We start from the raw sequence: 115,343 nt of genomic DNA on the forward strand, positions 1-115,343 counted from the left end.
GGTGGTCGCCCGCCATGACTTCTTGCCGTTTGGAGAGGAATGGAATCCGCCGGCGAACGCGAAAGAGAAGAAGCTCTTCACCGGTCATGAGCGCGACGCGGAGACTGGACTCGACTACTTCGGCGCGCGCTACTACCGGCCCCAGGTCGGGCGATTCACCACGATCGACCCGGTCTACACCTGGTCGGAGAACCTCACCGATCCTCAGCGGTGGAACCGGTATGCGTACGCGAAAGACAATCCACTGAGGTTCATTGATACTGACGGCCGGTCCAGCATCGTATTCAACGGCAAGGACAATAGGCTGTACTTCTTCGACAAGGACGGCAACCTCATCGGCTCGTGGGACGCGACCAACAGGCCGTCCCCGGAACTTACAATCGGAAGACTTGCCGACGGTGTGTACGACTTCCTAGACACTACGACAACCAGGGGATTCGGAGATGAGTCCCCAAACAGCAGACTTGGCACTTATGGGATCTTCGCCGTTGAGCCATTCATGGGGGAGGACGGAGGGATGCACACAGGTGTGGGAATCCACTCTGGCCGACTGAACAGGGGAGGGTACCTCTGGTGGACCAATGGCTGTATCCGAACGACGGACGAGGCCATGATGACGATCGCCTACACGGCGCCAAGTGACCCGTTGACGAGTTTGGCTGTTATCGATAACAGGCCTGCGAACATGGACTCGTTCGTACTTACTCAATTGGCCAAGATGAAGATAGCGTTCTAGCGAAGAGCACGACTGGCAGGTAAGACGTATCCAGTGTTACGCTCTACCGTGTTGTGACCGTGCGGCCATTTCGTGTTCGTCCCGAATCGCGCGGTCATCGGTCGCGGACAGCGTGCTAGTCAGAGCACGATACTCTACCTCAGGTCCCCGAACAGTTTGGGCCAGTCCTGCGGGAGATCTAGCATGGAGGTCACGGAAATGGCGTCACGGTTCACTGCAGCGGCGGCTGTTTCTGTGTGTCTCATGGCGCCACTGCCAGCGCAACACCTCTCGAAGGAGCAGGTGTCACAGTCTCCTCCTGAACATGTGCTCTCCGAGATCGATATCGCCAGGACACGACCAGTGGATGTCGCGGCCAAGATAGGCGAACCGAGCCGCGCGGAAGTCTTCGCGGACGAGAAGTTCCCGGGATTGGACGCCAAGGACTACTGGTGGGAGACAGGGGAGGTCCGACTCCGAGCCGGAACACAGTTCGAGAAGCGGAATGGCAAGTTCGTTGAAACCGAGATTCGATTTGTGGATGTGTGGGGTAGCCGCCCGTCGAAGAACGGTCTTGGGATAACGGGAGCAGGGCTGGCCCTTGGGGATTCCGCTGACAAGGTCCGTCGATGCTACGGTTCGCGGCTTTCGATTGAGCCTTCACGTTTGATCGTACAGTGGAAAGACGGTACGACGCTGACAATCGACACGGATCACAAAGGGCGCATCGTCCACATGCAGTTGGTGTCAGGTGAAGCATGGTAACATTGTCACTTCAGGAGTACGCGTCCCGCCCTGCCAATAACTGCCCTACGAGAACCGTCGACCTTTGTCGCAGACGAGCTCGGCCCCGGCGCCCAACAGACCCAATACCCGAATGGCAAGCCGGACGGCGGCTTCACGCTCCCCTAATGGCTGAGACCTTGACGCTGGCGGACAACGGGTACGTCCGGAGCGTGCTCGCCAGAACGGGGCAGCTCCTACCGATGCTGACTTGAAAGCTCTTGGCCGAGTCGAACCCGCTAAACCGGCGCAGATAGGGGACGTGTACCTGTACAGACCGAAACCTCAGGATCCCCCGACACCGGCCAAGAAGAGACGGGAGGAGGAGTCATGATACCGACCCGCACGCGACCGCTCACGTGGATGGCCGGTCTTGTTCTCGTCGCGGGGCTACCGATAGGGGGTGATGCCGTCGGCTCGGCTGGGCAACTGTCGAAGGGCATGCCAAGACCGACATTCTGGGTGGCCACGGGCCAGGACGGGGCGCCCACGTATGTGCTGTTCGCTCGCGGTTCAGAGCTTGTTCGGCTGGACGCCTCAACAGGGCGAGTCGCATGGCGAATAGAGTTGCCTTCGCCTGCGGACTTTGGCCCAGTAGTCGCCGCTGAAACCGCGTTGATCTTGGGCTGTGGAGGGGGATTCTGTCTCTACGGCGTCGACTCTCGAGATGGGAGTGTCCGTTGGACGAAGCATCTGTTGGACGTGACTAATCGGTCCCGGCGGATGATAACAGATGGGGAGCGTATCTTCTTGGATGCGAGGCAGGACGAAGGCGTTGCTGCACTGAATCCTCAGAAAGGCTCAGTCGATTGGGAGCACACAGGCCTGAGAACAGGGTTTGTGAAGCCTCTCACCGTCGCCGACCACCGCCTGTTCACTGATGTGGGACTCCTCGACACGGCTACAGGGGGAGAAGTTCACTACTTTGGCCGGGACCCGGAGCCGCTGACGGGTAACCTGATCGCGTGGCACGTGGGAGGTGACCGATGAGCCGCGGACTGTTCGCCACGATCAGTCGCGTTCTCGCGGACGCAGGGGTCACCCGCGCTGTTCGCGCCACCTCGCCGGCCCCGCGGCGGCGGCAAGCGGCTCACGATCTCGTGACAGCCGGTTTCCTCATCGTGGCGGCGCTGCTGCTGCCAGCACCGGCGTTCGCGCAGTCGGGGCAGATCGTCGAGTACTACCACCTCGACGCGCTGGGGTCCGTGCGTGTCGTGACCGATCAGACGGGGCAGGTCGTGAGCCGCCACGACTTCCTGCCGTTTGGGGAGGAGTGGCCCGCGCCCCAACCCACGACGAAGGAGAAGAAGCTCTTCACGGGCCACGAGCGCGACGCGGAGACTGGACTCGACTACTTCGGCGCGCGATACTACCGGGCCAGCGTCGGGCGATTTAGCACGGTCGACCCCGAACTGAGCGTCAAAGAAGCAGTGGTCGATCCGCAGCGCTGGAACCGATATGCCTACGTCACGAACAATCCCCTGAAGTACACGGATCCCGACGGCAAGAACCCGCTCTTGATCACCGGAAGCATTGGGGCGGCCGTCTACGGCGGGTGGGCGATCTACGAGAACGTCTCGCACGGGAGAGCGCCGCTAAGTGGCAACGTCGGATTCGAGGCGGCCAAGGGCTTCGTGGTCGGGGCCACGCTGGGCATAGCGGGGCCAGCATTTGCGGGAATGGGGGGCGCGGAGACTGCTCTGGCGGGATCGGCGACCGCGACCGGTACCGTCGTGATTGGCAGCTACCCTCGATACCTGGAGCTTGCACGGGAGTTGGGAGCCAAGTCGTTCAATATCCCTAGGAGTATCTGGGAGAAGATGTCTGAGGCCCAGCAATTGGCGGCGAATGACAAGTTTCTGGACCGTGCGATCTCTCGGGGGCAGACCTTCATTGTGACAATGAACGTGGCTGACGCTCTTAAGAAGGGTGGAGTGTGGCTGCGACACGAAATCGACTACCTCATGGCTCGTGGGTATACCATCGGGTCGGATGGGCGAAGCCTAATACCGCCGGCGAAGTGATCGCCCTCAGAATGGAAACAACCTTGCCCAGTGATGCAGAAATCAGTACGGCGTATTTTGAACAGCTCGCTCGACTGTCCAAGAAGCTGAGCGACGACGGCATCGCGCTGTACAGTCATCGCTACGACGCCCTCTCTTTTGGATCGTGGGTGGTTGACGCTGGAACTCGGCACAGGCGTGTCCGAGTGACGTACGACGGTCGGGAAGGCCTGCTGCTGTTCGAAGACGCCGTCGTGAATTCGAATTCGTCAGCGACTGAGTGGCGGGAGCGGGAGAGCCAGGTCCTTAAGCCTACGGCTGCGTGGGAGCGGGCGAGGGAGGTAATTGTCAGGTCCTGCCGGTCTTGACGGACAAAGACCGTGGCACAGGTACGGGCGCTGCAAGCCTCCGGTTTCACCGAGCGGCAGGCGCACTTTCTCGTGCTCGTCCTTGAGCACTCGGGAGTGTGTCTGCCGCGCCAGTACCGCACGTTTGCCGGGATTGCCCACGGTCGGCAAAGACACGACCTCTTCGAGTAACTCATGCGAGGCGGGCCTACGACGACGGACGAGTCGGCGCCTGCCCACGCGGGGCGCATCTTCCACGTCCATCACAAGCTCTACTGGGCGGTCGGCGAGTCGGACCACCGCTACCGGAAGGCGTTGAGTGTGGGTGATTGACCCGAAGCAGGTATGGCGCTTCGGGCCCCCTTGCCTTGCCGCCGGAATACATCATCCTCGCCGCGCGGTAGATCCCTCTGGCGGAGACTCACCGCGTCGCCTGTGGTTTGCCCCTCACATGCGGTGCTTCCGGGACCCAACCAAGAGCTAGGTCAAGAAGAGCCCCTGCGCTACCTCCACTGCCTGCAGACCTGTGTGAACCCGCTGAGCGGCGACAATTAGATCTGCCGGCCGGCAATAGTAATTGACGCCGCGCACCCGCCGAGCAGAAGCTGGCTGGAGGCCCCTTTGTCCAGGCATCCCCTAAGCCGAAAGAAGAGATCGCCACCGTCAAGAACCCGAAGGAAGCGCAGCACGTACGGGCGCACTTCGCGAACGTGATCACCACGGCGAACGCATAGAAGCAGGCGGCGGTTCGCCGCTCCGGACTTCGACACTGGCACGGTCTGCGTGCGTCAGTCGGCACTTGCGCCGCTCGTTCCGCTGTGTCTGGCGTCCTACCACCATCAGATTGGAAACCCATGATGAAACGACAACGAGCCTTCAAGCCGCTGACCCTGAAGTTGTCCTCGATTGCGGATGCGGCGGCCCGTCAGGCGATCGAAACCCTGTTCGACCGGTTCAACGTGGAACGGGCTCGTTCCAACGAGGCGGCCCGCAACGCCGCCATCGCCGATGCCGAATCGAGCATCGCCATGCAGCAGGCCCGCATGGCCTTCGTCCAGTTGTTACTGGAAGCGGGTGCACACCTGGACCCCATCCGGGGCGAGCAGACGTGGACGGCCTACCGCCGGGACGGAGAGGTGATCTTCGAATGTCCCTTCACCGAAGTGGACATGCGCAATGCCATGCGCGTTCAGCGTGCGAATGTGGACCAGGCGGCTCGACAGACAGGTGGCGCAGAAAGTCTCTACGAGGGCGATGACGACGAGGACCAGAGCCCGACGATTGGGTTCTCGGGCTCGCCCACCCGGCAGGGACACTCAGGCGCGAAGATGGCTGACCTCGTTCCGCGTGTTGGGAGTGACCTCGGATGAGACACCCTCGCGTGGCCGAGGGGCAGGGCACGTTCTGCTTCGACTTCCCGGTGATTCGGGATGTCTCGAAACCCAGCGTGACCCTCCACAAGAACGGCCGGTATCTGCTATTCAAACCCAACGACCTCGTCGCGGCCGACGTGCTCCGTGAACTCGATCTGCGGACGCAGACCACCCTGATGCGTGACGGCACGTACTTCGGCGTCACCGGTGTCCGCGTGGCGGACTGGCGCAAGGTCGAGTTGTGGAAGCACCTCGCTGGCGACATCGCCACGCACCCCTACTGCCAGCTCCTCACGAGCTATGGGATCGAGATCGGCACGTCTCCGACCCTCCAGCACTACATCCGCCACGAGTATCCACGTCGCGTCCTGGAGGCGACGCCGTACACGGCGACGGCCGTGCAGAATGACGACGTATCGTTGTTCGAGCGGTGTTCGGTCGGGGCGAATCTGTTGTGTGTCCAGAACTTCGTGAAGCGGGGCGACGAGACACCCACCTTCGAAAAGAACAAGCGGTACATGGTGGTGCGCACCAGCGGTGAGGGTGTCGACAAGGTGGGGATCTGTACGGAGCCCATCAAACCCAAGGCAGACATCACGGTGGCTGGCGAGAATCTGATCTACGAATGGTCGGCCCTCGATCTGCCGATGGAGTCGTATTTCGACGACTCGGAGAACGTCGACTTCGGACTCGATATCCGGCAACGGTACCCGCAGCGGGTGCAACAGATGGAAGACCGGATTGCGCGGTTGCCGTTTGTGCGCCAAGCCATCGAGTCGGGCCAGACCCACCCGTTGTACGAGCATGTCCGGTTGGACGCGGCCGAGGAGGCCCTAAAGCGCGGCGTGGTGAACGGCAAACTGATGCGGCTCGGCAAGTCGTCCGAAGCCATCACCATCTGCGAGTTGTGGGGGTGACACGGCACCCGCCGAAAGAAACTTTCCGTTGGGGCTGCGCCAGAACGCAAAGAATCTCGATTTCCCGCGGCGGTAAACGCTTGCGTCGGTTAGCTCCGGACCGTTGGCCAACTCATACTTCGGCCGTGAATTGTTCGGGCTTCACGGTGCTTGGGCGTGCCAAACCGGCGCCGACAGGCGTACCTGTCACGGTTCTTGCCTGATGTTCCGGGCAGGAGCCGACACCCGATGAGACCTCGCAGGCACGTTACTGACCACCTTCCGCAGACCTCGCGAGCTGGTTGTATGTGCGGCGGCCCGCACGCCCTCAAGTGGTTCGACGCGGAGCTGGAGATAGACATCCGCCTAGACAGCGTGCCCGGATCCACCCTTCTACCTGGATGTCTATCCATCCGGCCTGGTCGGCAGATCGCCCCGTCGTCGCAAGTCTCATTCCGCTGCGTGTTTCCGTGGAGGCGGCGTTCGTTTGCCGCCGTGGCTCTGACCGACGCCAGGATGGGGGCGAGGGAGGGAGCGACCCCCCTGTTGGGCGGCCTGGTCCGCCCGAGCCGGGCCAAGGGCCGGCTCTCTTTCGGGGGTCGCTCCCTCCCTCGCCCCACCCGTCAGGCGTCAGATTCTGCTTGCCCAATCCACGAGCTGATCCGCCGCGGCGTCCAGGATTCTTGCTAGCAAGAGAAGCCGCATGACCACAAGAATCAACGGCCTGTGGAAGCTGCCAGAACTGTGGAAGCCGACAGGAGCACCCCCGCGTTACGCTCAGAGTAATCGCTGCATTCCCTTGTTGCTGCGGGTTCGAGATGCTGCGGCAATGCTTGCCATTTCCGAGCGCGCCGTGTGGCAGTTGATTCGGAGCGACCAATTGCGCGCGATCCATCCGGCAGGAATGAGAGCCACACGCATCCCCCGAGCGGAGGTTGAGGCTCTGGCCCTGCGGTGGCGGACTGCTTCAGAACGTGGACTACGAGGTTGACCAAGCAAGAACGTCGGCACGATGGTGGCGAGATGGAGTCGATGTGAGTCTCTACAAACGCTGTAGACCAAGAGTGGTCTCGACCAACGAGGACGGGAATCCCAACCCGTTCCACTGTCCGACTTCTCCTCGATGTGAACACTACTGGTGGGCCACCTTCACGGTGAATCGTCACCGGTATCGCGTTACCACCGAAACGTCGGACAAACGGGTGGCAACGAACATCGAAGCCTCCGAGCGAAGAAGAATTCTTGAAGGACGGCACGGCATTCGTCGCCTCCCGGATCTGACGTTTCGAGAATTCGCCTCTGTGTATCTTCGCGATCACGCCCAGGTCAACAACCGTCGCCCGCGAAGCGCGTCAAGCGACTGGAAGTCGAGAACAGGCGGACACGCATCCTCTCGACCGTCGAACAGGAGGCACTTCTGGCTGCGGCCTCTGGGAAGGCGCGGGCGTTTATCGCGTTGGCGTTGATCACTGGGGCGCGGGCTGGTGAATTGCTCAATCTACCGTGGGTGCAGGTCACCGCTGACGAGATGACCTTTTTGCAGACCAAGAACGGCCGCAAGCGCACGATTCCGCTGACGAGCCAGATGAAGGTCGTCCTTGATACGCTCCCTCGGGTTTCGGGCTGGGTCTTCTTCAACCCGCGCAGCCAGCGGCCTTACACGGTAAACGGAATGCGCCACGTGGTGCGGCGAGCGTACGTGAGGGCTGGTATCACCTCCGGAGACGTAACCGTTCATACCCTGCGCCATACCGCGCTGAGCCGCATGATTGCCACCGGTTCCGATGTCGTCACCGTGATGGAGATCGCTGGTCACTCGACCATCCGCATGTTGGAACGCTATGCGCATTCGGCCGCTCCCCAGAAGACAGCCGCGCTGGAGTCGGCTCGGTTGGGCACAATCTGGGCACAACTGCCCAGCCGCCGGCCCGTACAGCGCAGCGGCCCGGTGCGAACCGGGCCGTATTCCGCGGGTTTTCTTGGTGGACGGCGCGAGGCTCGAACTCGCGGCCTCCGCATTGCGAACGCGGCGCTCTCCCAGCTGAGCTAGCCGCCCACTATCTAATTATTCTACCACGCGGCAACGGGCTGCCACAACGCGCCCGAAGGTGTGATCGGTTCGCGTGTTCTATGGCCGTTCAGGCAACAGAAAAAGCGACCCGATCACATTTCGATGGGCTGGACCCCGGCTTTCGCCGGGGTGACGAGAACGTGTTCCAACTATGCGAGCACGTCCAAGTACTTCAACGCCCCGCCGGTGTTGAAGAGCACGACGGTGTCGTTCGGCTTGACCAGCCCTTGCGCCTGCAGCTTGCGCAGCGCCCCAAGTGTTGCGCCGCCCTCTGGCGCGGCGCTCACGCCTTCAAGCGCGCCGATGGCCTTCATGTCGCGCACCATGTCGGTATCGCTCACGGTCAACGCGGTGCCGCCGCTCTCGCGCACGGCTCGCAGAATCAGGAAGTCGCCAATCGCCTTTGGCACACGCAGGCCGTCGGCAATGGTCGTCGCGTTCTGCCACATCTCGGCCTTTTCCAGACCCTGCTGATAGGCGCGGACGATCGGTGCGCAGGTCTCCGCCTGGACGCTCACCATGCGCGGCCGCTTGCAGTTGCGCACCCAGCCGATCCGCTCGATCTCTTCAAACGCCTTCCACATGCCGACGATGCCCGTGCCGCCGCCGGTCGGGTAGATGATCCAGTCGGGCCACCGCCAGTCCATCTGTTCGGCCAGCTCGTACGCCATCGTCTTCTTGCCCTCGATGCGGTACGGCTCCTTGAGTGTGGAGACGTCGTACCATCCGAGCGGACCTCCCCGCTCGGCGGCCACGCGTCCGGCGTCCGTGATGAGCCCTTCGACCAGCGTCACGTCCGCGCCGTAGAGCTGGCACTCGCGAATAAACGGCACCTTCACGTCGCGCGGCATGAAGACCTTGGCTTCGAGGCCAGCGCACGCGGCGTAGGCCGCCATCGCGTTGGCCGCGTTGCCCGCCGACGGCACCGAGAGCGTTTTCGCGCCGACCGTGCGCGCCTTGGTGACGGCGGCGGAGAGGCCGCGGGCCTTGAACGAGTTGGTCGGATTCAGCGACTCGTCCTTGATGTAGACCGACGTCAGGCCCAGGTCCCGGCCCAGCCGTTCGGCATGAAACAACGGCGTGAAGCCCTCACCGAGCGTCACAGGCTGTTCGCCATCGACCAGCGGCATCAGCTCGCGATACCTCCACATGTTGGGCTCGCGCCCTCGCAAACTCTCCTTCGACCACGTCGCGGCGGCCGCCGCGAGATCATAGCGGGCCACCAGCGGCATGCCGCACGAGCACAGGTGGTTCCACTGGCGCGGGTCGCGCGGCGGCGCCCCGCAGGGAACAGAACACTCGAGATGGGTCAGCAGCGACACAACGACGTCCTTAGTGCTTCGACTCGCGTTGACAGTTGCGTATTCCTGCGAAGCGATCCGGGAAAACGCTCACTCAACATCAGGTCCTCAGTGAATCGATTCGTTGCCGAACCGCTGTACCGAAGGACCTGAGGGGCAGGCGATTCGGAAGGCGCAGGGCAGGGGAGCGCCGCCTCACTTTCCGAGCAGTTCGGTGTCCTTCTTCTTCTGCAGATCGTCAACGACGTGGATATGGTGGTCGGTGACCTTCTGGACCTCGTCGAGGCCCTTACGCTCATCGTCTTCCGAGACCAGCTTGTCCTTGAGCAGCTTCTTGAGCTTCTCGTTGGCGTCGCGCCTGGCTTGCCGCACGTTGTTGCGCGCCTCCTCGGAAAGCTTGTGCACGTGCCGCGACATCTCCCTGCGCCGCTCCTCGGTCAGCGGGGGGATCGGGATGCGCACGAGCTTGCCGTCGTTGTTGGGATTCAATCCGAGATCCGATGCGCGGATCGCCTTCTCGATCGCCGCGAGCAGCGAGGGATCGAACGGTTGCGCGACGATGGTCATCGGATCGGGCACCGACAGCGACGCCACCTGATTGAGTGGCATCCGCGAACCGTAGGCGTCGACATGCACCGGATCGAGAATGTTGATGGTGGCGCGCCCCGTGCGCACGCCGGCTAGTTCGTGACCCAAATGGTCGATCACCGCGTCCATGCGCTTCTTGAGATCGGCGTACAGGCTCTTGAGATCGATGACATCCATGTTTGTCTACTCCGGCAGGCCGCCACGTCAAGCCGGCGGTAACCGGCCCTGCGACCCGGATGGCTTAGTGACTATGTCTTGACGGTGGTGCCGATGGATTCGCCCATGATGGCACGCTTCATGTTCCCCGGGGTGCGAAGGTTGAACACGATGATGGGAAGGTGATTGTCCATACAGAGCGAGATCGCCGTCGCGTCCATCACCTTGAGCTGCTTCTCCAGCACCTCCAGATACGTGATCTGCTCGAACCTCGTCGCGTTCGGGTTCGTGACCGGATCAGCCGAGTAGATGCCGTCGACCTTGGTCGCCTTGAGGATGACCTCGGCCTTCATCTCCATCGCGCGCAGCGCCGCCGCCGTATCGGTCGTGAAGTACGGATTGCCCGTGCCGGCGGCGAAGATCACCACGCGGCCCTTCTCGATGTGCCGGACCGCCCGGCGCCGGATGAACGGCTCCGCCACCGACCGCATCTCGATCGCCGTCAGCACGCGCGTGACGACGCCAATCTGCTCGAGCGCATCCTGCAGCGCCAGCGCGTTGATAACCGTGCCCAGCATGCCCATGTAGTCGGCCTGGGCGCGATCCATGCCCTTCGTGCTCGCGGCGATCCCGCGGAAGATGTTGCCGCCGCCGATGACGATGGCCACCTGCACGCCGAGTTGCTGGATCTCGCCCACCTCGCGGGCAATCTGCGAGGCCACGTGGGGATCGATGCCGAACTGCTGCTCACCCATCAGGGCTTCCCCTGACAGCTTGAGCAGCACACGGCGAAAGGCGGGAGCGGAAGGCGCGGTGTCGGTCATAGGCGGACCGATTATATCAGTCCCTCGAGAAGCGACAATCGCGGGCACTGTGAGTTCGTCATTCCGGCCTTCGCCGGAATGACGAGTCGGAAGAGGCGTTTCGGACGGCTACTCGCCGCTCTCGCCCAGCCTGAACCGGCTGAACCGTGACACGACAATGTTCTCGCCGGTCTTGGCGATCGCCTGCGACACCATCTGACCGACCGTGATGGTCTGGTCACGCACCGACGGCTGATCGAGCAGCGCGATCTGGCTGTACAAACTGCCGAGCTTGCCCTCGACGATCTTCTCGATCACCTGTGCGGGTTTGCCCGAACCCTCGAACTGGCTCCGGTAGATTGCCTTCTCCTTCTCGACGAGTTCGGCCGGCACGTCTTCCCGGCGCACGTACTTCGGATCGGCCGCCGCGATGTGCATCGCCAGTTCCTTGACGAGGTGTTGGAAATCCTCGGTGCGCGCGACGAAATCGGATTCGCAGTTGACTTCCAGCAGGACGCCGATCTTGCCGCCCATGTGGATGTAGCTGCCGACGAGTCCTTGCGACGTGTTCCGGCCGGCCCGCTTGGCGGCCTGGGCCAGACCCCGCTTGCGGAGGACGGTGACGGCCTCCTCGATGTTTCCGTTGGTTTCGGTCAGGGCGGCCTTGCATTCCATCATGCCCGCGCCCGTCTTTTCCCGAAGGGTCTTCACCTGATCTGCTGTGATGCTCATCGCGCTACCTTCTCCGCTGTACGAGAAAAACGCCGGCCAGGGAACGTCTCCGGCCGGCGCGGGTATCCAGTCTCATCATCCTCGGGACGCCGCAGCGTCCGCCACGTCAGGCTCTCAGGCCGATGCCGGTGCTGCCGCCGGTGCTGGCGGGGCCGGTGGAGCCGGTGGGGCAGGTGTGGCATCCGGCTTGGGCCGGCGTGCCGCGGTCCTCGCCGCCCGGTCGGTCGCCGCCGCCGCGTCGGCTTCTGCCTGCGCTTCGGCGTGGGCCGATTCCCTCATGCCGCGACCCGCCAGGATCGCATCGGCGATGTGCGAGGTGAACAGCCGGATCGACCGCAGCGCATCGTCGTTGCCCGGAATCACGAAATCGACGTCTTCCGGGTCGCAGTTGGTGTCGACGACGCCAATCACCGGGATTTTCAGCTTGCGGGCCTCGTCGACCGCGATCTTCTCTTTGCGCGTGTCCACGACGAAAATCGCGTCGGGCAGCTTCGTCATCTGCCTGATGCCATCGAGATTCTTCGAGATCTTCTTCTTCTCTTTCTCGATGCCCGCGACTTCCTTCTTCGAGAGCGACTCGTACCGGCCGTCGGTGCTCATCGCCTCGAGCTCGCGCAGGCGCGCCAAGCTGCGCTGGATCGTCGTGAAGTTGGTCAGCAGCCCGCCCAGCCAGCGCTGGTTCACGAAGTGCATGCCGCACCGCTGCGACTCGTCAGCCACCGCGTCCTGTGCCTGACGCTTCGTTCCGACGAAGAGCACCGTGCCACCGTCGGCCGCCAGGTTCGTCACGAACTCCTCCGCTTCGCGGTAGAGCTTCGACGTCTTGCCCAGGTCGATGATGTAGATGCCGTTGCGTTCTCCGAAGATGTACGATTTCATCTTCGGATTCCAGCGCTTGGTCTGGTGACCGAAGTGCACCCCGGCTTCCAGCAGTTCCTTGATGGCGATCCCGCTCAAGCGTCCTCCCTCCAACCGAAACACGTGCCTCTCGATTACCGTTTACTGAACTGGAAGCGCTTGCGCGCGCCGGCCAGCCCGTACTTCTTGCGCTCCTTGGCCCGGGCGTCACGCGTCAGCAGGCCTTCCTTCTTCAACGCGCCGCGCAGTTCCAGGTTGTAGCGGCACAAGGCGCGCGAAATGCCCAGGCGAACCGCGCCGGCCTGTCCCGCGATGCCGCCGCCGGCGACCGTCGCCAGAATGTCGAACTTGTCGGCGGTTTCGGTCAGCACCAGCGGCTCGCGAATCTCCGTCCGCAGCACGCCGGTGGGAAAGTAGTTCTCGAACTCGCGGTGATTGACCGAGATCGTGCCGGTTCCCGGCCGAAGGAAGACGCGGGCGGTGGAGGTCTTACGGCGCCCGGTGCCGTAGTACTGGATCAGAGTCAAGTTACGCTACCTCGAGCTTGTGTGGTTTCTGCGCGGTATGCGGGTGGGTGGCGCCCGCGTACACTTTCAGCTTGCGATACATCGCATCGCCCAGCTTCGTCTTCGGCAGCATGCCCCGAACCGCTTCCTCGACGAGGCGAATCGGCGTTCGCGCGCGCACGACGCTGGCGCGCTCTTCGCGCAAGCCGCCTTCATACCCGCTGTGGCGCCGGTAGATCTTGTCTTCTTCCTTGCGGCCCGTCAGCCGAACGCGGCCCGCGTTGACGACGATGACGAAGTCACCCGTGTCGAGAAAGGGCGTATAGATCGGACGGTGCTTGCCCATCAACAGCCGGGCGGCATGTGTGGCCACGCGCCCCAGCACTTTTCCGTCGGCATCGATCTCGACCCACTGCCGATCCAGTTCGGCGAGATTCGCCGTGTACGTTCGCATCTGCAAGTCCCTATGTTTCAGTCAATTTCAGCGACGGCAAACCAAAATCGTACCAGTCCTTCTGCGCCTTGTCAACCGTCCTTCGTCACGCCCGGGGGGCACGGGAAGGGGCACGCAAAAAAAACTACAAAAAATGGTGCAGGATGTCCCATCATGGGCCGATAATCAGGGACGAAGACGGGTGCGTGGGGATTCTCATGCACCGGGTCGACGTCTGGGGCTGTTACATAAATCGCATCCAGCCAGAGACTTACGGGTTGCCGTTCTCCCCACGACGGCCCCGGGGCTTCGGAAAGGGCAGGGAATACCGACGTGTTCGGCATCGGCAAGTCCAAGACGGTCGTCGGGCTCGACATCGGATCAAGCGCCGTCAAGGCGGTCGAACTCAAGGCGGTGGCCCGGGGGTACCGCGTCTCCGCAATCGCCAGTGAGGCGATCCCGCCAGACAGTATCGTCGACGGCGCCATCATCGACGGGGTCGGCGTCGCCGAGGCGATCCGTCGCGTCCTCGACCAGGCGGGCATCAAGTCCCGCGGGGTGGCGGCGTCGCTCTCGGGCAATGCCGTGATCGTCAAGAAGATCAATCTCCCGCAGATGACCGAGTCGGAATTGTCCGAGACGATTCGGTGGGAGGCCGAGCAGTACATTCCCTTCGACGTGCAGGACGTCAATCTCGACTATCAGATTCTCGACGCGGGCGGCACGGATGGAAAGGCGGCGATGGACGTGCTGCTGGTCGCGGCCAAGAAGGACAAGATCGGAGACTACACGAGCGTGATCTCACAAGCCGGTCGCGTGCCGGTGGTCATCGATGTCGATGCCTTCGCGATGCAGAACGCCTTCGAGGCCAATTACGACGCGGACCCGGCCGAGGTGAACGTGCTGATGAACGTAGGCGCGAGCGCCGTCAACATCAACATCGTTCGCGGCGGGGCCTCCGTCTTCACCCGCGATATCTCGGTCGGCGGCCATGCGTTCACCGAAGCGATCCAGCGCGAGTTCAACCTGCCATTCGCGCAGGCCGAGCAGGCCAAGCGCGGCGAGGCCGTCGCCGGCACGGCGATCGAGGAGGTCCGCGTCGTGCTGAAGGCGGTCACCGAGAACGTGCTGCTCGAGGTCCAGAAGACCTTCGACTTCTTCCGGGCGACGGCCACCTCCGAGCGCCTCGACCGCATCATGGTCTGCGGCGGCGGTTCCCGGGTGGATGGGTTCATCGGCGCGCTCGGTGAGCGATTCGGGCTGCCCGTGGAACCGCTCGATCCGTTCCGCCGCATCCTTCTGGACGCGGCGAAGTTCGGCGTCACAGCGGCCGACGCGGCCTCGACGTCAGTGGTGGCCGTGGGGTTGGCGTTGCGGCGGGAGGGCGACCGATGATCCACATCAACCTGCTGAGCCCGGATCACGAGCGGCCCAAGCGGCGCACGGCCATCTCATCGTTTGACGCGTCCGGCCAGAAGGTGACGGTCGCCTGCACGCTGATTCTCGCGCTGGCGGGTGTGGGCGTGGCGTGGTGGTACTGGTCGCTGCAGCAGGAGTCGAACCGCCTGGCGGACATGCTGGTCAGTGCGCAGCAGGAGAGCGAGCGGCTGCGAACCAACATCCTCCAGGTGCAGAAGTTCGAGGAACAGCGGGCGCAACTGCAGCAGCGGGTCACGCTGATCGAGCAATTGCGGCGCGGACAAAGCGGGCCCGTCCACATGCTGGACCAGATCAGCCGCAGTCTGCCAGAGCAGCTGTGGCTCACGCAGCTCGATCAGAAGGGCGCCGACCTGACCATCGAGGGACGGTGCGTCGCGCTGACATCACTGTCGGATTTTGTCGGCAATCTCGAGCGGAGCGGGTGGTTTACCAAGCCTGTCGAGATCATCGACAGCAAGCTGGATCAGGTGCAGGGGGCCGAGACGTCCCTGATCCGGTTTACGATCAAGGCGCGTTTCGCGCCCCCGGGCGCCTGACGTGGCACGTTTTCGGTAAAGCTGAACAGGGATGATCCCGATACCACTGAATTAGCCATGGACCTGAGCCTGAAAAAACTGCCCTGGTACGCGCAGGCTGGAGCGTTTGTCGCCGTGGCAATCCTCGGCGTGGCGGCGTTCTACCACTGGTACGCCACGCCCGTGATCGCCAAGCAGGCCGAACAGCAGGCGCGTCTGGACGTGCTTCGAGCGGACATCCGGAAGGGGATGACCATCGCCGGCCAGCTGCACCAGTTCCAGGCCCAGGTGGCGGAACTGGAGAGGCGGCTCGAAGGACTTCGGGCGGTCCTGCCCGAGGAAAAGGATTTCGGCGACCTGCTTCGCAATCTGCAGACCCTGGCGATGCAGTCGAACCTGACGATCGGGCTGTTCACCCCGGCTCCGGTGGTGACCAAGCAGATGCATGTCGAGTGGCCCATCAACGTCGAGCTCGACGGGACCTACCACAACCTCGGGATGTTCTTCGACCGCATCTCGAGGTTCTCGCGCATCATTAACATCGGTGCTGTGCGCATCCGGGCCAAGGACAAGCCCGATCCGAACAGCAGCGTCCAGGTCGCCTTCGTGGCAACCACCTTCGTGCTGATCGAGGCCGCCAAACCTGGTGCCGCCAAGCCTGTTGCGGCCAAACCTGTTGCAGGAGTCAAGTAGTGAGACCCTGGCTGCTGGCGTTCTTCCTCGTGGCCGTGTCGGCGAGCGGCCAGGAACCGGCGCGGCGGGTGGCGCCGCCCCAGGCAGGCCCGGCCGCGCGGCCGGCGTACGCCTACAACCCCGAAGGGCGTCGCGACCCGTTCGTCAGCCTGCTGCGCCGTGGCCGGGAAACCGTGCGGCGGCCGGACGGCAAGGTGCTCGACGGAGTCCGCAGCCTCCTGGTCAACGAGGTCGCACTCAAGGGCATCCTGCAGGGCCGCAGCGACAACATCGCGCTGGTCCAGGGGCCGGACAACAAGACGTATCTGGTGCGCGTCAACGATCGATTCCTTGACGGGTTCGTGCGCGCCATTACCGCGGACACGCTCGTCCTGACCCAGGACGTCAACGATCCGCTGTCGGTGACCAAACAGCGAGAGGTGCGCAAGACACTGCGCGCCGCGGTCGAGCAGAAGTAACGCCGAGAGGAAGGCTGTGATGTCGATGGGCCGCCAAGAATCGTCACGTCGCCGGATGACACAAGCAGGCCTGCTGGCCATGCTGGTGGCAGGCGCGGCGCTGCTGGTCTCACCCCTGCATGCCACCGGCGACGGCGTCGCTGGAGCACGGCTGGTCGGCGTGTCGACCCGGGTTGAGGGTCGCGCGACCGCGGTGGTGATCGAGACCAGCGCCCCGGTCGCCTACGTGGCCGCGCAGCCGGATCCCCTCACGCTGCTGGTTGATCTGCGCAATGTTACGACCGGATCATCGCCGTTCGTGGCGAAACCGACCGGAATGCTCGCTGACCTGCGCGTCCAATCCGTGCAGGCCGACGACGGCGCCCCGTTGGCCCGCATCAGGTTGACGCTCGCCAAGCCGGGCAAACCGACCGTGCGCAGCCGGTGGAACACCGTGATCGTCGAGTTCGGCACCCGGCTCGGTGATGCCGCCCTCGCGCCCGCAGTCGCGGGCCCGGATCCGGCGTCCGCCGTACCGCAGAGCGTGGGCTCCGCCCCGTCCTCCCTCGCGCGGGCCGAGACGACTCCCGCAGCGGCCGTCGTGGCGGTCCCCCCGGCCACCGCGCCGGCTCCCTCCCCGATGACACAGGCCGATCCGTCGGCTCAGGGCGCGAAAAAGTACACGGGCCACCTCATCAGCCTCGATTTCCAGCAGGCCGACCTGCGAGCGGTCCTCCGCAGCTTCACAGAAATCAGCGGCCTCAATGTCATCGTCGATCCCAGCATCAATGGGACCGTTGATGTCGTCTTGAAAGAGGTCCCGTGGGATCAGGCGCTCGAATACATCCTCAAGGCCAACAAGCTGGGTTACGCCATCGAGAACAACGTCGTCCGAATCGCGCCGCTCGCCGTGCTGGCCGAGGAGGAAACGGCACGACAGAAGCTGAAGGACGCCCAGGCCATGTCGGGCGAGCTGAAGGTGCTGACCAGGACGTTGAGTTACGCGAAGGCGGCTGATCTGCAGGCGCTGGTGAAGAAGACGCTGACCCAGCGTGGCGACGTTCAGATGGATCCGCGCACCAACACACTGATCATCAGTGACCTGCCGGCGGCGCTCGAGCAGGTGGGGCAGTTGCTCACGACACTGGATCGCCCTGAGCCACAGGTGGAAGTCGAAGCTCGCATCGTCCAGACATCTCGCGACAGCGCCCGGGCCCTCGGCGTCCAGTGGGGCTTGTCGGGCAAGGCCGTGCCGCAGCTGGGCAACACCACGCCGCTGACGTTCCCGAACCAGGTCGCGCTCGAAGGCCGGGGTGGGGATAAGTCGCAGACCGCGCAGGGCGGGACGCTCGCCAACGCCGTCAACCTGGGCGCCGCCGGCGCCACCACGACGCTCGGCTTGGCGATGGGATCGGTCACGGGCGCTTTCAACCTCGACGTGGCGCTTTCCGCGCTGGAGCGGAAGGGCAGTGCCCGCGTGCTCTCGTCACCCCGCGTCATGATGCAGAACAACTACGAAGCCGAGATGACGCAGGGCGTCCAGATCCCAATCCAGACTCAGGCGAACAACACGGTGACCGTCACGTTCAAGGACGCGGCGCTCACGCTGAAAGTCCGGCCGCAGATTACCGCGTCGAACACCGTCATCATGGACGTCAAGCTCGAAAACGCCTCGGCGGACTTCTCGAAAGCCGTCAACGGCATTCCCCCGATCAACACGCAGCGCGCCTGGACGCAGGTGCTTGTCAACGACAACGACACCATTGTCATCGGCGGCATCGTCATCAGCCAGGAGCAGACGCAGAACGACAAGGTGCCGCTCATGGCGCGCATTCCGCTTCTCGGGTGGCTGTTCAAGCGCGACACGTTTTCCGACGAGAACCGTGAGCTTCTGATTTTCATCACGCCGCGGATCCGCCGGTAGCAGGCGGACAAGAGGGCAGGAGAAGGCAATATGCAGCAGAGATGGCACTCCCGACGCGCCGCGTCGCGATGGAAAGCCGGCGGTATCGTCATCCTGACGCTGGCGGCGATCAGCGCGTGCGGGCAGGTGAATTCGACGGGACGCTCGGCGTCGTACCTCATCATGGATTCACTGCAGGGAGCGCCCGGAGGGGGGACCGGTTCCGGCACCTTCTCGAGCACTCTGCCGTCCGATGTGGTGGCGGCTAACGGTGGCATCTACTCGGATCTGGGCGAGGCGACGCTGCGCGTGGAACTGAAGGACGCGTCGTCACCGAGCGGCCCCAGCAATTCGGTGACCGTCACGCGCTACCACGTGTCGTTCCGGCGATCAGACGGCCGGAACACGCAGGGCGTCGACGTCCCCTACGCGTTCGACGGCGCGGCCACTGCGACCATCTCCGCGGGCGGCAGCACGCCGCTGGACTTCGTTCTGGTTCGGGCGCAGGCCAAGGCCGAGTCGCCGCTGATGGGACTGCGCGGTACCGGGGGTGCGATCTTCATCTCGACGCTGGCGGACGTGACCTTCTACGGCCAGGACCAGAACGGCAGACAGGTCTCCGTGACGGGCACCATTTCGGTGAACTTTGCTGATTGGGCCGGCTAGGCGCAACGAGTGGCGCGGGACAGGACAAGCATCGGCCGGAGAGTTTTTGAATTGAGCGCAGCACAGGCTGCATGGGGACGGGGCAGGACCATGACGCGTAGAATCATCGTCTTCGCAATGGGCGCGGCAGTGGCGCTGGCGGGCAGCCTCGGCTGCACAACCAAGATCGATGCACCGCCGTTGACGGGGCCCTCGGAACTTTCGACGTCGATTGCCGTCTACGCCAACCCGGACAGCCTCGCGCGGAACGGGGCCGCCCAGTCGCAGATCACGATTCAGGCCCGCAATGCCAGCAATCAACCCATCCCGAGTCTGACCCTCACCCTTGCCACCAGAGGGCTCGATGCCCTGGGTCGGACGGTCGTCGGCGACGTCGGACAGCTGTCCGCAAGCCAGATGACGACCGGCGGGGATGGGCGGGCCTCGGTGTATTACAACGCGCCCAATACGGCACTCAACACTCTGGTATCGGTGATGATCCTCGTGACACCCGTCGGCGCCGACGCCTCTGGAGCGCTTCCCCGAAGCGTCACCATTCGCCTGACCTCGGCCGCCATCGCCAATCCACCTATCGCCAGCTTCACGTTCCTGCCTGCCGCTCCGATCGGCGACCAGAGCGTGTACTTCAACGCGTCTGCCAGTTCGCCCGGTTCGAGCCCGATCTCGAGCTACTCGTGGGACTTTGGCGATGGTTCGCGAGGTTCAGGCATTGTCCAGAGTCACTCGTTCAACGGCTGTTCGGGCACCGCGTCCAACACCACCAGCGGAATCTTCGTCGTGCGGTTGACCGTGGCCGACTTGTTGGGCTCATCCACGGAATTCGCCACCGTGGTGACCGTGTTGAAGTGCAAGCCGTAGACGAATCGGGATGACCAATCAGGCTCCTATGCGCATCGACGAGCTTCGAGGCCGCCTCCAGAAGGATCCGGCCTCGATTGCTTTTGCGCAGCTCGCCGAGGAATACCGCCGCGCTGGCCGCCTCCGGGAAGCGATCGAGACGTGCCGGACCGGCCTGACCAGGCATCCCGGGTATCTATCCGCCCGCGTCACGCTTGGACGAGCCCTGCTGGACGTGGACCAACTGGATGACGCCTGCCGGGAGCTCTCCGGTGTTCTGAAACAGGCTCCGGAGAATCTCGCCGCGATTCGCGGTCTGGCCGAGGTTCACCGTCGCCGTGGTGAGCTGCCCGAAGCGCTCGAACAGTTCGAGGACGTCATCGCGCTGGGGGGCGGCGACTCGAACACGGAGCAGCTCGTGCGGGACTTGCGCCGCGAGATCGGAGGGCAGGCCACCGCCGCCACACACCACGCGGCATCACCGGATGACGCCAGCGGGCCTGCCACGACGGCAGCCGACCGTACGGATATAGGGCGTGCCCGGCGCGTGTCAGCCTATCTGCATCGCTGGCTTGAGGCAATCATGGCGGATCGGCGTCGCCGGCTCTACCCGGAACATGCCTAATCTGACCGCAGACCTGCTGCAGGACCGCCACGAACGGGTGCGCCGCAGATTTGATGCCGATCGGCTCGATGCGCTGATCGTGACGCACCTGCCCAACGTCAGGTACCTGACCGGGTTCAGCGGCAGTGCGGCAATCGTCGTACTGACGTCAGACGAGCTGATCTTCATCACCGATGGCCGCTACGTCACCGCCGTCCGGGAATCGGTGGCACCTGTCTGCCCGACCCTCCGACTCGTCCCGGTCGATCCGACCTACGACGCCACAGTGGTCAGTCAGATCGCCCACTCCCGCCTGCTCCGGGTTGGTTTTGAATCGGACTACCTGTCCTTTGGCCGGCACCAGTCGATCGTCGCAGCTCTTGACGGACAGACCGTTCGCGGGAGGGCCAGCGTCGAATTCGTGCCGATCGCCCGCCTCGTCGAGGCCGAGCGTCTCTGGAAGGATCCGGCGGAACTGGCGGCTTTCAGGGTGGCGGGCGAACTGCTGGACCGGGTGGCGACCGACGTGCTGGGGGCAATCCGGGAGGGTCAGATCGAGCGGGACATTGCCGCCGGGATTGATTTCAGCCTCAAAATGGGCGGATTTGAGGGGCCGGCCTTCGACACCATCGTGGCGTCCGGACCCAACTCCGCCCTTCCCCATGCGCGGCCTGGCATCAGGCCGCTCAAGCCAGGCGACTTGGTCGTACTGGACTTCGGGGGCGTGTACGACGGATACTGCGTCGATCTGACACGAACGGTCTGTGTGGGCCCGCCGTCGGCTGAGGCCCAGCGTCTCTACGACGCGGTCTTCGAGGCCCAGGCGGCTGCGCTGGCGATAATCCAGCCTGGCGTACGGGTCAGCGAGGTCGATCGGGCGGCCAGGGACGTTCTGGAGAGGCTCGGTCTCGGGTCGGCGTTCGGGCACGCCACCGGGCATGGCCTTGGCCTCGAAATACACGAGGAGCCCCGGGTTGGGCCCCTTCGCGCTGATGTCCCTGGCGTCGCGCCGGTGTCGCGCGACGAGATGCTGGGGCCGGGTGTGGTATTTACCGTCGAGCCGGGCGCCTACGTCGCCGGTCTCGGCGGCGTTCGAATAGAGGATGATGTGGCCGTGGTCGTGGGCGGAGTCGAACTGCTGACCCACGTGTCGCGCAAGCTTCTGGTGGTGTAGAACCATGAATGTCGACGAGATTCGTAGCATCCTCGAGCTGGTGCGTGAGCACGATCTGACCGAGTTCGAGCTCGAGGTGGATGGGACCAAGATCAAGGTCAAGAAGGCGGGCGCCCCACAGGTCGTTCACGTGCAAAGCGGGCCGTCCTACCCGGCACTGCCAGCCGTGGCGGCCGGGGTCGTTCCGCTGGCCGTCGCACGGCCTGCCGAAGCCCGCCCGGCGTCGAGCACCGAACCTGTTGGCGCGGACATGGCCATCGTCAAGTCGCCCATTGTCGGGACCTTTTACCGGGCGCCCGAACCCGGGGCGCCGCCGTTTGTCGAAACTGGCGCACACGTGAAGAAGGGCCAGGTGCTCTGCATCATCGAAGCGATGAAGCTGATGAACGAGATCGAGAGCGACTACGACGGCGAGATCGTCGCCGTGTACGTGGAGAACGCCCAGGCGGTGCAGTACGGAGAACGTCTGTTCGCTGTCAAGGTGAAGTGATGTTCAAGAAGATCCTGATCGCCAATCGTGGTGAGATCGCTCTGCGCGTCATTCTGGCGTGCCGGGAACTGGGCATCAAGACCGTCGCCGTGTATTCGGAAGCCGACGAAGAGACGCTGCATGTCCGGTTTGCCGACCAGGACGTGTGCATCGGCCCGCCCCGAGCCACCGACAGCTATCTGAACGTGCCGGCCATCATCAGCGCAGCCGAGATCACGGGCGCCGACGCGATCCACCCCGGTTACGGGTTCCTGTCCGAAAGCGCGTATCTGGCTGAGGTCTGCGAGGCCTGCCACATCAAGTTCATCGGGCCGAATCCGCAGGTGATCCGCCTGATGGGCGACAAGGCCCGCGCCCGCAGGGCGATGAAGAAGGCGGGCGTGCCCGTGCTTCCGGGGTCGGAGGGGACGCTCGACAGCGAAGATCAGGCCCTGAAGGTCGCCCAGGACATCGGGTATCCCGTCATCATCAAGGCCACCGCCGGGGGCGGCGGCCGCGGCATGCGCGTCGTCGGCACTCCCTCAGAGATGGCCCGGGCCTTCCGGACCGCTTCGCGCGAAGCCGAGGCGGCGTTCGGCGTGCCGGACGTGTACGTCGAGAAGTACCTGGAGCATCCTCGGCACGTCGAATTCCAGATCCTCGGCGATCATGCCGGCAACATCGTGCACCTGGGCGAACGCGAATGCTCCATTCAGCGCCGCCACCAGAAGCTCATCGAGGAATCGCCGTCGCCGGCTCTGACCGCCAAGATGCGCCGGAAGATGGGAGCCCTGGTCGTCGACGCGGCGCGCCGCGTGCAGTACACCAACGCGGGTACGTTCGAATTCCTGCTCGACCGGGAAGGCAAGTTCTACTTCATGGAAGTGAACACGCGGCTCCAGGTCGAACACGGCGTCACCGAACTGGTGACCAACATCGACATCGTCAAAGAGCAGATCCGCATCGCCGCCGGCGAACGGCTGTCGTTCAAGCAGTCCGACATCGTCTTTACCGGGCACGCGATCGAGTGTCGCGTTAATGCCGAATGTCCCGACACGTTCATCCCGTCGCCGGGCACGATCAGGACGTTCAGCATCCCCGGCGGACCTGGGATTCGCGTCGACACGGCCATGTACGCCGAGGCCACCGTGACCCCGTACTATGATTCGATGATTGCCAAGCTGATGGCATACGGCCGGGACCGCGAAGAGGCGATCGCGCGGATGAGGCGGGCGCTCGACATGACCATCGTCGAGGGCATCAAGACGTCCATCGGGCTTCATCGCCGGATTCTGGCGTCCCCGGACTTCGTCGCCGGCAGACTGGATACCGGCTTCATGGAACGATTCCTCGCGGTGACGCCGAAGGCGAACGGCCTGGCCGAAGCGGTGTGAGCGCCCAACCCCGAATCCCGAACCCCGAAACCCGATTCCCGGCCCTCTATGCCATCGTCGATGCCGAGGTCGCGGCGCGTTTCGGATGGACCGTGACCGATCTGGCCGGTGCCTTCATCGATGGCGGCGCTCGGTTGATTCAACTCCGAGCCAAACGCGCATCCGGACGGGACTTCCTGCGATGGGCCGGGGAGGTGGTCGGCCGCGGCCGGTCAGCCGGGGCGCGCATCATCATCAACGACCGCGTCGATGTTGCCGTGATGGCGACCGCTGATGGGGTGCACGTCGGACAAGACGACCTGCCGCCGCGACGAACGCGCGACTGGCTTGGCGCCAGCGCGCTGATCGGGCTCTCGACTTACACCGACAATCAGATCGCAGAGGGTGTGACAGAACCGATCTCGTACCTGGCGGTGGGACCGGTATTTGCCAGCGGCACGAAAGACACCGGCTATCCCGCGGGAGGATTGGATCTGGTGCGACGGGCTGCGCTGGTCCTCGCCGATTACGCCACCGAGACACACACGACCCGACTGCCGTTGGTCGCCATCGGCGGCATCACGCTTGACTCCGCTCCGGACGTAATTGGCGCGGGTGCCGATTCGGTGGCGATTGTCTCCGACCTGTTGTCGACGGGCGATCCCGCCGGCCGGGCGAGGGCCTTTCTGTCCCAGCTGGCATCTCGGTAGGGCACGGCATGCCGTGCCCCTACGATTCCCCCCTGGGATCGCCACGCTCCAGCGTGGCCGGAACCGGGGCCCGTGTGTCTCGTCTGGCGTTCACTTCAAGTCCCTGATCCAGAATCGCGCCTGTCCCGCCAGCCGGTCGCGCCGCGCGCCGGCGAAGGCGGGAATCCCGCCGCCTCTCCATGTATAATGCCCGCACCCTGTCGGTTACGGCGCCTGAGTGTGAGCTCTGGACCCCGGGCGCGTTCGTGTTGCGGAATTGGAGGACCATCTGATGTCGATGTGGTCATGCAAGTCGATGGAGCAGTTGAGGGCCGAGGCGGCCGAGACCGGTGAGCATAGCCTGAAGCGCGTGCTCGGACCCGTCAACCTCATTACCCTTGGCATTGGCGCGATTATCGGGACGGGCATCTTCGTCCTGACCGGGCAGGCGGCCGCGCAGTACGCCGGGCCGGCGATCGTGCTGTCGATGGTGCTGGCCGGAGTGGCCAGTGCGTTGGCGGGCCTGTGCTACGCGGAATTCGCGTCGAGTGTGCCGATCGCGGGCTCGGCGTACACGTACGGTTACGCGACGCTGGGCGAGTTCTTCGCCTGGATCATCGGGTGGGACCTGATCCTCGAATATGCCCTCGGCGCGGCCACGGTGGCTGTCGGCTGGTCGGGCTATGTGGTCAGCTTCCTCCACGATTTCGGCATCCAGTTTCCCGCCGCTCTGAGTGCGGCGCCCGGGACTGTCGTCACGCTCGTGGATGGCACGTCGGTGACGGCGGTCTTCAATCTGCCGGCCGTCCTCATCACGATCGCCGTGACGATGCTCCTGATTGTCGGGATCAAGGAATCCGCCGACGTCAACTCCGTCATCGTCATTATCAAGGTCGCCGTGGTGATCCTGGTCATCATTGCCGGCGCCGCGTTCGTGAACAAGGCGAACTGGACGCCGTTTATCCCGGCCAACACCGGGGAGTTCGGCTACTTCGGGTGGAGTGGCATCGCCCGGGGAGCCGGCGTGATCTTCTTCGCGTACATCGGGTTTGATGCCGTGTCGACGGCCGCGCAGGAAGCGAAGAACCCGCGGCGCGACATGCCGATCGGGATTCTGGGATCACTGGTCATCTGCACGGTGCTCTACATTGCCGTGTCGCTCGTCATGGTCGGCCTCGTGCCCTACACGCAGTTGGGCGTGCCGGCACCGATGGCGGTCGCGATCGACGCCGCGAGGGTGCAGGCGCAGGGGACGGGCTGGGCGTGGTTCATCGACATGCTGCCGTTCATGGTGAAGCTCGGCGCCATTGCCGGCTTGAGCTCGGTGATGGTGGTGATGATGCTCGGCCAGCCGCGCATCTTCTACTCAATGGCCCACGATGGGCTGCTGCCGGCCTGGGCAAAGAAGATCCACCCGCGATTCCGCACGCCGCACATCACGACCATCGTGACGGGCGTCGCCGTGGCGCTCGCCGCGGGGTTCACGAAGATCAGCATCCTGGGCGAACTGGTGAGCGTCGGGACGCTGCTGGCCTTCGTCATCGTGTCGCTCGGGATCATCTTCCTCCGGAAAAACCGGCCCGACGTCATCGCGCCGTTCCGCACGCCGTTCGTGCCGCTGGTGCCGATCCTGTCGGCGCTTGTGTCGCTGGCGCTGATGGCCAGCCTGCCGCTGCCCACCTGGGAGCGGCTGATCGTGTGGATGATCATCGGCATCGCCATCTACTTCGGGTATGGCCGCCGCCACAGCGAGCTGAGCAAGCGGCTCGCGGCCGGCGCCAAGGGCTAGACTGCGGGCGTGTGGTATGTCGAAGGGCGACTGGTTCAGCCGGGTCCGCGGGCCGTGGCTGGCCGTCGCCCTTTTGCTTGCGGTGCTGATCGGCGGGACGATAGGCTACGCGGTTCTCGAAGGCTGGTCCCTGTGGGACGGGTTCTACATGACCGCGACGACCATCACGACGGTCGGGTTCGGGGAAGTGCATCCGCTTACGCGGGCGGGCCAGGTCTTTACGGTCTGCGTGATCGTCGCTGGCGTCGGGACGGCGTTCTACGCGTTCGCGCTGCTGGCGTCACTCGTGGTCGAGGGAGGGCTGCACCAGCGCCTTGAGCGCCGGCGGCGGCAGCGTATGCTCGAACAACTGCGCGATCACTTCATTGTGTGCGGGTACGGCCGGATCGGCAGCACCATCGCCGAGGAATTCCGCCGGCAGCACGTGCCCTTCGTGGTCATCGAACGCGATCCGGAACGCGTGCACGAGGTCATCGAACAGCACGGTCTCGCGGTGCTGGCCGACGCGAGCAGCGATGACGTGCTGAGGCGCGTGGGCATCGACAGGGCACGGGGATTGATCGCCGCGGTCGGGACCGACGCCGAGAACGTGTACGCCGTGATGGCCGCCCGCGACATCCGGCCGGATCTGTACATCATCGGCCGGGCCGAGACCGAGGACGCTGAGCGTAAGCTTCTGCGCGCGGGCGCCAACCGAGTCGTGTCGCCGTACCGGATCGGCGCGCGGGAACTCGCGCAGACGGCGCTCCGCCCTGCCGTTGTCGACTTCTTCGAACTCGCGACTCGATCCGGCAACCTCGAACTCGCCATCGAACAGGTCACCATCGCCGACGACAGCGGGCTGGTCGGCAAGACGATTATGGAGGCCAATGTGCGTCAGCGGTTCGGCCTCATCGTGGTGGGGATCCAGCGCCGGGCCGGACGAATGGAGTTCAACCCTCCGGCGGACGCGGTGATGCAGGCTGGAGACCAGCTGGTCGTGCTCGGCCGCACCGACGGACTTCGCGAACTCGAAGCGGTCGCGGCGCAGGCCGCTTGATTGATCCGGGGAGGAACGTCCACGATGGCCGCGCGCATCCTCGATGGGACCTCGGTCGCTGCCTCGATTCGGGACGAGCTCAGGCCCCGGATCGCGGCCATCACGGCCGCGATGGGTCGGCCGCCAGGCTTGGGCATCGTGCTGGCTGGCCACGATCCGGCTTCCGAGATCTACGTGCGGAACAAGGTGAAAAAGGCCGAGGAGATCGGCCTTCATGCCGAACTGATCCGCGTCGAAGCCGACAGCCCGGTGCAGGACGTCCTCGATGTGGTCGTTCGTCTCAACGGCCGGAACGACATCGACGGGGTCCTGGTCCAGTCGCCGCTCCCGGAGGGCATGGGCGAGGATGCTGAGATCCGCGTCGTTGACGCGATCGATCCGGCGAAGGACGTGGACGGATTTACCACCGTCAATGTCGGGCGGCTCGTGCAGAACCGCGGCGGCCTCGCTGCCTGCACCCCCACCGGCGTCATCGAGATCCTCGAACGCTACGGCGTGCCCATCAAGGGCGCGCACGCAGTCGTCATCGGCCGCAGCGACATCGTGGGAAAGCCGATGGCCCTGATGCTGCTGCACCGCCACGCGACCGTCACGATCTGTCACTCGCGGACGCGCGACCTGCCGGGAATCGCGCGAACGGCCGACATTCTCGTCGCGGCGATTGGCAAGCCGGCGTTTGTGACGCGCGATTTCATCAAGCCTGGCGCCGTCGTCGTCGATGTCGGTACGACGCAGGTGACCGACCCCGCGCTGGTCGAGGCGCTGTTTGCGCCGGAATCGCCGAGGCGTGCGGCATTCACGAGAAACGGATCGCTTGTTGTCGGCGATGTGCATCCTGCCGTCGCTGAGGTGGCCGGCGCGTTGACACCCGTGCCGGGCGGCGTCGGGCCGCTGACGATCGCCCTGCTCCTCGCCAACACCGTGCGGGCCGCCGAGGCTCGCTCAGTCAGGTAGCGCTCGATGCTGCGCGTCGCGATGACCGGCGGAATCGGCACGGGCAAGAGCGCGGTGCTCGTCACCCTGGCCGAACTCAGAGTGCCGGTGCTCGATGCCGATCCGGTCGCACATTCGGTGATGGCCAGGGGCACGGCAGGCGCGGCCGCCGTCCGAATGCGGTTCGGCGAGCGGGTGCTGCTTCCCGACGGCAACATCGACCGCCGCGAGCTCGGTCGGATCGTGTTTGGCGACGATCAGGCGAGGCGGGATCTCGAAGCCATCATCCACCCGGACGTCTACCGGACCATTCAGGCGTGGATGGCCGCACAGGCGGGGCGAGGCAGCGTGATGGCGGTGGCGGAGATCCAGCTGTTGTTCGAGAGTGGCAAAGCCGCCGACTTCGACAGGATTCTCGTTGTGGCCTGCGCGCCGGAGGCCCAGATCCGGCGGGTGATGCGGAGGTCGAAGCTGCCCGAGTCGGAGGTGCGGCAGCGCGTGGCCGCGCAGATCCCGCTCGACGAGAAAATCCAGCGCGCCAGCTATGTCATCTGGACCGATGGCACGCTCGACGATACACGCAACCGGACCACGGAGGTCTGGCGCGCGCTCATGCGGGATGCGGGGGCTTGACTTCCTGCGCCGGTGCGATCCGATCCTCGACAAACGAATCCCACTCGTGACAATGCGGGCACTGCCAGAGCAGTTCGGTGCTCCGGTAGTGGCATCGCTGGCAGACGTGCGGATCCAGATAGAAGACGGACTGCCGCGTGAGCTCGATGTAGCGGGTGACCAGCGACGCATCGAGCCCCAGGGCGACCAGGGTGTGCCAGATGTCCTGATGGACCTTGATGGCGTGGGGGCTGTGTGACAGCGCTTCGAACAGCAGCTCCAGAGCCTCGTGGCCAGAACCGCGTCGAAGCAGGTGTCGAGCCAGCGCCGTGTGCGCACGCCAGTCCTGCGGATTGGCCGCGATCAGCCGCTGGCAGAGCGCCTGGAACCGCGGCGAGTCGGGCTGCGTCAACAGCAGCGACTCGAGACGTTCGAACGCCAGGTACGCGCGCTCCGGCGCCACTTCCGCGACCCGATCCCAGGCGGCCTCGGCAGCGGCGAAGTTCCCATCCGAGAACCGCACGTCACCCAGGCTCAGGTGAGCCGGGATCACCCGCTCATCCAGGTTGATCGCCGACAGAAAGTGCTCAGCCGCCGCGGCGTAGTCGAGCTGCTTGAGTTTGTCGCGGCCCATCTCGTTCTCGAGAAACGCCAGGATCTGCTGGTGACGCGGCTGTTCGGATTCGTCAGTCACGGCGATGAGGCGCTGGCGCACGTCGCGCGCGTCGTGCCACTGGTGCTGCTCTTCGTGCAGCTTCTCGAGGTTCACCAGCGCGTACGGATTCTGCGGATCCAGCCGAAGCACCTCGTGGAACGCCTCGAGGGCGCGATCGACGAAGCCGCCCCGTTTATAGTCCAGGCCGAGACAGAGCAGGATGTACGCGTGCTCGAGATGTGTGAGCTTGGGCCGCTGCAGCAAGGCCTGGTGGATCGTGATCGCCCTGCCCACCTGCCCTTTCTCGCGATGCAGGTTGCCCAGGATCATCTCGATCTCGAGCGCATCCGGCTGCAGGCGGGCCGCCCGGCTCAATTCGTCGATCGCGCGGTCGATCTGGTTGGCGACCAGGAAATTGAGCCCGAGAATGTAGTGGGGCGACTCGCGCGCTTTCCGCCGATCGATCCAGCGGCCCTCACGCAGCTTGTAGCGCTCCCAGGCCTTGCCGGCCGCAAGACCGATGAGCAAAGCGACGAGCGCCGCAAGGAACGTTGTGTAGGATTCCATCAGAACATCTGCGTGCGCCAGAGGTCGTGCAGGTGCAGCACGCCCTCCACTCTGCCATCCGCGTCGACGACCACGAGTGAGGTGATCTTGCTCCGTTCCATCATGGCGAGCGCCTCCACGGCCAGAAGCGACCGCTCGATGGCCACAGGCGCCGCCGTCATCACGTCCGCCGCCCGCCGCTGGAGCAGGCCGCCATCAATCAGGTGACGCCGGATGTCGCCGTCAGTGATGATGCCGGCCAGGCGTCCATCCGCGCTGGTGACGCAGGTCATGCCAAGCCGCTTGCCCGAGATTTCGGCCAGCACAACCGACATCGGCGCGTCCAGCGGCACCACCGGCGTCTGCGCCCCCGTGTGCATCAGCGCCTCGGCCCGCATCAGCCGCTTGCCAAGCCCGCCGCCCGGATGGAGGTACTGGAAATCCTCCTGCCGGAACCCTTTGGCCACCAGCAACACCATCGCGAGCGCGTCGCCCATCGCGAGCGCCGCCGTCGTGCTGGCCGTCGGCGCGAGATTGAGCGGGCAGGCCTCCCCGCTCACTCCGCAGTCGAGCACGATATCCGAGGCGCGCCCGAGCGTCGACACGGGCGACCCGGTCATCGCCACGAGTTTGGCGCCAATCCGGCGGATGGTCTCGAGCAGCCGCAGCAGCTCGGCCGTTTCTCCTGTGTGCGACAGCGCCACGATGACGTCCTGGCTCTGAACCACGCCCAGGTCGCCATGCACGGCCTCTGCCGGATGGAGAAAGAACGCTGGCGTGCCCGTGCTCGTGAAGGTGGCCGCGATCTTCCGCGCGATGATGCCCGACTTGCCCATGCCCGTGAGGATGACTCGGCCCTGGCACTGGTAAAGCAGGGACACGGCCTGCGAGAATCGGTCGTCAACCCGGTCGACCAGGCCGAGCACCGCCGAGGCTTCGATGGTGAGGACCTTGCGCGCCAGATCCAGGTCAATCGTCACGGCCGGCTCCCATCCCACCCGCGGCGCAGCGTGTCGATACCGACCAGCAGGCGGAGTAGCGGTTCCAGCGCGTCAAGCGCCAGCGCATTCTGCGCGTCGCTCTTCGCAGCGGCCGGATGCTCGTGGATCTCGAGAAATACGCCGTCGATGCCCGCGGCCACGCCGGCCGGCGCCAACGTGTCGATATATTGCGCCTGCCCGGCGGTCACGCCGTCGCCGCCGCCCGGCAGTTGCAGGCTGTGCGTGACATCGAACACGACCGGGAACCCGAAGCCCCTGAGGATCGGAAACGATCGCATGTCCACCACCAGATTGTTGTAGCCGAACGACGCGCCGCGTTCGGTCACGACGATCTGACGATTGCCCGTCGACGTAATCTTCTCGATGGCATGCCGCACGTCGTGCGGCGAGAGGAACTGGCCCTTCTTGATGTTGACCGCCTTTCCCGTGCGGGCCGCCGCCAGCAGCAGATCGGTCTGCCGGCACAGGAAGGCGGGAATCTGCAGCACGTCTGCCACCTCCGCCGCCCGCGCCGCCTGCCACGGCTCATGGATGTCGGTCAGCACGGGCACGCCGATCGCGGTCTTGACTGCGGCGAGGACGCGCAGGCCGTCGTCGAGCCCGGGGCCTCGAAACGAGCGCAGCGACGTTCGGTTGGCCTTGTCGAACGACGCCTTGAAAATGTACGGGACGCCGCAGCGGCTGGCGATCGCCGCGATGGCCGAGCCCAGACTGACGGCGTGCGCCTCGCTCTCGATCACGCACGGGCCGCCGACCAGAACCAGCGGACCCCCGCCGCCGATCGTCACGGAACCAAGGTTTACCGGTGTCACGATGGATATTATAGTGCCCTCTTCCGTCATTCCGGCGAAAGCCGGAATCCCCGACTTCGCTCGTTGGGCTTCGTCGAGGTCTCGCCATAGCGCTTCGCGCGGAGGCGGACAGCCGTGTACCTCTCTGGACCCTGGCTTGCGCCAGGGTGACGAGTCCTTCCCTCACACAACTGATTCTGCCCGGCGGGCGTTCACACGCTGCGTCTGGTGCGCGAGGCTCGCCTCAACGAAGCTGGCAAACAGCGGATGCGGGCGCAGCGGTCTCGAGAGGAACTCGGGGTGGAATTGCACCGCCACAAACCACGGGTGATCGGGAAGCTCCAGGATTTCGACAAACTTGCCGTCGGGCGATTTGCCCGAGATGCGCGCGCCGTGGTCCACGAGGATCTGTTCGTACAACCTGTTGAACTCGTAGCGATGCCGATGGCGCTCCGAGATCGTTGTGGTGCCGTAGATACGGTGGGCGAGAGAGCCCGGCACGATCTCGCAGGGGTACTGCCCGAGCCGCATCGTGCCGCCGAGCTCATCGATGCCCAGCAGGTCCCGCAGTTTGTAGATCACTTTGTGCGGGGCCTGCTCGTCGCACTCCGTTGAATCGGCGCCTTCCAGGCCGCACACGGTCCGGGCAAAATCCACAGCCGCCCACTGGAACCCGTAGCAGATCCCGAAATACGGAATGCGGCGTTCGCGACTGATGCGGGCCGCCCGCATCATGCCGCGGGTGCCACGGATGCCGAATCCCCCGGGCACGAGGATGCCATCGGCGTCATCGAGCAGATGTTCGCCGCCGTCACGTTCGAGCGCCTCGGCCTCAACCCAGTGGAACCTGACACGCGCGCGATGGGCGAACCCGCCGTGGTACAGCGCTTCATTGAGGCTCTTGTATGAATCGGTCAGCTCGACGTACTTGCCCACCACGTGGATCGCGATGTCGCGCTCGGGGTGCTTGATCCGGCCGACCAGATCCTCCCACGCGGTCATGTTCTTCTCGGTCTGCGGCAGGTGCAGATACTTCAGCACGATTCGATCGAGCCCCTCGTCGGCAAACGCCAGCGGCACCTCGTAGATGCTGTCCACGTCCCGCGCCGTGATCACGGCCTCTTCGGCGACGTCGCAGAAGAGCGCGATCTTGCGCTTGATGTCGCCCGGCAGGGCGCGGTCCGTGCGGCAGAGCAGAATGTCGGGCTGGATGCCCAGTGACCGGAGGTCGCGCACGCTGTGCTGCGTCGGCTTGGTCTTCAGTTCGCCGGCTGTCCCGATGAAGGGCACGAGCGTCAAGTGGACGTACAGCGTGTTCTCGCGGCCGACATCCTGCCGAAGCTGCCTGATGGCCTCGAGAAAGGGCTGGCTTTCGATGTCGCCGACGGTGCCGCCGATCTCGACGATGACCACGTCAACGTCCTTGGCGACGCCCTCGACGCACTGCTTGATCTCGTTGGTGATGTGCGGAATTACCTGGATCGTGCGTCCCAGATAATCGCCGCGCCGCTCCTTCTGAATCACCGACATGTAGACGCGCCCCGTGGTCCAGTTGTGGTTGCGCGTGGTTCGCGTGTTGGTGAACCGCTCGTAATGCCCCAGATCAAGATCGGCCTCGGCGCCGTCGTCGGTGACATAGACCTCGCCGTGCTGGTACGGGCTCATCGTGCCCGGATCGACGTTGATATACGGATCAAGCTTCTGGAGCGTGACCCGATAGCCATGTCCTTCGAGCAGGCAGCCGATTGAGGCCGCCGCCAGCCCTTTGCCCAGCGACGACACCACGCCGCCGGTGACGAAGATGTACTTGACTGGTGGCCGCTGATTTCGTTCCATGGCGTCTCTCACGTGAGCCGTTCGTCCGCTGCCAGCCGGCGGACGCGCTCGAGATCCTCGGGAGTGTCGACCGAGACGGATTGATAGGGGGTGTGGACAACCTTGATGCGGTAGCCGTGTTCGATCGCCCGCAGCTGCTCCAGCGATTCCGCCTGTTCCAATGGCGTGCGGGGAAGCGCGGCCAGCGCGAGCAGGAATGGGCGGCGGTAGACATACAACCCGATGTGCTTCAGGACCGACGGGCCGAGCGCCGTCTCCTGGCGGCGAAACGGCACCGCGGCTCGGGAAAAATAGATGGCGAAGCCGTGGCCGTCAACCAGCACCTTGACGACATTCGGGTTGGCGAAATCCCGTTCCTGGTCGAGGGAGGCGCCAAGCGTCGCCATCACGATCGACGCATCCGCGATCATGGGCGCGAGGGCCTGCTCGATCGCCTCGGGCGCGAGCAGAGGCTCGTCGCCCTGCGCGTTGACGATGAGGTCGGACTCCAGCTGGCGGGCGACTTCCGCAATCCGGTCCGTGCCGCTCTGGTGGGCTGGACTGGTCATCACCGCCTCGCCGCCGAACGCCCGGACCTCGCCGACGATCCGGTCGTCGTCGGTGGCCACCACGACCCGCGAGACACCATGGGCCGCCGCCGCCCTCCGGTACACGCGTTCGATCATCGTCTGACCGCCGATGTCGGCCAGCGGCTTGCCGGGAAGCCGGGTGGAAGCGTAGCGGGCCGGGATGATGACCGAAACCTGCGGATTGGCGTGGGGCGGGGCAGCGTCGCGGGGCGCCGAAGGGTGCACGGCGAATCATAGCATGAGGAGCGCGCACGGTCGGCGGTTCGCCGCCCTGCCTGGCGCCGATTGACGTCGTGGATGCCGTGGGGCTTGCGATATAATCACTCGCTGTCGAGTTGTGTGGACATACACAGGCTTTGGCCCGCCCCCCGGGAAGGACTCGTACGATGCTCAAGAAGATCGGACTCATCGGCGGCGGAAATATCGGCGGCGTGCTGGCTCAGGAACTGTTCCAGCGCAGGTTGGCGGCGACGGTGGCGCTCGTGGACGTCAAAGGTCCCGACGTTGCCAAGGGCAAGTGTCTCGATATCGCGGAAGGCACGCCCATGATCGACAGCGACGTGAAGTTCGTCGCGGGCAAGGAATATGACGTCCTGCAGGACGCCGACCTCATCGTCAATACGGCCGGTGTGCCGCGCTCCGTCCGGCCCGATGGAACCTACCCCAGCCGGGAAGAGCTGCTCGCCGTCAACCTGCAGATTACCGATGCGGTCGCCGAGGCCGTCAGGAAGTTCTGCCCGAACGCCATCGTCATCTCGATCGCCAATCCGCTCGATGCGATCGTGTTCAGGCTGAACCAGAAGCTGAACCCTCCCAAGCACAAGCTGATGGGCATGGCCGGGGCGCTGGATTCGGCGCGCTATCGCTACTTCGTGGCGCAGGCCGCGGGCGTGTCGGTCGAGAGCGTCGAGGCGCTGGTGCTCGGCGGCCACGGCGACGACATGGTGCCCATCCGGAGTTGCTGCCGCGTGGGCGGGATGCCGGTGGAGAAGTTCGTGGACGAGAAGACCCTGAGCGCGATCGAGGCCCGCACGCGCAAGGCGGGCGGCGAAATCGTCGGACTGATTGGCGTCTCGGCGTTCTGGTCACCCGCAATCGCCGCCATGGAGATGGTGGAAGCGATTGTCTACGACAAGAAGAAAATTGTCGCCTCCTGCGTGCTGCTCGAGGGCGAGTACGGCGTCAAGGGCCTGTTTGTGGGCGTACCGGTCGTTCTGGGCAGAAACGGCGTCGAGAAGATCATCGAACTCGATTTGACCGAGGCCGAGAAAGCCGCGTTCGCGAAGTCGGTCGAGGCCGTCAAGAAGACCGCCAACGAGGTCCTGGCAGCGAAGTAGCACGGGCCTCTCGGAAACGCTCGCATATCATGACGCCCGGGCGAACCGTTCGGTTCCCCGGGCGTCGGCGTGTCGAGAATGATCACTCCCGGAGTGATTGTCTTGCCGCCGCCTGCCCGTGCTTGAGAAACGTCCCGTTCTGGTACTCCTCGAATGCCGTCCGTAACTCGTCCTGCGTGTTCATTACGATCGGGCCGCGCCATGCCACCGGTTCCTGCAGCGGCGCGCCAGACACGAGCAGAAAGCGGACTCCCTGGTCTCCTGCCCGCACAGCCACCTCATCGCCGGAATCGAACAGCACGAGCGAACGGTTGTCGGCGAACTCGATGCCGCCCGGCGCCTGCCGGCCAACTCGTTCGGTCGGAACTGGCTGCGGTTCTGACGCGTGCCCGAAGCGGCCAGATCCTTCGAAGACGTACGCGAAGGCATGGCGCGTTGTTTCGACCGCCAGCCGGCGATCCAGTCCTGGGGGCACCCACACATCGAGATACTGCGGCTCGGCCGCCACGCGATCGACGGGCCCGCTCACGCCCCGGAAGGTGCCGCACACCACTCTCACGCGCGTGCCATCGTCGTCGGTCACCTCAGGGATCTGATTCGCCCTGATGTCCTGATACCGCGGGGCGGTCATCTTCAGAGACGACGGGAGATTTGCCCAGAGCTGAAACCCGTGCATCCGGCCCTGCACGTCGCCGCGCGGCATCTCCTGATGAATGATGCCGCTGCCGGCCGTCATCCACTGGACGTCGCCGGGGCCGAGCGAACCTTTGTTGCCAAGGCTGTCGCCATGTTCAACCGCACCCGCGAGCACGTAGGTGATGGTCTCGATGCCACGGTGGGGATGCCAGGGAAACCCCGCCAGGTAGTCGTCCGGATCGTCGCCTCGAAAGTCGTCGAACAGGAGGAAAGGGTCGTACGTCTCGGTGTCGCCAAACCCGAAGCCGCGCCGCAGACGCACGCCGGCTCCTTCAATCGTCGGCCTGGACTTCATGAGCCGCTTGATTGGTCGAATTGACATGTCTGCTCCCGCAAATCCGGACCCACCCGCCCACCGCCACCCCCGCACTATTCGGACGCGATCCCCCGCCGATCGGATCCCTGGCAGAGAACAATCACTCCCGGAGTAATTAGGGACTGGGTAATCACTCCCGGAGTAATTACAAAACTGTAATCACTCCGGGAGTAATTAGCGACCGGCCAATCACTCCGGGAGTAATTACAAAACTGTAATCACTCCGGGAGTGGCCATCTCGCCGGCCCAGGGGCGGGCTCGGGCGGTCGGCTACTCGGGCGCTGCAATCGGGCCGGGCCCATGGTGGGCTGGCCGGCGCATGAGGAGAATCAGCGGGAGCAGGGCGATGAACACCAGTCCCATTATCCAGAAGATGTCGATAAACGCCATCATGGCCGCTTGCCGCTGCACCATCCCGAACGCGGCGCCGTAGCTCCGTTGGACGGCCGTCGCGGCGTCGGATCCACGCGCGACAAACGCGGATGTCAGGCCCGCGAGAAACTGCTGCGAGCCCACATCGTAGCCAGTGACGTGCGCGACCAGCACGCTGGTGTGCGTCTGGCGCTGGCGGGCCAGCAGCGTCTGCACGACGGCGATACCCACGCCCCCGCCGATGTTCCGCATCAGGTTGAACAGGCTGGTCGCGTTGCCCATGTGTTCGCGCGAGATGCGATCCATCGACACCGTCGCCAGCGGCGTGAACAGCATGCCGAGACCCACGCCCTGGAACACCTGTGGCCAGAAAATGTCCCAATAGCCGACGTCCATGTTCAACTGGCCCAGCCAGAAGAACGTGACGCCGGTCAGGATGAACCCCGCGGCCAGGATCTTCCGCGGGTCAAGACGGCCGATCAGGATGCCCACAAACGGCATCACCAGCAGCGTGCCGACACCCCGAGGAGCCATGGCGTTGCCGGCGGCCACCGCCGAATAGCCGAGCAGCGTCTGCAACATCACCGGCATGATGACCAGGCTGCCGTAGAGGACGAATCCGAGCAGCGTCATCAGCAGCACGCCGGCCGTGAATGTGCGCTCCTTGAAAATCCGGAAGTCGACGACGGGGTTGGAGACCAGCAGTTCGCGGATGATCAGGCCGATCAACCCCGCTGCTGCGACGACCAGCAGCACGACGATCCAACTCGAGGAGAGCCAATCCTCCTTCTGGCCTTGATCGAGCGCGATCTGAAGCGCCGCGATCCCGATCCCGAGCAGCGTCAGGCCCCACCAGTCCACGCGCGACGACAGCCGGCGGATGTACGGCGGGTCGAAGATAAACGCCTCGACCATGAAGAAGGCCGCAACGCCAACCGGCACGTTGATATAGAAGACCCATCGCCAGCTGAGATTCTCGGTGAGCCATCCGCCAAGCAGCGGTCCCAGAATCGGCGCGACGACGATGCCGATCCCCCAGAAGGCCATGGCTTGTCCGCGCTTCCGGGGGGGGAACGCCTCCAGCATGATGGCCTGTGACAACGGCTGCATCACGCCGCCGGTCGCTCCCTGGATGATGCGGCAGGCAATCAGGAAGCCGAGCGACTGCGCGAGCCCACAGAGCACCGACGTGACCGTGAAGCCGACCACCGACAGCAGCAGCAGCCGCTTGCGCCCGAAGAAGCTGGCCAGCCAGCCCGTGATGGGCAGGATCACGGCGTTGGCGGCCAGGTACGTCGTCAGCGCCCAGGTGGATTCCTCAATGCTGGCCGACAGACTGCCCGCGATGTGGGGCAGCGACACGTTGACGACCGTGCTGTCGAGCACGACCATGAACGTGCCGGCCATCACCGCCAATGCCTGGAGCCAGGGATGGACATCGCCGCCGTCGCCGCTGGAGCCGGCGCCACCCTGGAACGACGCAGTCGGGGAATCGACGCTCATCGGGGTCAGCGCTTCGACTCGCGGTTACGGTTGCGCATCGTGTGAGGCGATCCTGTCATAAACGCTCGCTCAGCACTGAGTCCTGAGGGAATATGTTCGACGCCCACGTCATGCATCGAACGATTCAGCGAGTCAAGATCGTTGCGGTGACCGACATGCCCGGTCGCAGCACGCGATCGGGCGTGGGGGGCTGGTCGAGCAGAATCTTTACCGGAATTCGCTGCACGACCTTGACGAAATTGCCCGTGGCATTCTCGGGAGGCAGCAGGCTGAACCTGGCGCCCGTCGCCGCCGAAAGGCTGTCCACCTTGGCGGGGAAATCCTGGCCGTACATGTCGACGTGAATGATTGCGCGCTGACCGGGCCGAACATCGTTTAGCTGCGTTTCCTTGAAGTTGGCCATGATCCAGATGTCGTCAAGCGCCACCACCGCGCACAGCGGCTGGCCGGCCTGGATCACCTGACCCGGTTCAACCGACTTCTTGCTCACGTAGCCTCGAACCGGCGCCTTCACTTGGGTGTACTGGAGGTTGAACTCGGCCTGGTGCAGCGCGGCCGTCGCCTGGGCCACGCGAGCCTCGGCCGACGCGGCGCGCGCCTTGATGACCGTGACTTGCTCCGGAGCCGTCTGGGCGGTGCGCAAGTCGGCCTGAACCTGCTGGGTCTGCTGAAGCGCCTGCGCCCGGCGCCCTTCGGCAGCCAGGACAGCCTGTTCGGCGTCGGCCAGAGCGGCCATGGCGGCCTCCGTGTTGGCCGCCGCGGCTTCGGCAGCGGTTGCGGCCAGGTCGAACTGCTGTTGCGATATCTCGTCCTTCGCGACGAGCGGCTTCATGCGCTCCAGGTCCTTGGCGGCGCGAGCCTGATTCGCTCGGGCTTCCCGCACTCTGGCCTGGGCGGACGCCCGTCGCGCCCGCGCCGACTCGATGTCCTTTCCGGCGATGTCAATGCCGGTCTGCGAGCGCTCCACGGCCGTCCGCGCCGTGGTCAACTGACTCGACGTTGTCGTCATCGTGATGGGGACACCCGATCGCGCGGCATCAAGCGCGGCCGTCGCATCCGCAAGATCCGCCTGCGCGCGCGCCAGGGCGACCTCGTAATCACGCGAGTCGATCGTGACGAGGACCGCGCCGGCTTCCACCAACTGGTTCTCGTGAATGTTGACGGCGAGCACCGTGCCGCCAACCCTCGCCGCGAGCGGCGTGATGTGTCCGTCGACCTGGGCATTGTCGGTGGATTCCCGTCCGCTGTAGTACCAGAACGCCAGGATGCCCACCAGCGCGCCGACCACGACGACCCCGATCACGGCGGCCCGCGCCCGGGGATTCTCATTCATGAACGCCATTACTGCTGTCCTCCAAGAAAGCGCTCCACCGACGCTTCCGCAATCCCAAGGGCGCGCGCGAGAGCGCCTTTGGCGAGACTGTGCGCGAACTGGCTCGAAATCAGGTTGTCGCTGGCTGTCGCGACCGCTTCCTGGGCCTGCACCACCTCGACATGACTGGCAATACCGGCCGAGAACCGATCCTGGGCTTGTGTCAGTTGCAGGGCCGCCAGTTCGGACGCCCCCTGGGCGACCTTGACGCGCTGGCCGGCGGCGTCAACGTCGAGCAGGGCAGCGCGGACCTCATACTCGATGCGCGCCGCCAGATCCGCGAGTTGCGCCCGTTCCTGCCGTAACGATGCCGTCGCCGCCAGAATGCGGCTTCGTTCTCGGCCCGCCTGGAAGATCGGGACGGAGATCGACGCGACTAGAGAATAGGTCCGCAGCGCCGACCCCCACTGCTGGCCGATATTGCCGACATCGGCGGCGAGACCCAGCGTTGGAAGCAGACTGCCATAAGCGGCCTGGCGCGAGAACTCGGCCGCCTTCAGCAGCTCCACTGCGCTCTTGTAGTCGGCACGTGCCGCCATGGCTCTCGAGATCGCCTCGGTCGGAGACAGATTGTCGAGTGCGGCGTAGGGAAATCGATCAGACAGATCGTACTCCTGCCGGAGAGGGAGCCCGATGGCGCGCGCAAGCTGCAACTTCTGTTTCGCGAACTCGTTCTCGAAATAGATCACGCGCTGACGCTGGTTCTCCACTTGCACCTGCGCCCGAATCGTCTCGACGCCGGCGGCCATGCCGGCCTGTTTCAGCGCGACGGCCCGGTCGTAGAGCGCCTGGGCGGTGCTCAACTGCGCCCGCGCGGCTTCGATTCGGCTCTGGGTCGAGACCAGTTGCAGGTACATTCCCGCGACCACGACGACGACCTGGTCGCGTACGTCCTGGTTGGCGTAGGCGGCGGCCGCCTTGATGGCGTTGCCGCTGCGGGCAGATTCGATCGCGCCGTAACTGAACAACGTCTGCGTCACTGACAGCCGGCGATCCGAAATATCGAACGGCCCGACAATCGGGGATTGACCAGGCGCGACCGGAATCCCAAACGCTTCCAGGTTGATCTGTTCGGTGGCCTGCATCAGGGAGGCCGACACCGTCGGCAGCAGTCCGCTCCAGGCCGCCCACCTGGCGGCATCTGCCGACTTGACGCGCTGCTCGCCCAGGACAGCGGCGAGATTGTGCGCGAGGCCTCGCGCGAGCGCGTCGTGCAGCGAGAGCCGCATGCGTCCGGGAGCGACCGCTCCGGTCGGGACGCCGCCGGCCAGCGGAGAAGCGCCGAGCCCGGCAGCGATGCTCGCGGGCGAGATCGCGGCCAGGCTGGCGCCGGTATCGCGCGGAGCCTCGGGCGGACCGGTCTGGGCCGCGGCCGGTGTCACCAGCGCAAACAGCGACCACGTCGCCGGAAGAATCACGCGGAACAGACGAGTCATAGGTGGGTACTCCCTCAAACAGACAATCTTCGGATCGTATCCGAGAATCGTGGAAATGTGGGGTCGGGACGAATTATCGGCAAGGTCTCGTTCGGATTACAATTCTGTCGTCTTCTAGGGAATCACTCGGGGCGACTACAATCTTGTCGCGAGAGATCCACAGCGACAATATTTCGGTCCGACCCCTTCCACTGAGGGAACCCGTGTTACTGCTCAAGAACGCCGACATCTACGCGCCTGCGCAGATCGGTCGTGGCGACATCCTCGTGGCGGGCGGACGCATCGTGCGCGTGGAGCCCGACATCCGAATCCCCGACGAGTACTGCGATGTGGTGGATGCGGGAGGATTCATCGCGGTGCCGGGCCTGATTGATGGGCACGTCCACGTGACGGGCGGCGGCGGGGAGGGCGGGTACGCGACTCGCACGCCTGAGATGCCGCTCTCCGATGCCGTGCGCGGAGGCGTGACGACGGTCGTCGGATGCCTCGGAACCGACGGCGTGACGCGCAGCCTCGCCGGGTTGCTCGCCAAGGCGAGGGGCCTCGAAGCGGAAGGCATCAGCACCTTCATCTACACGGGCCATTACGCCGTGCCGGTGTATACGCTGACGGGAAGTATCGAGCGCGATCTGCTGCTCGTCGACAAGATCATCGGCGTCGGCGAAGTGGCCCTGTCCGATCACCGATCCTCGCAGCCGACCTTTGATCAGTTCGCGCGCCTGGCCGCCGAGGCCCGCCGGGGCGGGATGCTCTCGGGCAAAGCGGGCATCGTCAACGTGCACATGGGGGACGGGCCGCGGGGTCTCGCGCTCATCCGGCGTGTGGTGGAGGAGACCGAGATTCCGATCAGGCAGTTTCTGCCCACCCACATCAACCGGAATCCGACCCTCTTCGAGGAGGGGATCGCGTATGCGAAGTCCGGCGGCCTGGTGGATCTGACCACGTCAACGGTTCCCGCGTTCCTTGCCGAGGGCGAGGTGAAGTGCAGCGCCGGCCTGCGCGCCATGATCGAGGCTGGCGTCGACGTCTCACATATCACGTTTACGTCGGATGGACAGGGCAGCCTGCCGGATTTCGACGCGCAGGGGCGGTTGCGGCGCCTCGAGATCGGGCGGGTGACGAGCCTGTTCGCCGAGGTTCGCGACGCCGTGCGCAGCGAGCGGGTCCCCCTCGAGATTGCGCTGCAGGTCGTGACCTCGACGCCGGCGCGCATCCTGAAACTCAGCGGGAAAGGGGCTCTGGCGGCAGGTGCTGACGCGGACATCGTCCTGCTCGATCCGGGCGATCTCGCGATCTGCGGCACGATCGCGAAGGGACGCTGGCTGATGCGGGACCGGCACGTGCTGGTGAAGGGGACGTTTGAATGGCCTGACGTATGACGACTGAGAGAACGCCGCTGTTCGCCCCCGCTGTTCGCCCGGCTGGTGATGCCTCACACGCTTGTGCTGGTGATGGTGCTGGTCATCCTGGTGGTCGCGGTCTCGTGGGTCGTCCCCTCCGGGGAGTACCAGCGCGTCAAGGTGCAGACGAGCGAGGGGACGCGAAACATCACCGTGGCGGGAACCTACCGCGAGGTGCCCAAGGTGTACCTCGGGCCGCAGATGGTGCTCGAATCGCCGATCAAGGGATTCATGGACGGCGCCCTGCTCATCTGCTTCCTGCTGGTGATTGGCGGCAGTTTCGCGATCTTCCAGGAGACGGGAGCCGTCGAATCAGGCATCCATCGGCTGACCGATGCCATCAGCGCCCGGCCGTATCTCGAGTGGATTCTGATTCCGCTGCTGATGACGATCTTCTCGCTGGGCGGCTCCGTGTTCGGCATGTCCGAAGAGGTCATTCCGTTTGTGATGATCTTCATCCCGCTGGCGCGCCGCCTCGGCTACGACTCGATCGTGGGCGTGTCGATCCCGTTCCTCGGCGCCGCTGCCGGCTTTGCGGCCGCCTTCTTCAATCCCTTCACGGTCGGCATCTCGCAGAGCATCGCGGGAATCCCGCTGTACTCCGGGCTCGGGTACCGTCTGGTGTCGTGGGTGATCGGCACCGCGGTGACGATTGCGTACGTCGTGTGGTACGCGCGGCGGGTCAAGCGGAATCCCGAACTGAGCCCGGTGCGTGATCTCGATCTCCAGCGCGAGGCTGTCGCTTCACACGGTGTGGCCGATGCCGGGTGGGATGCCAGGCATGTCGCCGCGCTGTCCCTCTTCGTCGCCTCGATGGTGCTGCTCGTCGTGGGCGTGCTCAAGTGGCAGTGGTACATCGACCAGATTGCCGTGCTGTTTCTCGGGATGGGGATCGTGATCGGACTGGTTGGCGGCCTCGGGCCAAGCCGGATTGCCCGCACCTTCGTCGCGGGCGCCAGGGACATGGTCGGCGTGGTCTTTATCGTCGCGTGCGCCCGTGCATTACTCGTCATCGCGCAGGAAGCGAAGATTCTCGACACGATGCTCTACGCGGCGTCCGGCACACTGTCGCTCCTGCCGGTCGGCGTGATCGCGCAGGTGATGTTCCTCATCCAGTGCGTGATCAATTTCTTCATCCACTCCGGCACGGCGCAGGCCGCCCTGACCATGCCCATCATGGCGCCGCTGGCGGATCTGGTTGGGATTACACGGCAGACGGCGGTCTATGCCTACCAGTTGTGCGAATTCATCAATCCGATCCTGCCGACCAGCGCTGTCACCATGGGCGTGCTCGGAGCGGGGAAGATTCCGTGGGAACGGTGGGCGAGATGGTTCTTCCCGCTGATGCTGATTCTGACCGTGCTGAGTTTTCTGCTGCTCATCCCCCCTGTGCTCCTGTTCCGCTGGGAGTAGAGGTCGTGACGATTCATCGACAAGGTCTCGTTCAGATTACAATTCTATGGTTCTGTCTGTTGGCGTGAGCGCCCGTTGCGATTCTGTAACGAGAAAAGCATGCCGACACTGATTCGTCCCGACCCCCTATCCGGAGGACGTATGGTACGGCTGGCTAGCGACCTCGACAGGCGTGATTTCATCCGCGTCGTGACATCAGGCATGGCGCTCCTGCCGGCCCTTGGCACCTCGGGGTTGGCGCAGGTGCTGGGACCTCGTCGCAGCCGGGTGGCGATCGTCAGGACCACCGATCGGAAACGGGGCGTGACCGACGTCCTCAAGTTGCTGAACCTGAAGGCCGTCAAGGGCAAGAAGGTCGTCATCAAGCCGAACTTCAATTCGGCCGATGACACGCCCGGATCGACGCACAACGACACGCTGTCCCAGCTCGTGACGGAACTGCACGCGCTGAACGCCCGCGGCGTGACGCTGGGCGAATCGAGCGGGCCTCCGCAGACCCAGGGCGTCATGGAGAAGAAGGGCACGTTCGATCTCGCCAAGCAGTTCCGCTTCGACATCGTGGACTACGAGCAGAACACCGAGAAGGACTGGGTGACGTTTCCGGCGGCCGGCTCCCACTGGTCCGAAGGGTTCACTCTGCCGCGCCTGATCGTCGATGCCGAGTACACGGTATCGACCTGCTGCCTCAAGACGCACGGGTCTGGCGGCGTGTTCAGCATGTCGCTCAAGCTCGCCGTCGGGCTGACGCCCAAGTCGATCCGGCGGGGCATGCATCGGTCGCCCGACATGCGTCGGATGATTGCCGAGCTCAACACCGGCTACAGACCGAACCTCATCGTGCTGGATGGCGTGGCCGCGTTCACCGACGGCGGACCCTCGCGAGGCGAGTTGAAGGCGGGCAACGTGATGATCGCCGGTGACGATCGCGTCGCGGTTGACGCGGTCGGCGTCGCGGTGCTCAAGTCGCTGGGGGCCAATCAGGCGATCATGGGCCGTAAGATCTTCGAGCAGGAACAGATCGCGCGTGCTGTCGACCTGAAACTCGGCGTGGCGAGTGCGGACGCGATTGACCTGGTGACGGGCGATGCCGACAGCAAGGCCATGGCCGACACCCTCAGGCCCATCCTCGCCGAGGGGTAGAGGGCGCCCGGGACGCGATGACGCCGTGTGTCGTGATCTGCAGCGTGGTGTTGACGGCCGCCTTGTGCCTCGTGCCGTCCGGCGGGCTTGTGCGCGACGGTGTCGCTCGACAGATGCAGATCACGGTGCCCTCGACCGCCGAGATCGAACGTGGACTTCTTGAGGCGCTCAATGCGGCGCGCGCCGCCAGGAATGTGCCGGCCGTTCGCGCGCTGCCGGAACTGACCGAACTGGCCCGTGCGCATAGCGCGGACATGGCCAGGCGCGATGTTCTGTCACACGAATCGGAGAGCGGGGCGTCCTTCTCTCAGCGGTTGATCAGCGCGGGGCTCACCTTCGTCATGAACGGCGAAAACGTGGGTCGAGGCAACACGTTCCTGGCCAGGCTCATTCACCAGTCCTTCATGGATAGTCCTCCCCATCGGGACAACATCCTCAATCCGGCGTTCGATGCGATCGGGATCGGCGTCGCGATCGGAAGACGTGGAATGTACTTCGTCACCGAGGATTTCATCAGGAGCCTCACGCCCGCCGCGCGTGCAGACGTCCGGGCCATGATGCTCGGTGCGCTCAACGAGGCGAGGGCCAAGGCACGCTTGGGCCCGGTCGTGCTGAGCGATGATCTCAACCGGACCGCCCGCGAACTGGTTGAAGCGAAAGCCGACGGGCGAGATGTGCCGGGGCTGCCTGCCGGCGCCACGCGCACCTCGACCCGTTTCATCACCGGCCCGGATCTCGATCAGCTGGCGGCGTCCATCCGTGAGCAGGAGGTCGCGGGCTTCGGCCAGGGCGGCATCGGCAGCGTCTTCATCCGCAGTCGCGAGTATCCCGCTGGCGCCTATATCGTCTGCATCCTCCTCATCTGGGACGGTTCGTAACGTCATGTTCTACGACTTCGCTGCATGGTTGCTTCGTCCCGTCGCGTGGTGGGGGAGACTTCGAGTCGATGGGCTCGAGTGTGTCCCGGAGGGCGGGCCCCTTCTGGTGGTGCCCAATCACGACAGCCAATGGGATCCGGTGGTGGTTGGGCTGGCGATCAAACCCAGACGCCGGCTGCGCTTCCTCGCGCGATCCAACCTCTGGCGCATCCCCGGCCTTGGATCGGCGCTGAATCTTTTGAGACAGCTTCCGGTCACCCGTGGCGCCGGAGATTCGGCTGCGCTGGATCGGGCTGTTGACGCGTTGTCGGCGGGTGAAGCGGTCGCGATTTTTCCGGAAGGCGGCCTGTCGCGGGGGGAACCGGTGCGGGCCCGCAGCGGCATCGGTGTGCTTGCGGCGAGGTGTCCTGAGGCGCAAGTCGTGTTGTGCGCGGTTGATGGCACGACCGACTACGTGCGCTGGCCCCGGCGGCCGCGCGTGAGAGTCCGATTAATGGCGCCGGCCGGGGGGCAACCGAGTCCCGGTGAGGACCCGACCGCCCTGGCTGCGCGGTTGCTCAAGCAGATACGGGATTGCGTTCCGGTTACGCCGGCTGGCCGGCGGGCGATTGTCGGCGGATCGCCGCGCACCCGGCGCGCCAGGGAGAAGGCACGGGCCGCGTCACGCAACGGTGACTAGCCGACGAGCAGCGCCCGGATGTACTCGCGGCGCATGCGCGCGATGTTCGAGATGGAGACGTCCTTCGGGCAGACGGCCTCACATTCGGCTTCGTTCGAACAGTTGCCGAACCCGATCTCGTCCATCAGCGCGACCATCGATCGCACGCGTGAGGCCCGCTCGGGATGCCCCTGCGGCAGCAGCGCCAGCTGGGAAATCTTGGCGCCGACAAACAGCGCCGCCGACGCGTTCTTGCAGGCCGCCACGCACGCCCCGCAGCCAATACAGGCCGCAGCGTCCATCGCCGTCTCGGCGTGATCGCGTTGCACCGGGATCGCGCTGGCATCCGCCGCGCCGCCCGTGCTGACCGACACGTAACCGCCGGCGGCAATCAGCCGGTCGAGCGCCCCCCGGTCCACCACCAGATCCTTCTGAACGGGGAAGGGCTTCGCGCGCCACGGCTCGATGGTGATGGTGTCGCCATTCTTGAACTTGCGCATGTGGAGCTGGCATACCGTCGACCCGCGATCGGGCCCGTGCGGAACGCCGTTGATGACGAGGCTGCACATGCCGCAGATGCCCTCGCGGCAATCATTGTCGAACACGATGGGCGGTTCGCTCTTCTTGATGAGGCCCTCGTTGACCACATCCAGCATCTCGAGAAACGACATGTCGGGCGAAACGTGCTCGGCCGTGTACGGGACCATGCGGCCAGGATTTGTGGCTGTGGGCTGGCGCCACACCAGCAGATGAAGGGTCATCGTGTCCATGGTCTACTTGTAGCTCCGCTGGCTTGGCTTCACATAATCGAACGACAATGGCTCGGTGTTGCGGATGGGCACGGCGCCCTCGCCGGCAAACTCCCACGCCGCCGCGTGCGCGAAGTGCTCATCGTCTCGCTGCGCTTCATTGTCAGGTGTCTGGTATTCCTCACGGAAGTGCCCGCCGCACGATTCGCGGCGTTCGAGCGCGTCGAGCGCAATCAGCTCGCCCAGTTCGAGGTAGTCCGCCACCCGTCCCGCGTATTCCAGAACCTGGCTGAACTCCTCGCCGCTCGACGGCACCGCCACCTCGCGCCAGAACTGCTCGCGCAGTTCGGGGATGGCCGCCAGGGCCTGTTTGAGGCCCGCGTCGTTGCGGCCCATGCCGACGTGATCCCACATCACCTTGCCCAGCGCTCGATGGATTTCGTGCGGCGTCTTCTCGCCCTTGACCGAAATCAGCCGCGCGAGCTTGGCCCGCACGGAGGATTCGGCCTCGCGAAACGCTTCGTGCTCGGTCGTGATCTTCGGAAGCGATGCGGTGGCCAGATAGTGCGGCAGCGTGGACGGCGCAACGAAGTAGCCGTCGGCCAGGCCCTGCATCAGTGCGCTCGCCCCCAACCGGTTCGCGCCATGATCGGAGAAATTCGCCTCGCCGAGCACGAACAATCCGGGAATCGTCGACATCAGGTCGTAGTCCACCCAGAGTCCACCCATCGTGTAGTGGACCGCCGGGTAGATCCGCATCGGCCTCTTATACGGATTCTCATCGGTGATCTTCTCGTACATCTGGAAGAGGTTGCCGTAACGCTCCCGGATGACGTCTTCGCCCAGCCGCTTGATGGAATCTGCGAAGTCGAGATAGACGGAGAGGCCCGTCTCGCCAGCGCCGCGGCCTTCGTCGCAGACCGCCTTGGACGCGCGCGAGGCCACGTCGCGCGGAACCAGGTTGCCGAAGGTGGGATACCGCCGCTCGAGGAAGTAGTCGCGCTCCTGTTCCGGGATCTCGATGGCGGGTCGCTTGTCGCCGGCCGTCTTCGGCACCCAGATGCGGCCGTCGTTGCGGAGGCTCTCGCTCATCAGTGTCAGCTTCGACTGATGGTCGCCGGACACCGGGATGCAGGTCGGATGGATCTGGGTGAAGCACGGATTCGCGAACAGGGCTCCCCGTTTGTACGCCCGCCAGATGGCCGTCGCGTTCGAATTGACGGCGTTCGTTGAGAGGTAATACGTGTTGGCGTACCCGCCGGTCGCCAGCAGCACCGCGTGCGCGTCGAACCGCTCGACCTTCCCCGTGATCAGGTTGCGGGCGATGATGCCACGCGCCCGGCCGTCAACCACCACCAGGTCCAGCATCTCGTACCGCGGGAACATCTTGACGGTGCCGGCCCCCACCTGCCGCATCATGGCCTGATAGGCGCCGATCAGCAGTTGCTGGCCGGTCTGGCCCCGCGCATAGAACGTGCGAGACACCTGCGCGCCCCCGAACGATCGGTTGTCGAGCTGCCCGCCGTACTCGCGCGCAAACGGCACGCCCTGCGCCACGCACTGATCGATGATGTTGTTGCTGACCTGCGCGAGCCGGTGGACGTTGGCCTCACGCGCGCGATAATCGCCGCCCTTCACCGTATCGTAGAACAGCCGCGTGATGCTGTCGCCGTCGTTCCGGTAGTTCTTCGCGGCGTTGATCCCGCCCTGCGCCGCGATGCTGTGCGCGCGCCGCGGGCTGTCCTGGATGCAGAAGCTGAGCACGTTGTAGCCCGCCTCGCCCAGCGTCGCCGCCGCCGCGCCGCCGGCCAGGCCGGTGCCCACGACAATGACCGTTAACTTGCGTCGGTTGGTTGGATTCACCAGCTTCGCGTCGAAACGGTACTTGTCCCATTTTTCCGGCAGCGGGCCAGACGGCGTTCGCGAGTCGAGCGTCCGTGTGCCTGCCGGGGCAATCTGCGGTCGGCCGCTCATGACCTGCTCCCCATGAAAAACAGCGCGAGAGGAAGGGACACGAAGCCGGCGCCAATGACGATGGCGAGGACTTTACCGACCTTCAACACGCGCGGCGTGAGATGTGGATGATTGAGGCCCAGCGATTCGAAGGCGCTCGAGAACCCGTGCCACAGATGAAAGCCCGTCACGCCCACGCAGGGCACGTAGAAGGCCACCCAGAGCGGGTTGCCGAACACGTCGCGCACAAGCCGATAGAGGTCGCGGCCCTCGACACCGTGAATGCTCGTCGTGTACCACGCGCCATACTTCATCGTGGCGATGTGAATGGCCAGGAACACGAACATCACGGACCCGGTCCAGATCATCGTGGTCGAGGCCAGCGACTTGCGGCTCTTGCCCCGGGCCCAGGTCTTCGACTGGTACGGGATCGGCCGCGCATCGCGGTTGGTCCACCAGAGCGTCACCGTTTCCAGCACGTGAATCACGAAGATCAACGTGAGGCCGACTTCGGCCGGAATGACAAACGGATTCGTGATGAGCGCGTGAGAGTACGCGTTGAACTTCGCCGGCCCGATGTAGAGCAGGATGTTCCCGGCCAGGTGCACGCACAGGAACCCCACCAGACTCAGGCCGGTCAACGCGATGAGAATCTTCGTAGCGATGGTCGAGAATAACGATGACGGGCGCGATGCCATTGAGCGACTCCAGCCTGGAACCAAGGCGTCCAGGACGCGAGGACTGCGGACTCGTTAGGGGACCGAGCGTCGAGTCCGACCTGAGATTGTATGTGGACGGCTCGAATCAAGCAACCCTTCTTCCTTCTCGCGCCTCCCCGCGCGGTCCCTTGGCACGCCCGATCGGCGGCCCTGGCCCGCCACAGCTCTTCGGCAGACTCACGCCGAAGAGCGACGGCGGCTTGACCTTCTTCGCTCAGCCCGCTAGCATCCTCGGTGAGCTTGGTCCCCAAGCGTCGAAGCGAAGTGGACGACGGGCCCCTTCGCTGGTGCGGCGTCACCTTTCCCTGAGGGCCCGTCACATCCCGGGAATCCCGTGAAAATTCACGAATACCAGGCAAAGGCGGTGCTCGCCCGCTACGGCGTGCCAGTGCCGCGTGGCGAGGTCGCCTACAACGCCGACGAAGCCGTCGCCATCGCACAGCGGCTCGGGCTGCCCGTGGTCGTCAAGGCACAGATCCACGCCGGCGGCCGCGGCAAGGGCGGCGGCGTCAAGGTCGCCAGGACGATGGGTGAGGTCGAGCGGTTCGCCGCGGCGATGATCGGCATGAAGCTCGTCACGCACCAGACCGGCCCCGAGGGCAAGGTGGTGCAACGCGTGCTCATCGAACAGGGGCTGCAGATCGCGCGCGAGCTGTATCTCGGACTCGTGCTCGACCGCGCCGCCGGCCGTCCGGTGGTGATGGCCAGTTCGGCCGGCGGCATGGAGATCGAGAAAGTGGCGGCCGAGACGCCCGAACTCATCTTCAAGGAGTACATCCATCCGACGGCCGGCTTCGAGGCGTTCCAGGCCAAGAAGCTCGCCTTCGCGCTCGGTCTCGAAGGCCAGGCGGTGGCGCAGGCCGGCAAGGTGATCGCGGCGCTCTACGAAGCCTTCAAGGCGACCGACGCGTCTCTGATCGAGATCAATCCGCTGATTGTCACGGCCGAGGGCGGCCTGCTCGCGCTCGACGCCAAAATGAACTTCGACGACAACGCACTCTATCGGCATCCCGAGCTGCGCGAGCTGCGTGACCCGAGCGAGGAAGATCCGCTGGAGATCGAAGCCTCGAAGTTCTCGCTCAACTACATCCGGCTCGACGGCACGATCGGATGCATGGTCAACGGCGCCGGTCTGGCGATGGCCACGATGGACATCATCAAGCTGGCGGGCGGCGAGCCGGCCAACTTCCTCGACGTGGGCGGCGGCGCCACGGCGGAGCAGATCCGGAATGCGTTCAAGATCCTGATGTCAGACGCCAATGTAAAGGCCGTCTTCATCAACATCTTCGGTGGCATCCTGCGCTGCGATGTGCTCGCGGAGGGGGTCATTGCGGCGGTCAAGGAACTGTCGGTCAACGTGCCCATCGTCATCCGCATGGAAGGCACCAACGTCGACACCGGCAAGAAGATGCTTCGCGAGAGCGGGCTCAATTTTACGACCGCCGACGCCATGGACGAAGGCGCCAGCAAAGTCGTCGCGCTCGCGCGCGGGTGAGGGGGAACAATGGCAGTCCTGATTGATACATCGACGCGCCTGCTCGTGCAGGGCCTCACCGGACGTGAGGGGACCTTCCACGCGAAGCAGGCGGCGCAGTACGGAACCACCGTCGTCGGCGGCGTGACACCGGGCAAGGGCGGCACCACGCACGAAGGCTGGCCGATTTTCAACACCGTGGCGGAGGCCGTCGCCAAGACCGGCGCCAACGCCAGCGTGATTTTCGTGCCGCCGCCGTATTCGGCGGATGCGATTCTCGAGTGCGCCGACGCCGGCATCGCGCTGGTCGTGTGCATCACTGAAGGCATCCCGACGCTCGACATGATGCGCGTGATGGCGGTGCTCAAGGAGAAGCCCACGCGGCTCATCGGGCCGAACTGCCCTGGGCTGATTTCGCCCGGCAAGGCCAAGGCGGGGATCATTCCTGGCCAGATCTGCCAGGAGGGCCGGATTGGCATCGTCTCGCGCAGCGGGACGCTGACCTACGAGGCGATCCACCAGTTGACGCGCCTCAAGCTCGGGCAGACCACCTGCGTCGGCATCGGCGGCGATCCGTTGATCGGCACGAACTTCATCGATGCGCTGACGCTGTTCCAGGCCGACAAGGAGACCGAAGGCATCGTGATGATCGGCGAAATCGGCGGCACGGCCGAAGAGGAAGCCGCCTCATTCATCAAGAAGCACGTGACCAAGCCGGTTGTCAGTTTCATCTGTGGCCAGACCGCGCCCCCGGGACGCCGCATGGGCCACGCCGGCGCCATCATCGCGGGCGGCAAGGGCACGGCGGCGGAGAAGATGGCCGCGCTCACCGCCGCGGGCGTGCGCGTTGTGCAGAGTCCGGCCGACATCGGCCAGGCGATGGTGGCGTCGCTGAAGTAGGGGCCGACCCCCGTGTCGGCCCGTCCTGAGACACCACGGCACGGCACGCCGTGCCCTGCGGAGACATGGCGTAGGGGCGACCCCCAGTGGTCGCCCCTCGTTGTTCGGGCGAACCCCGGCGTCCGGCCGGGCCTCGAGCGAGTAATAAACATGAGGCGACTTGGCCGACTGCTGACGTGCTGCCTGTTGGTCGGGGGCGTTGTCGGAACCGCGGCGGCGCAGACAGCGTCCGACCGCGCCAGCGTCCTCGCGCCGAAGGTCGAGGTGACGCCGTATGTTGGCGGCGCGCGGCACTCGCTGGCCGGCACGTTTCTCGGCGTGACGCCCGATCGCAATCACCTGTTCCTCGGCGTCCACATCTCCGTGAACGTCGTGCGCGGGCCGCGCTGGACGTTGGGCTACGCGCCAGAGATCGTGCCGCTGCTGCTCATCTCGAACAATCCGAAATACCAGACCGTCACGTTCAGCAACGGACAGACCGCGATGATGGAGACGGGCCGCGGCCCGGTCGCCGGCGTGGGGATCTCGCCGATCGGGCTGGAATCACAACTGCGCGTCGGGTCACGCTGGCGTCTGTTTGCCGCCGGGGCCGGGGGCTGTGTGTGGTTCACACGCAACGTGCCCGTGGCCGAGTCGCGGAGGTTCAACTTCACGTTCGAGCTCGGCGGCGGCGCGATCTGGTCGTACAGTTCGCGCTGGTCACTGCGCATGGGCTGCAAGTTCCATCACCTGTCGAACGCGTATACGGCGCCCGCCAATCCGGGCATCGACGGCGTCGTGTTCTTCGCGGGGTTCTCGCGCGCGATATAATCGTCACGTGGGCAGGCGTCTTGAACAACGGCGAGCACCGAAACGGCATTCCAGTCCGGCCTCGCGCCTGGACGAGGCCGAGAGGCTGTTCGCTGATTTTCGCGCCCTGACGCCGTACCGGTTCAAGCCGTTTACGAAGTCGTTCGCCACCTTCGCTCAATACGATCGGTGGAGACGTGCGCAAACCAACCCCTGGTACCGATAACCGCGTCCTCCGTGTGTGTCGGCTCCTGAATCGCCATCGCGCCCGCTATCTACTGGTGGGTGGCGTGGCTGCCAACCTGCACGGTTCCGTGCGCGCCACCCGAGACGTCGACATCCTCGTCCCGCGGGACGAACCGAACATGTCGCGCGTGCTCGCCGCGCTTGGAGAACTGCCGTACGGGGTCGCCGGCGAACTCGAGTCGTCGGAAATGGTCCAGAAGGCTATTACCATCGTGGGCGACGACCCGCGAGTGGACGTTCTGACGATCGCGTGGTCTGTCACGTTCGAGAAGGCCTGGCCCGGGCGGGTCGTGAGGCGCATACAGGGCATACGAGTGTCCTACCTGGGGCGGCCGGACCTGATCGCATCAAAGCAGACGGGTCGGCCGAGCGATCAGGCGGACATCGAGCAGTTGGCCGCAACCAGGACGACAGCGGTTCGTCGTCGGCGCGCTTGAGCAGGAACTTATGCATGTCGCCTGAATCTGCGATCCAGGAAACACCCGCCGCGGCGGCCGCCCAGGAGATGGTGAACGACTTCAGCATCCAGGTCGCCACCGTTAACGGATCGGGCAGTCAGACGGCCAATCTGGTGCTCGTCCGGTCGCTCTTCCAGATGGGCATTCCGGTGTCGGGGAAGAACCTGTTTCCGTCGAACATCGCGGGGTTGCCGACCTGGTACACCATCCGCGCGAACCGACGCGGCTATGTCGCGCGCAAGAAGGAAATCGATCTTCTGGTTGCGATGAACCCGGAGACCGCGAAGGAGGACGTGCTGGCGTTGAGCGCAGGCGCGGTCGTGATCTACGACGAGCCGCTGAAGCTGCAGGACCTGCGCGGCGACCTGATCTTCTATCCTGTGCCGTTCGACAAACTCGTCGCTCCAGTGTGCCCGGACGCGAAGCTGCGGCGCCTGGTTCGTAACGTGATCTACGATGGCGTTCTGTCGAAGCTGCTTGGCATCGAGATGAGCGAGCTGGAAGCCGCGCTCGGGAAGCAGCTCGGCAAGAAGTCCAAGGCGGTCGCGCTCAACCAGGCGGCTCTCAAGGCGGGGTACGACTTCGCCGACACGAATCTGCCGAAGCGCGATCGATTCCGCGCCGAGCGGATGAACGCCACACAAGGGAAGATCCTTATCGAAGGCAACGCCGCGGTGGCGATTGGCGCCATGATGGCGGGCGTGACGGTGGTCACCTGGTACCCGATCACACCGTCCTCCACGGTCTGCGAGACGCTCATCGAGTACATGAAGCAGTACCGGCTGGACAAGGCCTCCGGGAAGGCGACGTTTGCCATCGTGCAGGCCGAAGACGAGCTGGCGTCCATCGGCATGGCGCTTGGTGCGGGCTGGGCAGGCGCGCGGTCGATGACGGCGACCTCCGGACCGGGCATCTCGTTGATGGCCGAACTGACCGGCCTCGGCTACTACAGCGAGGTGCCAGCGGTCATCATCGACGTTCAGCGCCTCGGTCCATCCACCGGACTGCCGACCCGCACGGCACAGGGCGACATCCTCTCGACCGCCGTGCTGTCGCACGGCGACACGCGGCACATCATGCTCATCCCGAATTCGGTCGACGAGTGCTATAAGCTGACGATGGCCGCGTTTGATCTGGCGGAACGGTTCCAGACGCCGGTCTTCGTGATGAGCGATCTCGATCTCGGGATGAACACCTGGGTGGCCGACGTACTCCAGTACCCGGACAAACCACTCAACCGCGGCAAACGCCTGGATGCCGGGACGTTGGCACGCCTGGGGGAATGGGGCCGGTACGTGGATGTGGACGGCGACGGGATTGCGTATCGCTCCGTGCCCGGCGACGGCATGCCGACCTATTTCAACCGCGGCTCGGGTCATAACAGCCGAGGGCAGTACAGCGAGCGCGCCGACGACTACACGAATACCGTGGACCGACTTGCCCGCAAGTTCGAGACTGCGCGGCAGTGGGTGCCGGCGGAGACGGTGGACGTGGAGCCAGAGGCCAGGATCGCGGTGATCGCCTATGGTTCGACCCACTGGGCGGTCGAGGAAGCGCGCGACCAACTCCGTCAGGAAGCGGGGGTGAAGACGTCGTACCTGCGCCTCCGGGCGTATCCCTTCACCGCAGAGGTCGGACGCTTCATCGATGGCCACGCGCGGGTGTACGTCGTCGAACAGAACCGCGATGCGCAGATGCTCGGCTTGTTGAAGCTCGATCTGACGGCGGAGCAGGTGGGTAGGCTGCGCAGCGTGCGCTATTACACCGGCTTGCCGATCGACGCGCGGTCCGTGTCGGATGCCGTTCTCGCGCAGGAACGGGAATAGCCAGGTACTCGATCATGGCGACAGAAACGCCGGCGGCGCAGACTCCGGGCAAGAAGGTCAACCGCATCCGTCTCGATGTTCAGGCGTATCGCGGAGGCAAGAGCACGCTCTGCGCCGGCTGCGGCCACAACGCCATCTCCGAGCGGATCGTCGAAGCCTGCTTCGAGATGGACGTCGACCCGCAACGCGTGATCAAGCTCTCCGGGATTGGCTGTTCAAGCAAGAGCCCGGCGTACTTCCTCGGCGCCGCGCACGGGTTCAACGCCGTGCACGGGCGCATGGCGGCCGTGGCGACGGGAGCCGTGCTCGCCAACCAGCACCTGGTGGCGATCGGCGTCAGCGGCGACGGCGACACCGGCGCCATCGGGGCGGGCCACTTCGTCCACCTGATGCGCCGCAATGTCCCGATGATCTACATCGTCGAGAACAACGGCTGCTACGGCTTGACGAAGGGACAGATGTCACCGACGGCCGACCTCGGATCGAAACTCAAGAACGGGGTCGTCAGCGATTTGCCGCCGATTGACTTGTGTGCGCTGGCGATTCAACTCGGGGCGAGCTTTGTGGCGCGGTCGTTTTCCGGCGACAAGAGGCAGCTCGCCTCGCTTCTGAAGGCGGCGATGGCCCACCGCGGAACCGTGTTGCTCGACGTCATCTCTCCCTGCGTGACCTTCAACGACCACGAAGGATCGACCAAGAGTTACGCGTACGTGAAGGCACACGACGATCCGCTCGGCGAGGTGCTCTTCGTGCCGTACTTCGACGATATCGTGGTGGACTACGAGCCGGGCACGACCGAGGTCGTGACGCTGCACGACGGGTCGCGCGTCTACCTGAAGAAGATCGCGGACGGCTACAACCCGAAGGACAAGCTGGCGGCGCTGGCTTTGCTCGACGAAACGGCGCGGAAGGGCGAATTCGCGACAGGCCTGCTCTATGTCGACCCCGACCGCACGAGTTTCACGGACCTGCTGAATCTGGTCGATACACCGCTCTCCTTGCTGCCAGAAGATGTGTTGCGACCGTCGAGGGAAGCTCTCGACCAGATCATGGAGCGGCTGCGGTAGTTGGTATAATCGAAGGAATATGGAACGAACATTTGCCATCATCAAACCCGATGCCGTCGAGCGGAAGCTCGCCGGTAAGATCATTCAGCGCATTGAAGAAGCGGGTTTTCGCATTCGGGGATTGCGCCAGGTCAGCCTCACCAAGCGACAGGCGGAGGGGTTCTACGCCGTCCACCGCGAGCGTCCGTTCTTCGGGAGCGTGACTGACTTCATGTCGTCAGGGCCGGTCATTGTGATGCTGTTGGAAGCCGATGGCGCCATCAGGAAATGGCGCGACCTGATGGGCGCGACCGATCCGGCCAAGGCAGCGCCCGGCACGCTGCGCGCAGAGTTCGGCAGCAGCATCCAGTGCAATGCGACCCACGGGTCTGACGCCGCTGAGACCGCCGCATTCGAGTCGGGCTATTTCTTCGCAGGCGTCGAGACGATTTGAACCCGGAGACCGATCGAGTCGGTGACCGTGCATCTTGTAGGGGCACGGCATGCCGTGCCCCCGGCGATCCCGGGTTGCTCGTCGGAGCGGGTGAATTCCGGAACAGCAGAGGGCCACGCAATGGCGGTGGGACGGCTGCTGGTGTTTTTCGGCCTGCTGGTGACGGCCGCCGGGCTGCTCGTGTGGTTCGGTGTGCCCATCGGCCGGTTGCCGGGGGACATCCTCGTGCGGCGCGGCGGCGTCTCGTTCTACGTCCCGGTCACGACGTCGATCATCGTGAGTGTCGTCCTGACGGTGGTGTGGGCGCTGTTTCGGCGGTAACCCTATGATTCCAGCCATTCGCGGAACCCACGACATTCTGCCAGGCGAGGTGGAGCGCTGGCAGCGCGTGGAGGAGACCGCCCGCCGGATCTTCGAGCGTTACGGCTACGCCGAGGTGCGCACACCCATCATCGAACGCGAGGAGCTGTTCGCGAAGGGAACGGGAGAGACGACCGACATCGTGCAGAAGGAGATGTACGCGTTTACCGACAAGGGTGGCGACCGGGTGGCGCTCAGGCCCGAAGCGACACCGAGCCTGGTTCGCGCGTTCGTCGAGCACAGCCTGGAACAGGCGATGGCGGTGCCGAAGATTTATCTGATGGGCCCGATGTTCAGGCATGAACGGCCCCAGAAGGGACGCTACCGGCAGTTTCACCAGCTCGACGTGGAAGTGTTTGGCATCAGCGACCCGGCCGTCGATGCCGAGGTGCTCGACCTGGCCTGGACGCTGGTCAGCGAGTTGGGGATTGCCAACGTCGAACTGGTGATCAATTCGGTGGGATGCGCCGCGTGCCGCCCGGCGTTCGCAACAGCGCTTCTTGGTGCGCTCGGAGACGGCGTCGCGGACTTGTGCGCCGACTGCCAGCGCCGCGCGACCACGAATCCGCTGCGCATCTTCGATTGCAAGGTGCCGCAGGATCAGGCCGCGATTGACCGCCTGCCTCACTCGACCGACTACCTGTGCGCGTCGTGCCGTCAGCATTTTGAGGCCGTGGTGCGGTATCTCGGGATCTACGGCATTCCGCACCGCATCTCGCATCGGCTCGTCAGAGGTCTCGACTACTACACCCGCACGACGTTTGAAGTGCTCGGCGGCAACATCGGTGCGCAGAATGCGATTCTGGGCGGAGGCCGCTACGACGGCCTTGTGAAGCAACTGGGCGGGCCGGAGCGCGTGGGCATAGGGTTTGCGGCCGGCATCGAGCGCCTCGTGCTCGCGATGCCCGAAGATGCGAGAGGCGCCGGCCGATCGCCCGTGTTCGTCGCCGCGATGGGCGACGCGGCGCGAGACGCCGCCATCGGACTGCTCAGGGACCTGAGACGCGTGGGCGTCGAAGCCCACATGGAATACGAAGGCCGCAGCATCAAGTCGCAGATGAAGCGGGCAGATCGGCTCAAGGCCGTTCTCACGCTGATCATCGGAGACGACGAACTCGCAGGGGGGACGGTGACGGCCAAGGATATGCGGACGAGCGAGCAGGTCCGGGTGCCCCGGGACGGCATCGTCGCGCACGTGAAGGACAGACTGGACAGGTAAGGCGGCGGCAGAAGGGACACGTGGTCGACAAACTCGGAAACTGGGTTCGGACGCACACATGCGGAGAACTGCGGCCGGCGCATCTCGATCAGGACGTGGTCCTGCTTGGATGGGTGCACCGCGCGCGCGATCTCGGGGCGCTCGCGTTTATCGACGTCAGAGATCGTTACGGTCTGACCCAGGTCGTCGTCGATTCGCCTGAGCTGCTCGAGAAGGCCAAGCATCTGCGAGCCGAGTTCGTCATCGGCGTGGCGGGCCGGGTGCGCCCGCGAGCCGCCGCCGCGCTGAACGCGAAGATGCCGACTGGCGAGGTCGAAGTGCACGCGGCCGAGATCAAAGTGCTCAGCGAGGCCGCCGTTCCGCCGTTCGTGATCGCCGACGAGATCACCGCGTCCGAGGAATTGCGGCTGCGCTACCGCTATCTCGACTTGCGGCGTCCCAGACTCCAGGCCAATCTCGGCCTGCGGCACAAGGTGACGCTTGCCGTGCGAAAGTACTTCGACAGCCAGGGATTCTGGGAAATCGAAACGCCCGTCCTGGCCAAGTCGACTCCCGAGGGGGCGCGCGACTATCTGGTGCCCAGCCGCATTCATCCCGGCGAGTTCTACGCGCTGCCGCAGTCGCCGCAGATCTTCAAACAGATCCTGATGATCGCGGGGACGGACCGGTACTTCCAGATCGTGAAGTGCTTCCGGGACGAGGACCTGCGCGCCGATCGGCAGCCGGAGTTCACGCAGATCGACGCGGAGATGTCGTTTGCGACGCGCGACATCGTATTCGGCGTCATCGAGCCGCTTATCGCCGACGTGTTCAAGATTGTCGGACGCGACATCACGACGCCGTTCCCGCGGATGGCCTACGCGGACGCCATCGCCAGATACGGATCGGACAAGCCGGACCTGCGCGTGGGGATGGCGATTGCCGATCTCTCGCCCGTGTTCGCCGATACGGGTTTCAGCGTGTTCCGCGATGCGATCGCCGCCGGAGGCGTGGTCCGGGGATTCGTGGTGCCGGGCGGCGCGACCTTCTCGCGCAAGCAACTCGACACGCTGGGCGAGCAGGCGAAGTCACTTGGGGCAGGAGGGCTGGTGTGGGCGCGGCGAAACGGCGAGGCCGTCCAGAGTTCGGCCCTCAAAGCGGCAGGCGATGCCGCCATCCGCGCGGCACTCGATCTGGCTGGTGCGGGCGCGGCTGATCTGCTGCTGATGGGATGCGGGCAGGCCGACGCCACGTCGAAGATGCTCGGGCAGCTGCGGCTGAACGTCGCCCGCGATCAGGGCTGGCTCAAGACCGACGACTTCGTGTTCACGTGGGTCGTCGATTTCCCCCTCTTCGAGTGGGACAGTGAAGAAAAGCGGTGGGCCGCCATGCACCACCCCTTTACCTCGCCCGTCGAGGCGCACATGGATCGGATGGAGCAGGATCCCGGCCACGTGCTCGCTCAGGCTTACGACCTCGTCCTGAATGGCAGCGAGATCGGCGGCGGCAGCATCCGCATCCACGACCCCGCGCTGCAGCAGAGGATGTTCAGAACACTCGGCATCAGCGACGAGGACGCGAAACTGCGGTTCGGCTTCTTCCTTGAGGCCCTCCAGTATGGCACGCCTCCCCACGGCGGCATCGCGCTGGGCGTCGATCGCCTCATCGCGATCCTCGCCGGAGAATCGTCGATTCGCGACGTGATGGCGTTCCCGAAGACCACGCAGGCCGTGGACCTGATGTCGGGCGCGCCGTCAGCGGTGGACACCCGGCAGTTGCGCGAACTGCGGCTGCGGTCGGACGCCTGATGGCAGGCGACACTCGCACCATCGCGCTGCCCGACGAGGGATTGAACGCGATCTTCGGCTCGTTCGACGAGAACCTCCGGTTTATCGAATCCGCGGCCGGTGTTCGGCTGAGCACGCAGGGGAACCAGCTGCTGGCGGAGGGAGACGCGGCCGGCGTGGCGCGCGTCGAACACCTGATCAGCCAGTTGGTGGAGCTGCAGCAGGAGGGGTACCGCGTCTCGAACGGCGACGTGAAGACCGCGTGGGAACTGCTGGCGCAGGATCCGGCGGTGAACCTGCGCGACTTCTTCCTGAAAGCGTCGATCCGGACCACCGGGCGGCGCCTGGTCGTCGCCAAGAGCATCAATCAGCGAAAGTACCTCGACGCGATCGATCGGCACGATATTGTGTTCGGTGTCGGTCCCGCCGGGACCGGCAAGACCTATCTCGCCATGGCGCAGGCGGTCTCGTTCCTGCTGGCGAAGAAGGTGAGCCGGATCATTCTCGCCCGGCCCGCCGTCGAGGCGGGTGAGCGACTGGGATTCCTGCCGGGCGACCTGCAGGAAAAGATCAATCCCTACCTCCGTCCGTTGTACGACGCGCTGTACGACATGCTCGACGGCGAGCGGGTCGCGCGGCTGATCGATCGCGGCACCATCGAGATCGCGCCGCTGGCGTTTATGCGGGGCCGCACGCTCAACGACGCGTTCGTCATCCTGGACGAGGCGCAGAACACGACGACCGAGCAGATGAAGATGTTTCTCACGCGCCTGGGATTCGGATCGAAGGCCGTCGTCACCGGAGACATCACGCAGATCGATCTGCCGGGCGGCAAGACGTCCGGTTTGATCGAGGCGATCAGGGTCGTCGGTGAGATCGAAGGCATTGCCTTCGTGCATTTCGACGAGCGCGACGTGGTGCGTCACAAGCTCGTGCAGCTGATCGTGAAGGCGTACGAGACGTACTCGGCCGCCAACGGCGGCGTCAAGCGTACGGACTGAGCGCGCATGACCGGATCACGACAGGCCCGCCGTCGCCCCCTTCTGGTCGAGGTGACGAGTCACGTCCGGCGCCCGTTCAAGGCGGTCGGTCTGGCGTCGTGGCTGTCGCGCGCCGTCCCGGCGCGCGTACAAGGTGAAGTCTCGGTGGCCCTGGTGAGCGATGCCAGGATCCGGACCCTGAACCGTACCTACCGCGGCCTTGACTACGCGACCGACGTGCTCTCGTTTCCCGTCGCGGAAACCGGTGCGGGCCGCGGCGGCAGCGCGGCCGGGCGGCGAACGGTGGCGGCGCAGGCAGCCGGGGCGCACGAGGTTGTGGCGCCACTCGATGCGCCGTTGCTCGGCGACATCGTCATCGCCATTGGCGTGGCGAAGCGGCAGGCGGCTGCCGCCGGTCACCCGCTTGGCACCGAGCTTCGAGTACTGGCGTTGCACGGGTTGCTGCATCTGATCGGCTACGACCACGAACGGGATCACGGAGAGATGGCCGCACTCGAGAGGCGGTTGCGTCTGGGGGGCGGACTGCGGACGGGGCTGATCGAACGAGCCGGGCGGAAGAGGGGCCAGGCCCCTTTGCCTGCGGCCCTCCTTGGGAAGAAGGGGCCTGGCCCCTTTTCCGCGGCCGGGCAGGCGCGAAAGGGGCGCCGCTTATGAGCAAGGCCGGAATGATCGCGCTGGTCGGCCGTCCCAACGCGGGGAAGTCCACGCTGCTCAATGCGCTGGTCGGCACCAAGATCGCGATCGTGTCGGACAAGCCCCAGACGACGCGCACCCGCATCGTTGGCGTGCGCAATCTGCCGGAAGGGCAGATGGTCTTTCTCGACACGCCCGGTATCCACCGGCCGCTCCATCGGATGAACGTCCGCATGGTCGATGTGGCCGTGCAGAGCATGAACCACGCCGATCTCGTGTGCGCGGTTGCGGACGCCGCCGAGTCGATTGGCGGCGGCGACAAGTACTTCGCAGGCCTGCTCGGCAAGGTGACCGCGCCGCTGGTGCTCGCGCTCAACAAGATGGATCTGGTGGAGAAGACTGCGCTGCTGCCCCAGATGCAGCGGTGGGGGAGACTGACGCGCTTCGCGGACATCGTGCCCGTCTCGGCCCTCACCGGCGATAACGTCGATCGGCTCGCCCAGGTCTTTCTCAAGCATCTGCCTGACGGCGAGCCCCTCTATCCCGCCGATTTCCTCACCGACCAGCCCGAGCGTGTCTACGTGGCGGAGATCATCCGGGAGAAGCTGCTGCAGCACACGCGCGACGAGTTGCCGTTTACGAGCGCCGTCCTGGTGGATCGCTTCGAAGAGGCGGACGCCCGCGGCATCATTCGCGTCTACTGTTCGATCGTCGTCGAGCGCGAGTCCCAGAAGCCGATCGTCATCGGCCGCGCGGGCAGCATGATCAAGCAAATCGGGACCGAAGCGCGGCTCGAACTCGAGTCGTTCTTCGCAACGAAGGTCTTTCTGGATCTGCGCGTGAAGACGCGGGCCGGCTGGCGGGAGGATTCCCGCGTCCTGGACCAGTTGGGCGTCATCGACGATCAGTAGGGCCTCTCCCGGCGCCGGAGCCGCTTGTCCTTCAGGCCGGCGATCAAAGCAGGATAGAATATAGGGTCTCGAGATGCCGCTCCATACGACCGAGGCGATCATTCTTCGCACCTACAAGCTCGGCGAGGTCGATCGCATCGTCGTCTTCCTGACGCGGGATCGAGGCAAGCGCAGGGGAGTGGCCCAGGGCGCCAGGCGCATGCGCTCCAGGTTTGGCGGGGCGCTCGAGCCGCTCACGCGGGTGGGCGTGACGTATTTCGAGAAGGAGAGCCGCGATCTGGTCTCGCTGAACTATGCGGATCCGATCACATCGCCGCTCATGTCGACCGGTGGCGAGGCCCTGGGGTACGCCGCGTACTTCGCCGAACTGATCGACGAGTGGGCGCCCGAGGCGGATCCGAACGAGACGCTCTATCGCCTCGGCAGCGCGATGATCGATGCGCTGGTGGCTGGCGCGTCGGTGGAACCGCTGGCGCGGTATTTCGAGTACTGGCTGCTGCGGCTGCAGGGTGTCTACCCGTCGGTGCTGGCCTGCGGGACCTGCGGCGCGGCGCTCGGACGAGACGAGGAGACGGCCGCCGTGCTGATGCCGGGCGATCACCAGTACCTGTGCGCGGGGTGCGGGCGGTCAGCGGCCGGAAACGCCGTCGCGCTGTCGGGTGAGTCGGTCGCGTTTCTCCGGGCCTCGGGCACGACGTCGCCCGGCCGGATTGGCGCGGCACGGGTGTCGGAGCGGGCGCTCCGGGAACTCGAACTGGTGCACCGGGCCCTGATTGCCACGCACCTGGAGAAGCACATCAAGTCGGTGCGCGTGCTGCGCGAGATGCGCGGGCGCCCGCAGCCGTGACATTGGCGACAACAATTCCGTGACTTTCCAAGACCTCATCTTCAAGCTCTCTCAGTTCTGGGCGTCGCAAGGCTGCTTGATCCAGCAACCGCTCGACCTCGAGGTCGGTGCGGGAACGTCGCATCCGGAAACGACGCTGCGCGTACTCGGCCCGAAGCACTGGAACGTGGCGTACGTCCAGCCGTCGCGACGGCCCGATGATGGCCGCTTCGGCGAGAATCCGAACCGGCTGTTCAAGCACCACCAGTTCCAGGTGATCATGAAGCCGGCGCCGGATGAGATTCAGCAGCTCTATCTGCGGAGCCTCGAGGCCTGCGGCGTCGTGGCCCGGCAGCACGACATCAGGTTCGAAGAGGACAACTGGGAGTCGCCGACGCTCGGCGCGTGGGGGATCGGCTGGCAGGTGATGCTCGACGGTCTCGAGATCACGCAGTTCACGTACTTCCAGCAGGTGGGCGGCATCGACCTCGCTCCCGTGTCGGTCGAGATCACCTACGGCCTTGAACGCATTGCGATGTTCCTGCAGCGGGTGGACAACGTCTACGACCTGGCGTGGGCGCCCGGCGTGAGCTATGGAGAAGTGCGGCTGCGCGACGAGATCGAACAGTCGAAGTACGCGTTCGGCCAGGTGGACATGCCGCGCGACGCGTTCGTGGCGCTGCATCGGGAGCTGTTCGACAAGTACTTCGAGTTCTCGGGCGTGCTCCTGCGATCAGGGCTCGTGCTGCCCGCGCTGGAACATTGCCTGAAGTGCTCGCACTTGTTCAATGTGCTGGACGCGAGCGGCGGCATCGGCGTCACCGAGCGGACGGCCTATATCCTTCGCGTGCGGCAACTGGCGGTCGCGATCGCCAGGGCGTACGCCGACGGGGAAAGCGGGAAGTCACTCCCGGAGTGATTGTGTTCGGGTGTGCGTGCGCGGTGGTCGCGACCAGGTGAGAGGCGTATGGATCGTGAGTTGTTGATCGAACTGGGTTGCGAGGAAATTCCAGCGAGCTGGCTGCCTCCGTTGACCGACCAATTGGGCCGATGCACGTCCGCCCGCCTGGCGGAGTTGCGGCTTATGCCCGAGGCGCCGGTCGAGATCTACAGCACCCCGCGAAGGTTGACCGTGCGCGTGGAGCGGATCGCCGAGCGGCAGACCGATCTCGAAGAAGTGCTGATGGGGCCACCGGTGGCGGCGTCGTTCGGTCAGGACGGACAGCCCACTCCGGCAGCCGCGGGATTCGCACGCAAGCACGGAGTCGACGTTACCGGCCTCGAACGGGTGGAGACTCCAAAGGGCGTGTACCTCGCATTCAGGAAGCACGTGCGCGGAAAGTCCGCGATCGACGTGCTGCCCGACGTGCTCACCGGCGTGCTGCGCGACCTCGCGTTCCCGAAGCAGATGCACTGGGACGCGAAGCTGGAAGACGGGCGCGGGGAACTGCTGTTTGGCCGGCCCATCCGCTGGATCCTGTATCTCTACGGCGGCCGGGTCGTGCCGTTCGCCATCGCGCGGATGGAGGCGGCCCGGTGCGGACTCGTGCAGGACATCGGATCTGGCGCGGTCACCTACGGCCACAGATTCCTGGCGACCAGCGGCAGGGCCGGGTGCGCCCTCAAGGTGCGATCGTTCGACGAGTACAAGAACAAGCTGGCCGAGCACTTCGTGATCCTGGAGCGCGAGCAACGGCACGCGAAGATCGCCCGCGAGCTCGACGCCCATGCCAGACGCCTCGGCGGACACGTGAGCCAGGCCGCGGCGGCCGAGTCGCGGCTGCTGGCCGAGGTGCCTGACCTGGTCGAGTACCCCGCGGTGGTGACAGGCAGCTTCGCGGCCGAATTTCTCCAGTTGCCGCAGGAGGTGCTGACGACGACGATGATCCATCATCAGCATTTCTTTCCGGTGATCGATGAGCACGGCGGCCTGATGGCGGCATTTCTCGCGGTGGTCAACACCGAGCCAGACGACGACCGGACGATCGCGAGAAATCTCGAACGCGTCCTGGTCGCGCGGCTGCGCGATGCCAGGTTCTTCTGGGATGCCGATCGACGGACCCCGCTCGAAACGCGCCTGCCCAGGCTCGACACAATCCTCTTTCACAAGCGGCTGGGCAGCTATCGCGCCAAGGCGGAGCGGCTGGAGAAACTGGCAGGATGGATCGCTGACGAGGTGTTCCTGGTGCCGTCGGCGGTCGCGTCATCGCGTCAGGCCGGCCGTCTGGCCAAAGTCGATCTCGCCACGGAGATGGTTCGCGAGTTGACGGAACTGCAGGGCACGATGGGCGGCGTCTACGCGCGGGAAGAGGGCCTCGGCGAGGACGTGTGGCGAGCCATCTACTACCACTACCTGCCGGTTGGCGTTGAGCACGACGCGCCGCCGACACGGGAGGACCTGCGCTCGGCGGCTGTCACGTGGGCGGCGGTGTCGGTGGCGGACAAGCTCGACACGGTCGTCGCGTTGATGATCGCGGGAGAGCGGCCCACCGGGACGCGGGATCCCTACGGCCTGCGCCGCCAGTCACAGGGGCTGCTTCGGACCCTCATCGACCTGCCGGAGTTGACGGGCCTCGACATCCCGATTCCCATGGATCGGCTCATCGCGGAATCGCGCGCCGGCGTAGGAGCGATGGACCAACGAGGCGACGACCCCCAGGCCTGGCAGAAGGCCGTCACGACATTCCTGCTGGACCGGCTCCGGTACATTTTCGAGCAGCGCGGTTTCGCCTACGACGAACTCAACGCGGTCCTGGCTGGCGCGACCTGCGTGCCCGATCCGCTCGACGCACGCCGGCGCCTGGAGGCGCTTCGCGCCACGCGCGATTCGGCGGATTTCGAGGCGCTCGCCGTCGCGTTCAAGCGCGTCAAGAACCTGTCGCGGGAATTGAAGCGCCCGCCGGATGATCGTCTGGATCGGCTGACGGAACCGGCGGAATCGGCGCTCGTGGCTGACTACGCGGTGCGCTCGATCCAGATCCGCGAGGCGCTCAAGGCCAGGCAGTACGGTTCGGCCTTCAGCATCGCCGCCGGGTTCAGGCCCGCCGTGGATCGGTTCTTCACTGACATCTTCGTGATGGTGGAGGACCAGCAACTGCGCGACCAGCGGTTGAGCCTGCTGCGCAACCTGCACGACCTGTTGCTCGAACTGGCTGACATTTCCGAAATCGTCCCCAAGAATGCTGCATAACCCGGATGGAGTGATAGCGACCATGGCGAAGAAGGCAACGACGAAGACCACCAAACCGACGATCACCCGGAAGCCCCCGGTCAAGACACCCGTGAAGAAGAGCCGGGCGAAGAAGGCCATGCCGAGGGCGGGCGCGGCGAAGAAGATTGCGCCGAGGACGGCCAGGTCCGCGATCAAGTTCGTGTACGCGTTTGCCGGCGGGCACGCGGATGGGGACCGCACGATGAAGGATCTTCTCGGCGGCAAGGGCGCGGGCCTCGCCGAGATGACGAATGCTGGACTGCCTGTGCCTCCCGGATTCACGATTTCCACCGCGGCGTGCAACCTGTGGTACGACGAAGGCCGACGGCTTCCGCAGGCCATCGAAGACGAGATGATGACCCACGTGCGGCGGCTCGAGCAGGTGGCGGGCTCCACCTTCGGCTCCACCAGCAATCCGCTGCTCGTCTCGGTACGATCCGGGGCGAAGTTCTCCATGCCCGGCATGATGGACACGATTCTCAATCTCGGCCTCAACGACGCCTCGGTCGAGGGCCTCAAGGCGCGCACGTCCAACGGCCGGTTCGCGTTTGACAGCTATCGCCGGTTCATTCAGATGTACGGCAACGTGGTGCTGGAGATTCCGAAGGAGAAGTTCGAGCACGAGTTCGACACGGTCAAACGCGCCAATGGGGCGAAATTCGACACGGATCTCGGAGAGACTCAGCTTCGCGAAGTCGTCTCACGCTACCGCTCCGTCGTCAAACGCGAGACGAAACAGGAGTTCCCGCAGGACCCGCTGGTGCAGTTGAGGGGCGCGCGCGATGCCGTGTTCCGGTCGTGGAACAACGCACGGGCCATCGCCTACCGCCGCATCTACGAGATTCCCGACAACATCGGCACCGCCGTCAACGTCCAGAAGATGGTGTTCGGGAATTCCGGGGATCGGTCGGCCACCGGCGTCGGTTTCACCCGGAACCCGGCGACCGGAGCCAAGGAGTTCTTCGGCGAGTTCCTCATCAACGCCCAGGGCGAGGATGTCGTCTCGGGGGTCCGCACGCCGCGGCCAATCACCGAGCTGGCTGTCGTGATGCCGAAGGCCTACAAGCAGCTCCGCGACTTCACCGCGCGGTTAGAACGGCATTACAAAGACATTCAGGATTTCGAGTTCACGATCGAGAACGAGAAGCTGTTCATGTTGCAGACACGCAGTGGCAAGCGCACCGGGTATGCCGCCGTGTGCATCGCGACCGACTTCGTCAAGGAGAAGCTCCTGACGCCTGCCGAGGCGCTGCTGCTGGTGGAGCCGGCGTCGCTGTCGCAGTTGCTCTCGCCCGTGTTCGATCCGGCCGAGTGGAAGAAGCTCCCCGTCATCGCGAAGGGGCTCCCGGCATCGCCGGGGGCGGCGTCCGGGCAGGTCGTGTTCAGCGCCGAGCAGGCAGTTAGGTGGACAGAACAGGGCAAGAAGGTGCTGCTCGTGCGGAAGGAGACCGTGCCCGATGACATCCACGGCATGGAAGTGGCGCAGGGCGTGCTGACCGCGACGGGCGGAATGACGTCGCATGCCGCCGTGGTGGGGCGGCAGATGGGGCGGCCGTCGGTGGTCGGAGCCGGGGCGCTCGAAATCGACGAGAAGGCGAAAGTGGTGTCGGTGGGCGGCGCGACGATCAAGGAAGGCGACTACGTGTCGTTCGACGGCTTGTCTGGCGAAGTGAAGCTCGGCAAGGTCGCCACCAAACCGAGCGAGATTCTTCAGGTGCTGGCCGGCGAAATGAAGCCGGCGGATTCAGATATCTACCAGCGCTTCAGCACGCTGCTGGGATGGGCCGACAAGGTCCGCACGCTCGGGATTCGCGCCAACGCCGACCAGCCGGACCAGTCGGAACTGGCCTACGCGTTCGGCGCGCGCGGGATCGGCTTGTGCCGGACCGAACACATGTTCTTCGGCGAGGGACGCATCGAGAAGGTGCAGCGGATGATCCTCGCCGACAACGAGCAGGATCGCCGGACCGCGCTCGCGGAACTGCTGCCGTTGCAGCGCGCCGACTTCTACGGCGTCTTCAAGGCGATGCACGGCGAACCAGTGACCATTCGGACGATCGATCCGCCGCTGCACGAGTTCCTGCCAAGGCGCGAGGATCTCATGGTGGAGATCGCGAAGCTGGAAGCCACTGGCGTGAACCCCGCCGAATTGACGGCGAAACGGACGCTGCTCCAGCGAGTCGAGCAGTTGCACGAGTTCAATCCGATGCTCGGCCACCGCGGCGTGCGCCTCGGGATCACGTATCCGGAAATCACCGAGATGCAGGCACGCGCGATCTTCGAGGCGGCGTGCCAGCTCGCCAAGGAGGGCCTCACGGTCACACCCGAGGTGATGATTCCACTGGTCGGGATGGTCAAGGAGCTCCGCGATCAGAAGCTCATCGTCGATCGGGTGGCCGCGGACGTGATGAAGGAACAGGGCGTCACGATCAACTACCTCGTGGGCACGATGATCGAGGTGCCGCGAGGCGCGTTGACCGCCGACGAGATTGCCAGCGAGGCGCAGTTCTTTTCATTCGGCACCAACGACCTGACGCAGATGACCTTCGGCTTCTCGCGTGACGACATCGGGAAGTTCCTGGGCAGTTACCTCGAGCGCAAGATCATGGACCGCGACCCGTTTACGTCGATTGACACGGTCGGCGTCGGCCAACTGGTCGCGATGGCCGTGGAAAAGGGTCGCAAGGCGCGACCGGGGATCAAGCTCGGCATCTGCGGCGAGCACGGCGGCGATCCGTCGTCGATCCACTTCTTCCACAAGGTCGGCCTCAACTACGTCAGCGCGTCCCCGTATCGCGTGCCGGTGGCTCGGCTCGCGGCCGCGCACGCGGCGCTCGCGGTCAAGGTTGGTGACTAGATCGTCGATGGCCAGGATCCGCCAGCTCCCGCCGGAACTCGCCAACCAGATCGCCGCCGGCGAAGTGGTGGAGCGCCCGGCGTCCGTCGTCAAGGAACTGGTCGAGAACGCCATCGACGCCGGCGCGTCCCGCATCACCGTCGCGATTGAGATGGGGGGCAAGCGGCTCATCCGCGTCGAAGACGACGGGGAAGGGATGGAGCCGGAAGACGCCAGGCTGTCGCTCGAGCGCCACGCCACCAGCAAGATCGCGCGCGCCGAGGATCTCGAAGCGATTCACACGATGGGATTTCGTGGTGAGGCGCTCCCAAGCATTGGATCGGTCTCCCACCTGGTGCTGAGGACGCGAACGCGTCAATCGGACAGCGGCACGGAGCTGCGCGTCAATGGCGGTGTCATCGCGTCGATGACCGAAGTCGGCCTGGCGCCGGGCACCATTGTGGAAGTGGCCGACCTGTTCTACAACCTGCCGGCGAGACGAAAATTCCTCAAGTCGGACGTGGCGGAGTCCACGCAGGTGTCTCGGATGGTCACGCAGCTGGCGCTCGCGAACCCCCGGGTCGGGTTCACGCTGACCAGCGGTCCGCGCGTGCTGCTGCGATGTCCTCCCGCCTCCCGCATGGAGGACCGGTTCTACCAGCTCCACGGCGAGCGGCCGGACCTGGTGCCGGTGCGGAAGGACGCGGGTGGCCTGAGCATTCGCGGGTTCATCGCGGCGCTGGCTGAGCAGGGACCCACGCGGGGAGCACAACAGTTCTTCGTCAACCAGCGGATCGTCAAGGATCGCACCATCGCGCACGCGGTCGTTGACGCCTACGCCGCGGCGACAGCGAAGGAGCGGAGCCCAGAGGCCTATCTCTTCATCGAGATGCCCGCCGAATCGGTGGATGTCAACGTGCATCCGACCAAGGCCGAGGTGCGTTTCCATCAACAGTCGATGGTGCACGAGATTGTGCGTCGCGCGGTCCAGGACGCGCTCGGTTCGGGCCCCGCTCCGGAGTTGAGGCTCTCCCCGGAAACCGGCGGCATACAGGCGGTCAACCTGTCGCTGCCGAGCCTGATGGCTGGCCTGCAGCGCACGACGCCGTTTGGAGGTGGAGCCTCGACCGTGTTGTCGCCGTCGCCTGGAGCTAGGTCCGAGCCGTGGAACGGATCGGCACAGGCGTCGGCGGTACCCGGGCAGCCGCGGGGCGAGATGCTCAGCGACACGCTGCCGGCCGTCGGAGGGCAGACGTTCCAGTCGGCAGTTGTCGCACCGGACCAGCCTCCCGGTTCCGGCGCCGTGATCATCAAGCCGCTCGTTCCACTCGGGCAGTTCCGGCACACGTTCATCATCGCGGTTGATGACGACGGAGTCGCCGTCATTGATCAGCATGTCGCTCACGAGCGCGTGCTCTACGAGCGCATCATGGGCCGGCTGACGGCGGGACCACTCGAGAGCCAGCGCCTCCTGACGCCCATCGTGATGGACCTGCCGCCGGACGCGCGGTCGGCCCTGGTGTCTCACGTCGCCCAACTGCACCAATGCGGGTTCGAGGTCGAGGAGTTCGGCCCGACCTCCGTGCGCGTGACGTCGATGCCGGCCCTTCTGGGCCGCGAACAGGGCATCCTGTCACTCCAGGCGCTCGCGCAGGATCTCGAAGGGCTGGGCGGATCGGTGCCGGTCAACGAGCATCTGCGCCAGATCGCGGCGACGCTGGCGTGCCATGCGGCCGTGAAGGCGAATGATCCGCTCACGCATGACAAGATGCTGCACATTCTCGAGGAGCTGCGGCAGACAGCGTATTCCAGCGTGTGTCCGCACGGTCGGCCGGTGATGCTCAGACTTTCCCGCCGCGAGATCGAAAAGAACTTCCAGCGCATCTGAGGGGTCGGGTGATACGATCAGCCCTTCCATTTCACGCGGCCACCCGATCCTCGGAGCGGCATATGGATGCTGTCGGCGACCAGGTTCTTTCTCCGATCGGCCGACGTGTGTCCGAGTCGACCGCGCTCCGGCTGTGCTTGTTCGGCGCGGCCTTCTACGTCGCATGGGCGCTGGCGAGCCTGTCTCAGGCCGGTCCCGACAGCGTCACCGCCATCTGGCCGGCGAGCGGCATGGTCCTGGCGGTGTTGATGCTCAGCCCTCAGCGCAGGTGGCCGCTGTGGCTGGGCGCCATGTGGGTGACCAACGCTGCTGTGGGAGTGTTCGCCGGTTCGCCGCTGCTGGTGATGGCCGCGTACTCCACGACCGACGTGATCGAGCAGTTCCTGGCCGCCACCCTGCTGGTGCGCGTGGTCGGCACTCCTTTCACACTCGGCCGACTGAAAGAAGTCGTCGCCCTTGTGCTCGTGGCGGCTATCGGCAGCAACGCGATCACCGCGAGCCTGGGCGGCGGTGTGACCGCGCTCAACCATGGGTTGCCGTTCTGGCCCACCTGGTTCAGCTGGTGGATGTCGAATGCCGTCGGGATGCTTCAGGTGGCACCACTTATTCTGGCGTGGCGCGACGGCGTGCGTTACGTCAAGGAAAAGGGCCTGCTGGGCGCTCTCGAGATCGGTCTGCTTCTCGCCACGCTGGCAATCGTCTGCGTGATGGTGTTTCTGCCGTACGACGATCGCCATGCCGGGCGTGGGTGGCCGCTATATCTCGTGTTCCCCTGGCTGATGTGGGCGGCCATTCGCAGCGGCCCGTTTTTCGCCACAGTCGCCTCGCTCGTCGTGGCTGGGTTCGCGATCTGGAGCACGGTCCACGGGTCCGGCCCATTCGTCGCCGAAGCCTCTTCGGTGACCGTCCAGGTCCTGCTGCTGCAGGGGTTCATGTCTGTCGCGGTGCTCTCGTCGCTTCTGACTGCCGCCGTCGTGGCCGAATACAGGCGCGCTCAGGCCAGCACAGAGCAGTACTATCAACTGTCGATGGCGCGCGAAGCCGGGCGAATCGCCGCCGAGGAGGCCTCGGCCAGCGCTAATCGACGGTTTCGCGTGGTGTTCGAGAACGCCAACGACGCAATCCTCCTGATTGACGCCGGGCAGTGCGTTGACTGCAATCCCCGGGCAGAGGTCTTGTTCGGCCTCTCGCGCGACGACGTGGTCGGCGCGGCGTTGTTCGATCTGTCACCGCCGCTGCAGCCGGACGGACAGCGGTCGACTGAGGCGGCCCGGGAACGACTCCGCGCAGCACTGGCGGGTCAGCCCCAGTATTTCGAATGGACCCATCGCCGCTCCGATGGCGCGCTTTTCGATGTGGAGGTGGCCCTCAATGCGGTCGAACTCGAGGGCCGCAAGATGTTGGCCGCGATCGTCCGCGACGTGACCGAACGTCGCCGCCTCGAGACCGAATTGCGTCAGGCGCAGAAGATGGAGGCGGTGGGACGGCTGGCCGGTGGGATCGCGCACGATTTCAATAACCTGCTGCAGGTGATCAGAGGATTCACGGAGCTGGCACTCGACGCGATGCCGGAGGCGAGCGCCGAGCACGAGGCGCTGGACGAGGTTCGGAAGGCGACCGAACGGGCCACAGAACTCACGGGGCGGCTGCTGGTCTTCAGCAGGAAACAGGTGATCGCGCCGGTCGTCTGCAATGTCAATTCAATCATCACCGACGTCGAGTCCATGCTGGGCCGACTGATTGGCGAAGACATCGAACTGACCACGGACCTCGCCGCCGATCTCGGGAGCGTGAAAGCCGACCCGAATCTGCTTCAGCAGGTCGTGCTCAACCTGGCGGTGAATGCCCGCGACGCCATGCCGCACGGCGGCAAGCTGACAATGAGGACGGCCAACGTCCGGGTCAGCGAGGCTGACGCCACTCAGCACGGGAATCTCCACGCCGGTCCCCACGCGATGTTCGTCGTCAGTGACACAGGGACCGGGATGCCGGAGGCCGTGCAGGCCAGGGTATTCGAGCCGTTCTTCACAACCAAGACCCGGGAGAAGGGGACCGGGCTTGGTCTGTCGACCGTCTACGGCATCGTGCGGCAAAGCGGCGGCCATGTGACGTTCACGAGTCAAGTCGGCGTGGGCACGGTGTTTCAGGTACTCCTTCCGATCGTCGAAGGTGCGGCGGCGGCAACGGTTGCCGATGTGCGTCGTGCAGAGAGCAGCCGCGGTTCGGAGACCATCCTGCTGGTCGAAGATGACGGTCCCGTGCGCGCGTTCGCGCGCACATTGCTGGAGCGCTCCGGATACAGAGTGCTGGAGGCCGCGGGCGGGCCCGACGCAATCAAGATAGCTGAGGTCTTCTCGGAGCCGATCCAACTCGTGCTCACCGACGTGATCATGCCCGGCATGGCCGGTCCGGAAGTGGCGAGGCGTGTCCGGGCGACCCGGCCGGCGACGAGGGTGCTGTACATGTCCGGGTACACCGATGATGCGATCTCACATCATGGCGTGCTGGATGAAGGGGTGGCACTCCTGCCGAAACCGTTTTCAGCCGAGGCGCTCGCCGCGAAGGTGCGGCAAGTGCTGGACGCGTAGCCGACCCCTACGGCTTGCGCTTGCGCTTCAGGGCTTCCCAGCCGTCCAGCCGGCGTTTCAGTTCCTTCTCGAAGCCACGGTCGGTCGGTTCGTAGTACTTCCTGCCAGTGAGATTCGGCGGAAGGCAGTCCATCCCCGTCACCGCGTCGGGCTCATCGTGGGCGTACTCATAGCCCTTGCCGTACTCAAGCGTCTTCATCAGCTTCGTCGGGGCGTTGCGCAGCTGCAGCGGCACAGGCTCGGCGCGGTCGCTATGCGCGTCCGCGGCGGCGCGGAGGTACGCGCGGTAGACGGCATTGCTCTTTGGCGCCGTCGCCAGATACGTGACCGCCTGCGTCAGCGCGGTGTTGGCCTCGGGCATCCCGATGAAGTGGACCGCGTCCTTGGCGGCGATGGTGAGGGCAAGCGCCTGCGGATCGGCGTTGCCGACATCCTCCGACGCGAACCGCACGAGCCGGCGCGCCAGATACATTGGATCCTCACCAGCCTCCAGCATGCGTGCCAGCCAGTACACGGCGGCATCCGGATCGCTGTTGCGCATGGACTTGTGCAGCGCGGAAATCAGGTTGTAGTGTTCTTCGCCGGACTTGTCGTAGATGAGCGCCCGACGGGCCACCGATGACCGCAGAAACGACTCGTCAACCACGCCACGGCCGTGGACGACGGGCGCCGACCCCACGGCGAATTCGAGCAGATTCAGAGCCACCCTGGCGTCGCCGTTGGCATACCGGGCGATAGCGGAGAGCGCCGCCGGGTCGACGTCCACGCGCTCGGCACCGAGGCCGCGTTCGGCATCGCCCATCGCACGCGACAGCACCGTCACCAGGTCGGACTCGCAAAGCGGCTGGAGCACGAACACCTGCGATCGCGAGAGCAACGGGGCATTCACCTCGAACGACGGATTCTCCGTCGTCGCCCCGATGAGCACGATATCGCCGCCTTCCACCCGAGGCAGAAAGGCGTCCTGTTGCGCCTTGTTGAACCGGTGGATCTCGTCGACGAAAACGATCGTGCGGCGCCCTCGAGCGTGACGCGCGCGCTCGGCCTCGGCCATCACCTCCTTGATCTCCTTGATGCCGGCCAACACGGCCGAGAAGGCGATGAAGTGGGCCTGGGTCGAGACCGCGATCAGTCTCGCCAGCGTCGTCTTGCCCGTGCCGGGCGGGCCCCACAGGATGACCGACTGCAGCAGGTCCCGCTCGATGGCTTCGCGCAACGGCCGGCCGGGGCCAAGCAGCGCGTCCTGGCCGACGTATTCGTCGAACGAGCAGGGCCGCATCCGCTCGGCCAGGGGCGCGCGGCCAGCCCGGGAAGGCGGACGTTCGTCGTCGAACAGATCGTCGGTCGTCACAATCGGCTCGCAGCCAGCCGTTGGCGGCGCGCCTCGAACAGGATCACGCCTGTCGCGACAGCAACGTTCAACGACTCGACGGGCAGGTCCATCGGAATCCGCATTCGGGCGTCGGCGGAGGCGACAATCGACGGGGCCAGTCCGCCGCCTTCACCTCCGACCAGCACCAACGCGGGCTGTGCGAGGTCCATCTCGAACAGCGCCAGGCCTCCCGCCGGTGTCGTCGCGATGACGAGGAGGCCTCGCGCATGTGCTCCCTCGAGCAGCCCCTCAATAGTCTCGGCGCGTGCGACGGGGGTTCGGAAAACGCTGCCCATCGATCCGCGAATGGCCTTCCATCCGAGCGGGTCGGCAGATTGGCCCGCGACCACAACACCGGTCGCCCCCGCCGCCTCGGCCGACCGAACGATGGCGCCGACGTTTCCGGGATCCTGCACGTCGATTGCCGCGACCACGAGCGCCGGCGCGCGCCGGAAGATCTCTCCCAGCGGCGCGAGCCTGAACGACGCGATCGCGACGATGCCGGATGGCGTCCGCACCGGGCTGGCGGCGGCGACAACTTCGGCCGCCGCATCGAGCACGACGGCACCTGCGGCGGCCAGCTGGTCCACGAGCCGTGCCACATCTGGCTGTTCACGAACGTCCGGGCGCACCGCTACCGTGAGGCCTCCCAGCCCGGCAGACAGTGCCTCCCCGACCAGGTGCAACCCGTCGAGCAGCACGTCGCCGGTCTCGGGGTCGTATCCCCTGGCCAGTTGCCGGCAGCGTTGGACGAACGGATGTTGGCGGCTCTGAATGGATATCACGTGAGGATTGGTCGCTCCCAGGCCCAGGAAGAGGATAGCAGATATGCTAGACTCGACGATTAGAAGGGCACGGCATGCCGTGCCCCTACACACGGCAGACGCGCTTTTGATTCGTCATTCCGGCGACTTGTCGAACAGAGCGCAGCGTAAATGGGAGCCTCCATGTCGGGAACGACCAGCGATCGGTCTCATCGGGAAGACGGCATGAAGTCCCGGATTCTGAAGCGTCTCGAAGACGAGGCAGGCGGTCTGGACCGGGAACTGCGGACAGAATTGCCGCGAGAGATCCAGCGCGCGCGCGAACTGGGCGATCTCAGCGAGAACGCCGAGTACCAGGCCGCCAAGGAGCGCCAGTCGTTCGTGCAGGCCCGGATGGGGATGCTGCGAAAACGGATGGCCGAGATTTCGCTGATGAACTTCGATCGCCTGCCCCGCGATCGGGCGGCGTTCGGATCGACGATTGTCCTGCGCGAAGATGGCGCCGACGCGGAAATGACCTACCAGTTGGTGATGCCGGAGGACGCGGACGCCACCAAGGGCCTGGTCTCCACCAGTTCGCCGATCGGCAAGGCGTTGGTGGGCAAGCAGGCGGGGGACGAGGCCGTCGTGGACACGCCAGCCGGCATTCGTCGCTTCGACATCGTCAAACTCACCACCGTTCACGACGAGGCCTGATGGTCGGGCCCGAGCCCTACTCATCGAAAACCAGAACCGCGCTGGTGCTGACAGGCACCGGGACGGCGGGCGCGTACCACGCTGGCGTGCTCAAAGCCCTTGGCGAAGCCGGCGTCCGGATCGATCTCGTGGCTGGCCACGGCATCGGCGTTGTTGGCGCCTGTTTCGCGGCAATTGACGGCGCCGAATCGCTGTGGAAGGCTGACGGCTTCTGGCAGCAGGCCCGCGTGCGGCAGTTCTATTCGTGGCGGCGCGTCCTGCGTGTGCTGGGATGGCTGGGTGGCGCGGTGGCGGGGCTGCTTGCCGTTCCCCTCTGCCTGCTGGCGCTCGGCCTGGTGGTCTTCCCAATCGCGTTTCTCCTGCGCCTGGTGCGACTCGAGGCGAGCAACGCGTGGGCCGATGGCTACGCGTGGCTGGTCCACGAGGCGTTTCTGCCCGATCGACTGCCGTCATGGCTGGCCGAAATCGTTCTCGTGCTGGCCATCATTGGCGTGGGCGTGGTGGCGGTCGCCTCGGCCCGCGGCCGCCTTCGGGGGCGTCATCGCGAGGAAGGCCGCTTCTGGTGGCGGGTCTTCGGCGCGCCGGTCGCATCGCGCGAAGCGATCGACCACTGGCGCCTGGCGTTGTGGCGGCTGATTTCGGGCGGCGCCAAGGTGCCCCAACCGGATCCGGTGCAGCTCTCTCGCCGGTATTCGGAACTACTCTCGGACAACGTCGGGCAGCCGGGCTTCAAGGAAGTGATCGCGATTGTGCACGACCTCGATGCGAGGCGCGACCTGGTCGCCGCCGTCCTGACTGAGCCGTATCGCGCGTCGTTCTTCGGCCGGCGCCGCCGGACTGCCGCATGGGCGGCCCGGGCCAACGAGACGCTCGACCTGGCTGGCGCGGACCGGGACCACGTGGTCGACGTCCTGGCTGCGGCGTTGTCGCTGCCGGTCGTCACACCGCCCTGGCCCGTGACGTTCGCGGCCGATAGTTACTGGAGCGGCGAGACCCACCGGCTGTGCGATCGTCCGGATGCGACCATCCGGCTCCTCGAAGAGGTGGTCGCTGCCGGCGTCGACCAGGTGATCATCGTCTCGGCGACCCCTGCGCCGGGCGAACCGCATGCCCTCACCGATCCGCGCGTTGACGGGCACGGCCGGCTCGGCCAGTGGCTGCTTTCACGCGACACCGCGGGACTGAGAGACGCGTCGTCGGCGCGGGCGGATCAATTCAAGAACCTCCACATCATCAGGCCGGATCACAATCCGGTCGGGCCGCTCGATTTTGGCGGGGCGTATGACGGTCGATCCGATCGGATGGCGACGCTGGCCGAACTGGTCGATCTGGGGTATGCAGACGCCTACCGGCAATTTGTGGAGCCGGTTGTGGGCGCGGCAGACGTCACACCATAGCCCCCGCTACTTCTTCCTGTCAGCCGGACTGTGGTCGCGGAGAAACTGCAGGGTGAGATCTCTGATCGTGACGTTGATCTGCTCGTCGGTCTGCCGGCCGTGGCGATCAAAGAAGGCCTGCAGGGGGATGACCGCCTTGGCCATCGCCCGATGACCGCCCGCATTCCCGATGTCTCCGAACACCTTCTTCACCAGCTCGCCGGCGTTGCGCGAGTAGCCCAGGTTCCTCACCGAGATCACCAGCGTGTCGTGCACGATGCCGGCGACGACCGTCCACTTGATGTCTTCGAGCTGGAGGAAGAAATCGGCGACGTACGGGATGAAATCCTCCCGGGGAATCGTTCCCAGGAATGCTGAGAAGATCTGGTCGCCCGCCAGTCCGACCCGCTGCGCATAGGTGACGTATGACAGCCGCTCGAACGTCACGTCCGAGCCCTCCATCTTCCGGATCATCGTCGCATCCGCCAGCGGATAGAGGTAGGAGAACGCCTCCAGGTCAACGCGGTTGGCCTGCCGGTTGAAGAACAACGTGTCCGACTTGATGGCGTACAGCATCGCCGTCGCGGTGCGCTCGGAGATGTTCACGTCCACCGCTCGCAGGTGCTCGGTCAGAATCGTGCTGGTCGAGCCGTAGTCCGGCCGAATGTCCTTGAAGAGGGCGCCGTATCCGGATTGCGCCGGGTGATGGTCGATCACGAGATCGACCTTGTCGAGCAGGCCGCCGAAATAGTGGGGCTGGACGTCCACCATCGCGATGCGCTCGAAGTCCTTGACCGACTGCTCCGTCAGCGTCTCGACGTGGATGTCGAGCAGGTTGGCCATGCGCTGATTCTCCGGCCGCGTCACACCGACGAGCGCCCCGATGATGGCGGTGGTCTTGGTGCGACGCAGCACGTTGCGCAATGCCAGCGCCGAGGCCATCGCGTCGGGATCCGGGTCGTGGTGGAGCAGGATCAGGATGCGATCGGCGTCGTTGAAGTAGCGCTGATACTGCTGGACCCTGGCGCGGGTCAGCGATCGGCTGATTTCGGCGACCAGCGGTCCGCCCACCAGTTCGGCGAGCGACAGGAAACTCAGTTCGGGAAACTGCGCTCGCAGCTGTTCTTCGCGCCTCACCGCACTCCCGCTGGCGCCGCTCATCGGCGTCGCCAGCACGTAGATCAGCGTGGCGCCCGCGCCGGTGATGGCCTGCAGCACCCGTTTGAGACTCTGCCGGCCGGTGTCTTCGACGATCACGCAGGTGTGCGGGGACAAATCGGCTTTGAGATAGGTGTCGGTCTTGGCGAGGTCCCCGGCGGTGATCGCGACGCCGGCTTCGTGGAGCCGTCGCGCCAGGGGACGGCTGTCGACGAGAAAGTCCACGTCGAACCGGGGCGGCAGGACCTGCTCGAGTGTCCTGATCACCAGTTCACTGTGGCAGATGGAGAGGCACTTCATGAGCGCTGCCGAACGTGTGCGAGTCGGGTCATCACGAGACTCTCTCGATTATACGTCGCCGGCCAACGGCGGGCCGGGAAAGGCGGAACGGGCTGCTCGCCGCAGGGCTGCCGTGCGCCCGGTATAAGATCTACCCATGGGCAGGATGTCAGCGGCGGGAGGACTGGCCGTCAGACGCGCGGTGGCGGCGATTGGCCTGCTCGTGCTGGCGGTGCCGGGGCGCCCCGGTGCACAGATGTTCAGGTCGAATGTCGATCTGGTCAGTCTGGGTGTCAACGTCGTGGACAAACGCGGCGCGCTCGTCGCCGACCTTGCCCAGACCGAGTTCGAGGTCTACGAGGACGGCAAACGGCAGGAACTGACGTTCTTCTCGCGCGGCGGTGACTCCACGTCGGCGGCCGAACTCCACCTCGGCCTGCTGTTCGACACGAGCGGCAGCATGGACGAGGACATCGCGCTGGCGCGCACCGCGGCAGTAAAGTTCCTGAACGCGCTGCCCGAAGCCGTCGACGTCACGCTGGTGGATTTCGACACGGAAGTGCGTGTCGCCCGGTACGGCCAGAACGACTTCGCCCGGTTGATCGAGCGGATCCGGCGTCGAAGACCGGACGGGATGACGGCGATGTACGATGCGCTGGGCGTGTACCTTCATGGCGCCGCATCTCAGGAGGGGCGGAAGATCCTCGTCGCCTACAGCGACGCCGGCGACAACCGAAGCTCGCTCAATCTGCCGGACGTGATCGAGCTGCTCCAGGCGTCCGACGTGACGATGTACACGATTGGATTTCTGGACCACCTGGGATCGTCGCATCAGCTGGACGCCCGGTCACGGATTCAGCGGCTGTCCGCGCCTACCGGCGGTCAGGCGTTCTTCCCGTCGTCGGTCAAGGACATCGAATCCGCGTACGACAAGGTGCTCGCTGACATCAAGGCGCAGTACGCGCTCGGCTACGTCTCAACCAACACGCGCGCTGACGGCACGTGGCGAAAGGTCGACATCAAGGTGACGCGCCCAGGTCTCAAGACGCGATCCCGCCAGGGATATTTCGCGCCGTACCGGAAGAGCCCGTGAGGGCCTGTGGTGTTGCACGCTGACTGTCCAGGATGCACCCCGTGACTGACCGCTTTACGCTCGTCTCAGATTTCGCGCTGATGGGCGATCAGGCCCGTGCCATCGACGAGCTCGAGGCGGGGCTGCGACGCGGTGATCCGTACCAGGTGCTGCTGGGCGTGACCGGATCGGGCAAGACCTTCAGCGTGGCCCAGGTGGTGGCGCGCGTGAACCGGCCGACCATCGTCATGGTGCACAACAAGACGCTGGCCGCCCAGCTGTTCCAGGAATTCAGGCGCTTCTTCCCGGACAACGCGGTCGAGTACTTCGTCAGCTACTACGACTACTACCAGCCGGAAGCCTATATGCCGGCCACCGACACGTACATCGAAAAAGAAGCGACCACCAACGACGAAATCGATCGGATGCGGCTGTCGGCGACCCGATCGCTGCTCGAACGCCGGGATGTGCTGATTGTCGCCAGCGTCTCGTGCATCTATGGCCTGGGTTCGCCGGAGGCCTACTACGGCATGCTGCTCCCGCTCGAACGCGGCCAGCGGATCGGCCGCGACGAGATCCTGCGCAAGCTGGTGGAGATTCAGTACGAGCGCAACGACTACGAATTCACCCGCGGCACCTTTCGCGTCCGCGGCGACATCGTCGAGGTCTTTCCGTCGTACGACGAGTCGGCCATCCGGATCGAGCTGTTCGGCGACGAGGTGGACGCGCTCGCGTCGTTCGACCCGCTGACGGGCAAGACCCGTCGCCGCGTCGACCGCCTGGCGGTCTATCCGAAGACGCATTTCGTGATGCCCCGCGATCGCACCCGGCAGGCCGTCGAGTCCATCAAGGCCGAGCTGACCGACAGGCTGGCCGCCCTGCAGGCCGACGGGAAACTCGTGGAGTCGCAGCGGCTGCACCAGCGCACGATGTTCGACCTCGAGATGATGCGCGAGATCGGGTACTGCCACGGGATCGAGAACTACTCGCGCCACCTGACCGGGCGGCGCCCGGGCGAACCGCCGCCGACGCTGCTGGATTACCTTCCGGCCGATGCCCTCGTGATCGTGGACGAAAGCCACCAGACCGTGCCGCAGATTCGCGGCATGTATCACGGGGATCGGGCTCGCAAAGAGGTGCTCGTCAACTACGGATTCCGGCTGCCCTCGGCGCTCGACAATCGCCCGCTGACCTTCGACGAATGGGAGGCGCGCGCGCAGCAGGTGGTGTTCGTGTCTGCGACGCCGGGGCCCCACGAGCTTCGAAAGGCGGGCGGCGTGGTGGTCGAACAGATCATCCGTCCGACGGGCCTGATCGATCCGCCGATCGAGGTCAGATCGGTCGTCGGCCAGGTGGACGATCTGCTCGGCGAGATCCGTGCCTGCGCTGCGGCGGGAGAACGGGTGCTGGTGACGACACTCACCAAGCGGATGTCGGAGGACCTGACGCAGTATTTCCACGAACTCGGAGTGCGCGTCAGGTACCTGCATTCAGACATCGAGACACTCGAGCGAACGGAGATCCTGCGCGATCTGCGGCGCGGCGTGTTCGACGTGTTGATCGGTATCAACCTGCTGCGTGAAGGCCTCGACCTCCCGGAGGTGTCGCTGGTGGCGATCCTCGACGCCGACAAGGAGGGGTTCCTCCGTTCGGCCGGATCGTTGATTCAGACCTCCGGCCGTGCGGCGCGCAACGTGCACGGCCGGGTCATCATGTACGCCAGTACCATCACCAGGTCGATGCAGATCGCCATCAGCGAGACCGGGCGGCGGCGGCTGCTGCAGGAGGCGTACAATCTCGAACACGGGATCACGCCTGCGTCGATCGTGAAGGCGATTGACGGCGTGCTCACGAGTGTCTACGAGCGCGACTACATGGGCGTGCCGTCGGCGAGCGACGGGGGAGAGCCCTTCATGACCCAGGCCCAGATCGACGCGAAGATCGCCGAACTCGGGCGCGAGATGAAGACCGCCGCCGCCAACCAGGAATTCGAGAAGGCGGCATCGATGCGCGATCGCATCAAGCGGCTCCGGGCCAGAAGCCTGGGCGTGGACGATCCCGCGCTGCTGCCCGGCGGAGCATTCGACAGGAATTCCTGAGCGGGCCGGCCATTCCCCGAGGCGGCGGTGCCAGAAGTTGTATGATGGTCCCAGCGGGTCGGAGATCGGGTCCGGCTCGAGCCGTCGGGCGGCGGCGCGGTTCCGCCTGATGACCGGCGGTCACCCAAACACCCGAAGGAGTCTCGGACCATGTCAGACGATCGACACAGCGGAGCCGGTGGAGTCGTGGTCGCCTTCACGCTGGGGGCCCTGATCGGGGCCGTCGTCGCGCTGCTGTTCGCGCCGGCGAAGGGCGAGGAGACCCGGGAGATGATCAGCGAGAGGGCGCGCGAGCAGGCGGGGAAGACTCGCGAGTTCCTCAAGCAACAGAAAGAGAATCTCGCGACCGCCGTCGAGCGCGGGCGTGAGGCCTATCAGTCCGCCCGCGGCGAGAAAGAGCAGGGCTAACTTGACCGGCGAGAATGCGAGTCTCTTCCTGGGCATCATTGCCGTCGCGACCCTGGTCATGGCCGTGGTCCAGGTGAGCGCCATCATCATGATGGTCCGGCTGGCCCGGCGGGTCGATCAGGTGTCGCGTCAGGTTCAGCAGGAGATTGGCCCGCTGGCCGATCGGCTGAGGCGCGTGGCCGACAACATGCAGGAGGCGACCAGCCTCGCCGCGGTGCAGGTCGAGCGGATTGATCGGCTGCTCTCCAGCGCCACCAGGCGCGCCGAAGAGACGATGTCCATGGTCCAGGGCGTGATCGTGGGACCCATGCGCGAGGGAATGGCCGTCGTCGCGTCCCTGCGCGCCGTGATCGCCGCGTTTCGCTCGTTCCGGGGCGGTGAAGGCCGGCTCGCGGCCAGTCGCTTCGACGACGAGGACCCGCTGTTTATCGGGTAGAAATCGTGCCGGCGCATCCCGACGTTGACCGGGAGCGCCTTGCGGTGATAGAACGTCCCCATCGGATCGGCCCTCCTCACGAAGGTGACTCTCATGATGACGCGTCTGAGCCGTGCTTCCTACGTTCTGATCGGGTTGCTGGTGACAGGGGTGATGAGCAGCGCGGCCTACGCCCAGGACGTCAAGTCCCAGGCGCTGGCGAAGGAACTCAGCCAGCTGCTGGACGCCAAGAAACTCGCCGCCATCGCAGCCAGGGACGCCACTGAGCCCGAGTTCTACGTGGCGGCCATGTATTTTTCCGGCAGCCAGATGCTCGTGGTCGGTGCCAAGTACGCCCCGGCGGTGTTGCTTGACGGGAAACTCCGGAACCGGGAATACCAGGACGTTTACATCGACCTGAACAGCGCCGCGAAGGCCGGCACCAAGGTGTTTATAGAGGATGCCGGCGCCGACGGGCTGAAGCCCGACCACGAGACCAACAAGGGCGCCGATTCGCTGGAGCAGGCCGGAAAGCAGACGAAATTCGATGACGACTGGAAGAAGGACCAGAAGTTGTCGGATGCGGACTACCAGAAAGTGTTCGCCGCTGCCGACACGCTTTATTGTCGTCTGCTGACCGCGCTCATCGCCGAAGCCAGGAAGTAATCAGCCCGCCCGCTACAAGGGCCTCGCCGTTGGCACCAGGGAGAATACGAACGACGAGAGTATGTCGTTGCGGAGCCGCGCGTAGTTGGAGATTCCGCTCAGGCAGTCGGAGCTTTCGCCCGCCTCTGTCACACCCGCGATGCCCCACGTGCCGTCCTGCAACACCAGCAGGGGCCCGCCTGAATCGCCGCTGCACGTGTTGCTGACGTCCCCGCTGAAATCAGACGAAAAGACGTTCACACCAATTCTGTAAATGGTGACCGTACCGGCGTGCAGAACGCCCTGACCGCCGCTGGCGTCGAGGCCATAGCCGGCGACCACGCCCTGTTCGCCCGGAACCACGTCACGGCTGACGAGCAGCGGCAGCGGAGTCCGGCCCAGGTCTTCGCCAACGATGACCACGCCGACATCCGGGGACCCGGTGGCCGTGGCACTGTACGCCGGGATTGGCGTGAAGGAGGAGGCCGCGATCGCCCTGCCGCCCAGCCCGCCAGGCAGGATCGCGACGTGTTTGGTCTTGCCGGCGAGGCAGTGGGCCGCCGTCACCACCGCATTTGGCGCGATCACCGTGCCCGAGCAGAACCCGATGGCCTTTCCGGCGGCGTCCTCGAGCAGGACCAGGACGACCGGCGACGTGTCGCCAGAGCAGACGAGGCCGTTGATGATGCTCTGGGGACTGCCCAGGAATCCGCCAATCGCCCCGCACACGAACGCGGCGGGCGGCGGAGGAGAGGGTGTCGGAACGGGCGTAGGTGCGGGCGCCGGCGTGGGCGTCGGCGTAGTCGGGCTTGACGAACCGCCGCCGCAGGCCGTCATCGCCAGCAGCGCAACGATGACGGCGATCATTGCCAGCGTCGGACGCCGGGATGGGGACCACATTTCATCCAGTGTAGTGCCAGGAAGGGAGGCCAGCAAGCGCGCGTCACGCTTTCGGGGTTGTGCCGCAAGGCGCGAGGCACCACAATGATAGGAATGAGATCCACACCCATGACTGTTCGGAAGATAGCCGGAGCCGCGTTGTTTCTGTCGATCGCGCTCGCGGGGTTTCTCCCGGCGGGACGTGTCCTGCTGCGCGCCCAGACGACGGTTCTCCAGGGGCCGGCGCTGTCGGCGCCGCTCACCCAGGCCGTCCCCGTCGACGCGCGGATCACGATCGGCTACCTGCCCAACGGACTCCGGTACTACATCAGGACCAACGAGCGCCCGTCTCGACGCGCGGAACTCCGCCTGGTGATCAACGTCGGGTCCGTGGTCGAAGACGACGACCAGCGCGGCGTGGCGCATTTTGTCGAGCACATGGCGTTCAACGGCAGCGAGCATTTCGCCAAGCAGGATTTGATCAAGTTCATGGAGTCGATCGGCATGCGGCTCGGTCCCGGCGTCAACGCCGAGACCGGGTTCGACGAGACCGTGTACATGCTCCACGTGCCGACCGACAACCCGGAGGCGATGGCAAAGGCGTTTCTGTTCCTCGCCGATGTGGCGCACGGCCTCTCGTTCGACCGGGAGGCGATCGACAAGGAGCGCGGCGTCATCGTCGAGGAGTGGCGGCAGGGGCGGGGTGCCGACGCCAGGATGCGGGACCAGCAGTTTCCGATCCTGTTGCGGGGATCGCGGTACAGCGACCGCGTGCCGATCGGCACCAAGGAGAGCATCGAAGGCTTCAAGCCCGAGGCGTTGAAGCGGTTCTACGCGGACTGGTATCGGCCGGATCTGATGGGCGTCATCGCCGTCGGCGACTTCAGCAAGTCGGCGATCGAAGCGATGATCAAGGCGCAGTTCGGCGCCATTCCCGCGCCGCCACACCCGAGGCCTCGGACCGCGTTCGAGGTTCCCGATCATCCCGAGACCCTCTTCGCGGTGGCCACCGACGCGGAAGCGGCGATGACGACCGTGGGGGTGTACAACATGCTCCCGCTGCGGGATCAGACCACCGTTGGCGCGTATCGACAGCAGCAGGTGGAGCGGCTGTACACCAACATGCTGACCGAGCGGCTGGCGGAGTTGACCCTGAGGGCCGATCCGCCGTTCATGAAGGCGGTGGTGGGGCGCGGTCTGTTTGTTCGCACGAAGGAAGCCGCGACCTTGATGGCGCTGGTCAGGGAGGACGGCATCGAAAGCGGCCTTCGCGCGCTGGTGACCGAGTCGACCCGGGCCGCGCGGTTCGGATTTACGCCGGCGGAGCTGGAGAGAGAAAAGCGCGACACGATGCGGCTTTACGAGGGCGCGTTCGCGGAGCGCGACAAGGAGGAATCCGCAGTGCTGGCGGCCGAGTACATCCGGAACTTCACGCAGCAGGAGCCGCTGCCAGGCATCACCTACGAGTACGGTCTCGTCCAGCGCTTCCTGCCGAACATCACACTGCAGGAAGTCAATCAGGTGGCGAAGGAGTGGACCGGCGGGAGCCGGATTGTGCTGGTGAACGCCCCGCAGAAGGACGGGCTGAAGGTGCCCGATGCGGCCAGGCTCGCCGCGGCCATCAAGAGCGGGGCGGAAACTGACGTCACGCCCTACGTCGAAGTCGCCGCGAACCAGTCGCTGTTCGACGAGCTGCCGAAACCTGGCTCAGTCGTCAGATCGAAGACCAGAGAGGCGTTTGGCGTCACGGAATGGGAGCTCTCCAACGGCGTCAAGGTGATGCTGAAGCCGACCGACTTCAAGCAGGACGAGGTGGTGTTCCGCGCGACGAGCCCGGGCGGCACCTCGCTGGCGAGCGACAAGGACTACATCGCCGCGATGACGGCGCCCCAGGTGATTGCGGCCGGCGGGGTCGGCACGTTCGACGTGATTCAACTCCGGAACATCCTGTCGGGCAAGGCCGTGGCGGTGAGGGCGTTTATCGACGACACCAGGGAGGGGATTGCCGGCGGCGGGTCACCGAAGGAGCTGGAGTCTTCGGGGTGATCACCTCGCAGACCAAGGCGATGCTGGCCAGTCAGCAGGCGAGTCCCGAATGGGTATTCGGACAGGCCCTGCAGGCCGCGACCACACAGGATCACTTCCGGGCGCGCCCCATGACGCCCGAGATGGTCGCCCAGATGGATCTGCAGAAATCTCTGGCGTTCTACAAGGACCGCTTCGCGGACGCCAGCGACTTCACGTTCGTGTTTGCCGGCAGCTTCGATCTGCCGACCATCAAGCCGCTGGTCGAGCGGTATCTTGGATCGCTGCCGTCGCTGCACCGGAAAGAGACCTGGAGAAACGTCGGCATCACGCCGCCCAAGGGCATCGTGGAGAAGATCGTCAGGAAGGGCATCGAGCCGAAGAGCCAGGCGGCCGTCGTCTTTACGGGCCCCTTCCCGTTCGATTCTCCACACCAGGTGACGCTCGATGCGCTGGCCGTCGTCCTCGAGACGAGGCTGCGCGAGCGGCTGAGGGAGGCGTTGAGCGGAACCTACGGCGTTCAGGTCGAGGCCGATGCCTCCAAGATCCCTGATGCGCGGTACACCATCCATATCGATTTTGGATGCGATCCGGATCGGACTGAGGCGCTCGTCAAAACGCTGCTTGCCGAGATTGAGACGTTGAAGAGCCGGGGACCGACGGAGAAGGAAGTCCGCGACGCCGGCGAGGCGCTTCGGCGGAGGCACGACAGCGACCTGGCCGTCAACAACCGAATGGTGTCGGAACTGTCGGACCGGTACGAGAACTCCGTAGACATCGCTGAGTTCTTTGAGTTGCCGGGAGAGATTGACAGGCTGACGGCGGCGGGAGTCCAGGAGGCGGCGCGCCGCTATCTCGACACGAGCAACTACGTCCGGGTGACGTTGTATCCGGAGAAGGGAAAATCACTCCCGGAGTGATTGTCTTAGATCAGCCGTCCGATCCGGCGGAGTTGAACGACCGGCCGCTGCGCCTCGCGCGAGGCGGCCAGATCCACCTCGAAGTCCGCGACCCAGTCGTTGACCATCTGCGGGTCGACGAGCATCTGTTCGACCCGCCACGTCTGCAGATCATCTGAGGGCGAGACGTACGTGTGCCGGAGATTCCGGGCTTCCGGATCAAGGCGGAGCCGTTCGTGCTCGACGAGGTACGCTTCGTGCTCGCCCCGGAGCCGTTCGGGCGTCCAGGGAATGTCCTCGGCATCGCTCGGTGAGTCGAGCGCGGCAAGCGCGGCTCCCTGGTTGTTGATGGACCAGGCGCGAAGAAACGAGAACACGCGGGTCCTGATGGCCGCGGTGAACGTTCTGGCGTCACGCGTGATGTCCTGCTCGGCGGCGTCGGCGCCGGGCAGGTGGAGATCCCGTGCCCGAGGCGTTGCGGCGTCGAACGACCGGTAGGCGGGATCCCGCAGTTTTTCCCATTCGTCGGAGAGGCTCGAATCCACCTGGCCGACCAGCGTGCGCAGGTACAGCTCACTCTCGCGCACCATGTCCGTCTTCAGGCCGTCGGGCACGGTCTGGTTGAGGACTTTGTAGACGCTGTTGAGGTGTCTGAGCAGCAGGCCCTCGACGCGCTCGAGTTCGTAGTCGAGCACGTATTCGTCGAACGAGCGGAACTGCTCGAACATCTCCCGCGCGATCGACTTGGGCCGGATGTTCTCCTCTCCCACCCATGGGTGTCTGTCGGCAAAGGCGTTGAAGCTCACGTAGATGAAGTCGCGCAGCGGTTTCGGGTATTCGAGCTTCTCGAGTTCCGCCATCCGCTGTTCGTATTCGACCCCGTCGGCTTTCATCTGCGCGACGGCCTGGTCCTTGATCTTGTCGAGCTGGCGGCGCAGCACGATCTCCGGATTCTCCAGGATGGCCTCGACCAGCGTGAGCAGGTCGAGGGCGTAGTCCAAGGATTCGGGATCGAGCAGCGGGATGGTCTCGACCAGGTACAGCGACAGCGTCTGGTCCATCGAGAAATCGTCCTGCAGATCGACGTTCACGCGCAGCGTGGATCCCTGGTCTGTGCACGGGACGAATTCGACGATGTGCCGGGCGACGAGGGCGCGGAAGAGCTGCCACGCCCGCCTGGTATGCGCTTTCTTCGCGTCGGCGGACTCGTGGGAATCACGAATCAGCTGGCGCATCGCGCGGCAGCCATCGCCCCGTCGGCTGAGGACGTTGAGCAGCATGCCGTGCGAGACGTGGAATCGCGAGGTGAGCTGCTCGGGAGACGAGGCAATGAGCCGCTTGAAGGTGCCCAGGTCCCAGTTGACGAAGTTGTGTTCGGGCGGCTTGCGCCTGGTGATCTTCTTGCCGTCGCGCGCCGCCTTTTCGCCGAGCTTGATGTTCTCGATGACATGTTCGGGAGCCTGCACCACGACGAAGCCCTGAGTATCAAACCCCTTGCGGCCGGCGCGGCCCGCGATCTGGTGGAAATCGCGAGCGCTGAGAATCGCGGTCTTTCGTCCGTCGAACTTGCAGAGGCGCGTGAACAGGACCGTGCGGATGGGAACGTTGATGCCGACGCCCAGCGTGTCGGTGCCGCAGATGATCTTGAGCAGGCCGCGCTGGGCGAGTTGTTCAACCAGCACGCGGTACTTGGGCAGCAGGCCCGCGTGGTGCAGGCCGATGCCGTGCTTCAGCCACTTGCGGATGTCGGCGCCGTACGGGCTGCTGAACGTGAATCCCTCAATCTCGTCGGCGATGGCGGCCTTTTCCTCCCGCGTGCAGATCTTGAGGCTGGTGAAGTCCTGCGCGCTGCTGGCGGCGTCGGCCTGTGTGAAGTGCACGACGTAGGCCGGTGTCTTGCCTTCCGCGGCGAGCTTCTCGAGCGTGTGCGCGAGCGGGATTTCGGCGTAGGCGTATTCGAGCGGCACGGGCCGATCGACCGATTTGACCGAGACGGTGGGCCGGCCCGTCAGCGTCGTGAGGGCCTTCTCGAACGACGACGTGTCGCCGAGCGTCGCGGACATGAGCAGAAAACGCGCCTGGGGCAGCGTGAGCAGCGGCGTCTGCCAGGCGACGCCCCGGTCGCGATCGGCGTACCAGTGGAACTCGTCCATCACCACCGCATCGACCCTCGCGTCAGGTCCTTCGCGCAGCGCCATGTTGGCGAGCACTTCGGCCGTGCAGCAGAGAATCGGCGCGTCGCGATTGACCGTGGCGTCTCCCGTGCAGAGGCCGACCTGGTCCGCGCCGAACTCGCGGCAGAAGCCCATCCATTTCTCGTTGACCAGCGCTTTGATCGGGCAGGTGTAGATGGACCGGTGTCCGCGGGCAAGACCGGCGAAGAGGAGCGCCGACGCCACCAGCGACTTCCCCGAGCCGGTCGGCGTGTTGAGGATGACGTTCTTCTCGTCCAGCAGTTCGAGGATCGCCTCTTCCTGCGCGGGATAGAGGGTCAGGCCCTTGTCGCCGGTGTAGTCGAGGAACCGGCCCAGCAGCGCGTCGCTGGACACGTCGCCGTTATCAGGCAGGAAGTCGCCGAGGTGTGTGGGCATCACTGGTAGTTGTACTTCGAATCCGGGCTTTTCGAGCTGGCCAGGCAGATCGACACGCTGAGGGCAGTCCTGAGACGTGCGGTGAGTCGTCAGCGGTTCGGATCCTGTTGCGACGACTTCTGGAGCCCGCCGCGCCGGCAAATGTACCTTGCAATCACATCATGACCTGTTGATAATTCAAGGTATGGTGATAGTGCGCCAGTTCCACCTGGATGACGTGATCCGCTTGCTGCGGACGTATCCAGTCGTCGCCATTCTGGGAGCCAGACAGGTCGGCAAGACGACCCTGGCCGCCATGGTGGCCCATGCCAGGCAGCACCCTGTCACGGCGTTTGACCTCGAGAATCCCGCCGACGTCAGTCGTCTCTCCGACCCCATGCTGGCGCTCGAGACGAAACGCGGACTCGTGATTCTGGACGAGGTACAACATCGTCCGGACCTGTTTCCCATCCTGCGCGTCCTGGCGGACCGTTCACCCATGCCGGCCAGGTTTCTTGTCCTCGGGAGTGCGTCGGCAGCGCTGCTGCGACAGACGTCGGAGTCGCTGGCCGGCCGCATCAGTGTTCATCATCTGGAAGGATTTTCGCTTGCCGAAACCGGTGTCAGCCATCTGCGCCGGCTGTGGCTCCGCGGCGGCTTTCCCCGTTCGTATCTCGCCCGGTCGGATGCGGCGAGTGACGAGTGGCGGCGAAACTTCATCCGGACGTTCGTCGAACGGGATCTGCCCCAGCTTGGCGTGCAGATCCCGTCGGCGACACTCGGACGATTCTGGTCGATGTTGGCGCACTACCACGGTCAGACCTGGAACGGAGCCGAACTGGCCCGCGCATTTGGCGTGTCCGACATGACGGTGCGCCGATATCTTGATCTGCTGGCCGCCACGTTTGTCGTTCGCGTGCTGCCTCCGTGGCATGAGAATCTGGCCAAGCGGCAGGTGAAGTCGCCGAAAGTGTACATCTCGGACAGCGGAGTGTTACACACACTGCTCGGCATCCAGACGCATGACGATCTGGAGCGGCACCCCAAAGTGGGAGCGTCGTGGGAGGGCTTCGGTCTGGGCAATGTCGTCGATCGTCTCAGGGCAGGTTGGCACGAGTGCTTCTATTGGCGCACTCATGCCGGCGCGGAACTGGACCTGCTTGTCGTGCGTGGTCGCGTAAGACGCGGTTTCGAGTTCAAACGAACCACGGCACCGTCTGTCACGCCGTCGATGCGACAGGCGCTCATCGATCTAAAGCTGTCGTCGCTCGACGTGATCCACGCCGGTTCCGAGACGTTTCCCATGGCACACGGGATTCGCGCCGTGGCACTGTCTCGCCTGCATGAGGACGTGCGGCCACTCGGGTAGCGTGACCGAAGAAGATTGGTGGGCGCTAGTGGATTCGAACCACTGACCCCCGCCGTGTGAAGGCGGTGCTCTACCGCTGAGCCAAGCGCCCGACCCTGAGAAATGACTGACCCGTTCAGTCTAGTGGATTCGCCGCCGTCCGGGCAACACCTGCGACGCGCTCAGAGCGTCCCGTACAGCCGATCGCCGAAATCCCCGAGCCCGGGCACGATGTACTTCTTCTCGTTCAGCCGCTCGTCAACCACCGGCGTGTAGATGTCCACGTCCGGATGATGGCGGTCGACCAGCGCAATGCCCTCGGGCGCCGCAACGATGCAGAGCATCTGAATATTGCGCGCGCCAGCCTGCTTCAAGAGGTCAATCGCCTCAACGGCGCTCCCTCCGGTGGCGAGCATCGGGTCGATCACCAGGACGTACGAATCCGCCAGCCCCGCCGGCAGCTTCGAGTAGTAGCGCGACGCAATGGCGGTCAGCTCGTCCCGCTGCAGCCCGATGTGTCCCACCCGCGCGCCCGGCACCAGCCCGAGCACCGCATCGAGCATGCCGAGCCCCGCGCGCAGCACCGGGACGACGACCACATCGGAGGCGACGCGCTGGCCATGAGCCACCGCGAGCGGCGTCTTGACAGAGGCGGGTCTGGTCGGCAGCGCCCGCAGCGCCTCGCTGGCAAGCAGCACGCTGATGCGAACCGCCATCCGCCGGAACTCGTCGGGCGCGGTAGATTCGTCACGCAGCGAGAGCAGGATGTCCTGGACGAGCGGGTGCTGAACAATGTGAACTGGCACGGCCAGACTATACACGAACGCTGCAGCGGACTGCCACCCCGGCGCGGCTGCTCTGCGCTAAGATCTGTTCCATGCGAGCAACCACTCACCCCGGCCGCCGATCGATACTCCTTCTCGTTCTGGCTCTCGGCATCTCGCTCACCTGCCCGGCGAGCCTGGTCGCCCAGGCGCCCGCCCAACGGCCCCCCCAGCCGGTCTCGATCGTCATCACGGGCGGGATCGTCGTGACCATGGACGCCCACAACAGGGTGCTGTGGCCAGGAGCGGTCGCGATTGACGGACACAGGATCGTCGCCGTCGATACTCCTGAGAACATCGCCCGGGCGTATCGGGGCAACCAGGTGATTCGGGCCGGCGGCCATGTGGTGATGCCCGGCCTCATCAATACGCATACCCACGCCGCGATGGTGATGTACCGGGGCCTGGCCGATGACCTGGCGTTGATGGACTGGCTCCAGAAGTACATTTTTCCAGCCGAAGCGAAGACCGTGTCCCCGGAGATGGTGCGCATCGGAACGCGACTGGCCGCGCTGGAGATGATCGAGTCGGGGACGACGCTCTTCACCGACATGTACTACTTCGAGGAGGAAGTCGGCCGCGTTGCCAGATCCGCGGGCCTCCGGGGCGTGCTCGGAGAGACGATTATCGGTTTCCCCGTCGCGGACGCGAAGACGCCGGCTGACGCGCTGGTTCGGGCAGAGCGCTTCATCAAGGAGTTCAAGAGCGACCCGCTCGTCACGCCTGCCGTCGCTCCGCACGCGATGTATACGAACGAGACGGCGACGTTGACGGCGGCCATCGCCCTGGCGCGCAAGTACGACGTGCCGCTCCTCACTCACGTCGCCGAGACTCAGGACGAAGTCAAGACGTCGAACGACAAGTACAAGATGTCGCCGGTCGCGTATCTGGAGTCGATTGGATTCTGGGGGCCGAAGACGCTTGCCGCGCATTTCGTGCACGTCGGCGACGACGACCTCGCGATTCTGAGCAGGCGCGGCGCCGGGCTTTCGCACAACCCCGAGAGCAACATGAAGCTGGCGAGCGGCGCGGCTCCCGTTTCGAAGGCGCTCAAGGCCGGCGTCCACGTGGGCCTCGGCACCGATGGCGCGGCCAGCAACAACGACCTCGACATGTTCGAGGCGATGCGGCAGGCGGCGTTCCTGGCCAAACTCGCTGAGAACGATCCCACCGCGGTGTCGGCGCAGACGGCGCTCGAGATGGCGACCATCGGCGGGGCCCGCGCACTCGGGATGGCGGATCGGATTGGCTCGCTCGAACCGGGCAAGCTGGCTGACGTGATTATGGTGTCGATGCAGTCGGCGCGTCAGACGCCGCTCTACAATCCCATTTCACATCTGGTGTATGTGACCCGGGGAGAAGACGTCCGCACGACAATCGTCAACGGCCGCATCCTGATGCGGAACCGCCGCGTGCTGACGCTCAATGCGCCGGCGGTCATCGCCGACGCGGTGGCGCTGGCGAAGAAGGTGAAGGCCGCCGTCGACGCCGCGTCTCAGTCGAGCGCGCCCAGGTAGGGGAGATGGCGATACTGCTCGGCGTAGTCGAGGCCGTAGCCGACCACGAAACGGTCCTCGATGGTGAACCCGATATAGTCCACCTTGACCTCGACAACGCGCCGCGACGGCTTGCTCAGCAGGCATGCGGTCCTGAGCGACTTGGGCCCGCGCGCGTGCAGGATCTCCTGCAGGTAGGCCAGCGTCAGCCCGGTGTCGACAATGTCCTCGATGATGACGACGTTGCGGCCCTCGAGACCCGTGTCGAGGTCCTTGAGGACACGGACTTCGCCGGAAGACGTCGTGCTCTTGCCGTAGCTCGACACCGCCATAAAGTCGATGGTCACCGGCCGATCCATTGCCCGGATAAGGTCGCCCAGGAACATGAACGCGCCCTTGAGGACGCTCACAAAGTGGAGCTGGGGCTCGTTGGCGAAATCGCGGCGAATGTCGGCGGCCAGTTCCTTGACGCGCTGCTGGATCTGCTCCGCGGAGATGATGACGGCCTTGGGTTCTTCGTACGCCATAGGCGAGAAAGACTAACATAGATTACTAGTTCTCCATGAATCTTGACTGTTTCCTGACAATGTACGATTTTGGATGAGGGCGCCGGGGTGGTATGCTTCGTGCACGATGGGCCCATCGCGGACTCCCCACTTGCCGTCCGAGCTCGCCGGCCATATCGGTAAGCCTGTCATAATTGGACACAGTCCCGCCCTCCAGGCGATTTGCGCCCTTGCCGAGCGCGTGGCCGAGGGCGATGCCCGGGTTCTGATCACTGGCGAGAGCGGCGTCGGCAAGGACCTGGTCGCTCAGCTCATCCACTCGCACTCGCACCGCGCCGATCAGCCATTTGTGGCGGTCAATTGCGCCGGCGTCACCGAGACGCTGCTCGAATCGCAGTTGTTCGGTCACGTAAAAGGCGCCTTCACGGATGCCTTTCGCGACAAGATCGGCATCCTGCAGCTGGCGCACAACGGCACGATCTTCCTCGACGAAGTCGCGGAGATGAGCCTGCGGATGCAGGCCCTGTTCCTGCGCTTCCTCGAGAACGGCGAAATCCAGCCAGTCGGCTCCGACGTCGTGAGGACGCAGGTCAACGGACGCGTGATTGCCGCCACCAACAAGGACCTGGCAGCGGCCGTGGCGGCGGGGAATTTCCGCGAAGACCTGATGTACCGCCTCGACGTGGTGCACATTCGCGTGCCGCCATTGCGGGAGCGCACCGAGGACGTGCGGGCGCTCATCGAGCATTGCCTCTCCCGGGCCGAGCGGCGAATCACGCTGACCGAGGAGGCGTTCCGCGCCCTCGAAACGTACCGCTGGCCGGGCAACGTGCGCGAGCTGCAGAACGTGGTCGAGCGGCTGATCTGGACTTCCGTCGAGGACGTCGTGGGCGTCGAGCATCTGCCGACCCGCCTTCTCCAGGGACGCACGGATTCGATTCTTCCTGCGCGTGAGCGCCGCCGGCAGCGGGCGGACGACATCTTCAAGGCGCTCACGGAAGGCTCGTTCTCGTTCTGGGAACACGTGCATCCGCTCTTCCTGGATCGTGACATCACCCGGAACGACGTGCGCGACCTCGTGCGCCGGGGTCTGGCCGCCACGCGCGGCAACTACCAGGCCCTCGTCCGGCTCTTCGGCATGCCAGACACCGACTACAAGCGTTTCCTGAATTTTCTGGGCACCCACGGCTGCGTCGTGGATTTCCGTGAGTTCCGCCCCGCCGCCGCGCGCGACGGGGCGGTGACGAAAGAAGAGAAGGTGCCGTCGGAAACGCGGGCCCCCCGAGGCGGCAGGGCGAATCCCACGCCGTAGACAGCTCTATGAGCAAGCCGATGTTTCTCGGTCCACTGGTTGGTAAAGGCGCAGGCCGATACGAACTCATCAACACCGAGCGCGGCACCGTGCTCGCCACACACGTCGAACCCGCCTTCGAGTCGAAGACGCGGCGCCGGGGATTGCTCGGCCGCGACTCCGTGCCCGACGACTATGCGCTCATCATCGCGCCGTGCAGCAGCGTGCACACGTTCTTCATGCGTTTCTCCCTCGACCTTGTGTTCGTGTCGAAGGACGGCACAGTCGTCAAGACGTGCCGATCGGTGAAGCCGTGGCGGATGGCGGGCGCGTGGCGCGCGTTCGCGGTGATTGAAGCGGCTGCCGGGTTCATCGATCGCACAGAGATCGTGCCGGGTGAGGTGGTCGGGTTGCGTGAGATTCCGGAGAGGCGACGGGCTTCGGACGTGATCCCTCCGCTGACGGGTACGCCCTCGCATGAGGCTGGCGGCCCGAAGACGAGCGAGGTGGGTGGGTCGAAGACGCAAGAGGCGGGTCGGCCGAAGCCGGTGACGCTGGCGGATATCATCGGCCACCGGACGCCGCTCGGCTGGTTCGAGAGCGTCGCGATCGTGCAGGAGATGTGCGCGGCAGTTCTTGCGCGTCTGCCCGCCGACGACCCGTGTGTGCCCGAACTGGCTGACATCGCGCTGACGGACGTCGGCGGCGTTGCCCTGCTTGCCAGGGGGCCCGAGGGACATTCGCTCGTGCGCCGCGCCTGTCTGGTGCTTCTGTCGCTGACCCCAGAGGTCCGGCTGCCGACGGAGTTGCGACTGTTCGCGTTGGGAGGATTGTCGCCCACACCTCGGTTCAAGTCTCTCCAGGAGTTGCACACCGAGCTCGAGTTCTACGAGCGGCCGGATCGACCCGTCATCGTCCGCGGGGTGTACAAGCGCTACCGGCACCTGTCGGGTCCAGCAGCGCCTCTGGAAGAGGTGAAGCCGCCGGACGTACTCGAACCGCCTTTGTCGCGCCCTCCAGGGTATCGCCCGTGGTGGAAGCGGAAGTCGGTCTGGAACGGCATCTTTGTCCTGGTCCTGACGCTCGTCGCGGCCACCGTGATCTGGGAGTGGCGGAGGCCGGAAGGGCGGTGGCTGAGAGAGGACGTCGATCGGGTCACTCAGGTGGCCTCAGGCGTGGCCCACCGAGCGGCCGACGCGGCACGCGGCTATCGAGATGTGGCGTGGCGGAAGCTCGGGCTGGCGTCCGCGGAGCCGACGTCAGCTCCGTCTGTTGTCGAAGCTGACGCTCCCGCCGCCGCAGAGCCGGCCGAGCCGAGAAGAGTTATTCCGCCCTCGCCTCGACCGCAGGAGCCCCAGGCCCCGCCGGCCGTACCTCCTCTCGGCCCGCCACAGCCTGGGGAACCACCCGCAGCCGCCGCGTTGGTACCGCCCCAGCCGGGTGCGGCGACGCCGGCACCGGTCTCGTCCCAGTCACCCACTGCGGGAGCGGTCGCCGCGGCGCCGACGACCGTCTATTCCGCGGCGGACCCCCTGGTGGTTCCGCCCGAACTCCTTCGTCCCGTCCTCCCCAAAGGCCCCCCGCCGGGCGTCCGTTCCGAAGACCTGCCCGAAGTGGAAGTCTTGGTTTCGGCCACCGGCCAGGTCGAGACGGTCAAACTTTTGTCCTCTGGGGCGGCCGGGCCGCGGGCGGCGATGATGTTGAGCGTCGTCAAGACGTGGGCGTTCAAGCCCGCGACTCGAGCAGGCCAGCCGGTGAGGTACCGGTACCGGATGCGGCTGACCAGATGACCCCCTCTTGGGGCTCCAAATAGTCGAGATCTATATCTACCGCCCTTGGCGTTTTTGTCTGGCGCGAACCAGAACTTGTGGGCGCCAAACGGTGTAACTGTCAAAAGTGGGTGCAATTTTGCAGTTTTGGGGTTGCCCAGAACGGCACTCAAGTTGCTGTTGCATGGATCCAGATTGGACGGGACTAAGACATGGCAGAGTTAGGGCGCAGAAAACACGTGAGATTCCCTCTCGCGCAACCGATTGATGGCAGTCTGCTTGTGCGCGAGGAAGTAGCCATAGAGGAGTGGAATGACCAGCACATGGTTGTTCTGTCCCCCGAGCCCTGTCCGGTGGGCGAGCGCGTCACTCTTGAAATTCCGGACGATAAGCGCCGCAGCATGAACGGGAAGGTGGCGGAGTGCCGGCCGGCGGTGGTGGGCGACGGAGAGATTCGTCATCGGATCAAGTTGTCGATTGAGGACAAACCGTGAGTCTTGGGCAGAGCAGTCACCACCGCGCGGACGATTTCGCTGTGGCGACGCTTGTGCGGTCCCTTCCTATGCGCCTCGTTGAGGTCAGCCGGGGCGGTTGCCGCTTCGAGTGCGGGTCCAGGCTCGTGTCTGGAACGAGCGGGGTCCTGGCCGTCGAGCTGGCCGGGCTCATGCGGATTGATGATTTTCGCGTCGCCAGGTGCCAGCAACGTATGGGTGCTGGGGCGGTCTACCAGGTAGGCGCGGAGCTATTGAGAACACGACGGCTGGGCCGACGAACAGTGCGCACGGCCGTCACGAAGATCATTGGCGCCGAACGGGGTGCTGGCCACGCCCGCGATCGCGTCGAGGGTCCACCGCCTTCGGGCAACGAGGTCGGTGGCAGGTCCGTAAGCCGGAGTCCGCCGGCGAAATCGGACGACGGGTTCTGACCGGACCCGCGGCGTAAACATCGGGGTAAGCGCCCCGGCAAACCGTAATCTTGGTAGACAGAAGAACCGAAAGAGGCAGTATGAAGAACCTGATTCAGCGTTTCATCCGTGAAGAGGACGGCCAGGACCTGATCGAGTACGCGTTGCTCATCGTGTTCATCGCGGTCATCGTAGTGGTCGCTCTGGAGCCGCTGGGGATTACTGTCCAGGGGGTCTACGAGTCGATCAACACGAAGCTGAAGGGCTAGACACCTGCATCGACTTAGAAGTTTATTCTGAAGGCAACTCGGTGGGGGCGCGGAGTGTACTCGCGCTCTCACCACACCCTCTCCGCAATGATGATGTCTCGGCAGGGTGAACGCGCGAGTGGAAAGACCAAGTGGGTTGGGCCTTATGCGCCAAATGACTGCCGTGAGACGGGTCCGGAGGATTTTGAGAGACGAGCGTGGGCAAGACCTGATCGAGTACGGGTTGCTCGCCAGTCTCATAGCCGTCGTTGTAAGTGGTGCCGTGCAGATACTCGGAAGAGGCGTGTCGGACTTGTGGACTCGAATCGTAACCGATCTTGTTTTGTATTTCTCGTGAGGCCGCGATGAAACTGCTGCTCCGACGGCTCGGTCGGCTTCTCCGCGAGGAAGACGGCCAGGATCTCGTCGAGTACGGCCTCCTCGCCTTGTTTGTCGCGGTCGCGGGTGTTGCGGCGTGGAACGCTATTGTCACGGGCTTGGGCACGTCGTATCTAGGTTACGACTCGGGTGTCCAGGGTCTCTGGATACCGAACGATCCAGTGAGCAGCGGGACATGAGTGTCTTGTCCCTCGACGCGCCGGGCCTTGCGGCGGTGGCCCTCGGAGTCGTCGCGTGCGTCTGCGACGTTCGCACGCGTCGTATCCCGAATGCGTTGACGTTCGGCGCCTCGGCCGTCGCTTTTGCTTTCTTCTTGGCGACTGCCGGTTTGCACAGTTTCGGGCTAAGCGTGGTAGGTTGGATCGTCGGGTTCGCGGTGTTCCTGCCGTTCTTCCTGCTCGGCGGCATGGGTGCCGGCGACGTCAAGCTCGTCGCGGCATTCGGTGCGTGGCTTGGCCCGGCGAAAGTCGTTTGGGTCGCGCTCTACGGAGGCATCGCCGGCGGCGTGCTGGCGCTCTTGCTTGCGGCGAGTCATGGGTACGTACGACAGGCGTTCTGGAATCTTGGCTATCTGTTGTGGTTCTGGCGAATGTCTGGCCCGCGCCCGCTGCCGGCATTGACGCTTGAGCATGCCTCGGGCCCACGGTTGGCGTACGCAGTACCGATTACGATCGGCATGGTGGCAACGCTATGGCTACGATGAAACTCGTCGTGTCGCCTGCTCGGCTCCGCAGCCAACGCGGTAACGCGCTGATCGAGTTCGCACTCGTGCTGCCGTTGTTGCTCCTGATCTTCGCGGGCATTGTGGACTTCGGGTTTCTGTTCCAAAGGTACGAGGTCATCACCAATGCGGCCCGCGAGGGGGCGCGCATCGGCGTGCTTCCTGGTTACGACGCAGGCGATGTCCAGCAACGCGTGTCGGACTACGTGGCGGCGGGACTGTCGATGACGGCGGCTGAGGTGTCGGCGGCCGTCGGCGTGCCGGATGTTCAGACGGTGACGATCACGCCGGTCACTGGATCGGCCTTCACCGCAACGCAGGTCACGGTCAGCTTCAACTACTCGTACATCATCCTCGGGCCGATCGTGAACCTCGCGACACACAGCGCCTGGGCGCCAAGCATCACGATTAGCGCCAGATCCACGATGCGTAGGGAAATCGTCGGCAGCTGACAGCGGAGATCTTGAATATGAATCGCACGCTGCGCACCTTTATCGTTGTCGTGGTCGCGCTCGGCATGGCCGGACTGGCCAGCTTCGCGGTCTACCGGGCGGTCCAGCGCATTCCCGTGCGCGAAGTAGAAGTGGCCCACGTGCAGGCCGTGGTAGCGTCCACCGGGATTCCGGTTGGCACGCTGCTGACCAAGGAGCAGTTGAAGCTCGTGGGATGGCCATCAAGCAGTCCCGTGCCGGGGGCGTTCACGTCCATCGACGCGGTGGTGGGCCGGGCGGCAGTTGTGACGCTCGCCGAGAACGAGCCAATTACCGAGAGCAAGTTAGCGTCGCGTGGGTCTGGGTCAGGACTCCCGCCGACGATTCCTCCAGGCATGCGGGCCATGTCCGTCAGGGTCAACGAGGTAATCGGGGTCGCCGGGTTCGTGGTGCCGGGCACGCGCGTAGATGTTATAGCGACAGTAGACGTTAACAGGGACATCGTGACGCGCACGGTGGTCAGCAACCTCCTCGTGCTCGCCGCCGGGACCAGGTACGACCAGGATGCGCCTAAGAAGGATGGCAAGCCCATCCCGACGACGGTGGTGACTCTCGCCGTCACGCCGCCCGACGCTGAACGGGTCTCTCTGGCGGCGACGGAGGGCAAAGTGATGCTGGCGCTGCGCAATCCTCTGGATACCCAACCGACGGAAACAGCCGGCATTCGCCTGGTGAACCTGACCGGTGCTCCAGCGGGGCCGCCCATCGAGCAGAAGGTCAGGGGCATCAAGAGAGTGGTCGCTGCGCTACCGCCCGCACCGCCTCCACCTCCGCCGCGGCCCTACACCGTGGAGACCATTCGCGGAGCCAAACGCACGACGGAAGAGGTGAAGAAGTGACCGTCCGCATTCTTCTCACGACCCTGCTTCTGGTCACCGGCGTTGTCCAGGCGCAAACGCCGACCGTGTCGCCAACACAGGTACCGACGGCACCTTCCGCGCCAGCGCCGGTCGCTCCCGCCGCCGGCTTCGAGCGCATCCTCCTGACCGCCGGACGCTCGACGGTGCTCTCAACGGCTTTTGACATCACGCGTATCGCCGTGACCAACCCGGCCGTGGCGGACGCGGTGGTCGTCCAGCCCCGCGAGATCCTGATCGACGGCAAGGCCGCAGGAACAGTGAGTCTCATCATCTGGGGTGCGGCACGGCGCGTCCAGTTCGACGTGGTGGTTGAGCAGGGTGTGAGTACGCTCCAGCAGAAGCTGCAGGCGCTCTTTCCCGGCGAAGACATCAACGCGACGGTGAATGACGAAGCGTTGATCCTCTCGGGCCACGTCTCGAGCACAACCGTGATGCTCAAGGCCGGTGAGATCGCCCAGGCCAGCGCGGCGAAGACGAAAGTGATCAACATGCTGCAGTTGCCGGGCCCTCCCGGCAGCCAGCAGGTGATGTTGCAGGTGCGCTTTGCCGAAGTGAACCGGAGGGCGACCGAAGAACTCGGCGTGAACCTCTTCATGGGGCCGAACGGTCAGAACGACTACGTCGCGCGGACGACGACGCAGCAGTTCAGCGCACCGGGCTTCGACCAGGAGACGACGACCTTCAGCGACTTCCTGAACCTGTTCGTCCTCAACCGGAAGTACAACGTTGGAGCCGTGATCCGGGCGCTTCAGGGGAAGGGCTTCTTTCAGAGCCTTGCCGAGCCGAACCTGATCGCCTACAACGGGCAGGAGGCGAGTTTCTTGGCCGGCGGGGAATTCCCCGTTCCGGTCGTGCAGGGTCTCACCAATTCGGTCACCATTCAGTGGAAAGAATTTGGCGTGCGGTTGACGTTCACGCCGACGATCGCTGGCGATATTATCCGTCTCAAAGTCACGCCTGAGGTCAGCAGCCTTGACTTCAACAACGGCATCACGCTGCAGGGCTACCGCATTCCCGCGCTCATCACGCGGCGCGCGCAGACCGACGTCGAGCTGCGCGACGGACAGTCGTTTGCGATAGCTGGCCTGCTGCACAATACCGCGCAGGAAGACGGGTCGGCGGTTCCGATCCTGGGCAGCATCCCCATCATTGGCGCGTTGTTCAAGAGTAGGGCCGATCGGAAAGAACAGACGGAGTTGATGGTGTTGATCACTCCGCGCCTCGTCCGGCCGCTTGATCCCGACGAAGTCCCAGCGGTTCCAACCTCGCCGAAGGTGTTCATCAAGGATCCTGTTGACTCGGGCAAGCCAGGGGTTGCCGATGCGCCGCCGGTCCAGGCCGCCACGAAAGTGATACCGAAGAAGAAGGGACCGGGGGCCTGATCTGGAGCTTGGTATGAGGTGTACTGTCGCATCACTCGCATCGGTACGAAGCGGGCAGCGCGGAGCGGTCCTGATCCAGGTGGCAGTTGCCATGTTGGGATTGACCGCCTTCAGCGTCCTGGTCCTCGACTACGGCGTGATGTGGGCGGCCCGAAGCCAGGCACAGAACGCAGCAGATGCTGGCGCGCTCGCCGCGGCCGTATCCCTTGCCTACTATGACGCCGAGGACATTCCACGCGCGCAGGCAGCCGCCGTTGCCGCAGGGCGAGCGAACCTTGTCTGGGGTCAGGCGCCAGACATCAATCCCGCCGTCGATGTGATCATCCCTTACGCATGTCCTCCAGGCGCGCCCGGCCCTCCCGACACGTGCGTTCGGGTAAACGTTTATCGGAACGCGTCGAAAGATCCGTTGCCCGTGTTCTTCGCCCCGCTGCTGGGTATTTCGAGCCAGGGCGTCCAGGCAATGGCCGTGGCTCAAGTCCTCATGACAAACGCGAGCGACTGCGTCAAGCCGTTCGCGATTCCCGATAAGTGGACTGAGCGCCGCGCAGCAAACGGGGCGGTGAGAGAGATTGATTGGGACACGACGCAGACGTTCGATCGGTACGTGGAAAAGGGGCCCAACATGGGCCAATTGCTTTCGGCCGACCAGAGCACGCTCGACGAATACGTACCTCCGGTTGGTGACAACCCCGGTTCCGGGTTTACGCTCCCAGAAAGCTACGGCCTGAAAGTAGTCTTGAAGTTTGGGAATCCCCATCAGACGTACAGCCCCGGTTGGTACTTTCCCGTCGATCTTCCGAGAACAGGCGGTGGCCCGCTTACCGGAGGGGATAGGTTCCGAGAGAATATTGCGACTTGCAACGGTGTTCCCATCGCCCCCGGGGACCCCATCCAGAACGAGCCAGGCGGCATGACTGGTCCCACGAAGATGGGCATAGAAGAGCTCGTGGCTCCCGACCCGTCTCACTGGGATGAGACGGCCGGGGATGACCATAAAGGGGCTCCTGTGTGCGACGGCAGCCCCGGCTGTTTTACGAGGCGAATAGTCGCCATCCCGGTCTTTGACATAGACGCGTTCTCGCGGGCGGACCGTACAGACCAACAAGGCAGGTTCACTTTTACGATCGTCAAACTTCTGGGCTTCTTCATCAACAATATTTCTAGCAGTGGCGATGTTACTGGATACTTCATGGCCTATCCCGGAGTATTCAAGGAGGGCAGCCCAGACCCACAACCGTCTTCGTTCTTGAGGACGGTCGCACTGGTTCGTTGACGAGGTAGATGTGGTTTCTGAAGTCATTGTGGTCGACGCCAGGGATCGCGCGATTGAGCAGATGCTCAGCGCCTGCGGCATGCGAACGACCAGCATTTCCGGCGGGGATCTGACGTCGCTTGCGCATCCATCGGCGCATCAGCCAGATGTAGTCATTCTCGATCTCCGAGGCGGTCGGCCGCTGCCGCCAGCGGTGTCGCTGCTGAAACGGGCCCACCCCGGAACGGGCCTTTTGATCGTGGCCTCGTCGCTCGAGTCGGGACTGATGCTCGAAGCCATGCGGGCGGGAGTGACCGAGTGCGTCCCCGAACCACTCCGCCAGCCTGATCTGGAAGCCGCGATTACGAGACTCGTTACGGCGCACCAGTCGGTTTCCACCGGTCTCGTGTTCGCCTTCGTGGGCGCCAAGGGTGGCGTGGGCACGACGACCACGGTGGTCAATGTCGCGACGGCACTGGCCGCTGCCAGCCCCGCGCAGGTCCTGGTCATCGATCTCCACCTCGTTTACGGCGACGCGGCGGTCTTCCTCGGAGCCGAGCCTCGCTTCTCCGTCGTCGACGCCCTCGAGAACATGCAACGGCTCGATCAGGCGTTCTTCAAGAGCCTGGTCACGCGTAGTAAGGCGGGCCCAGATGTGCTCGCGTCCTCTGACCGCGCCCTGGCTGCCCCCGGGGCCATTCTGGGGATTCGCCAGCTTGTGGAGTTTGCCGCGCGGATGTACCGATACACGGTACTCGACGTCCCGCGGTCGGATACCGCGGCCATTGACGCCCTCGATGCGGCGGCGAAGGTGGTGATCGTCGCCAACCAGGAAATACCGACGGTCCGGAACGCCGCGAGAATCGCGGAGGCGCTGCGACTGCGATACGGCAAGGAACGGGTGGACATCATCGTCAGCCGGTTTGATCCCCACTCGGAGATTGGCCAGGACGACGTCGAGAGGGCTCTCGGCGGACGGTTGAGCGCCACGCTGCCGAGCGACTACCGACTCGCACGGCTCGCGCTCAATAAAGGACGTCCTCTGGTCATGGAGAACCAGAGCAAGTTGTCGGATGCCTTCCGCCGGTTGGCGGAGTCCATCGCGGATATCGAGAGACCGGAAAAGACCGCTCCGAGCGGTGGTTTCCTGCGAAGGTTAATCGGACGGTGACGTAGTAGATTCGGGACGGGAAACCGATGTGGAACCTATGACGAACTCGCCCACACCCGCGAGCCCGGCCGGTCTGGCTGGTTCGACGCAGCACCCGCAATACCAGGAAATCAAGGCTCGCGTTCACCAGGACCTCCTGAGCAGGCTGAATCTCGAGCGCCTGTCCACTACTCGCCGGGAGGAGGCGGAGCCCGAGGTCAGACGGCTGATTCTGGGCATGCTCGACGTCGAGACGAAGAACGTCCCGCTCAGCCGATTCGAACGCGAGACGCTGATTGTTGATGTCCTGAACGAGTTGTTCGGTCTCGGCCCGCTCGAAGCGCTCCTCGCGGATTCCACGATCTCGGACATCCTGGTCAATCGATACAACCAGGTCTACGTCGAGCGCGAGGGGCGTCTCGAGGAAACGCCGATCGTCTTCAAGGACGACCGCCATCTCCTCCAGATCATCGAGCGCATCGTCAGCGCCGTCGGCCGCCGCGTAGACGAGTCGAGCCCGATGGTCGATGCGCGGCTGGCGGACGGTTCCCGCGTCAACGTGATCATTCCGCCGCTTGCGCTTGACGGTCCTGTTCTATCGATCAGGCGGTTTCGCACCGATAGACTCGGTGCGCAGGACATGGTGGAACGGGTCACGCTGACGGATCCGATGCTCGAGTTTCTCAAGGCGGCGGTCACGTGCCGCCTGAACATTATTGTCTCCGGCGGTACCGGCGCCGGGAAAACAACGTTCCTGAATGTGCTCTCCGGCTTTGTGTCCGACAAGGAGCGCATCGTCACCGTCGAGGACGCGGCGGAGCTCGTTCTACGCCAGCGCCACGTGGTTCGCCTCGAAACGCGCCCGCCGAATATTGAGGGCAAGGGGATGGTGAAGCAGCGGCAGTTGGTGATCAACGCCCTCCGGATGCGTCCGGACCGCATCATCATCGGCGAGGTGCGCGGAGAGGAAGCGCTCGACATGCTTCAGGCCATGAACACCGGCCACGACGGAAGCCTGACGACGATCCATGCCAACAGCCCGAGAGATGCGCTGTACCGCCTCGACACCATGGTGGCGATGGCGAACCTGAACATCCCAGACAAGGCGATCCGGCAACACGTGGCCTCCGCCGTCGACATCGTCGTGCAGATGACGCGGCTCTCCGATGGCACCCGCAAAGTGACCGCGATTTCCGAACTCACCGGAATGGAAGGGGACGTAATCACGATGCAGGACATCTTCCTCTTCGAGAGAACAGGATTGTCTCCGGAGGGGCGAGTCGTCGGACGGTTCCGTGCCACTGGCATCCGGCCCAGGTGCGCGGATCGCCTCAAGTCGTCAGGCATCAACTTCCCCATGACCATGTTCGAGCACGTGCAGATCGTGGCGTGAAGATATGACCACGTTACCTATCATTACGTTCGTCGCTGTCCTGGCCGTCATGCTGTCGATCTACTGGGTCCTTGCGGTGCGGCCCGAGACGGCGAGTCAAAGCGCGATCCAGAAGCGATTGAAGTCGGCGGCACGACCGGCTCACAAACAGCGGTTGCTCTTTGTAAAGGGGCGGCAGTTCAGCGACGTCCCGGCCCTCAACGCCGTGCTCAGAAGTTCCAGGGCGTTCTCCGGTCGATTGCAGGCCACGCTTGATCGCTCTGGGCTCAAGTACACCGTCGGGACTCTTGTTCTGGCGTGCGCTTGTTGCGGAGCCTTGGTCTACCTGCTTCTGAGCCGCGCGACCGGGACGGTCCTCGCGTCTGCGCTTCTGGCCGGGTTCGCCGCGTTCAGTCCGTATCTCTTCGTGCGATGGAAGGCGGGCCAGAGGATGCAGCGATTCGAGGAACTCTTTCCCGAAGCTATTGGCCTGATTATCAGAGCCTTGCGTGCAGGACATGGTTTCGCGACGGGTCTTTCGATGGTTGCGGACGAACTCGCCGAGCCCGTCGGGCCTGAGTTCAGGCTCGTGTACGACCTTCAGAACTTCGGCATGCCTTTGGAAGATGCGCTGACGAGTCTGGCAGAACGAATCCCGCTGCTGGATGTGCGCTTCTTCGTCACCGCGGTGTTGACGCAGCGCGATGCAGGTGGCAACCTCGCCGAGGTGCTGGAGAACATCAGTTCCGTCATTCGCGATCGTTTCAAGGTCAAGCGGCAGGTACGAGTCGTCACGGCCCACGCGCGCATCACGGGGGGCGTGCTCGCCGGCATGCCTCCGGTCGTGGCCTTGGTCATGTTCATCATCGCGCCCGCCCACATGAAATCTCTGGTGACCGATCCGATAGGTGTCCGCATGGTCATCGGCGCCATCGTTCTCCAAGTCGTCGGTGCCCTGGCCATCCGAAAAATCGTGGATATCGAATACTGAGCCTGTCACATGCCAAGTGACCTGGTCCTCGCCGCCGTTCTCGTCTTTGCCGCCGTCGCGCTGGCAGCCGCTGCCTTGGGGTTCGCTGTGCTCAAGCGCATGGCGCCCGCACGCCGGCGTTTGGATGGACTGCCTGCGATGGGCAACACAGTGATCGTGGCGCGGGAGGCACCCCTCGCAGACGGCACCGACGCCGCGGTGCAACAATTCGCGCGATTCATCCCTCGGTCGCCCGGGGAGATGACTCGGATCCGCAAACGGCTGGCCCGAGCCGGGCATCACGGCGTTGCGCCGGTGGTGATCTATTCGATCGCGGAACTTCTGGGGCCACTGTTGGCTGGAGTCCTGATGGTGGCGGCCATCGGCATGACTAGAACCGGCCTATTCTTTGCTGTTCTGGCCGCGATCGTCGCGTACATGCTGCCCGGCCTGGTGGTCCAGCGCCTCAGCACACTGCGCAAGAAGCAGATTCAGAATGGGCTGCCGGATGCGCTCGATTTGCTGATTGTCTGCGTCGAAGCGGGCTCGTCGCTCGATCAGTCTGTCGTGAAGGCCAGCGAGGAACTGCATCTGTCCTATCCCGCACTTGCCGAAGAATTGCGCTATGTGAATACAGAAATCCGGGCCGGTAAGCCACGCATCGAGGCGTTCAAGAACTTCGCCGAGCGGACGAAAGTGGACGACGTGCGTGCGCTGGTGGCGATGATGGTGCAGACCGATCGGTTCGGCACAAGCATCGCCCAGTCGCTGCGAACGTTCGCGGACGCGGCGAGGACAAAACGGAGGCAGAACGCCGAGGAACGGGCCGGGAAACTGGGAGTCAAACTGGTATTTCCCCTCGTGTTCTGTTTGTTTCCCGCGCTCTACGTGGTGCTGCTGGGCCCTGGTGCGATTAAGATCTTTCGCGTGCTGATCCAGCAGGTTGGCAATCGTTGAAGCGACTCGAGGGTGTCTAGTCAGCGGCGCCGCTGGCTGTTAATCGAACGACGGCCGAAAGGCCGGCTCTGGGGGGTTTATCGTGACGACAACACAGATCATCCTTATCGCGGTGGCGGCTATCGTCGGTGTGCTCTATCTCATGAGACGGCGTGCGCGCCTCCGCAAGGAAGACTAACACCTCGGAACGTGTCTTTTCGTACGCTGGTTATAAGACATGGGTGGACATCGAACTGGAAGTCTGGCTGCACTGGTAGCGCTACTACTCACGCCGGGATGCGTCGCCCGGGGTGTGCCGATTGCGACCCAGGCGGTGGCTGACGAGGCACGCCCAGCTCAGGCGACCGGGTCGAGTGTGCCACTCCATGGCGGCCTGGCCGGCGTGCCGGAGACCGTCGTCGTGTCGCGGCCGGTCACAGCCAGAACAACGTTGGAAACGGCCGAAAAGTGGGATCCAGAACTCAAGCTGGCGTTGGTCCAGCTCGAGGCCTCTCAGACTGTCCAGCGGTACCTCGACGTGGCAGACGCCTATTGCCGCCTGGGAATAGCTGACAAGGCCGTGGATCATCTTAACCGGGCGCTGCAAGTAGACCGTGGGAGTGCGGCCGCTTACGATCGTCTGGCCCGCGTCTGGCGCGACGCGGGTTTGCCGCAATTCGGCCTGGCAGATGGGCATCGGGCGGCGTACTACGCTCCTGCGTCGCCCGAAGCACAGAACACGCTCGGGACCATTCTTCAGGCCCTCGGCTTGTTCCGAGCTGCCCGCGACCGATATCGAATGGCGCTCACGCTTGATCCGGGCGCCGCGTACGCCCTCAACAACCTCTGCTCGCTCGATCTTCTCGATGGCAATCCGGCACGGGCCGTTACGGTTTGCGGGCAGGCGCTCGCGATCACGCCGGGTCTTGTGGTGGCACGCCAAAACCTTGCCTGGGCCGAAGCGATGCTTGCCCTTGCAAAAGCGGGGAACCCCGATGCACGGCACTGAGCAATTCCGACCGATCCTTCCGCATCCGCCGGCGCCAGGCTCTCTGGAGGAATCGGGGCTCTCGCTCGATCTCGTCCTGCAGTTAACGCTGAAAACCCTGTATTTCGCCGGCGATCTGACCGGTACTGACTTAGCGAAGCGCCTCGGGGTACGGTTCCCGGTCATCGAGCCGGCCCTTGAGTTCCTGAAGGCTCAGCACCAATGCGAGATCACGGGCGGCGCGATGCTTGGGGCCGCGGCCTACCGATACCGCATCACCGATGCCGGCCGAAAGTCCGCAGCGCTCTATCTCGAGAGCAGTCACTACGTGGGATTTGCCCCAGTACCGCTTGCACACTATCAGCGCTACATGCGTGAGTACGCCCAGGTGGCGCCGGGGCACGCAACCCGCGAGCGGGTCAGAGATGCGTTTTCGCACCTCGTCATCAGTGACCGGGTGCTCGATCAGCTCGGGCCGGCGATCAACGCCGGCCACTCGATGTTCGTCTACGGGCCCCCTGGCAACGGGAAGACCGTCATTTCCCAGGCCATACGAAACCTGCTCGACGGGGATATCGCGATCCCGCACGCGATCGAGGTAGAGGGGGGCATCATCCGCCTTTTCGATCCGGTACAGCACGAACCGCTTCCGGTCGAAGAGGCTGCCGACTCGATGGACGCCGGCATTGGTCTCGACATGCGCTGGGTGAGATGTCGCCGGCCCCTGGTCATGGTCGGCGGCGAGCTGAGACTCGACGCTCTTGAATTGACGTATGACGCGGTGTCGGGTATCTATCGGGCGCCGGTCCAGACCGTCGCGAATGGCGGTGTGCTCGTCATCGACGACTTTGGACGGCAGCAGTGCGAACCCCGGCAGCTGCTCAACCGCTGGATCGTACCCCTCGAGAGTCGCGTGGATTACCTCACGATGAAGAGCGGGCACAAGTTCGAGCTGCCGTTCGTGATGCTGATGGTGTTCGCCACGAACATCAAACCAGCCGAGCTCGTGGACGAAGCGTTTCTGCGGCGAATTCACTATAAGGTGTTCGCGGAGAGCCCGACTGTTGAGGATTTCGTGAAGATCTTTCACAGATGCTGCGACGATCGCGGCATCGACTTCGACCGAACCGTCGTCGAGGGCCTCCTTGCCGACTATTACCGGCCGAGACAGGTGCCACTGCGCGGTTGCCATCCCCGCGACTTGGTCGAACAGGCGCTGTCCTTGGCGAAGTACCTTGGCCTTCCCGCGCGGCTGGACAGAGAGTTGCTCCGCCGCGCCTGCGAGAGCTACTTTGTGGACGACCGCGAAACCGCGGTAAGCCTTGCCTGACGCAGGCTGGCAGGAGCAGATGCTGCAGCGATGAGAACGTCCGGAAAGCAATCAGACCTGATGATCTTGATCGTCCCGGTCTTGGTCCTGGTGGGAGCCGTGGTGGTATTCACGGGTGACCCCAACCAGTTCTTCCCGACGATCGAGCGGCATTTATGGACCGCGGTCCTTGGTGTGGCAGCCTGGGTGTCCGGCTTGTTCTCGTGACATGGGAGCGACATGCCGGTTCCTCCTTCCCCCGCCTGGCGCGGAGCGCGTTCGTTGCGTGCACAGGGTCGCGCCGGCTGTCGTTGCGTCCCTCCTGCTATTGCTTGCCGTAGCCAACGTTAGTTCTCAAGACGCTTCACTCTCCGTTAAGATCACGTCCCCGCTCGGCCGAATGGGACAGCCGGGCACCGTCCGCATCGTCGGGCAGGTCCGGACCCCATCCGGAAGATCGGTGGTGGCGGTCCGCTTCTCCGTGGACGGCATCTTGCTGGGAACCGTGACATCCGGCCCGCCTTACGCCGTTGAGTGGACTGACGAGAATCCGTTCAAGCGTTGCGAAATTGTGGTCGAGGCCGAAGACAACCAGGGCGACATCGGCCGCGACAGGATCACGCTTGAACCTTACGTGATCACCGAACTCACCGAGATCACCAGCGTACTCGTCGAAGCAGGCGTGTACGACCCGCAGGGCCGGATGGTCCGGGGCCTCACCGCGCCGGAGTTCATCCTCGCAGAGGACGGCGTCCGGCAGAAGCCCGACATGGTTGGGCAGGAGACGATCCCCACTACCTTTGCCCTGGTCGTGGACAGCAGCCAGAGCATGTCGCGCAACATGGAATTCGTCCGGGATGCCGCGGGCCGACTTGCGGATTACCTGCGCCCGAAGGACCAGATCCTAGTGGCCCCGTTCAGCCGCCGGCTGCATGCGATCACCGGCCCAACCAACGATCGCCGAACGATCACAGAGGCCATCACCGCGATCAGTGCCAGCGGGGGCACTGCCACGCGCGACGCCCTGATCGAGATCGCCGGCCGCTTCAACGGTGTCGAGGGGCGGAGGGTAATCGTGCTGATTACCGATGGGTACGACGAGCACAGCACGTCGTCTCTTTCTGCCTGCGTAGCCGCCTTGAAGCGGGGAGGGGTGACGGTGTACACGGTCGGCATCGGCGGCGTCGCGGGCATCTCTATCAAGGGCCACGACGAGTTGAAGTCGATCGCCGCGGACACCGGCGGCCGGGCCTTCTTTCCTTCCCGCCCAAGCGAACTGCCCAACGTGTACGGCGTGCTCGCCGACGATGCGCAACTGCGATACCTGGTCACCTATACCCCCATCAACCAACGGCGCGATGGGACCTGGCGCGCGATTTCGCTGGGGACCTACGCGGAGGGCCTCGTCGTGAAGGCACGCCCGGGCTACTTCGCCCCGAATCCGCCGCCCGTCCGCCCGGTCCTTGAGTTCACGGCGATTGACGTGGAGAACAAGTATCTTGAGGTCTCCAGGGACGACTTGGTCGTTGTTGAGGACGGCGTTGAGCAGAAGCTCGATACCTTTCAGGAGGCCACCTCGCCCGTGTCGATGGTGCTGGCGCTCGACTCAAGCGGCAGCATGAGGAGAAGCAGCGAGACCGTCGTGGCGGCCGCCAAGGCGTTTGTCGAGACACTGAGGCCAGAGGATAGCCTCGGCATGGTCACGTTTGCCGACAGGTCGAATCTGGTGCATGCGATCACGACGAATCGGCAGAACACCATTCAGGCGCTGGCGGAATACAAGGCCGAGGGCGGGACGGCGCTCTACGACGCGCTGTGCGACGCGCTGCTCATGCTCAAAGGCCGCGCGGGCAGACGGGCCGTGGTGATCCTGAGCGACGGACGGGACGAAGACAATCCGGGCACGGGCCCCGGCAGCATCAAGAAGTGGGACGACGTGCTGCGCCTGTTGCAGGATGTGGACGTGACGATGTTCCCCGTCGGACTGGGCACAAGGATTGATCCCGAGCGGCTCAGCCTGCTTGCCACCTTCTCCGGGGGGCAGGCCTACTTCTCGCAGGACGTATCGGAACTTGCTGCTCAGTTCGAACGGATCACCGAAAACCTACGTCACCGTTACATCGTTGGCTACACCTCCACAAACTCCGCGCGTGACGGCAAGTGGCGCAGCGTCGAGATCCACACACGGTCATCCGGCATCCGCATCAGCAGCCGCAAGGGCTATTTTGCGCCGGAGCGGTGAGAGCACTCGATGATGAAGCGTGAGGATCTTCCCGATCTCCTGTTCACCGTCATGACGCTGCTCGTGCTGGCATTCGCGCTGTCTGGGACGTTTGCCGATCCTGATCTGTGGGGCCACGTCAGATTTGGCCAGGATATCCTGGCCTCCCATTCCATTCCACGCCAGGACCCGTACTCGTTTACGAGCGACAGGCCGTGGATCAACCACGAGTGGCTGGCGGAAGTGCTGATGGCAGGTGCGTATGGCGTGGCTGGCAGCGCCGGACTGATTGCGCTCAAGTGGTTGCTCGCCGCGAGTGCGCTTGGCATCCTCTGGCGGGCTATGAGACACGCTGGGGTCTTTCAACCTGTCGCCAAGGGGTTGCTGCTCCTAGCGCTCGGGGGCGCCTACAGTCTGATGGCGACTATCAGGCCGCAACTGTTCTCGATGCTTCTCTACACGATCCTGCTTGCGTTACTGAACGGGGTCGGCCGGGGACATCGGCGTCTATTGCTCTGGATGCCCGTCCTTTTCGCGTTCTGGGCGAACCTGCACGGAGGCTGGATTGTTGGGCTTGGAGTGCTCGGGCTGTGGAGTGCTTCGACCCTTCTGGCGGGAAGCATCTCGTGGCCATGGGCGGCCGGCGGCACGCTTCTCGGCATCTTAGGCACGCTGGTGACACCATATGGCCCCAGGTTGTGGCGATTTCTCTGGGAGACCGTCGGACTTGGACGCTCGGACATTACGGAGTGGCAACCGCTCACCCACGAGCCGTTCTTCGTGATTCCGTGGACCATGGCGGCCATACTGATCGTCGTCGCGTGGCGGCGGCACCGCTGGGCCGTGGTGTCGCTGTTGATCCCGGCGGCGACGCTCGGAGCAATGGCAGTTCGAGTCGTGCGGCTCGAGGGCTTCTTCGCCCTGACAGCGGTGATCCTGCTTGCGCCGTGCTTTGCGGCGTTCGGGCCGGCGCGCCTCCCGCTAACGCGGCGGCCGACGCGGGCCGACATCATGGTGGTCGGAACGATGTGCCTGGTTGGGTTCCTGGCAACGGGCGTCGCAGTGAACAATAGGGTCAGGTGCGTGACGATCCCGGGACCAGATCTGAAGGACTTTTGGGCGGCGCCGGAAGCGGAGGCCATCACGTTTCTGCGGGGCAACCCGATAGAGGGGCGGCTCCTCACCTATTTTGACTACGGCGAGCTAGCCATTTGGCATCTCGCGCCGAAGCTGCGCGTGTCGTATGACGGGCGGCGCGAAACGGTCTACTCCGAGGCGGTTCAGAAAGCCAACCAGGGCTTATATTCGAAAGCGCCCGACGTCAGATACGCCCGGCTCCTGAAGGCCGACTACATCTGGCTGCCGCTTCGGTTGCCTGTGATCGACCTTCTTAAGCGTGATGGATGGGTTGCGATCTTTTGCGGAAGCCGATCGATCGTGCTCGCGCGAGAGGCGGGGCAGTTCGCACAACCGGCACCGTGGACAGGTCCGAGGTGCTTTCCAGGTCCGTAACCGAGCCACGGTACGGGAATCGACGGGCAGGTCTCGCTAAGTCGTGGGTAACGAGCTCTTCGAGGGCAAGCCGAGAGTCTTCTTCCGCATCGCGCTGCGTGACGGCCGCGGAATAGTCAATGTGTTCCCATGGTAAGCTGCGCCTGTTGACGCGGAGGACAGGACGATGACGAAGTGGTGGAGAACCTGCCGACTCGACGTGATCGAGGTCTCTCTCGTTGCCG

At 64.7% G+C, this 115,343-nt stretch carries 106 protein-coding genes and 2 tRNA genes (1 of these 108 running past the window's edge); 80 read left to right on the forward strand and 28 right to left on the reverse strand.

Features of this window, described 5'->3' with window-relative positions; genetic code table 11:
• The first annotated feature begins 1 nt into the window (after position 1).
• From NTV05_07030 to NTV05_07060, 7 genes are all read left to right on the forward strand, one after another.
• Positions 2 to 736, forward strand: coding sequence for a hypothetical protein (locus tag NTV05_07030; protein MCX6544155.1), 735 nt, complete (start codon positions 2 to 4; stop codon positions 734 to 736).
• 183 nt (positions 737 to 919) lie between these two features.
• The gene (locus NTV05_07035; GenBank protein ID MCX6544156.1) at positions 920 to 1,480 is read left to right on the forward strand and encodes a hypothetical protein; all 561 of its coding nucleotides are present in this window, start codon (positions 920 to 922) and stop codon (positions 1,478 to 1,480) included.
• 1,004 nt (positions 1,481 to 2,484) lie between these two features.
• On the forward strand, positions 2,485 to 3,522 hold the full coding sequence (locus NTV05_07040) for an RHS repeat-associated core domain-containing protein (protein MCX6544157.1): 1,038 nt from the start codon (positions 2,485 to 2,487) through the stop codon (positions 3,520 to 3,522).
• Positions 3,523 to 3,881: 359 nt separating this feature from the next.
• On the forward strand, positions 3,882 to 4,040 hold the full coding sequence (locus NTV05_07045) for a hypothetical protein (GenBank protein MCX6544158.1): 159 nt from the start codon (positions 3,882 to 3,884) through the stop codon (positions 4,038 to 4,040).
• A 3-nt stretch (positions 4,041 to 4,043) separates the two neighbouring features.
• Complete coding sequence (locus tag NTV05_07050; GenBank protein ID MCX6544159.1) at positions 4,044 to 4,181, forward strand: hypothetical protein; 138 nt, start codon at positions 4,044 to 4,046, stop codon at positions 4,179 to 4,181.
• A 521-nt stretch (positions 4,182 to 4,702) separates the two neighbouring features.
• Positions 4,703 to 5,218: a hypothetical protein gene (locus tag NTV05_07055; GenBank protein MCX6544160.1), complete on the forward strand. Its 516-nt coding sequence runs from the start codon at positions 4,703 to 4,705 to the stop codon at positions 5,216 to 5,218.
• On the forward strand, positions 5,215 to 6,138 hold the full coding sequence (locus NTV05_07060; GenBank protein ID MCX6544161.1) for a hypothetical protein: 924 nt from the start codon (positions 5,215 to 5,217) through the stop codon (positions 6,136 to 6,138). The genes NTV05_07055 and NTV05_07060 overlap by 4 nt, the downstream gene beginning before the upstream one ends.
• Before the next feature lie 1,959 nt (positions 6,139 to 8,097).
• On the opposite strand, the gene NTV05_07065 is transcribed toward NTV05_07060, so the two are convergent.
• The 8 genes from NTV05_07065 to rplM all read right to left on the reverse strand — a co-directional run bounded on the left by NTV05_07065 (position 8,098) and on the right by rplM (position 13,586).
• Positions 8,098 to 8,173 (reverse strand) — tRNA-Ala (locus NTV05_07065).
• 164 nt (positions 8,174 to 8,337) lie between these two features.
• Complete coding sequence (locus NTV05_07070) at positions 8,338 to 9,510, reverse strand: threonine synthase (protein ID MCX6544162.1); 1,173 nt, start codon at positions 9,508 to 9,510, stop codon at positions 8,338 to 8,340.
• Positions 9,511 to 9,684: 174 nt separating this feature from the next.
• Positions 9,685 to 10,254, reverse strand: coding sequence for a ribosome recycling factor (gene frr / locus NTV05_07075; protein MCX6544163.1), 570 nt, complete (start codon positions 10,252 to 10,254; stop codon positions 9,685 to 9,687).
• Positions 10,255 to 10,325: 71 nt separating this feature from the next.
• The gene (gene pyrH / locus NTV05_07080) at positions 10,326 to 11,057 is read right to left on the reverse strand and encodes a UMP kinase (protein MCX6544164.1); all 732 of its coding nucleotides are present in this window, start codon (positions 11,055 to 11,057) and stop codon (positions 10,326 to 10,328) included.
• A 108-nt stretch (positions 11,058 to 11,165) separates the two neighbouring features.
• Positions 11,166 to 11,768 carry a translation elongation factor Ts gene (gene tsf, locus NTV05_07085; GenBank protein MCX6544165.1) on the reverse strand — a complete coding sequence of 201 codons (603 nt, stop codon included), beginning with the start codon at positions 11,766 to 11,768 and terminating at the stop codon, positions 11,166 to 11,168.
• A 114-nt stretch (positions 11,769 to 11,882) separates the two neighbouring features.
• Positions 11,883 to 12,725, reverse strand: coding sequence for a 30S ribosomal protein S2 (gene rpsB, locus NTV05_07090; protein ID MCX6544166.1), 843 nt, complete (start codon positions 12,723 to 12,725; stop codon positions 11,883 to 11,885).
• A 35-nt stretch (positions 12,726 to 12,760) separates the two neighbouring features.
• On the reverse strand, positions 12,761 to 13,153 hold the full coding sequence (rpsI, locus tag NTV05_07095) for a 30S ribosomal protein S9 (GenBank protein ID MCX6544167.1): 393 nt from the start codon (positions 13,151 to 13,153) through the stop codon (positions 12,761 to 12,763).
• A 1-nt stretch (position 13,154) separates the two neighbouring features.
• Positions 13,155 to 13,586: a 50S ribosomal protein L13 gene (gene rplM, locus NTV05_07100; GenBank protein ID MCX6544168.1), complete on the reverse strand. Its 432-nt coding sequence runs from the start codon at positions 13,584 to 13,586 to the stop codon at positions 13,155 to 13,157.
• 312 nt (positions 13,587 to 13,898) lie between these two features.
• Here rplM and pilM point away from each other — a divergent pair, with 312 nt between their 5' ends.
• From pilM to coaE, 16 genes are all read left to right on the forward strand, one after another.
• A complete protein-coding gene (gene pilM / locus NTV05_07105; protein ID MCX6544169.1) occupies positions 13,899 to 14,960 on the forward strand; it encodes a type IV pilus assembly protein PilM in 1,062 nt (353 codons plus the stop codon).
• On the forward strand, positions 14,957 to 15,541 hold the full coding sequence (locus NTV05_07110; GenBank protein ID MCX6544170.1) for a PilN domain-containing protein: 585 nt from the start codon (positions 14,957 to 14,959) through the stop codon (positions 15,539 to 15,541). The genes pilM and NTV05_07110 overlap by 4 nt, the downstream gene beginning before the upstream one ends.
• A gap of 57 nt (positions 15,542 to 15,598) precedes the next feature.
• Positions 15,599 to 16,213, forward strand: a complete 615-nt coding sequence (gene pilO, locus NTV05_07115; GenBank protein ID MCX6544171.1) for a type 4a pilus biogenesis protein PilO — start codon at positions 15,599 to 15,601, stop codon at positions 16,211 to 16,213.
• Complete coding sequence (locus NTV05_07120) at positions 16,213 to 16,671, forward strand: hypothetical protein (GenBank protein MCX6544172.1); 459 nt, start codon at positions 16,213 to 16,215, stop codon at positions 16,669 to 16,671. The genes pilO and NTV05_07120 overlap by 1 nt, the downstream gene beginning before the upstream one ends.
• A 55-nt stretch (positions 16,672 to 16,726) precedes the next feature.
• Positions 16,727 to 18,574 carry a type IV pilus secretin PilQ gene (pilQ, locus tag NTV05_07125; protein ID MCX6544173.1) on the forward strand — a complete coding sequence of 616 codons (1,848 nt, stop codon included), beginning with the start codon at positions 16,727 to 16,729 and terminating at the stop codon, positions 18,572 to 18,574.
• Between the two features lie 30 nt (positions 18,575 to 18,604).
• The gene (locus NTV05_07130) at positions 18,605 to 19,219 is read left to right on the forward strand and encodes a hypothetical protein (GenBank protein MCX6544174.1); all 615 of its coding nucleotides are present in this window, start codon (positions 18,605 to 18,607) and stop codon (positions 19,217 to 19,219) included.
• 90 nt (positions 19,220 to 19,309) lie between these two features.
• The gene (locus NTV05_07135) at positions 19,310 to 20,077 is read left to right on the forward strand and encodes a PKD domain-containing protein (protein MCX6544175.1); all 768 of its coding nucleotides are present in this window, start codon (positions 19,310 to 19,312) and stop codon (positions 20,075 to 20,077) included.
• A 28-nt stretch (positions 20,078 to 20,105) separates the two neighbouring features.
• Positions 20,106 to 20,681 (forward strand): tetratricopeptide repeat protein, encoded by a 576-nt coding sequence (locus NTV05_07140; GenBank protein ID MCX6544176.1) that lies wholly within the window; start codon positions 20,106 to 20,108, stop codon positions 20,679 to 20,681.
• Complete coding sequence (locus NTV05_07145) at positions 20,674 to 21,834, forward strand: Xaa-Pro peptidase family protein (protein MCX6544177.1); 1,161 nt, start codon at positions 20,674 to 20,676, stop codon at positions 21,832 to 21,834. The genes NTV05_07140 and NTV05_07145 overlap by 8 nt, the downstream gene beginning before the upstream one ends.
• Before the next feature lie 4 nt (positions 21,835 to 21,838).
• A complete protein-coding gene (gene accB / locus NTV05_07150; GenBank protein ID MCX6544178.1) occupies positions 21,839 to 22,324 on the forward strand; it encodes an acetyl-CoA carboxylase biotin carboxyl carrier protein in 486 nt (161 codons plus the stop codon).
• Positions 22,324 to 23,697 carry an acetyl-CoA carboxylase biotin carboxylase subunit gene (accC, locus tag NTV05_07155; protein MCX6544179.1) on the forward strand — a complete coding sequence of 458 codons (1,374 nt, stop codon included), beginning with the start codon at positions 22,324 to 22,326 and terminating at the stop codon, positions 23,695 to 23,697. Before accB ends, accC begins: the two co-directional genes overlap by 1 nt.
• A complete protein-coding gene (gene thiE, locus NTV05_07160; GenBank protein ID MCX6544180.1) occupies positions 23,694 to 24,386 on the forward strand; it encodes a thiamine phosphate synthase in 693 nt (230 codons plus the stop codon). Before accC ends, thiE begins: the two co-directional genes overlap by 4 nt.
• A gap of 271 nt (positions 24,387 to 24,657) precedes the next feature.
• Positions 24,658 to 26,154 carry an amino acid permease gene (locus NTV05_07165; GenBank protein MCX6544181.1) on the forward strand — a complete coding sequence of 499 codons (1,497 nt, stop codon included), beginning with the start codon at positions 24,658 to 24,660 and terminating at the stop codon, positions 26,152 to 26,154.
• Between the two features lie 16 nt (positions 26,155 to 26,170).
• The gene (locus NTV05_07170) at positions 26,171 to 27,193 is read left to right on the forward strand and encodes a potassium channel protein (GenBank protein ID MCX6544182.1); all 1,023 of its coding nucleotides are present in this window, start codon (positions 26,171 to 26,173) and stop codon (positions 27,191 to 27,193) included.
• A gap of 24 nt (positions 27,194 to 27,217) precedes the next feature.
• Positions 27,218 to 28,147, forward strand: coding sequence for a bifunctional 5,10-methylenetetrahydrofolate dehydrogenase/5,10-methenyltetrahydrofolate cyclohydrolase (locus NTV05_07175; protein ID MCX6544183.1), 930 nt, complete (start codon positions 27,218 to 27,220; stop codon positions 28,145 to 28,147).
• A gap of 6 nt (positions 28,148 to 28,153) precedes the next feature.
• On the forward strand, positions 28,154 to 28,759 hold the full coding sequence (gene coaE / locus NTV05_07180; GenBank protein MCX6544184.1) for a dephospho-CoA kinase: 606 nt from the start codon (positions 28,154 to 28,156) through the stop codon (positions 28,757 to 28,759).
• Here coaE and NTV05_07185 read toward each other — a convergent pair.
• The 5 genes from NTV05_07185 to kdsB all read right to left on the reverse strand — a co-directional run bounded on the left by NTV05_07185 (position 28,737) and on the right by kdsB (position 34,361).
• Positions 28,737 to 29,960: a tetratricopeptide repeat protein gene (locus NTV05_07185; protein MCX6544185.1), complete on the reverse strand. Its 1,224-nt coding sequence runs from the start codon at positions 29,958 to 29,960 to the stop codon at positions 28,737 to 28,739. The two genes, coaE and NTV05_07185, sit on opposite strands and share 23 nt — an antisense overlap.
• Positions 29,960 to 30,919 carry a KpsF/GutQ family sugar-phosphate isomerase gene (locus NTV05_07190; protein ID MCX6544186.1) on the reverse strand — a complete coding sequence of 320 codons (960 nt, stop codon included), beginning with the start codon at positions 30,917 to 30,919 and terminating at the stop codon, positions 29,960 to 29,962. The genes NTV05_07185 and NTV05_07190 overlap by 1 nt, the downstream gene beginning before the upstream one ends.
• Positions 30,916 to 31,752, reverse strand: coding sequence for a 3-deoxy-8-phosphooctulonate synthase (kdsA, locus tag NTV05_07195; GenBank protein MCX6544187.1), 837 nt, complete (start codon positions 31,750 to 31,752; stop codon positions 30,916 to 30,918). The genes NTV05_07190 and kdsA overlap by 4 nt, the downstream gene beginning before the upstream one ends.
• A 162-nt stretch (positions 31,753 to 31,914) precedes the next feature.
• Positions 31,915 to 33,567: a CTP synthase gene (locus tag NTV05_07200; GenBank protein MCX6544188.1), complete on the reverse strand. Its 1,653-nt coding sequence runs from the start codon at positions 33,565 to 33,567 to the stop codon at positions 31,915 to 31,917.
• A gap of 8 nt (positions 33,568 to 33,575) precedes the next feature.
• A complete protein-coding gene (gene kdsB, locus NTV05_07205) occupies positions 33,576 to 34,361 on the reverse strand; it encodes a 3-deoxy-manno-octulosonate cytidylyltransferase (protein ID MCX6544189.1) in 786 nt (261 codons plus the stop codon).
• Between the two features lie 161 nt (positions 34,362 to 34,522).
• Between kdsB and NTV05_07210 the strand changes: the two genes are divergently transcribed.
• On the forward strand, positions 34,523 to 35,473 hold the full coding sequence (locus NTV05_07210; protein ID MCX6544190.1) for a malate dehydrogenase: 951 nt from the start codon (positions 34,523 to 34,525) through the stop codon (positions 35,471 to 35,473).
• An 82-nt stretch (positions 35,474 to 35,555) separates the two neighbouring features.
• Here NTV05_07210 and NTV05_07215 read toward each other — a convergent pair whose 3' ends face one another.
• The 4 genes from NTV05_07215 to NTV05_07230 form a co-directional block, all read right to left on the reverse strand.
• On the reverse strand, positions 35,556 to 36,491 hold the full coding sequence (locus NTV05_07215) for a pirin family protein (GenBank protein MCX6544191.1): 936 nt from the start codon (positions 36,489 to 36,491) through the stop codon (positions 35,556 to 35,558).
• A 264-nt stretch (positions 36,492 to 36,755) separates the two neighbouring features.
• Positions 36,756 to 38,360 carry a DHA2 family efflux MFS transporter permease subunit gene (locus NTV05_07220; GenBank protein MCX6544192.1) on the reverse strand — a complete coding sequence of 535 codons (1,605 nt, stop codon included), beginning with the start codon at positions 38,358 to 38,360 and terminating at the stop codon, positions 36,756 to 36,758.
• 124 nt (positions 38,361 to 38,484) lie between these two features.
• Entirely contained in the window at positions 38,485 to 39,702 is a 1,218-nt protein-coding gene (locus NTV05_07225; protein MCX6544193.1) for an HlyD family secretion protein, read from the reverse strand.
• A complete protein-coding gene (locus tag NTV05_07230) occupies positions 39,702 to 41,168 on the reverse strand; it encodes a TolC family protein (protein ID MCX6544194.1) in 1,467 nt (488 codons plus the stop codon). The genes NTV05_07225 and NTV05_07230 overlap by 1 nt, the downstream gene beginning before the upstream one ends.
• 203 nt (positions 41,169 to 41,371) lie before the next feature.
• On the opposite strand from NTV05_07230, the gene iadA reads away from it, so the two are divergent.
• The 5 genes from iadA (at position 41,372) to NTV05_07255 (ending at position 46,678) form a co-directional block, all read left to right on the forward strand.
• Positions 41,372 to 42,547, forward strand: coding sequence for a beta-aspartyl-peptidase (gene iadA / locus NTV05_07235; protein ID MCX6544195.1), 1,176 nt, complete (start codon positions 41,372 to 41,374; stop codon positions 42,545 to 42,547).
• Positions 42,548 to 42,595: 48 nt separating this feature from the next.
• Entirely contained in the window at positions 42,596 to 43,981 is a 1,386-nt protein-coding gene (locus tag NTV05_07240; protein MCX6544196.1) for a hypothetical protein, read from the forward strand.
• Between the two features lie 141 nt (positions 43,982 to 44,122).
• Positions 44,123 to 45,121 (forward strand): DUF362 domain-containing protein, encoded by a 999-nt coding sequence (locus NTV05_07245; GenBank protein ID MCX6544197.1) that lies wholly within the window; start codon positions 44,123 to 44,125, stop codon positions 45,119 to 45,121.
• A 17-nt stretch (positions 45,122 to 45,138) separates the two neighbouring features.
• On the forward strand, positions 45,139 to 45,999 hold the full coding sequence (locus NTV05_07250) for a CAP domain-containing protein (GenBank protein MCX6544198.1): 861 nt from the start codon (positions 45,139 to 45,141) through the stop codon (positions 45,997 to 45,999).
• 4 nt (positions 46,000 to 46,003) lie between these two features.
• The gene (locus NTV05_07255; GenBank protein ID MCX6544199.1) at positions 46,004 to 46,678 is read left to right on the forward strand and encodes a lysophospholipid acyltransferase family protein; all 675 of its coding nucleotides are present in this window, start codon (positions 46,004 to 46,006) and stop codon (positions 46,676 to 46,678) included.
• Here the strand turns inward: NTV05_07255 and NTV05_07260 are convergent.
• The 3 genes from NTV05_07260 to NTV05_07270 are packed head-to-tail and all read right to left on the reverse strand — an operon-like array spanning position 46,675 to position 50,057.
• Entirely contained in the window at positions 46,675 to 47,427 is a 753-nt protein-coding gene (locus NTV05_07260; protein MCX6544200.1) for a succinate dehydrogenase/fumarate reductase iron-sulfur subunit, read from the reverse strand. The two genes, NTV05_07255 and NTV05_07260, sit on opposite strands and share 4 nt — an antisense overlap.
• Positions 47,428 to 47,430: 3 nt before the next feature.
• Positions 47,431 to 49,380: a fumarate reductase/succinate dehydrogenase flavoprotein subunit gene (locus NTV05_07265; GenBank protein MCX6544201.1), complete on the reverse strand. Its 1,950-nt coding sequence runs from the start codon at positions 49,378 to 49,380 to the stop codon at positions 47,431 to 47,433.
• A complete protein-coding gene (locus NTV05_07270; protein MCX6544202.1) occupies positions 49,377 to 50,057 on the reverse strand; it encodes a succinate dehydrogenase cytochrome b subunit in 681 nt (226 codons plus the stop codon). Before NTV05_07270 ends, NTV05_07265 begins: the two co-directional genes overlap by 4 nt.
• A gap of 355 nt (positions 50,058 to 50,412) precedes the next feature.
• On the opposite strand from NTV05_07270, the gene sucC reads away from it, so the two are divergent.
• The 19 genes from sucC to NTV05_07365 all read left to right on the forward strand — a co-directional run bounded on the left by sucC (position 50,413) and on the right by NTV05_07365 (position 74,510).
• Positions 50,413 to 51,573 (forward strand): ADP-forming succinate--CoA ligase subunit beta, encoded by a 1,161-nt coding sequence (gene sucC / locus NTV05_07275; protein ID MCX6544203.1) that lies wholly within the window; start codon positions 50,413 to 50,415, stop codon positions 51,571 to 51,573.
• A 9-nt stretch (positions 51,574 to 51,582) separates the two neighbouring features.
• Complete coding sequence (sucD, locus tag NTV05_07280; GenBank protein MCX6544204.1) at positions 51,583 to 52,452, forward strand: succinate--CoA ligase subunit alpha; 870 nt, start codon at positions 51,583 to 51,585, stop codon at positions 52,450 to 52,452.
• 150 nt (positions 52,453 to 52,602) lie between these two features.
• On the forward strand, positions 52,603 to 53,262 hold the full coding sequence (locus NTV05_07285; GenBank protein MCX6544205.1) for an acyloxyacyl hydrolase: 660 nt from the start codon (positions 52,603 to 52,605) through the stop codon (positions 53,260 to 53,262).
• Between the two features lie 176 nt (positions 53,263 to 53,438).
• The gene (locus NTV05_07290; protein ID MCX6544206.1) at positions 53,439 to 53,924 is read left to right on the forward strand and encodes a hypothetical protein; all 486 of its coding nucleotides are present in this window, start codon (positions 53,439 to 53,441) and stop codon (positions 53,922 to 53,924) included.
• A 14-nt stretch (positions 53,925 to 53,938) separates the two neighbouring features.
• Entirely contained in the window at positions 53,939 to 55,771 is a 1,833-nt protein-coding gene (locus NTV05_07295) for a 2-oxoacid:acceptor oxidoreductase subunit alpha (protein MCX6544207.1), read from the forward strand.
• A 14-nt stretch (positions 55,772 to 55,785) separates the two neighbouring features.
• Entirely contained in the window at positions 55,786 to 56,838 is a 1,053-nt protein-coding gene (locus tag NTV05_07300; GenBank protein ID MCX6544208.1) for a 2-oxoacid:ferredoxin oxidoreductase subunit beta, read from the forward strand.
• Between the two features lie 19 nt (positions 56,839 to 56,857).
• Entirely contained in the window at positions 56,858 to 57,271 is a 414-nt protein-coding gene (gene ndk / locus NTV05_07305) for a nucleoside-diphosphate kinase (protein MCX6544209.1), read from the forward strand.
• Positions 57,272 to 57,391: 120 nt separating this feature from the next.
• Positions 57,392 to 57,592 carry a DUF2905 domain-containing protein gene (locus tag NTV05_07310; GenBank protein ID MCX6544210.1) on the forward strand — a complete coding sequence of 67 codons (201 nt, stop codon included), beginning with the start codon at positions 57,392 to 57,394 and terminating at the stop codon, positions 57,590 to 57,592.
• 4 nt (positions 57,593 to 57,596) lie between these two features.
• Entirely contained in the window at positions 57,597 to 58,850 is a 1,254-nt protein-coding gene (hisS, locus tag NTV05_07315; protein MCX6544211.1) for a histidine--tRNA ligase, read from the forward strand.
• A 20-nt stretch (positions 58,851 to 58,870) separates the two neighbouring features.
• Positions 58,871 to 60,637, forward strand: a complete 1,767-nt coding sequence (aspS, locus tag NTV05_07320) for an aspartate--tRNA ligase (protein MCX6544212.1) — start codon at positions 58,871 to 58,873, stop codon at positions 60,635 to 60,637.
• The gene (locus NTV05_07325) at positions 60,637 to 61,617 is read left to right on the forward strand and encodes a PhoH family protein (protein MCX6544213.1); all 981 of its coding nucleotides are present in this window, start codon (positions 60,637 to 60,639) and stop codon (positions 61,615 to 61,617) included. The genes aspS and NTV05_07325 overlap by 1 nt, the downstream gene beginning before the upstream one ends.
• Positions 61,618 to 61,623: 6 nt before the next feature.
• Positions 61,624 to 62,271, forward strand: a complete 648-nt coding sequence (ybeY, locus tag NTV05_07330) for an rRNA maturation RNase YbeY (GenBank protein ID MCX6544214.1) — start codon at positions 61,624 to 61,626, stop codon at positions 62,269 to 62,271.
• Positions 62,268 to 63,161: a GTPase Era gene (gene era / locus NTV05_07335; protein MCX6544215.1), complete on the forward strand. Its 894-nt coding sequence runs from the start codon at positions 62,268 to 62,270 to the stop codon at positions 63,159 to 63,161. Before ybeY ends, era begins: the two co-directional genes overlap by 4 nt.
• Positions 63,162 to 63,234: 73 nt before the next feature.
• A complete protein-coding gene (gene recO / locus NTV05_07340; GenBank protein ID MCX6544216.1) occupies positions 63,235 to 64,008 on the forward strand; it encodes a DNA repair protein RecO in 774 nt (257 codons plus the stop codon).
• 19 nt (positions 64,009 to 64,027) lie between these two features.
• A complete protein-coding gene (locus NTV05_07345) occupies positions 64,028 to 64,906 on the forward strand; it encodes a glycine--tRNA ligase subunit alpha (GenBank protein MCX6544217.1) in 879 nt (292 codons plus the stop codon).
• Positions 64,907 to 64,954: 48 nt separating this feature from the next.
• On the forward strand, positions 64,955 to 67,177 hold the full coding sequence (gene glyS, locus NTV05_07350) for a glycine--tRNA ligase subunit beta (GenBank protein MCX6544218.1): 2,223 nt from the start codon (positions 64,955 to 64,957) through the stop codon (positions 67,175 to 67,177).
• A gap of 118 nt (positions 67,178 to 67,295) precedes the next feature.
• On the forward strand, positions 67,296 to 70,055 hold the full coding sequence (gene ppdK, locus NTV05_07355) for a pyruvate, phosphate dikinase (protein ID MCX6544219.1): 2,760 nt from the start codon (positions 67,296 to 67,298) through the stop codon (positions 70,053 to 70,055).
• A gap of 7 nt (positions 70,056 to 70,062) precedes the next feature.
• Entirely contained in the window at positions 70,063 to 71,922 is a 1,860-nt protein-coding gene (gene mutL / locus NTV05_07360) for a DNA mismatch repair endonuclease MutL (GenBank protein MCX6544220.1), read from the forward strand.
• Between the two features lie 62 nt (positions 71,923 to 71,984).
• Positions 71,985 to 74,510 carry an MASE1 domain-containing protein gene (locus NTV05_07365; protein ID MCX6544221.1) on the forward strand — a complete coding sequence of 842 codons (2,526 nt, stop codon included), beginning with the start codon at positions 71,985 to 71,987 and terminating at the stop codon, positions 74,508 to 74,510.
• A gap of 7 nt (positions 74,511 to 74,517) precedes the next feature.
• Here NTV05_07365 and NTV05_07370 read toward each other — a convergent pair whose 3' ends face one another.
• Both NTV05_07370 and NTV05_07375 read right to left on the reverse strand, forming a co-directional pair.
• Positions 74,518 to 75,789, reverse strand: coding sequence for a replication-associated recombination protein A (locus NTV05_07370; protein MCX6544222.1), 1,272 nt, complete (start codon positions 75,787 to 75,789; stop codon positions 74,518 to 74,520).
• A 68-nt stretch (positions 75,790 to 75,857) separates the two neighbouring features.
• Positions 75,858 to 76,667 carry an RNA methyltransferase gene (locus NTV05_07375; protein MCX6544223.1) on the reverse strand — a complete coding sequence of 270 codons (810 nt, stop codon included), beginning with the start codon at positions 76,665 to 76,667 and terminating at the stop codon, positions 75,858 to 75,860.
• A 204-nt stretch (positions 76,668 to 76,871) separates the two neighbouring features.
• Here NTV05_07375 and NTV05_07380 point away from each other — a divergent pair, with 204 nt between their 5' ends.
• Together NTV05_07380 and NTV05_07385 are read left to right on the forward strand one after the other, a co-directional pair.
• Entirely contained in the window at positions 76,872 to 77,342 is a 471-nt protein-coding gene (locus NTV05_07380) for a transcription elongation factor GreA (GenBank protein MCX6544224.1), read from the forward strand.
• Positions 77,342 to 78,739: a patatin-like phospholipase family protein gene (locus NTV05_07385; protein MCX6544225.1), complete on the forward strand. Its 1,398-nt coding sequence runs from the start codon at positions 77,342 to 77,344 to the stop codon at positions 78,737 to 78,739. Before NTV05_07380 ends, NTV05_07385 begins: the two co-directional genes overlap by 1 nt.
• Positions 78,740 to 78,745: 6 nt before the next feature.
• On the opposite strand, the gene NTV05_07390 is transcribed toward NTV05_07385, so the two are convergent.
• Positions 78,746 to 80,176: a DHH family phosphoesterase gene (locus NTV05_07390; GenBank protein ID MCX6544226.1), complete on the reverse strand. Its 1,431-nt coding sequence runs from the start codon at positions 80,174 to 80,176 to the stop codon at positions 78,746 to 78,748.
• Between the two features lie 136 nt (positions 80,177 to 80,312).
• Here NTV05_07390 and NTV05_07395 point away from each other — a divergent pair, with 136 nt between their 5' ends.
• From NTV05_07395 to NTV05_07415, 5 genes are all read left to right on the forward strand, one after another.
• Positions 80,313 to 81,248, forward strand: a complete 936-nt coding sequence (locus tag NTV05_07395; GenBank protein MCX6544227.1) for a VWA domain-containing protein — start codon at positions 80,313 to 80,315, stop codon at positions 81,246 to 81,248.
• A 41-nt stretch (positions 81,249 to 81,289) separates the two neighbouring features.
• Positions 81,290 to 83,326 (forward strand): excinuclease ABC subunit UvrB, encoded by a 2,037-nt coding sequence (uvrB, locus tag NTV05_07400; protein MCX6544228.1) that lies wholly within the window; start codon positions 81,290 to 81,292, stop codon positions 83,324 to 83,326.
• Between the two features lie 150 nt (positions 83,327 to 83,476).
• Positions 83,477 to 83,734, forward strand: coding sequence for a YtxH domain-containing protein (locus NTV05_07405; protein ID MCX6544229.1), 258 nt, complete (start codon positions 83,477 to 83,479; stop codon positions 83,732 to 83,734).
• Between the two features lies 1 nt (position 83,735).
• Positions 83,736 to 84,170: a hypothetical protein gene (locus NTV05_07410; GenBank protein ID MCX6544230.1), complete on the forward strand. Its 435-nt coding sequence runs from the start codon at positions 83,736 to 83,738 to the stop codon at positions 84,168 to 84,170.
• Between the two features lie 93 nt (positions 84,171 to 84,263).
• Positions 84,264 to 84,815, forward strand: coding sequence for a hypothetical protein (locus NTV05_07415; GenBank protein MCX6544231.1), 552 nt, complete (start codon positions 84,264 to 84,266; stop codon positions 84,813 to 84,815).
• A 12-nt stretch (positions 84,816 to 84,827) separates the two neighbouring features.
• On the opposite strand, the gene NTV05_07420 is transcribed toward NTV05_07415, so the two are convergent.
• Complete coding sequence (locus NTV05_07420) at positions 84,828 to 85,661, reverse strand: trypsin-like serine protease (protein MCX6544232.1); 834 nt, start codon at positions 85,659 to 85,661, stop codon at positions 84,828 to 84,830.
• Positions 85,662 to 85,802: 141 nt separating this feature from the next.
• Here NTV05_07420 and NTV05_07425 point away from each other — a divergent pair, with 141 nt between their 5' ends.
• Together NTV05_07425 and NTV05_07430 are read left to right on the forward strand one after the other, a co-directional pair.
• Positions 85,803 to 87,719: a pitrilysin family protein gene (locus NTV05_07425; protein ID MCX6544233.1), complete on the forward strand. Its 1,917-nt coding sequence runs from the start codon at positions 85,803 to 85,805 to the stop codon at positions 87,717 to 87,719.
• Complete coding sequence (locus NTV05_07430) at positions 87,716 to 88,618, forward strand: insulinase family protein (protein MCX6544234.1); 903 nt, start codon at positions 87,716 to 87,718, stop codon at positions 88,616 to 88,618. Before NTV05_07425 ends, NTV05_07430 begins: the two co-directional genes overlap by 4 nt.
• A gap of 5 nt (positions 88,619 to 88,623) precedes the next feature.
• Here the strand turns inward: NTV05_07430 and NTV05_07435 are convergent, their stop codons facing one another.
• The gene (locus NTV05_07435; GenBank protein MCX6544235.1) at positions 88,624 to 91,188 is read right to left on the reverse strand and encodes a DUF3516 domain-containing protein; all 2,565 of its coding nucleotides are present in this window, start codon (positions 91,186 to 91,188) and stop codon (positions 88,624 to 88,626) included.
• 184 nt (positions 91,189 to 91,372) lie between these two features.
• Between NTV05_07435 and NTV05_07440 the strand changes: the two genes are divergently transcribed.
• A complete protein-coding gene (locus NTV05_07440; protein ID MCX6544236.1) occupies positions 91,373 to 92,536 on the forward strand; it encodes an ATP-binding protein in 1,164 nt (387 codons plus the stop codon).
• A gap of 16 nt (positions 92,537 to 92,552) precedes the next feature.
• Here the strand turns inward: NTV05_07440 and NTV05_07445 are convergent.
• Together NTV05_07445 and upp are read right to left on the reverse strand one after the other, a co-directional pair.
• Positions 92,553 to 92,627: transfer RNA gene (locus NTV05_07445), tRNA-Val, on the reverse strand.
• A 70-nt stretch (positions 92,628 to 92,697) separates the two neighbouring features.
• Positions 92,698 to 93,321: a uracil phosphoribosyltransferase gene (gene upp / locus NTV05_07450; GenBank protein ID MCX6544237.1), complete on the reverse strand. Its 624-nt coding sequence runs from the start codon at positions 93,319 to 93,321 to the stop codon at positions 92,698 to 92,700.
• Between the two features lie 71 nt (positions 93,322 to 93,392).
• Between upp and NTV05_07455 the strand changes: the two genes are divergently transcribed.
• Positions 93,393 to 94,856 (forward strand): amidohydrolase, encoded by a 1,464-nt coding sequence (locus NTV05_07455; GenBank protein MCX6544238.1) that lies wholly within the window; start codon positions 93,393 to 93,395, stop codon positions 94,854 to 94,856.
• Here the strand turns inward: NTV05_07455 and hpt are convergent.
• Positions 94,835 to 95,362, reverse strand: a complete 528-nt coding sequence (gene hpt, locus NTV05_07460) for a hypoxanthine phosphoribosyltransferase (protein MCX6544239.1) — start codon at positions 95,360 to 95,362, stop codon at positions 94,835 to 94,837. The genes NTV05_07455 and hpt overlap by 22 nt on opposite strands.
• A gap of 130 nt (positions 95,363 to 95,492) precedes the next feature.
• Between hpt and NTV05_07465 the strand changes: the two genes are divergently transcribed.
• From NTV05_07465 to NTV05_07565, 21 genes are all read left to right on the forward strand, one after another.
• Entirely contained in the window at positions 95,493 to 96,653 is a 1,161-nt protein-coding gene (locus tag NTV05_07465) for a sigma-54 dependent transcriptional regulator (protein ID MCX6544240.1), read from the forward strand.
• An 8-nt stretch (positions 96,654 to 96,661) separates the two neighbouring features.
• Positions 96,662 to 98,422 (forward strand): DUF192 domain-containing protein, encoded by a 1,761-nt coding sequence (locus NTV05_07470; GenBank protein MCX6544241.1) that lies wholly within the window; start codon positions 96,662 to 96,664, stop codon positions 98,420 to 98,422.
• A gap of 191 nt (positions 98,423 to 98,613) precedes the next feature.
• Positions 98,614 to 98,895 carry a hypothetical protein gene (locus tag NTV05_07475; protein MCX6544242.1) on the forward strand — a complete coding sequence of 94 codons (282 nt, stop codon included), beginning with the start codon at positions 98,614 to 98,616 and terminating at the stop codon, positions 98,893 to 98,895.
• A 511-nt stretch (positions 98,896 to 99,406) separates the two neighbouring features.
• Positions 99,407 to 99,574, forward strand: coding sequence for a Flp family type IVb pilin (locus tag NTV05_07480; GenBank protein MCX6544243.1), 168 nt, complete (start codon positions 99,407 to 99,409; stop codon positions 99,572 to 99,574).
• A gap of 154 nt (positions 99,575 to 99,728) precedes the next feature.
• Complete coding sequence (locus NTV05_07485) at positions 99,729 to 99,911, forward strand: Flp family type IVb pilin (protein ID MCX6544244.1); 183 nt, start codon at positions 99,729 to 99,731, stop codon at positions 99,909 to 99,911.
• 7 nt (positions 99,912 to 99,918) lie between these two features.
• Complete coding sequence (locus NTV05_07490; protein ID MCX6544245.1) at positions 99,919 to 100,131, forward strand: Flp family type IVb pilin; 213 nt, start codon at positions 99,919 to 99,921, stop codon at positions 100,129 to 100,131.
• Entirely contained in the window at positions 100,128 to 100,655 is a 528-nt protein-coding gene (locus NTV05_07495) for a prepilin peptidase (protein ID MCX6544246.1), read from the forward strand. The genes NTV05_07490 and NTV05_07495 overlap by 4 nt, the downstream gene beginning before the upstream one ends.
• Positions 100,643 to 101,125 (forward strand): pilus assembly protein, encoded by a 483-nt coding sequence (locus NTV05_07500; protein MCX6544247.1) that lies wholly within the window; start codon positions 100,643 to 100,645, stop codon positions 101,123 to 101,125. The genes NTV05_07495 and NTV05_07500 overlap by 13 nt, the downstream gene beginning before the upstream one ends.
• 17 nt (positions 101,126 to 101,142) lie before the next feature.
• Positions 101,143 to 102,003 (forward strand): Flp pilus assembly protein CpaB, encoded by an 861-nt coding sequence (cpaB, locus tag NTV05_07505; protein MCX6544248.1) that lies wholly within the window; start codon positions 101,143 to 101,145, stop codon positions 102,001 to 102,003.
• Entirely contained in the window at positions 102,000 to 103,406 is a 1,407-nt protein-coding gene (locus NTV05_07510; GenBank protein MCX6544249.1) for a type II and III secretion system protein family protein, read from the forward strand. Before cpaB ends, NTV05_07510 begins: the two co-directional genes overlap by 4 nt.
• 13 nt (positions 103,407 to 103,419) lie before the next feature.
• Complete coding sequence (locus NTV05_07515) at positions 103,420 to 104,682, forward strand: pilus assembly protein TadG-related protein (protein ID MCX6544250.1); 1,263 nt, start codon at positions 103,420 to 103,422, stop codon at positions 104,680 to 104,682.
• 10 nt (positions 104,683 to 104,692) lie between these two features.
• Positions 104,693 to 105,832 (forward strand): AAA family ATPase, encoded by a 1,140-nt coding sequence (locus NTV05_07520; GenBank protein ID MCX6544251.1) that lies wholly within the window; start codon positions 104,693 to 104,695, stop codon positions 105,830 to 105,832.
• Between the two features lie 37 nt (positions 105,833 to 105,869).
• A complete protein-coding gene (locus NTV05_07525; GenBank protein ID MCX6544252.1) occupies positions 105,870 to 107,204 on the forward strand; it encodes a CpaF family protein in 1,335 nt (444 codons plus the stop codon).
• A 4-nt stretch (positions 107,205 to 107,208) separates the two neighbouring features.
• Entirely contained in the window at positions 107,209 to 108,174 is a 966-nt protein-coding gene (locus NTV05_07530) for a type II secretion system F family protein (GenBank protein MCX6544253.1), read from the forward strand.
• A gap of 9 nt (positions 108,175 to 108,183) precedes the next feature.
• Complete coding sequence (locus NTV05_07535) at positions 108,184 to 109,110, forward strand: type II secretion system F family protein (GenBank protein ID MCX6544254.1); 927 nt, start codon at positions 108,184 to 108,186, stop codon at positions 109,108 to 109,110.
• Between the two features lie 382 nt (positions 109,111 to 109,492).
• Entirely contained in the window at positions 109,493 to 110,098 is a 606-nt protein-coding gene (locus NTV05_07540; protein ID MCX6544255.1) for a hypothetical protein, read from the forward strand.
• On the forward strand, positions 110,085 to 111,407 hold the full coding sequence (locus NTV05_07545) for an ATP-binding protein (GenBank protein MCX6544256.1): 1,323 nt from the start codon (positions 110,085 to 110,087) through the stop codon (positions 111,405 to 111,407). The genes NTV05_07540 and NTV05_07545 overlap by 14 nt, the downstream gene beginning before the upstream one ends.
• Before the next feature lie 60 nt (positions 111,408 to 111,467).
• Positions 111,468 to 111,614 carry a hypothetical protein gene (locus NTV05_07550; GenBank protein MCX6544257.1) on the forward strand — a complete coding sequence of 49 codons (147 nt, stop codon included), beginning with the start codon at positions 111,468 to 111,470 and terminating at the stop codon, positions 111,612 to 111,614.
• 235 nt (positions 111,615 to 111,849) lie between these two features.
• Complete coding sequence (locus tag NTV05_07555; GenBank protein ID MCX6544258.1) at positions 111,850 to 113,628, forward strand: VWA domain-containing protein; 1,779 nt, start codon at positions 111,850 to 111,852, stop codon at positions 113,626 to 113,628.
• Between the two features lie 9 nt (positions 113,629 to 113,637).
• Positions 113,638 to 115,119 carry a hypothetical protein gene (locus tag NTV05_07560; GenBank protein MCX6544259.1) on the forward strand — a complete coding sequence of 494 codons (1,482 nt, stop codon included), beginning with the start codon at positions 113,638 to 113,640 and terminating at the stop codon, positions 115,117 to 115,119.
• A 166-nt stretch (positions 115,120 to 115,285) separates the two neighbouring features.
• Positions 115,286 to 115,343 carry the 5' portion of an FkbM family methyltransferase gene (locus NTV05_07565; GenBank protein ID MCX6544260.1) on the forward strand. It continues 800 nt past the right edge of the window, so only the first 58 of its 858 coding nucleotides appear in the window; the start codon lies at positions 115,286 to 115,288; its stop codon lies beyond the right edge, outside the window.

Source organism: Acidobacteriota bacterium (assembly GCA_026393755.1).
Lineage (GTDB): Bacteria > Acidobacteriota > Vicinamibacteria > Vicinamibacterales > JAKQTR01 > JBAXOX01.

Bases quoted from the DNA above. Each gene is read 5' to 3' on its own strand.
- NTV05_07035 (MCX6544156.1), top strand. From the start codon at position 920: ATGGAGGTCACGGAAATGGCGTCACGGTTCACTGCAGCGGCGGCTGTT.
- NTV05_07040 (MCX6544157.1), top strand. From the start codon at position 2,485: ATGAGCCGCGGACTGTTCGCCACGATCAGTCGCGTTCTCGCGGACGCA.
- NTV05_07050 (MCX6544159.1), top strand. From the start codon at position 4,044: ATGCGAGGCGGGCCTACGACGACGGACGAGTCGGCGCCTGCCCACGCG.
- NTV05_07055 (MCX6544160.1), top strand. From the start codon at position 4,703: ATGATGAAACGACAACGAGCCTTCAAGCCGCTGACCCTGAAGTTGTCC.
- NTV05_07060 (MCX6544161.1), top strand. From the start codon at position 5,215: ATGAGACACCCTCGCGTGGCCGAGGGGCAGGGCACGTTCTGCTTCGAC.
- frr (MCX6544163.1), bottom strand. From the start codon at position 10,254: ATGGATGTCATCGATCTCAAGAGCCTGTACGCCGATCTCAAGAAGCGC.
- pyrH (MCX6544164.1), bottom strand. From the start codon at position 11,057: ATGACCGACACCGCGCCTTCCGCTCCCGCCTTTCGCCGTGTGCTGCTC.
- tsf (MCX6544165.1), bottom strand. From the start codon at position 11,768: ATGAGCATCACAGCAGATCAGGTGAAGACCCTTCGGGAAAAGACGGGC.
- rplM (MCX6544168.1), bottom strand. From the start codon at position 13,586: ATGCGAACGTACACGGCGAATCTCGCCGAACTGGATCGGCAGTGGGTC.
- NTV05_07110 (MCX6544170.1), top strand. From the start codon at position 14,957: ATGATCCACATCAACCTGCTGAGCCCGGATCACGAGCGGCCCAAGCGG.
- pilO (MCX6544171.1), top strand. From the start codon at position 15,599: ATGGACCTGAGCCTGAAAAAACTGCCCTGGTACGCGCAGGCTGGAGCG.
- pilQ (MCX6544173.1), top strand. From the start codon at position 16,727: ATGACACAAGCAGGCCTGCTGGCCATGCTGGTGGCAGGCGCGGCGCTG.
- NTV05_07130 (MCX6544174.1), top strand. From the start codon at position 18,605: ATGCAGCAGAGATGGCACTCCCGACGCGCCGCGTCGCGATGGAAAGCC.
- NTV05_07135 (MCX6544175.1), top strand. From the start codon at position 19,310: ATGACGCGTAGAATCATCGTCTTCGCAATGGGCGCGGCAGTGGCGCTG.
- NTV05_07140 (MCX6544176.1), top strand. From the start codon at position 20,106: ATGCGCATCGACGAGCTTCGAGGCCGCCTCCAGAAGGATCCGGCCTCG.
- NTV05_07145 (MCX6544177.1), top strand. From the start codon at position 20,674: ATGCCTAATCTGACCGCAGACCTGCTGCAGGACCGCCACGAACGGGTG.
- accB (MCX6544178.1), top strand. From the start codon at position 21,839: ATGAATGTCGACGAGATTCGTAGCATCCTCGAGCTGGTGCGTGAGCAC.
- accC (MCX6544179.1), top strand. From the start codon at position 22,324: ATGTTCAAGAAGATCCTGATCGCCAATCGTGGTGAGATCGCTCTGCGC.
- NTV05_07165 (MCX6544181.1), top strand. From the start codon at position 24,658: ATGTCGATGTGGTCATGCAAGTCGATGGAGCAGTTGAGGGCCGAGGCG.
- NTV05_07170 (MCX6544182.1), top strand. From the start codon at position 26,171: ATGTCGAAGGGCGACTGGTTCAGCCGGGTCCGCGGGCCGTGGCTGGCC.
- NTV05_07175 (MCX6544183.1), top strand. From the start codon at position 27,218: ATGGCCGCGCGCATCCTCGATGGGACCTCGGTCGCTGCCTCGATTCGG.
- coaE (MCX6544184.1), top strand. From the start codon at position 28,154: ATGCTGCGCGTCGCGATGACCGGCGGAATCGGCACGGGCAAGAGCGCG.
- NTV05_07185 (MCX6544185.1), bottom strand. From the start codon at position 29,960: ATGGAATCCTACACAACGTTCCTTGCGGCGCTCGTCGCTTTGCTCATC.
- NTV05_07200 (MCX6544188.1), bottom strand. From the start codon at position 33,567: ATGGAACGAAATCAGCGGCCACCAGTCAAGTACATCTTCGTCACCGGC.
- NTV05_07210 (MCX6544190.1), top strand. From the start codon at position 34,523: ATGCTCAAGAAGATCGGACTCATCGGCGGCGGAAATATCGGCGGCGTG.
- NTV05_07215 (MCX6544191.1), bottom strand. From the start codon at position 36,491: ATGTCAATTCGACCAATCAAGCGGCTCATGAAGTCCAGGCCGACGATT.
- NTV05_07220 (MCX6544192.1), bottom strand. From the start codon at position 38,360: ATGAGCGTCGATTCCCCGACTGCGTCGTTCCAGGGTGGCGCCGGCTCC.
- NTV05_07225 (MCX6544193.1), bottom strand. From the start codon at position 39,702: ATGGCGTTCATGAATGAGAATCCCCGGGCGCGGGCCGCCGTGATCGGG.
- NTV05_07230 (MCX6544194.1), bottom strand. From the start codon at position 41,168: ATGACTCGTCTGTTCCGCGTGATTCTTCCGGCGACGTGGTCGCTGTTT.
- NTV05_07240 (MCX6544196.1), top strand. From the start codon at position 42,596: ATGCCTCACACGCTTGTGCTGGTGATGGTGCTGGTCATCCTGGTGGTC.
- NTV05_07245 (MCX6544197.1), top strand. From the start codon at position 44,123: ATGGTACGGCTGGCTAGCGACCTCGACAGGCGTGATTTCATCCGCGTC.
- NTV05_07250 (MCX6544198.1), top strand. From the start codon at position 45,139: ATGACGCCGTGTGTCGTGATCTGCAGCGTGGTGTTGACGGCCGCCTTG.
- NTV05_07255 (MCX6544199.1), top strand. From the start codon at position 46,004: ATGTTCTACGACTTCGCTGCATGGTTGCTTCGTCCCGTCGCGTGGTGG.
- NTV05_07260 (MCX6544200.1), bottom strand. From the start codon at position 47,427: ATGGACACGATGACCCTTCATCTGCTGGTGTGGCGCCAGCCCACAGCC.
- NTV05_07265 (MCX6544201.1), bottom strand. From the start codon at position 49,380: ATGAGCGGCCGACCGCAGATTGCCCCGGCAGGCACACGGACGCTCGAC.
- NTV05_07270 (MCX6544202.1), bottom strand. From the start codon at position 50,057: ATGGCATCGCGCCCGTCATCGTTATTCTCGACCATCGCTACGAAGATT.
- sucD (MCX6544204.1), top strand. From the start codon at position 51,583: ATGGCAGTCCTGATTGATACATCGACGCGCCTGCTCGTGCAGGGCCTC.
- NTV05_07285 (MCX6544205.1), top strand. From the start codon at position 52,603: ATGAGGCGACTTGGCCGACTGCTGACGTGCTGCCTGTTGGTCGGGGGC.
- NTV05_07295 (MCX6544207.1), top strand. From the start codon at position 53,939: ATGTCGCCTGAATCTGCGATCCAGGAAACACCCGCCGCGGCGGCCGCC.
- NTV05_07300 (MCX6544208.1), top strand. From the start codon at position 55,786: ATGGCGACAGAAACGCCGGCGGCGCAGACTCCGGGCAAGAAGGTCAAC.
- ndk (MCX6544209.1), top strand. From the start codon at position 56,858: ATGGAACGAACATTTGCCATCATCAAACCCGATGCCGTCGAGCGGAAG.
- NTV05_07310 (MCX6544210.1), top strand. From the start codon at position 57,392: ATGGCGGTGGGACGGCTGCTGGTGTTTTTCGGCCTGCTGGTGACGGCC.
- hisS (MCX6544211.1), top strand. From the start codon at position 57,597: ATGATTCCAGCCATTCGCGGAACCCACGACATTCTGCCAGGCGAGGTG.
- NTV05_07325 (MCX6544213.1), top strand. From the start codon at position 60,637: ATGGCAGGCGACACTCGCACCATCGCGCTGCCCGACGAGGGATTGAAC.
- ybeY (MCX6544214.1), top strand. From the start codon at position 61,624: ATGACCGGATCACGACAGGCCCGCCGTCGCCCCCTTCTGGTCGAGGTG.
- era (MCX6544215.1), top strand. From the start codon at position 62,268: ATGAGCAAGGCCGGAATGATCGCGCTGGTCGGCCGTCCCAACGCGGGG.
- recO (MCX6544216.1), top strand. From the start codon at position 63,235: ATGCCGCTCCATACGACCGAGGCGATCATTCTTCGCACCTACAAGCTC.
- glyS (MCX6544218.1), top strand. From the start codon at position 64,955: ATGGATCGTGAGTTGTTGATCGAACTGGGTTGCGAGGAAATTCCAGCG.
- ppdK (MCX6544219.1), top strand. From the start codon at position 67,296: ATGCCGAGGGCGGGCGCGGCGAAGAAGATTGCGCCGAGGACGGCCAGG.
- mutL (MCX6544220.1), top strand. From the start codon at position 70,063: ATGGCCAGGATCCGCCAGCTCCCGCCGGAACTCGCCAACCAGATCGCC.
- NTV05_07365 (MCX6544221.1), top strand. From the start codon at position 71,985: ATGGATGCTGTCGGCGACCAGGTTCTTTCTCCGATCGGCCGACGTGTG.
- NTV05_07370 (MCX6544222.1), bottom strand. From the start codon at position 75,789: ATGCGGCCCTGCTCGTTCGACGAATACGTCGGCCAGGACGCGCTGCTT.
- NTV05_07380 (MCX6544224.1), top strand. From the start codon at position 76,872: ATGAAGTCCCGGATTCTGAAGCGTCTCGAAGACGAGGCAGGCGGTCTG.
- NTV05_07385 (MCX6544225.1), top strand. From the start codon at position 77,342: ATGGTCGGGCCCGAGCCCTACTCATCGAAAACCAGAACCGCGCTGGTG.
- NTV05_07390 (MCX6544226.1), bottom strand. From the start codon at position 80,176: ATGAAGTGCCTCTCCATCTGCCACAGTGAACTGGTGATCAGGACACTC.
- NTV05_07395 (MCX6544227.1), top strand. From the start codon at position 80,313: ATGGGCAGGATGTCAGCGGCGGGAGGACTGGCCGTCAGACGCGCGGTG.
- NTV05_07405 (MCX6544229.1), top strand. From the start codon at position 83,477: ATGTCAGACGATCGACACAGCGGAGCCGGTGGAGTCGTGGTCGCCTTC.
- NTV05_07415 (MCX6544231.1), top strand. From the start codon at position 84,264: ATGATGACGCGTCTGAGCCGTGCTTCCTACGTTCTGATCGGGTTGCTG.
- NTV05_07420 (MCX6544232.1), bottom strand. From the start codon at position 85,661: ATGATCGCCGTCATCGTTGCGCTGCTGGCGATGACGGCCTGCGGCGGC.
- NTV05_07425 (MCX6544233.1), top strand. From the start codon at position 85,803: ATGACTGTTCGGAAGATAGCCGGAGCCGCGTTGTTTCTGTCGATCGCG.
- NTV05_07435 (MCX6544235.1), bottom strand. From the start codon at position 91,188: ATGCCCACACACCTCGGCGACTTCCTGCCTGATAACGGCGACGTGTCC.
- NTV05_07440 (MCX6544236.1), top strand. From the start codon at position 91,373: ATGGTGATAGTGCGCCAGTTCCACCTGGATGACGTGATCCGCTTGCTG.
- NTV05_07455 (MCX6544238.1), top strand. From the start codon at position 93,393: ATGCGAGCAACCACTCACCCCGGCCGCCGATCGATACTCCTTCTCGTT.
- hpt (MCX6544239.1), bottom strand. From the start codon at position 95,362: ATGGCGTACGAAGAACCCAAGGCCGTCATCATCTCCGCGGAGCAGATC.
- NTV05_07470 (MCX6544241.1), top strand. From the start codon at position 96,662: ATGAGCAAGCCGATGTTTCTCGGTCCACTGGTTGGTAAAGGCGCAGGC.
- NTV05_07475 (MCX6544242.1), top strand. From the start codon at position 98,614: ATGGCAGAGTTAGGGCGCAGAAAACACGTGAGATTCCCTCTCGCGCAA.
- NTV05_07480 (MCX6544243.1), top strand. From the start codon at position 99,407: ATGAAGAACCTGATTCAGCGTTTCATCCGTGAAGAGGACGGCCAGGAC.
- NTV05_07485 (MCX6544244.1), top strand. From the start codon at position 99,729: ATGACTGCCGTGAGACGGGTCCGGAGGATTTTGAGAGACGAGCGTGGG.
- NTV05_07490 (MCX6544245.1), top strand. From the start codon at position 99,919: ATGAAACTGCTGCTCCGACGGCTCGGTCGGCTTCTCCGCGAGGAAGAC.
- NTV05_07495 (MCX6544246.1), top strand. From the start codon at position 100,128: ATGAGTGTCTTGTCCCTCGACGCGCCGGGCCTTGCGGCGGTGGCCCTC.
- NTV05_07500 (MCX6544247.1), top strand. From the start codon at position 100,643: ATGGCTACGATGAAACTCGTCGTGTCGCCTGCTCGGCTCCGCAGCCAA.
- cpaB (MCX6544248.1), top strand. From the start codon at position 101,143: ATGAATCGCACGCTGCGCACCTTTATCGTTGTCGTGGTCGCGCTCGGC.
- NTV05_07515 (MCX6544250.1), top strand. From the start codon at position 103,420: ATGAGGTGTACTGTCGCATCACTCGCATCGGTACGAAGCGGGCAGCGC.
- NTV05_07525 (MCX6544252.1), top strand. From the start codon at position 105,870: ATGACGAACTCGCCCACACCCGCGAGCCCGGCCGGTCTGGCTGGTTCG.
- NTV05_07530 (MCX6544253.1), top strand. From the start codon at position 107,209: ATGACCACGTTACCTATCATTACGTTCGTCGCTGTCCTGGCCGTCATG.
- NTV05_07535 (MCX6544254.1), top strand. From the start codon at position 108,184: ATGCCAAGTGACCTGGTCCTCGCCGCCGTTCTCGTCTTTGCCGCCGTC.
- NTV05_07545 (MCX6544256.1), top strand. From the start codon at position 110,085: ATGCACGGCACTGAGCAATTCCGACCGATCCTTCCGCATCCGCCGGCG.
- NTV05_07550 (MCX6544257.1), top strand. From the start codon at position 111,468: ATGATCTTGATCGTCCCGGTCTTGGTCCTGGTGGGAGCCGTGGTGGTA.
- NTV05_07560 (MCX6544259.1), top strand. From the start codon at position 113,638: ATGATGAAGCGTGAGGATCTTCCCGATCTCCTGTTCACCGTCATGACG.